General features: G+C 67.2%; 106 protein-coding genes, 1 tRNA gene and 1 pseudogene (1 of these 108 running past the window's edge). 44 read left to right on the top strand and 64 right to left on the bottom strand.

The window, feature by feature from the left end:
• The 10 genes and pseudogenes from OC159_RS07410 to dnaE all read right to left on the bottom strand — a co-directional run.
• A pseudogene (locus OC159_RS07410) lies at positions 1–941 on the bottom strand (protein TolA); the annotation flags it as partial.
• 2 nt (positions 942–943) lie between these two features.
• A complete protein-coding gene (gene tolR / locus OC159_RS07415) occupies positions 944–1,393 on the bottom strand; it encodes a protein TolR (RefSeq protein ID WP_265500518.1) in 450 nt (149 codons plus the stop codon).
• A gap of 3 nt (positions 1,394–1,396) precedes the next feature.
• On the bottom strand, positions 1,397–2,089 hold the full coding sequence (gene tolQ / locus OC159_RS07420; protein WP_265500519.1) for a protein TolQ: 693 nt from the start codon (positions 2,087–2,089) through the stop codon (positions 1,397–1,399).
• A 115-nt stretch (positions 2,090–2,204) separates the two neighbouring features.
• Entirely contained in the window at positions 2,205–2,933 is a 729-nt protein-coding gene (locus OC159_RS07425) for a sulfotransferase-like domain-containing protein (protein WP_265500520.1), read from the bottom strand.
• Entirely contained in the window at positions 2,926–3,318 is a 393-nt protein-coding gene (gene ybgC, locus OC159_RS07430) for a tol-pal system-associated acyl-CoA thioesterase (RefSeq protein WP_322626716.1), read from the bottom strand. Before ybgC ends, OC159_RS07425 begins: the two co-directional genes overlap by 8 nt.
• Before the next feature lie 35 nt (positions 3,319–3,353).
• A complete protein-coding gene (gene ruvB, locus OC159_RS07435; RefSeq protein ID WP_265500521.1) occupies positions 3,354–4,385 on the bottom strand; it encodes a Holliday junction branch migration DNA helicase RuvB in 1,032 nt (343 codons plus the stop codon).
• The gene (htpX, locus tag OC159_RS07440) at positions 4,382–5,305 is read right to left on the bottom strand and encodes a zinc metalloprotease HtpX (protein WP_265500522.1); all 924 of its coding nucleotides are present in this window, start codon (positions 5,303–5,305) and stop codon (positions 4,382–4,384) included. The genes ruvB and htpX overlap by 4 nt, the downstream gene beginning before the upstream one ends.
• Positions 5,306–5,319: 14 nt before the next feature.
• Positions 5,320–6,039, bottom strand: coding sequence for a Holliday junction branch migration protein RuvA (ruvA, locus tag OC159_RS07445; RefSeq protein WP_265500523.1), 720 nt, complete (start codon positions 6,037–6,039; stop codon positions 5,320–5,322).
• Positions 6,036–6,533, bottom strand: coding sequence for a crossover junction endodeoxyribonuclease RuvC (ruvC, locus tag OC159_RS07450; protein WP_265500524.1), 498 nt, complete (start codon positions 6,531–6,533; stop codon positions 6,036–6,038). Before ruvC ends, ruvA begins: the two co-directional genes overlap by 4 nt.
• Positions 6,534–6,624: 91 nt before the next feature.
• Positions 6,625–10,095, bottom strand: coding sequence for a DNA polymerase III subunit alpha (dnaE, locus tag OC159_RS07455; RefSeq protein WP_265500525.1), 3,471 nt, complete (start codon positions 10,093–10,095; stop codon positions 6,625–6,627).
• 109 nt (positions 10,096–10,204) lie between these two features.
• Between dnaE and OC159_RS07460 the strand changes: the two genes are divergently transcribed.
• The 5 genes from OC159_RS07460 (at position 10,205) to OC159_RS07480 (ending at position 16,024) form a co-directional block, all read left to right on the top strand.
• Positions 10,205–11,722, top strand: a complete 1,518-nt coding sequence (locus OC159_RS07460; RefSeq protein ID WP_265500526.1) for an ABC transporter ATP-binding protein — start codon at positions 10,205–10,207, stop codon at positions 11,720–11,722.
• Positions 11,719–12,795, top strand: coding sequence for an ABC transporter permease (locus OC159_RS07465; RefSeq protein ID WP_265500527.1), 1,077 nt, complete (start codon positions 11,719–11,721; stop codon positions 12,793–12,795). Before OC159_RS07460 ends, OC159_RS07465 begins: the two co-directional genes overlap by 4 nt.
• On the top strand, positions 12,792–13,679 hold the full coding sequence (locus tag OC159_RS07470) for an ABC transporter permease (RefSeq protein WP_265500528.1): 888 nt from the start codon (positions 12,792–12,794) through the stop codon (positions 13,677–13,679). Before OC159_RS07465 ends, OC159_RS07470 begins: the two co-directional genes overlap by 4 nt.
• A 35-nt stretch (positions 13,680–13,714) precedes the next feature.
• Positions 13,715–14,791 carry a BMP family ABC transporter substrate-binding protein gene (locus OC159_RS07475; RefSeq protein WP_265500529.1) on the top strand — a complete coding sequence of 359 codons (1,077 nt, stop codon included), beginning with the start codon at positions 13,715–13,717 and terminating at the stop codon, positions 14,789–14,791.
• 102 nt (positions 14,792–14,893) lie between these two features.
• Positions 14,894–16,024 carry a glycosyltransferase family 8 protein gene (locus OC159_RS07480; RefSeq protein WP_265500530.1) on the top strand — a complete coding sequence of 377 codons (1,131 nt, stop codon included), beginning with the start codon at positions 14,894–14,896 and terminating at the stop codon, positions 16,022–16,024.
• Between the two features lie 9 nt (positions 16,025–16,033).
• On the opposite strand, the gene purU is transcribed toward OC159_RS07480, so the two are convergent.
• The 4 genes from purU to OC159_RS07500 all read right to left on the bottom strand — a co-directional run bounded on the left by purU (position 16,034) and on the right by OC159_RS07500 (position 21,442).
• Positions 16,034–16,918, bottom strand: a complete 885-nt coding sequence (gene purU / locus OC159_RS07485; RefSeq protein WP_265500531.1) for a formyltetrahydrofolate deformylase — start codon at positions 16,916–16,918, stop codon at positions 16,034–16,036.
• A gap of 118 nt (positions 16,919–17,036) precedes the next feature.
• Positions 17,037–18,203: a M20 aminoacylase family protein gene (locus OC159_RS07490; RefSeq protein WP_265500532.1), complete on the bottom strand. Its 1,167-nt coding sequence runs from the start codon at positions 18,201–18,203 to the stop codon at positions 17,037–17,039.
• 66 nt (positions 18,204–18,269) lie between these two features.
• Positions 18,270–19,613, bottom strand: a complete 1,344-nt coding sequence (locus OC159_RS07495; RefSeq protein ID WP_265500533.1) for an NAD(P)/FAD-dependent oxidoreductase — start codon at positions 19,611–19,613, stop codon at positions 18,270–18,272.
• Positions 19,610–21,442: an ABC transporter ATP-binding protein gene (locus OC159_RS07500; protein ID WP_265500534.1), complete on the bottom strand. Its 1,833-nt coding sequence runs from the start codon at positions 21,440–21,442 to the stop codon at positions 19,610–19,612. The genes OC159_RS07495 and OC159_RS07500 overlap by 4 nt, the downstream gene beginning before the upstream one ends.
• Before the next feature lie 255 nt (positions 21,443–21,697).
• Between OC159_RS07500 and OC159_RS07505 the strand changes: the two genes are divergently transcribed.
• From OC159_RS07505 to OC159_RS07515, 3 genes are all read left to right on the top strand, one after another.
• Entirely contained in the window at positions 21,698–23,401 is a 1,704-nt protein-coding gene (locus tag OC159_RS07505) for a peptide ABC transporter substrate-binding protein (protein WP_265500535.1), read from the top strand.
• Between the two features lie 106 nt (positions 23,402–23,507).
• A complete protein-coding gene (locus tag OC159_RS07510; protein WP_265500536.1) occupies positions 23,508–24,515 on the top strand; it encodes an ABC transporter permease in 1,008 nt (335 codons plus the stop codon).
• Entirely contained in the window at positions 24,508–25,494 is a 987-nt protein-coding gene (locus OC159_RS07515; protein ID WP_265500537.1) for an ABC transporter permease, read from the top strand. The genes OC159_RS07510 and OC159_RS07515 overlap by 8 nt, the downstream gene beginning before the upstream one ends.
• A gap of 51 nt (positions 25,495–25,545) precedes the next feature.
• Here the strand turns inward: OC159_RS07515 and OC159_RS07520 are convergent, their stop codons facing one another.
• The 4 genes from OC159_RS07520 to OC159_RS07535 are packed head-to-tail and all read right to left on the bottom strand — an operon-like array spanning position 25,546 to position 29,671.
• On the bottom strand, positions 25,546–27,882 hold the full coding sequence (locus OC159_RS07520; protein ID WP_265500538.1) for an aldehyde dehydrogenase family protein: 2,337 nt from the start codon (positions 27,880–27,882) through the stop codon (positions 25,546–25,548).
• A gap of 7 nt (positions 27,883–27,889) precedes the next feature.
• Positions 27,890–28,828, bottom strand: a complete 939-nt coding sequence (gene deoC / locus OC159_RS07525) for a deoxyribose-phosphate aldolase (RefSeq protein WP_265500539.1) — start codon at positions 28,826–28,828, stop codon at positions 27,890–27,892.
• Positions 28,825–29,382, bottom strand: coding sequence for a DUF1523 family protein (locus tag OC159_RS07530; RefSeq protein ID WP_265500540.1), 558 nt, complete (start codon positions 29,380–29,382; stop codon positions 28,825–28,827). Before OC159_RS07530 ends, deoC begins: the two co-directional genes overlap by 4 nt.
• A 13-nt stretch (positions 29,383–29,395) precedes the next feature.
• A complete protein-coding gene (locus OC159_RS07535; protein ID WP_265500541.1) occupies positions 29,396–29,671 on the bottom strand; it encodes a hypothetical protein in 276 nt (91 codons plus the stop codon).
• Positions 29,672–29,813: 142 nt separating this feature from the next.
• On the opposite strand from OC159_RS07535, the gene OC159_RS07540 reads away from it, so the two are divergent.
• Positions 29,814–30,635 (top strand): EcsC family protein, encoded by an 822-nt coding sequence (locus OC159_RS07540; RefSeq protein WP_265500542.1) that lies wholly within the window; start codon positions 29,814–29,816, stop codon positions 30,633–30,635.
• Here the strand turns inward: OC159_RS07540 and OC159_RS07545 are convergent.
• The 10 genes from OC159_RS07545 to OC159_RS07590 form a co-directional block, all read right to left on the bottom strand.
• Positions 30,593–32,959, bottom strand: a complete 2,367-nt coding sequence (locus tag OC159_RS07545; protein WP_265500543.1) for an ATP-dependent helicase — start codon at positions 32,957–32,959, stop codon at positions 30,593–30,595. The two genes, OC159_RS07540 and OC159_RS07545, sit on opposite strands and share 43 nt — an antisense overlap.
• A 114-nt stretch (positions 32,960–33,073) precedes the next feature.
• Positions 33,074–34,036, bottom strand: a complete 963-nt coding sequence (gene folE2 / locus OC159_RS07550; protein ID WP_265500544.1) for a GTP cyclohydrolase FolE2 — start codon at positions 34,034–34,036, stop codon at positions 33,074–33,076.
• A gap of 85 nt (positions 34,037–34,121) precedes the next feature.
• Complete coding sequence (metZ, locus tag OC159_RS07555) at positions 34,122–35,309, bottom strand: O-succinylhomoserine sulfhydrylase (protein WP_265500545.1); 1,188 nt, start codon at positions 35,307–35,309, stop codon at positions 34,122–34,124.
• 510 nt (positions 35,310–35,819) lie between these two features.
• Entirely contained in the window at positions 35,820–37,145 is a 1,326-nt protein-coding gene (locus OC159_RS07560; RefSeq protein WP_265500546.1) for a sigma-54-dependent transcriptional regulator, read from the bottom strand.
• Positions 37,146–37,164: 19 nt separating this feature from the next.
• On the bottom strand, positions 37,165–38,955 hold the full coding sequence (locus OC159_RS07565; protein WP_265500547.1) for a sensor histidine kinase: 1,791 nt from the start codon (positions 38,953–38,955) through the stop codon (positions 37,165–37,167).
• Between the two features lie 62 nt (positions 38,956–39,017).
• Positions 39,018–39,686: a phosphoribosylformylglycinamidine synthase subunit PurQ gene (gene purQ, locus OC159_RS07570; RefSeq protein ID WP_265500548.1), complete on the bottom strand. Its 669-nt coding sequence runs from the start codon at positions 39,684–39,686 to the stop codon at positions 39,018–39,020.
• 166 nt (positions 39,687–39,852) lie between these two features.
• The gene (locus tag OC159_RS07575; protein ID WP_265500549.1) at positions 39,853–41,064 is read right to left on the bottom strand and encodes an NADP-dependent isocitrate dehydrogenase; all 1,212 of its coding nucleotides are present in this window, start codon (positions 41,062–41,064) and stop codon (positions 39,853–39,855) included.
• 160 nt (positions 41,065–41,224) lie between these two features.
• Complete coding sequence (locus OC159_RS07580) at positions 41,225–41,689, bottom strand: hypothetical protein (protein WP_265500550.1); 465 nt, start codon at positions 41,687–41,689, stop codon at positions 41,225–41,227.
• 103 nt (positions 41,690–41,792) lie between these two features.
• The gene (locus tag OC159_RS07585) at positions 41,793–42,926 is read right to left on the bottom strand and encodes an HD domain-containing protein (protein ID WP_265500551.1); all 1,134 of its coding nucleotides are present in this window, start codon (positions 42,924–42,926) and stop codon (positions 41,793–41,795) included.
• An 8-nt stretch (positions 42,927–42,934) separates the two neighbouring features.
• Positions 42,935–43,597, bottom strand: a complete 663-nt coding sequence (locus OC159_RS07590; RefSeq protein WP_265500552.1) for an alpha/beta hydrolase — start codon at positions 43,595–43,597, stop codon at positions 42,935–42,937.
• A gap of 176 nt (positions 43,598–43,773) precedes the next feature.
• Here OC159_RS07590 and iscR point away from each other — a divergent pair, with 176 nt between their 5' ends.
• Positions 43,774–44,232 carry a Fe-S cluster assembly transcriptional regulator IscR gene (gene iscR, locus OC159_RS07595; protein ID WP_265500553.1) on the top strand — a complete coding sequence of 153 codons (459 nt, stop codon included), beginning with the start codon at positions 43,774–43,776 and terminating at the stop codon, positions 44,230–44,232.
• Positions 44,233–44,314: 82 nt separating this feature from the next.
• Here iscR and arsC read toward each other — a convergent pair whose 3' ends face one another.
• Positions 44,315–44,668, bottom strand: coding sequence for an arsenate reductase (glutaredoxin) (gene arsC, locus OC159_RS07600; RefSeq protein WP_265500554.1), 354 nt, complete (start codon positions 44,666–44,668; stop codon positions 44,315–44,317).
• A 3-nt stretch (positions 44,669–44,671) separates the two neighbouring features.
• Complete coding sequence (locus tag OC159_RS07605; protein ID WP_265500555.1) at positions 44,672–45,187, bottom strand: Lrp/AsnC family transcriptional regulator; 516 nt, start codon at positions 45,185–45,187, stop codon at positions 44,672–44,674.
• Between the two features lie 100 nt (positions 45,188–45,287).
• Here OC159_RS07605 and OC159_RS07610 point away from each other — a divergent pair, with 100 nt between their 5' ends.
• The 6 genes from OC159_RS07610 to OC159_RS07635 all read left to right on the top strand — a co-directional run bounded on the left by OC159_RS07610 (position 45,288) and on the right by OC159_RS07635 (position 51,625).
• On the top strand, positions 45,288–45,629 hold the full coding sequence (locus OC159_RS07610) for a DUF2849 domain-containing protein (RefSeq protein WP_265500556.1): 342 nt from the start codon (positions 45,288–45,290) through the stop codon (positions 45,627–45,629).
• On the top strand, positions 45,622–47,280 hold the full coding sequence (locus tag OC159_RS07615) for a nitrite/sulfite reductase (protein WP_265500557.1): 1,659 nt from the start codon (positions 45,622–45,624) through the stop codon (positions 47,278–47,280). Before OC159_RS07610 ends, OC159_RS07615 begins: the two co-directional genes overlap by 8 nt.
• Positions 47,273–48,004, top strand: a complete 732-nt coding sequence (locus tag OC159_RS07620; RefSeq protein ID WP_265500558.1) for a phosphoadenylyl-sulfate reductase — start codon at positions 47,273–47,275, stop codon at positions 48,002–48,004. The genes OC159_RS07615 and OC159_RS07620 overlap by 8 nt, the downstream gene beginning before the upstream one ends.
• The gene (locus OC159_RS07625) at positions 48,001–48,387 is read left to right on the top strand and encodes a DUF934 domain-containing protein (protein WP_265500559.1); all 387 of its coding nucleotides are present in this window, start codon (positions 48,001–48,003) and stop codon (positions 48,385–48,387) included. The genes OC159_RS07620 and OC159_RS07625 overlap by 4 nt, the downstream gene beginning before the upstream one ends.
• A 52-nt stretch (positions 48,388–48,439) precedes the next feature.
• A complete protein-coding gene (locus OC159_RS07630; RefSeq protein WP_265500560.1) occupies positions 48,440–49,270 on the top strand; it encodes a ferredoxin--NADP reductase in 831 nt (276 codons plus the stop codon).
• Between the two features lie 165 nt (positions 49,271–49,435).
• Complete coding sequence (locus OC159_RS07635) at positions 49,436–51,625, top strand: OmpA family protein (protein ID WP_265500561.1); 2,190 nt, start codon at positions 49,436–49,438, stop codon at positions 51,623–51,625.
• A gap of 344 nt (positions 51,626–51,969) precedes the next feature.
• Here the strand turns inward: OC159_RS07635 and OC159_RS07640 are convergent, their stop codons facing one another.
• Positions 51,970–52,314 (bottom strand): hypothetical protein, encoded by a 345-nt coding sequence (locus OC159_RS07640; RefSeq protein ID WP_265500562.1) that lies wholly within the window; start codon positions 52,312–52,314, stop codon positions 51,970–51,972.
• 548 nt (positions 52,315–52,862) lie between these two features.
• Between OC159_RS07640 and OC159_RS07645 the strand changes: the two genes are divergently transcribed.
• The 5 genes from OC159_RS07645 to OC159_RS07665 all read left to right on the top strand — a co-directional run bounded on the left by OC159_RS07645 (position 52,863) and on the right by OC159_RS07665 (position 56,695).
• Positions 52,863–53,795: a hypothetical protein gene (locus OC159_RS07645; RefSeq protein WP_265500563.1), complete on the top strand. Its 933-nt coding sequence runs from the start codon at positions 52,863–52,865 to the stop codon at positions 53,793–53,795.
• On the top strand, positions 53,792–54,883 hold the full coding sequence (uvsE, locus tag OC159_RS07650) for a UV DNA damage repair endonuclease UvsE (RefSeq protein ID WP_265500564.1): 1,092 nt from the start codon (positions 53,792–53,794) through the stop codon (positions 54,881–54,883). Before OC159_RS07645 ends, uvsE begins: the two co-directional genes overlap by 4 nt.
• A gap of 748 nt (positions 54,884–55,631) precedes the next feature.
• On the top strand, positions 55,632–55,931 hold the full coding sequence (locus OC159_RS19995; RefSeq protein ID WP_322626717.1) for a hypothetical protein: 300 nt from the start codon (positions 55,632–55,634) through the stop codon (positions 55,929–55,931).
• Between the two features lie 88 nt (positions 55,932–56,019).
• Positions 56,020–56,160: a hypothetical protein gene (locus OC159_RS07660; protein WP_265500565.1), complete on the top strand. Its 141-nt coding sequence runs from the start codon at positions 56,020–56,022 to the stop codon at positions 56,158–56,160.
• Between the two features lie 97 nt (positions 56,161–56,257).
• Entirely contained in the window at positions 56,258–56,695 is a 438-nt protein-coding gene (locus tag OC159_RS07665; protein WP_265500566.1) for a hypothetical protein, read from the top strand.
• Here the strand turns inward: OC159_RS07665 and OC159_RS07670 are convergent.
• The 10 genes from OC159_RS07670 to purC all read right to left on the bottom strand — a co-directional run bounded on the left by OC159_RS07670 (position 56,676) and on the right by purC (position 63,828).
• Entirely contained in the window at positions 56,676–57,125 is a 450-nt protein-coding gene (locus OC159_RS07670) for a P-loop NTPase family protein (protein WP_265500567.1), read from the bottom strand. The two genes, OC159_RS07665 and OC159_RS07670, sit on opposite strands and share 20 nt — an antisense overlap.
• A gap of 18 nt (positions 57,126–57,143) precedes the next feature.
• A complete protein-coding gene (locus OC159_RS07675) occupies positions 57,144–57,359 on the bottom strand; it encodes a hypothetical protein (protein ID WP_265500568.1) in 216 nt (71 codons plus the stop codon).
• Positions 57,308–57,784: a hypothetical protein gene (locus OC159_RS07680; RefSeq protein ID WP_265500569.1), complete on the bottom strand. Its 477-nt coding sequence runs from the start codon at positions 57,782–57,784 to the stop codon at positions 57,308–57,310. The genes OC159_RS07675 and OC159_RS07680 overlap by 52 nt, the downstream gene beginning before the upstream one ends.
• A 290-nt stretch (positions 57,785–58,074) precedes the next feature.
• Positions 58,075–59,406 (bottom strand): glutamine synthetase family protein, encoded by a 1,332-nt coding sequence (locus OC159_RS07685; RefSeq protein WP_265500570.1) that lies wholly within the window; start codon positions 59,404–59,406, stop codon positions 58,075–58,077.
• Positions 59,407–59,410: 4 nt separating this feature from the next.
• Positions 59,411–60,235, bottom strand: coding sequence for an ABC transporter permease (locus tag OC159_RS07690; protein ID WP_265500571.1), 825 nt, complete (start codon positions 60,233–60,235; stop codon positions 59,411–59,413).
• Entirely contained in the window at positions 60,232–61,113 is an 882-nt protein-coding gene (locus tag OC159_RS07695; RefSeq protein WP_265500572.1) for an ABC transporter permease, read from the bottom strand. Before OC159_RS07695 ends, OC159_RS07690 begins: the two co-directional genes overlap by 4 nt.
• Positions 61,114–61,161: 48 nt before the next feature.
• Positions 61,162–61,896, bottom strand: coding sequence for a transporter substrate-binding domain-containing protein (locus OC159_RS07700; protein WP_265500573.1), 735 nt, complete (start codon positions 61,894–61,896; stop codon positions 61,162–61,164).
• A gap of 24 nt (positions 61,897–61,920) precedes the next feature.
• Positions 61,921–62,721 (bottom strand): ABC transporter ATP-binding protein, encoded by an 801-nt coding sequence (locus OC159_RS07705; RefSeq protein ID WP_322626718.1) that lies wholly within the window; start codon positions 62,719–62,721, stop codon positions 61,921–61,923.
• Positions 62,722–62,814: 93 nt separating this feature from the next.
• Positions 62,815–63,054, bottom strand: a complete 240-nt coding sequence (gene purS / locus OC159_RS07710; protein WP_265500574.1) for a phosphoribosylformylglycinamidine synthase subunit PurS — start codon at positions 63,052–63,054, stop codon at positions 62,815–62,817.
• A 12-nt stretch (positions 63,055–63,066) separates the two neighbouring features.
• On the bottom strand, positions 63,067–63,828 hold the full coding sequence (gene purC, locus OC159_RS07715; protein WP_265500575.1) for a phosphoribosylaminoimidazolesuccinocarboxamide synthase: 762 nt from the start codon (positions 63,826–63,828) through the stop codon (positions 63,067–63,069).
• 130 nt (positions 63,829–63,958) lie between these two features.
• Here purC and OC159_RS07720 point away from each other — a divergent pair, with 130 nt between their 5' ends.
• Positions 63,959–64,273, top strand: a complete 315-nt coding sequence (locus tag OC159_RS07720) for a DUF1476 domain-containing protein (RefSeq protein ID WP_265500576.1) — start codon at positions 63,959–63,961, stop codon at positions 64,271–64,273.
• 172 nt (positions 64,274–64,445) lie between these two features.
• Positions 64,446–64,826, top strand: a complete 381-nt coding sequence (locus OC159_RS07725; protein ID WP_265500577.1) for a hypothetical protein — start codon at positions 64,446–64,448, stop codon at positions 64,824–64,826.
• On the opposite strand, the gene OC159_RS07730 is transcribed toward OC159_RS07725, so the two are convergent.
• The 3 genes from OC159_RS07730 to OC159_RS07740 are packed head-to-tail and all read right to left on the bottom strand — an operon-like array spanning position 64,816 to position 67,053.
• Positions 64,816–66,132: an MATE family efflux transporter gene (locus tag OC159_RS07730; RefSeq protein ID WP_265500578.1), complete on the bottom strand. Its 1,317-nt coding sequence runs from the start codon at positions 66,130–66,132 to the stop codon at positions 64,816–64,818. The two genes, OC159_RS07725 and OC159_RS07730, sit on opposite strands and share 11 nt — an antisense overlap.
• Complete coding sequence (locus OC159_RS07735; RefSeq protein ID WP_265500579.1) at positions 66,129–66,626, bottom strand: PaaI family thioesterase; 498 nt, start codon at positions 66,624–66,626, stop codon at positions 66,129–66,131. Before OC159_RS07735 ends, OC159_RS07730 begins: the two co-directional genes overlap by 4 nt.
• A 1-nt stretch (position 66,627) precedes the next feature.
• A complete protein-coding gene (locus tag OC159_RS07740; protein ID WP_265500580.1) occupies positions 66,628–67,053 on the bottom strand; it encodes a PaaI family thioesterase in 426 nt (141 codons plus the stop codon).
• A gap of 139 nt (positions 67,054–67,192) precedes the next feature.
• On the opposite strand from OC159_RS07740, the gene OC159_RS07745 reads away from it, so the two are divergent.
• The 10 genes from OC159_RS07745 (at position 67,193) to OC159_RS07790 (ending at position 77,996) form a co-directional block, all read left to right on the top strand.
• Entirely contained in the window at positions 67,193–67,570 is a 378-nt protein-coding gene (locus tag OC159_RS07745) for a MerR family transcriptional regulator (protein ID WP_265500581.1), read from the top strand.
• Positions 67,571–67,679: 109 nt separating this feature from the next.
• Complete coding sequence (locus tag OC159_RS07750) at positions 67,680–68,078, top strand: MerR family transcriptional regulator (protein ID WP_265500582.1); 399 nt, start codon at positions 67,680–67,682, stop codon at positions 68,076–68,078.
• 4 nt (positions 68,079–68,082) lie between these two features.
• Positions 68,083–69,861, top strand: a complete 1,779-nt coding sequence (locus tag OC159_RS07755) for an acyl-CoA dehydrogenase C-terminal domain-containing protein (RefSeq protein ID WP_265500583.1) — start codon at positions 68,083–68,085, stop codon at positions 69,859–69,861.
• Positions 69,862–70,133: 272 nt separating this feature from the next.
• The gene (locus OC159_RS07760; RefSeq protein ID WP_265500584.1) at positions 70,134–70,775 is read left to right on the top strand and encodes a glutathione S-transferase family protein; all 642 of its coding nucleotides are present in this window, start codon (positions 70,134–70,136) and stop codon (positions 70,773–70,775) included.
• On the top strand, positions 70,772–71,983 hold the full coding sequence (locus OC159_RS07765) for an acetyl-CoA C-acetyltransferase (protein ID WP_265500585.1): 1,212 nt from the start codon (positions 70,772–70,774) through the stop codon (positions 71,981–71,983). Before OC159_RS07760 ends, OC159_RS07765 begins: the two co-directional genes overlap by 4 nt.
• Positions 71,983–72,453 (top strand): cupin domain-containing protein, encoded by a 471-nt coding sequence (locus tag OC159_RS07770; protein ID WP_265500586.1) that lies wholly within the window; start codon positions 71,983–71,985, stop codon positions 72,451–72,453. Before OC159_RS07765 ends, OC159_RS07770 begins: the two co-directional genes overlap by 1 nt.
• Positions 72,450–74,630 (top strand): 3-hydroxyacyl-CoA dehydrogenase NAD-binding domain-containing protein, encoded by a 2,181-nt coding sequence (locus OC159_RS07775; RefSeq protein WP_265500587.1) that lies wholly within the window; start codon positions 72,450–72,452, stop codon positions 74,628–74,630. The genes OC159_RS07770 and OC159_RS07775 overlap by 4 nt, the downstream gene beginning before the upstream one ends.
• A 171-nt stretch (positions 74,631–74,801) precedes the next feature.
• On the top strand, positions 74,802–75,959 hold the full coding sequence (locus OC159_RS07780; protein ID WP_265500588.1) for a toxic anion resistance protein: 1,158 nt from the start codon (positions 74,802–74,804) through the stop codon (positions 75,957–75,959).
• A 5-nt stretch (positions 75,960–75,964) separates the two neighbouring features.
• Positions 75,965–77,005: a DUF2927 domain-containing protein gene (locus OC159_RS07785; RefSeq protein WP_265500589.1), complete on the top strand. Its 1,041-nt coding sequence runs from the start codon at positions 75,965–75,967 to the stop codon at positions 77,003–77,005.
• A 79-nt stretch (positions 77,006–77,084) separates the two neighbouring features.
• Complete coding sequence (locus OC159_RS07790; protein ID WP_265500590.1) at positions 77,085–77,996, top strand: carbohydrate kinase family protein; 912 nt, start codon at positions 77,085–77,087, stop codon at positions 77,994–77,996.
• A gap of 99 nt (positions 77,997–78,095) precedes the next feature.
• On the opposite strand, the gene hflX is transcribed toward OC159_RS07790, so the two are convergent.
• The 9 genes from hflX to dusB form a co-directional block, all read right to left on the bottom strand.
• On the bottom strand, positions 78,096–79,487 hold the full coding sequence (gene hflX, locus OC159_RS07795; protein WP_265500591.1) for a GTPase HflX: 1,392 nt from the start codon (positions 79,485–79,487) through the stop codon (positions 78,096–78,098).
• On the bottom strand, positions 79,488–79,721 hold the full coding sequence (hfq, locus tag OC159_RS07800; protein ID WP_089343093.1) for an RNA chaperone Hfq: 234 nt from the start codon (positions 79,719–79,721) through the stop codon (positions 79,488–79,490).
• Between the two features lie 120 nt (positions 79,722–79,841).
• Positions 79,842–81,473, bottom strand: coding sequence for a TrkH family potassium uptake protein (locus tag OC159_RS07805; RefSeq protein WP_265500592.1), 1,632 nt, complete (start codon positions 81,471–81,473; stop codon positions 79,842–79,844).
• A 9-nt stretch (positions 81,474–81,482) separates the two neighbouring features.
• Entirely contained in the window at positions 81,483–82,859 is a 1,377-nt protein-coding gene (gene trkA, locus OC159_RS07810) for a Trk system potassium transporter TrkA (RefSeq protein WP_265500593.1), read from the bottom strand.
• Between the two features lie 77 nt (positions 82,860–82,936).
• On the bottom strand, positions 82,937–84,328 hold the full coding sequence (gene ntrX, locus OC159_RS07815) for a nitrogen assimilation response regulator NtrX (protein WP_265500594.1): 1,392 nt from the start codon (positions 84,326–84,328) through the stop codon (positions 82,937–82,939).
• Positions 84,325–86,586 carry a sensor histidine kinase NtrY-like gene (locus OC159_RS07820; RefSeq protein ID WP_407674073.1) on the bottom strand — a complete coding sequence of 754 codons (2,262 nt, stop codon included), beginning with the start codon at positions 86,584–86,586 and terminating at the stop codon, positions 84,325–84,327. The genes ntrX and OC159_RS07820 overlap by 4 nt, the downstream gene beginning before the upstream one ends.
• A gap of 73 nt (positions 86,587–86,659) precedes the next feature.
• Complete coding sequence (locus OC159_RS07825) at positions 86,660–88,105, bottom strand: response regulator (protein ID WP_265500596.1); 1,446 nt, start codon at positions 88,103–88,105, stop codon at positions 86,660–86,662.
• Positions 88,106–88,118: 13 nt separating this feature from the next.
• Positions 88,119–89,234 carry a two-component system sensor histidine kinase NtrB gene (locus tag OC159_RS07830; RefSeq protein ID WP_265500597.1) on the bottom strand — a complete coding sequence of 372 codons (1,116 nt, stop codon included), beginning with the start codon at positions 89,232–89,234 and terminating at the stop codon, positions 88,119–88,121.
• Complete coding sequence (dusB, locus tag OC159_RS07835) at positions 89,231–90,235, bottom strand: tRNA dihydrouridine synthase DusB (protein WP_265500598.1); 1,005 nt, start codon at positions 90,233–90,235, stop codon at positions 89,231–89,233. Before dusB ends, OC159_RS07830 begins: the two co-directional genes overlap by 4 nt.
• A 243-nt stretch (positions 90,236–90,478) precedes the next feature.
• On the opposite strand from dusB, the gene OC159_RS07840 reads away from it, so the two are divergent.
• Positions 90,479–91,861, top strand: a complete 1,383-nt coding sequence (locus OC159_RS07840) for an L-serine ammonia-lyase (protein WP_265500599.1) — start codon at positions 90,479–90,481, stop codon at positions 91,859–91,861.
• Here the strand turns inward: OC159_RS07840 and OC159_RS07845 are convergent.
• Entirely contained in the window at positions 91,858–92,946 is a 1,089-nt protein-coding gene (locus OC159_RS07845) for a sensor histidine kinase (RefSeq protein ID WP_265500600.1), read from the bottom strand. The genes OC159_RS07840 and OC159_RS07845 overlap by 4 nt on opposite strands.
• 218 nt (positions 92,947–93,164) lie before the next feature.
• On the opposite strand from OC159_RS07845, the gene OC159_RS07850 reads away from it, so the two are divergent.
• The 3 genes from OC159_RS07850 to OC159_RS07860 all read left to right on the top strand — a co-directional run bounded on the left by OC159_RS07850 (position 93,165) and on the right by OC159_RS07860 (position 96,697).
• Positions 93,165–93,725 (top strand): COG3650 family protein, encoded by a 561-nt coding sequence (locus tag OC159_RS07850; RefSeq protein WP_265500601.1) that lies wholly within the window; start codon positions 93,165–93,167, stop codon positions 93,723–93,725.
• 126 nt (positions 93,726–93,851) lie between these two features.
• On the top strand, positions 93,852–96,038 hold the full coding sequence (locus OC159_RS07855) for a YjbH domain-containing protein (RefSeq protein WP_265500602.1): 2,187 nt from the start codon (positions 93,852–93,854) through the stop codon (positions 96,036–96,038).
• On the top strand, positions 96,035–96,697 hold the full coding sequence (locus OC159_RS07860; protein ID WP_265500603.1) for a YjbF family lipoprotein: 663 nt from the start codon (positions 96,035–96,037) through the stop codon (positions 96,695–96,697). The genes OC159_RS07855 and OC159_RS07860 overlap by 4 nt, the downstream gene beginning before the upstream one ends.
• A 757-nt stretch (positions 96,698–97,454) precedes the next feature.
• Here OC159_RS07860 and OC159_RS07865 read toward each other — a convergent pair.
• The 4 genes from OC159_RS07865 to OC159_RS07880 all read right to left on the bottom strand — a co-directional run bounded on the left by OC159_RS07865 (position 97,455) and on the right by OC159_RS07880 (position 99,973).
• A complete protein-coding gene (locus OC159_RS07865) occupies positions 97,455–97,664 on the bottom strand; it encodes a hypothetical protein (protein WP_265500604.1) in 210 nt (69 codons plus the stop codon).
• Between the two features lie 192 nt (positions 97,665–97,856).
• The gene (locus OC159_RS07870) at positions 97,857–98,639 is read right to left on the bottom strand and encodes a metal ABC transporter permease (protein WP_265500644.1); all 783 of its coding nucleotides are present in this window, start codon (positions 98,637–98,639) and stop codon (positions 97,857–97,859) included.
• 30 nt (positions 98,640–98,669) lie between these two features.
• Entirely contained in the window at positions 98,670–99,473 is an 804-nt protein-coding gene (locus OC159_RS07875) for a metal ABC transporter ATP-binding protein (RefSeq protein ID WP_265500605.1), read from the bottom strand.
• On the bottom strand, positions 99,473–99,973 hold the full coding sequence (locus tag OC159_RS07880; protein ID WP_407674074.1) for a Fur family transcriptional regulator: 501 nt from the start codon (positions 99,971–99,973) through the stop codon (positions 99,473–99,475). The genes OC159_RS07875 and OC159_RS07880 overlap by 1 nt, the downstream gene beginning before the upstream one ends.
• A gap of 105 nt (positions 99,974–100,078) precedes the next feature.
• Here OC159_RS07880 and OC159_RS07885 point away from each other — a divergent pair, with 105 nt between their 5' ends.
• Together OC159_RS07885 and hemP are read left to right on the top strand one after the other, a co-directional pair.
• The gene (locus OC159_RS07885) at positions 100,079–101,038 is read left to right on the top strand and encodes a zinc ABC transporter substrate-binding protein (protein ID WP_265500606.1); all 960 of its coding nucleotides are present in this window, start codon (positions 100,079–100,081) and stop codon (positions 101,036–101,038) included.
• Between the two features lie 138 nt (positions 101,039–101,176).
• On the top strand, positions 101,177–101,353 hold the full coding sequence (hemP, locus tag OC159_RS07890) for a hemin uptake protein HemP (RefSeq protein ID WP_265500607.1): 177 nt from the start codon (positions 101,177–101,179) through the stop codon (positions 101,351–101,353).
• Between the two features lie 65 nt (positions 101,354–101,418).
• Here the strand turns inward: hemP and OC159_RS07895 are convergent, their stop codons facing one another.
• Entirely contained in the window at positions 101,419–102,954 is a 1,536-nt protein-coding gene (locus OC159_RS07895; RefSeq protein WP_265500608.1) for a pseudouridine synthase, read from the bottom strand.
• 117 nt (positions 102,955–103,071) lie between these two features.
• On the opposite strand from OC159_RS07895, the gene OC159_RS07900 reads away from it, so the two are divergent.
• Positions 103,072–103,524 (top strand): nucleoside deaminase, encoded by a 453-nt coding sequence (locus OC159_RS07900; protein ID WP_265500609.1) that lies wholly within the window; start codon positions 103,072–103,074, stop codon positions 103,522–103,524.
• Between the two features lie 49 nt (positions 103,525–103,573).
• Positions 103,574–103,647: transfer RNA gene (locus tag OC159_RS07905), tRNA-Gly, on the top strand.
• 80 nt (positions 103,648–103,727) lie between these two features.
• Here the strand turns inward: OC159_RS07905 and pheT are convergent.
• The gene (gene pheT, locus OC159_RS07910) at positions 103,728–106,115 is read right to left on the bottom strand and encodes a phenylalanine--tRNA ligase subunit beta (protein WP_265500610.1); all 2,388 of its coding nucleotides are present in this window, start codon (positions 106,113–106,115) and stop codon (positions 103,728–103,730) included.
• Positions 106,116–106,306: 191 nt separating this feature from the next.
• On the opposite strand from pheT, the gene OC159_RS07915 reads away from it, so the two are divergent.
• From OC159_RS07915 to OC159_RS07925, 3 genes are all read left to right on the top strand, one after another.
• Positions 106,307–107,533 carry a hypothetical protein gene (locus OC159_RS07915; protein WP_265500611.1) on the top strand — a complete coding sequence of 409 codons (1,227 nt, stop codon included), beginning with the start codon at positions 106,307–106,309 and terminating at the stop codon, positions 107,531–107,533.
• A gap of 87 nt (positions 107,534–107,620) precedes the next feature.
• On the top strand, positions 107,621–107,920 hold the full coding sequence (locus OC159_RS07920) for a TM2 domain-containing protein (protein ID WP_265500612.1): 300 nt from the start codon (positions 107,621–107,623) through the stop codon (positions 107,918–107,920).
• Between the two features lie 94 nt (positions 107,921–108,014).
• Positions 108,015–108,359 carry a TM2 domain-containing protein gene (locus OC159_RS07925; protein ID WP_265500613.1) on the top strand — a complete coding sequence of 115 codons (345 nt, stop codon included), beginning with the start codon at positions 108,015–108,017 and terminating at the stop codon, positions 108,357–108,359.
• A gap of 53 nt (positions 108,360–108,412) precedes the next feature.
• On the opposite strand, the gene OC159_RS07930 is transcribed toward OC159_RS07925, so the two are convergent.
• From OC159_RS07930 to OC159_RS07945, 4 genes are all read right to left on the bottom strand, one after another.
• Entirely contained in the window at positions 108,413–108,703 is a 291-nt protein-coding gene (locus OC159_RS07930; protein WP_265500614.1) for a YrhK family protein, read from the bottom strand.
• On the bottom strand, positions 108,700–109,782 hold the full coding sequence (gene pheS, locus OC159_RS07935) for a phenylalanine--tRNA ligase subunit alpha (protein WP_265500615.1): 1,083 nt from the start codon (positions 109,780–109,782) through the stop codon (positions 108,700–108,702). The genes OC159_RS07930 and pheS overlap by 4 nt, the downstream gene beginning before the upstream one ends.
• Positions 109,783–109,860: 78 nt before the next feature.
• A complete protein-coding gene (locus tag OC159_RS07940; RefSeq protein WP_265500616.1) occupies positions 109,861–111,267 on the bottom strand; it encodes an alanine/glycine:cation symporter family protein in 1,407 nt (468 codons plus the stop codon).
• 63 nt (positions 111,268–111,330) lie between these two features.
• On the bottom strand, positions 111,331–111,953 hold the end of the coding sequence (locus tag OC159_RS07945; RefSeq protein ID WP_265500617.1) for a cytochrome P450. It continues 733 nt past the right edge of the window; 623 of the gene's 1,356 nt are visible here — the last part of the coding sequence; its start codon lies beyond the right edge, outside the window; it ends in the stop codon at positions 111,331–111,333.

The raw sequence follows: 111,953 nt of genomic DNA on the forward strand, positions 1-111,953 counted from the left end.
GCGCGTTGCTCCTCGGCCACGCGCTCGGCGGCCTCAGCGGCGCGTTGCTCCTCGGCCGCGCGCTCGGCGGCCTCGGCGGCGCGTTGCTCCTCCGCCTCGCGCTCGGCGGCCTCGGCGGCCTCGGCGGCGCGCTGCTCCTCGGCCGCACGTTCGGCAGCCTCAGCGGCGCGTCGTTCCTCCGCGGCGCGTTCGGCGGCTTCGGCGGCTTCGGCGGCACGGCGCTCCTCGGCCGCGCGTTCGGCGGCCTCGGCGGCGGCCTGACGCTCTGCCTCGGCCCGAGTCGCGGCCTCGGCTGCGGCCTGGCGGGCCGCGGCAGCTTCGGCCTGCCGGCGGTTGTAGTTGGCGACCAGATCCTCGGGGCGATCCTGGGGCCGCGGCGACTGGTCCAGCGCCAGCGCCGAGCGCGGCGCCACCGGATCGGCCGCGGCGTCGGGTTGCGGGGCGGCGGGCTGCGACGGCTGCGCTTCGGCCGAGGGCGCCGCGGGCGGGGCCGCTGGCGTCGGCAGGGGCACCGCGGTGTCATCCTGGGGCGGCACCGGTTCGGGCAGGTCGGTGGCGACATCGACGGGCGCAGGGGCAAGCGCGGCAAGATCTTCCAAGTCCGGCGCGGCCTCGGCAGCGTCGGGGGCCGCCAGTTCGCCGGCATCGGCGGATTGCGGCGGTGTTGCGTCGGCGGGTCGCGCGGCGCCATCCTCGGCGCTGGCGGACGGATCGGGCAGGCTGGCCACGGCCGTCGCATCGGCGCCCACGGGACCTGCTCCGCGGGATGCGGCGGCCAGCGCCTCGAACTCGGCGCCGCTGATGGTCGACACCTCGGTCGTGCGCACCGGCGGGCTGGGCTGCGGCCGGAACAGCGCGCCGCCCAGCACCGCCCAGAGGATCAGCGACCCGTGCGTCACCCCCGAGATCCAGTAACCGATGCGGCCCTCGCGCTCGTCCATGATCAGCCGTCCATCCGGGGCCCGCCGGTCTCGGTGACCAGCACGATGTCGGTAATGCCCGCGGCGTTCAGCGCGCCCATTATCTGCACCACGCGGGAATAGGGGATCGCGCCGTCGGCCCGCAGGAAGACCCTGCCCGACTGGCGGTCGGCCAGCGCCGCGCGCAGCGTCGTCACGACCTGGTCGTCGGCCACCGGCTGGTCCATGATCTGCATGCTGCCGTCGGCGGGGATCGAGATCACCAGCGGCTCTTCCTGTTCCGTGGGCACGGCATTGGCGGCAGTTTCGGGCAGGTTCAGCGGCACGCCAGCCGTCATCAGCGGCGCGGCCACCATGAAGATGATCAGCAGCACCAGCATCACGTCCACGAAGGGCGTGACGTTGATCTCGGACATGGGCAGGTTGCGCCGCCTGCCCTTGGCCCTGACCCGCTTGACGACCGAGGATGCCATGGCTCAGCCCTCATCCATCTGGCGCGACAGCAGGGTCGAGAACTCGTCCGAGAACGCCTCCCACCCGCCGGTGATGCGTTCGGCGTCGCCCGACAGCTTGTTGTAGAAGACAACGGCCGGAATTGCCGCGACAAGGCCGAGCGCGGTGGCCAGAAGCGCCTCGGCGATGCCGGGGGCGACGACCGCAAGGCTGGTGTCCTGCGTGAGGGCGATGCCTTCGAAGGCAGTCTTGATGCCCCAGACCGTGCCGAAAAGGCCGATGAAGGGCGCGGTCGATCCGACGGTGGCCAGGAAGGACAGGCCGCGGAACAGGCGGCCCTCCTCGCGCTGGATAGCCACATTCATCGCGCGGTCGATGCGGGCGATGCCGCCGGGGATCAGCCGCCCGTCGTCGCGGTGGCTGCGCCGCCATTCCGTCATGCCGGCGGTGAAGATCCGCTCGGATGCGCCCTTGGGACGATCCCCCAGCCGGTCATAGAGATCGTCCAGCGGTTCGCCCGACCAGAAGGCGCGGTCGAAGCGGCTGGCTTCGGTCCGGGCGCGGGCGAAGACAAGGAACTTCTGGACGATGATCGCCCAGGACCAGAACGAGGCCACGATCAGCAGGACCATCACGATCTGCACCGTCAGGGACGATCGCCAGAACAATGCGACGGCCGAAAAGTCGATGGCCTCGGCGGCCTGAATGGGTTCCATTGTCACTGCCTCATCTTCATGGCCCGTGGCTGCTGGACACAGCCCGGCGTTCAGCGCCCTTTATCGTGTTCCTAGCAAGGGTTTCATCCCCAAAGGCAACACAATGGCGTCAGTTTTACACGATCCGCAGCCGATGTGCCGCAATTGCCCGATAGGACGGGCGCAGCGCCGCCGCCAGCGCCGCAAGATCACCCTGCAGGTCCGGCAACGGCCCCTCGGGGCCGCCGAAACCGGTCGAGCGGTTGACGGCGTCGTACCACACGCGGCCCCAGACCCCGTCCTCGGGGTGGGGGCCGGGCGTCCAGGACAGCATCGCAGGGGTCCAGTCGATCTCGATGGCGGTGCAAAGCGCCCTCAACGCCGCCTCGGGGTCGCGGCGGATGGCGGCGCTGTCGATCACGACGGGCGCGGGGCCGCGTTCGGCCATCTGCCGCCACATCTGCCATTGCCGGTCAAAGCCCAACTCTGCCGGGTCGGGCAGACCGCGCTTGGCCGCAAAAGATGCCGCAACCCGTTCGGGTTCACGAATCAGGAAGATGTTGGTGACGTCGGCGGTCCAGTCCAGGCCCATGCCCGGCAGCATGTGCTGGACCATGTGCTTCTGGTATTGCAGCCGGCGACCGACGGGACGGCTGGTCAGGTCCGGCAGCACGTCGCGCCACTCGGCAGGCTGGCTGGCGATCACCTCGTCGCGCATCGGATGCGGCAGGCCGGTCCGCAGCAGGTAGTGGGCATAGAACGGCTCGTCCACGCAGGCGCAGTCGCCGCGGGCGCAGAAGCTGCGCATCATCGCGGTGGACAGGTTTCGCGGCCCCGACCACATCGCGATGCGCCTTTCAGTCATCTATGGCCGTCCTCAACATCGCTGGCAGCCGCACCGGCCGCCCCTGCCCGTCCAGACATGCGACCGTCACGCGTGCGGTGAACAGCAGCTGGTCGCCACGCCGCACCTCTTGAACGACGACGATCCGCGCGGGGCTGGCCTGCGCCAGTGCGGTCTGGAGAGTCAGCAGGTCGTCGAACCGGGCAGGCCGAAGATAGTCGGCCTCGACCCGGCGGACGGCGAAGACATGGCCGGTTTCGCGCTGCATCCGCAGCTGGTCGATCCCAAGCGCACGCAGCCATTCCGACCGCCCGCGCTCGATGAATTTCAGATAGTTGGCGTAATAGACGATACCGGCAAGGTCGGTATCCTCGTAATAGACGCGAAGGGTCATCTCGTGGCTCATGCGCGCACGCTAGGGCGGTTTTGCGCGTTGTGCAATCAGCCGTCGAAAAGCGTCCCCTGGCCCCGCGGCACCGGCATGTCCAAACCCAGGTGCCGCCAGGCGCGCGCCGCCAGCTGGCGCCCGCGCGGGGTCCGCGCGATCAGGCCCTGCTGCAGCAGGTAGGGCTCGATCACCTCCTCGATGGCATCGCGGCTTTCGGAGAGCGCGGCCGAGAGCGTCTCGACGCCCACCGGGCCGCCGCCATAGTGCTGCGCCATCAGCGTCAGGTAACGCCGGTCGGCCCCGTCAAGGCCGATATCGTCGACGCCAAGCCGGGTCAGCGCGATGTCCGCGATCTCTCGTGTCAGGCGCCCGTTGCCTTCGACCAAGGCGAAATCGACCACCCGGCGCAGCAGCCGACCGGCAATTCGAGGCGTCCCCCGCGCCCGACGCGCAATTTCCAGCGTCCCCTCCGGGTCGGCGCCGATGCCCATCAGCCGGGCACCGCGCTGCACGATCAGATCCAGTTCCGCGATCTCGTAGAACTGCAGCCGGGTCGGAATGCCGAATCGGTCGCGCAACGGCGTGGTCAGCAGGCCAAGCCGCGTTGTCGCCCCGACCAGCGTGAACGGCTGCAGCTCGATTCTGACGGTCCGTGCGGCCGGACCTTCGCCGATGACCAGGTCCAGCTCGAAATCTTCCATCGCCGGATAAAGGACCTCCTCCACCGCCGGGTTCATCCGGTGGATCTCGTCGATGAAGAGAACGTCGCGAGCCTCTAGATTTGTCAGGATTGCCGCCAGATCGCCCGCCCGCGCAATGACGGGACCCGAGGTCATGCGGAAGTTCACGCCCAGCTCGCGCGCCATGATCTGCGCCAGCGTGGTCTTGCCGAGGCCGGGCGGCCCGAAAAACAGCGTGTGATCCATCGCCTTGCCGCGCATCTTGGCGCTTTCGATGAACACCTTGAGGTTCGCCCGCGCCTCGGCCTGACCCACGAACTCGGAAAGGTTCTGCGGACGCAGCGCGCGATCCTCGGCGTCGCTCTCCAGCGCCTCAGGGCGCAGGACTGGATCGGGCTGGCTCATCCCCGGCCCCAAGGCATGCGGGGGCCGGTTCGGGGGATGCGGCTCGGGCTCAGGCCCGCCGGGGCGGCGGTCGGGGCCGGATGTGCGCTGCCGTCCATGGCCATGAGGCGGGCGATCCTCTCCTCGGTCGGGGGGTGGGTCGAAAACAGCTTGTCGGCCCGCAGCGCGTGCAGCGGATTGATGATGAACATTGACGCCGCCGCCGGGTTGCGCTCGGCCGGAACGTTCACCGTCCGCCCCGCCGCCACGGCAATTCGCTGCAGCGCCGATGCCAGCGCCCGCGGCTGCCCGCAGATGACGGCTCCGGTCGCGTCGGCCTCGTACTCGCGGGCGCGAGAGATCGCCATCTGCACCATCATCGCAGCCAGCGGCGCGAAGATCATGGCAAGAATGCCGCCGAAGGCCCCCCCGCGCCCTTCTCGGCCGCCCATGAACAGCATCATGTTCCCCATCATGGCGATCGCGCCAGCCATGGTGGCGGTCACCGTCATCGTCAGCGTGTCGCGATGCTTGACATGCGCCAGCTCGTGGGCAATGACCCCCGCGATCTCGTCACGGCTCAGCGTGTCCACCAGACCCTGCGTGACCGCAACGGCGGCATTGTCGGGGTTCCGGCCGGTGGCAAAGGCGTTGGGCTGCCGCGTAGGCAGCAGGTAGAGCTTCGGCATCGGCAGATCGGCCCGCCGCGCCAGCTCGGCGGTCAGGTCGAAGAGGCCGTCCCCATGATCCGGCGAAAGCTCGACCGCGCCCTGCTGGCGAAGGACCATCTTGTCGCTGTTCCAGTAGCTGAAGAAGTTCATGCCCCCGGCGATCAGCAGCGCGATCAGCGCGCCGCCCTGCCCGCCCAGCATCCAGCCGAGCGCCATGACCAGCGCGGTCAGCGCGGCCATCAGCATGAAGACCTTGACGTTTCCAGCCATGATGCGACCTCTTGTCAGTCCTTGGGCGCCAGCAACCGCAGCGCCGCGCGGATCAACGCGGGCATGGCGGCACCGGGTTCCCGCGCCTGCGCCTCGGCCACGGCACTGGCCGCCTCTGAGGGAGCATAGCCGAGGTTGGTCAGCGCCGACAGGGCATCCGCCATTGCCTGACCCGCCAAGCCACCGCCAGCGGCAGGGCGCGCCTCGTCGCCGGGGATCGACCCCGGCGCCGAGGCGGCGGACGGGCCGAGCTCGATGCCCGGCTCGTCCGCACCACCGCCCGCGGCAACGTCCCCAGCATCGACCGTCAGCGCGCCGCCCAGGGCCATCACCGACGGCGCCTTGTCCTTCAACTCCAGCACGATCCGCTGCGCCAGCTTGGGTCCGACGCCGTTCGCCTTCCGGACCGAGGACCAGTCGCCCAACGCGATAGCCCGACCCAGACCCTCCGGCCCAAGCGTCCCAAGGATCGCCAGCGACACCTTGGCGCCGACCCCCTGGACCGAAGTCAGCAGCCGATGCCATTCCTTTTCCAGCATGGTCGGGAAACCGAACAGCTGCAGCAGGTCCTCGCGCACCAGTAACTCTGTATAAAGCGCGGCTGCCTGCCCGACCGGCGGCAGGCCCGCCGCCGTCCGTTCGCTGACATGCACGATATAGCCCACACCGCGCACGTCGATCAGCACCTGATCGCGCGCCCGATGGATGATCACGCCTGCGATCCGCCCGATCATGCCGACCTCGCCACGCGGAGGGTGCGGCCTTGCAGATGCCGGGCATGGCAGATCGCAATCGCCAGAGCGTCGGCCGCATCAGGGCTGTCGAACCGGACGCCGGGCAGTTGAACGCGAACCATGTGCTGCACCTGCTCCTTGCCGGCATGCCCCACACCGACGACCGTCTTCTTGACCGCGTTCGGGGCATATTCGCCGATGGCGATCCCAGCCTCGGCCGGGGCCAGAAGCGCGACGCCACGCGCCTGGCCCAGCTTCAGCGTCCCGGTGGCGTCCTTGTTCACGAAGGTCTGCTCGACGGCGGCTTCGTCGGGCGCATGCGCTGAGATGACGGCGCAGAGACCCCGGAAAAGCACGGACAGCCGTGCACCAAGATCCTGCGCGCCGTCCGAATGGATCGTGCCGTTGGCGACGTGGCGGAGCCGCGGTCCCTCGACTTCGATCACCCCCCAGCCCATGTTCCGCAAACCGGGATCTATGCCCAAGACCTTCATGCTGCCCTCTTTTTCCAAGGGTTAGCACGAAGCGCGAACATTTGCCTAGGGGGCAAAGCCCTGGCGTCTCGCGCCAGGCCATGCAGTGCCGCTATTCCTCGACCACATCTAGAACCCCCGGAATGGCGCGCAGGGCCTGTCGGGCGGGTGTGGTCAGGGGGGCGTCATTGGCGACCTCGATCTCGATCACCTCGTCACCCTCGCGGATCCGCAACCGGATGGGCCCGCGGGCGCGGGAGGGCGCGACGACCTCGGTTCGGATGCGGGTCAGCACCTCGACCAGGCGCGGGATCGTGTCGGCACCCTGCATCTCGACGGCAAGGCAGCCGGCGCCGGCATCGGCCACGAAATCCTCGAGCGCGGCCACCGAGTTCGCCAGCATCTTCACCTGGTCACCCGAGGGTTCGACCTTGACCTGCAGCACGACGTTCGCCCCCGGCTCCAGCTTGTCGCGCGACGCGTTCAGCAGATCGGAGAACACCGTGACCTCGTAGAGACCGGTGGGATCGGACAGGGCGACAAAGGCATATTGCGTGCCTTTGGCCGACTTCCGCTCCATCCGGGCGGCGACGGTTCCGGCGATCTGCGCCACAAGCGGCCCGTTCAGGGCGTCCTGGCTGATCTCGGCCAGGGTCTGGACCTTCTTGCGCTTCAGCGCCGGCTGATAATCGTCCAGCGGGTGGCCCGACAGGTAGAAGCCAATGGCCTTGTGTTCCTCGCCCAGTTTCTCGGTGGGCAGCCAGATGCCGGTCAGCGGCGGACGCGGCGGCGGGAGGTCCTCGCCCCCGCCAAACAGCGACGTCTGCGCCGATGCAGCCTGTTCCTGCACCGCCGCCGACCAGGCGCAGAGCGCATCCAGCGCCTTCATCACCCGCGCCCGGTTGTCGTCCAGCCCATCGAAGGCCCCGGCACGGGCCAGCATCTCCAGCGGGCGCTTGCCAACGCGCTTCATGTCGACGCGACGGGCGAAGTCGTGGATGTCGCGGAAGGGTGTGTCGCCCCGCGCCTGATGGATCAGGCCCATCGCGTCAAGGCCCACGCCCTTCAGCGCACCCAGCGCGTAATAGATGCGCCCCGGACCGACCGTGAAGGTCGGGGCCGAGCGGTTGACGCAGGGCGGCACGATCTCGATCCCCATGCGGTCGCACTCGCGCTTGTAGATCGCCAGCTTGTCGGTCAGGTGGATATCGCAGTTCATCACCGCAGCCATGAATTCGACCGGGTGGTTGGCCTTCAGCCAGGCGGTCTGATAGCTGACCACCGCATAGGCCGCCGCATGCGACTTGTTGAAGCCGTAGTTGGCGAACTTCTCCAGCAGGTCGAAGACTTCGCCCGCCTTCTTTTCAGACACGCCGTTGGCGACGCTGCCCTTGATAAACTTGGGGCGTTCCTTGGCCATCTCGGCGGCGATCTTCTTGCCCATGGCGCGGCGAAGCAGGTCGGCGCCGCCCAGCGAATAGCCTGCCATGACCTGGGCGATCTGCATCACCTGTTCCTGATAGACGATGATGCCCTGGGTTTCCGCCAGGATGTGGTCGATCGACGGATGGATCGATTCCAGTTCGCGCAGGCCGTTCTTGACCTCGCAATAGGTCGGGATGTTCTCCATCGGGCCGGGGCGATAAAGCGCCACCAGAGCCACGATATCCTCGATGCAGGTGGGCTTCATGCGCCGCAGCGCGTCCATCATCCCCGAGCTTTCAACTTGGAACACCGCCACCGTCCGGGCGCTGGCGAACAGGTCATAGCTGGCCTTGTCGTGCAGCGGGATCAGGTTGATCTGGTTTTCCGTTCCCGGCGCAGGGTCGTAAAGCGGCCGCCCCTCGGCGCAGACATGCAAAGGACGGCCCGCGCCGTTGATCAGGTCCACCGCATTCTGGATCACCGTCAGCGTCTTCAGGCCCAGGAAGTCGAACTTCACCAGCCCGGCCTGTTCGACCCATTTCATGTTGAACTGCGTCGCCGGCATGTCGGACGCAGGGTCGCGATAGAGCGGCACCAGACGGTCCAGCGGCCGGTCGCCGATGACCACCCCGGCGGCGTGGGTCGAGGCGTTGCGGTAAAGCCCCTCCAGCTGTTCGGCGTAGTCCAGAAGACGCTTCACCACCTCTTCGCGCGCCGCCTCGCGCAAGCGGGGTTCGTCGGCGCGGGCCTTGGTGATGCTGACGGGCTTGACCCCTTCCACCGGAATCATCTTGGACAGGCGGTCGACCTGTCCGAAGGGCAGCTGCAGCACCCGGCCCACGTCGCGGACGGCGGCCTTGGACAAAAGCGCACCGAAGGTGATGATCTGCCCGACCTTGTCGGCACCGTACTTGCCCTGCACGTAACGGATCACCTCCTCGCGGCGGTCCATGCAGAAGTCGATGTCGAAGTCCGGCATCGAAACCCGTTCCGGGTTCAGGAAGCGTTCGAAGAGCAGCGAATAGGCCAGCGGATCAAGGTCGGTGATGGTCAGCGCATAGGCCACCAGCGACCCCGCGCCCGATCCCCGGCCCGGCCCGACAGGGATGCCCTGCGCCTTGGCCCATCCGATGAAGTCCGCGACGATCAGGAAATAGCCGGGAAAGCCCATCTGCTCGATGATGTTCAGCTCGAAATCCAGGCGGGCGTGGTATTCCTCGACGCTGACGGCGTGCGGGATGACCTTCAGCCGCGCCTCAAGCCCCTCGCGGGCCTGGCGGCGCAGTTCGGCCACCTCGTCATCGGCGAAGCGCGGCAGGATCGGGGCGTGCTTCTTGACGGCAAATGCGCAGCGGCGGGCGATCTCGACGGTGTTCTCGATCGCCTCGGGCAGGTCCGCGAACAGGACCGCCATTTCTTCGGGCGACTTGAAATAGTGCTGCGGCGTCAGGCGGCGGCGGGGCTGCGACTGGTCGACATAGGCCTTTTCCGCAATGCAGATCAGCGCGTCATGCGCCTCGTACATCGTCGTCTTGGGGAAATAGACGTCGTTCGTGGCGACCAGCGGCAGGTCGCGGCCATAGGCCAGCTCGATCAGCCCGGCCTCGGATGCCGCCTCGGCGGCCATCAACTGGCCGTTTTCGCCTGGATGGCGCTGCAGCTCGACATAAAGCCGCGACGGAAAGGCGCCGGCCAGCCGGTCGGCCAGTGCCGCGGCCTTGTCGGCCTGCCCCTGCGCGATCAGCGCCCCCAATGGCCCTGTCGCGCCGCCGGTCAGGCAGATCAGCCCCTCGGCCCGTTCGCACAGCTCCTCGACCGTCACATGCGGCAGCGCGCCGCCTTCGCGCAGATAAAGGCAGGTGGACAGCGACATCAGGTTCAGCCACCCTGCCTGGTTCTGCGCCAAAAGGACCACCGGCCCCGTCGCGTCCGCAGCCAGCGTCACCTGGCAGCCGACGATGGGCTGGACCCCGTTGTCCCTGGCCTTCACGCTGAATTCCAAGGCGGCGAACATGTTGTTCGTATCCGTCAGCGCCACGGCGGGCATGCCGGCATCTGCCGCCAAGGCAGGCAGTTTGCCCACGGGAATGGCACCTTCCAGCAACGAATGCTCGGAATGTGTGCGAAGGTGGATGAATCGGGGGGATTTCACGGTCATGCTGGGATCACTATCGCAGGCTGGCCAAACAGTTCAATTGCCCCCGGTTGCGAAAGCGCGATAAGCATGTCTGGTTTGACCAGATGGACAAAAAACGAGGGGACAGGATTTGACGGCCAACGTGTTCCGCGCCGAGCGGATCGGGAAAAGCTATCCTGGTGTGCGCGCCAATGACGACGTGTCCTTTGCCGTCGCGGCCGGAGAGATTCACGCCCTTCTGGGCGAGAACGGCGCCGGGAAGTCCACGCTGGTCAAGATGATCTATGGCCTTGTCCGGCCCGACGACGGGCGGATGTGGCTGGGTGACGACCCCCATGCCCCGACCGACCCGCGGGCAGCGCGGGCGGCGGGCGTCGCGATGGTGTTCCAGCATTTCAGCCTGTTCGATGCGCTGACGGTCGCCGAAAACATCGCCCTGGGGATGGAGAACCCGCCGCCGCGCCGGAAACTGGCCGCACGCATCACCCAGGTCAGCCACGACTTCGGCCTGCCGCTGAACCCAGGCCGCCGCATCGTCACCTTGTCGGCGGGCGAACGCCAGCGGGTCGAGATCATCCGCTGCCTGCTGCAGAACCCGCGCCTGCTGATTATGGACGAACCGACCAGCGTGCTGACCCCGCAAGAGGCGGAGTTGCTGTTCGCCACCCTGCGCAAGCTGGCAGCAGCGGGCACGGCGATCCTCTATATCAGCCACAAGCTGGAGGAGATCCGCGCCCATTGCGACTGCGCAACGATCCTGCGCCACGGGAAGGTGGTCGACAGCTGCGATCCACGCGCCCAGTCGGCCCGCGAACTGGCCGCGATGATGGTCGGCGGAGAGATGCGGGTGATCGACCGCAGCGGTCGCCAGGCGGGCGATGTGCTGCTGAAGGTGGAGGGGCTGTCCCAGCCCGCGCCAAGCGCCGAGGGCATGCGCCTGAAACGGGTGTCGCTGACCCTGCGCGCGGGAGAGATCCTGGGCATCGGCGGCGTCGCCGGCAACGGTCAGGAGGAACTGCTGGCGGCGCTGTCCGGCGAAGTCCGCAGCACGCCCGGCACCATCGCGCTGGAGGGCCGGGACCTGTCCAGCAAGGGCCCCGAACCGCGCCGAGTCGCGGGCCTTCTGGCCGCCCCCGAAGACCGGCTGGGGCATGCCGCCGTACCCGATTTCAGCCTGACGGAAAACACGCTGCTGACGGCAGGAGCGCGCAAGGCGCTGGTCAGGGGCGGCCTGATCGACCATGCCGGCGCCCGCACCTATGCCGAGGCGGTGATCCGCGACTTCGACGTCCGCACCCCCGGCCCCGGCACCGCCGCCCGCGCCCTGTCCGGCGGCAACCTGCAGAAATTCGTGGTCGGCCGAGAGGTCATGCAGGACCCCCGCGTGCTGGTCGTGAACCAGCCCACGTGGGGCGTCGATGCAGGCGCGGCCGCCGCCGTGCGCCAGTCGCTTCTGGACCTTGCCCGCCGCGGCGCGGGCGTCATCGTGATCTCTCAGGACCTGGATGAGCTTTTGGAACTCTCCGACCGCTTCTGCGCGCTGAACGAGGGGCGGCTGTCCGACCCCGTCCCGACCGCCGGCCTGACGCTGGACCGCATCGGCCTGATGCTGGGCGGCGCCCACGGGATGGAGGAGGCGCGGGCATGATCCAGCTTGTCCCCCGTCAAGGCGTCTCGAACGGCTGGCAGATCGCGACGCCGCTGCTGGCCGTGCTGGCCACGATGGTCGCGGGCGGAATCCTGTTCGCGATCATTGGATATGACCCGGTGGCGGCGATCCGGACGATCTTCTGGGACCCGCTTTTCGGTCCGGCCGCTTCCTATTCGCGCCCTCAGCTTCTGGTGAAGGCCGCGCCGCTGATCCTGATCGCCTCGGGGCTGGCCGTGGGCTTCCGCGCCGGCATCTGGAACATCGGGGCCGAGGGGCAGTACATCATCGGCGGCATCACCGGGGCCGCCGTCGCGCTTGCGCTCTATCCGCTGGAGGCCTGGTGGCTGTTTCCGGTCATGGTGCTGGCTGGGCTGGCGGGGGGGTGGGCCTGGGGCATGATCCCCGCCCTTCTGCGCAACTGGTTTGGCGCGTCCGAGATCCTGGTGTCGCTGATGCTGGTCTATGTCGCGCAGCGTATCGCGGCCTGGATGGCCTTCGGCCCGATGCGCAACCCCGAGGGCATGGGCTTTCCCGGATCGCGGAACCTGCAGCAGTATCCGTCCGCAGCGAACCCTGAACTATTGACCGGGACCGGCGCACATTGGGGCGTCGTCGCGGCGGCCTTGGCCGTGCTGGCGACCTGGTTCCTGATGAGCCGCCACATCCGCGGATTCCACCTCCGCGCTGCCGGCATCGCGCCCCGCGCGGCGCGCTTTGCAGGCGTGAACCCGCAAACGCTGGTCGCCTTCTGCCTGGGGCTCTCGGGCGCATTGGCCGGGGCCGCGGGTCTGTTCGAGGTTTCTGGTCCCGCCGGGCAGGTCACCGCCCAGCTAGGCGTCGGCTACGGCTTTACCGCGATCATCGTGGCCTTTCTGGGACGGCTGCACCCGGTGGGCATCCTGCTGGCCGGGCTGCTGCTGGCGCTGACCTATATCGGCGGCGAACTGGCGCAACTGACCATGGCCCTGCCCGCTGCCACCGTCCAGGTCTTCCAGGGGATGCTGCTGTTCTTCCTGCTAGGCTTCGACCTGCTGACCCGTTTCCAGATCCGCCGGAGCATCGCCGCATGATCGACCCGATCTCCGTCTTCCTGCTGCTTCTGTCCGCCTCGACGCCGATCCTTTTTGCCGCACTGGGCGAACTTGTCGTCGAACGCGCCGGCGTACTGAACCTGGGCGTCGAGGGAATGATGATCGCGGGCGCATTGGCGGGCTTTGCCGCCGCCTATGCCAGCGGCAACCCGTTTCTCGGGTTTCTCGTGGCGGCACTGGCCGGAGCCACGATCTCGATGCTGTTTGCGCTGCTGACGCAGGTGTTCCTGGCCAATCAGGTCGCCTCGGGGCTGGCGCTGACGCTGTTCGGGCTGGGCCTGGCCGCCATGTTTGGCAAGCCGTTCGAAGGGGTGAGGGCGCCGCCCATGCCGATGGGACCGCTGCGCATCAACTGGATCGTCTGGCTGGGCCTTGCGATGGTGCCGGCGATCTGGTGGTTCCTCAACCGCTCTCGCGCGGGCCTGATCCTGCGGGGGGTGGGGGAAAATCACGACGCGGCGCACGCCCTCGGCTATGGCGTCCGGGCAACGCGGGCGGCAGCGGTGGCCTTTGGCGGCGCGATGGCGGGCATCGGCGGCGCCTTCATCTCGATCGCGACGGTGCTGCAATGGACCGAGGGCATGACCGCCGGCGCGGGGTGGATCGCGCTGGCCATCGTGGTCTTTTCGCGCTGGACCGCACCGGGCGTTCTGGCTGGCGCCTGGCTTTTCGGCGGCGTCACGGTGCTGCAACTGCGCCTGCAGGCGGCGGGCGTGGACGTGCCGGTGCAGCTGTTGTCGATGGCACCCTATCTGGCGACCATCCTGGTGCTGGTCCTGATTTCGGCCCGGCAGAAGTTCAGCCGCCACGCAGGCGGCGCGGCACCCGGCTCGCTCGGGATCAATTTCCACGCGCTGCGCTAGGGCGCAGCCTCCAGACCCCAAGAGGATAGACGAACATGCAACGCAGAACCCTTCTGGCCTCGGCCTCGGCGCTGATGATGGCGCTGGCCGTCCCCGCCATGGCCCAGGACGAGCCGCTGAAGGTCGGCTTCATCTATGTCGGGCCGGTCAGCGACGGCGGCTGGACCTATCAGCACGATCTGGGCCGCCAGGCGGTCGAGGAAGAGTTCGGCGACCGGGTCGAGACGACCTACCTGGAAAGCGTGCCGGAAGGCGTCGATGCCGAACGGGCGCTGACACAGCTGGCGCTGGCCGGAAACGACGTGATCTATGCGACCAGCTTCGGCTACATGGATGCGGTCATGAACGTCGCGGCCAAGTTCCCCGACATCAGGTTCGAACACAACACCGGCTACAAACGGGCCGAGAATGTCGGCACCTATGACGGCCGCTTCTACGAAGGCCGCGCCGTGACCGGCACGATCGCCGGGCGGATGACGGAAACGAACAAGATCGGCTATATCGCCACCTTTCCGATCCCCGAAGTGATCCAGGGCATCAATTCAGCCTATATCCATGCCAAGAAGGTCAACCCGGACGTCGAAATGCGCGTGGTCTGGGCCTACAGCTGGTTCGACCCCGCGAAAGAGGCCGACGCGGCCAACGCCCTGATGGCCGAAGGGGTCGACGTGATCCTGCAGCACACCAACTCGACGGCGCCGCTGGCGCAGCTGCAGCAGGCCGGCAAGTACGGCTTTGGCCAGGCCAGCGACATGTCGTCCTTTGCGCCCGCCCCCCGCATCTCCTCGGTCTACAACAACTGGGGCGCACATTACGTGAAAAGCGTCGGCCGCATCCTGGACGGCACCTGGGAACCGGAAGCGATCTGGGGCGGCATCGGCGACGGCATCGTGGCCATCGGCGAAATCACCGAAGCGGTTCCCGCCGACGTCAAGGCCGAGGCCGAGGCGCTGCGCGCTTCCATTGCGGCGGGCGAATACCACCCATTCACGGGGCCGCTGAACAAGGCCGACGGCACCGGATGGCTGGCCGAGGGTGAGACCGCCTCGGACGAAGAACTGCAGTCGATGAACTTCTTCGTCGAAGGCATCGACGCCCAGATCCCTCAGTAACACGACGACGCTGTCGCAGAGCCGCCCGATGCGGCCTGCGACAGCAGGTCCGGCTCGCCTTGGAGGGGCCGGACAAGCCATCTTCAGTTCCGTCAGGTGTCCATGTCGCGTGTTTCTCCGTTCGCTCCGTGGATCAAGCGGATCTATCGCAGCCTTCCATCCGGATGGTCGGCCGCCTTGGACCTGTATCACACGCAGCGATACGGCGGTCGCAGACCGCCGGCGCGCCTGGACGTGATGACCTCGGTCGGCGGTCCGAACGTGGACGTGCTTCAGGTCATGCTGCTGTCGCTGTCGCGCGCCCATCCCGGCGACCGGATCGTGTTCTGGCTGCTGGAACTGCGCATCCCACCCAAGCAGATGCATGACCTGACGAGGTTCTGCGAGGGGCTGCAGAACCTGGAACTGCGTCCCATCAAGCTGCCCGACCCGGCCAGCTTCGACCGCCTGCGCGCCCTGGGCGGTAAGCCGGACAGTGCCCGGTTTCTTTGGCTGGCCGCCCATCGCCACATCCCGGAAACGGTCAGCCGGGTGATCTATCTCGATGCGCTGGACCTTCTTGTCACGGGTGACCTGGTCCCGCTTCTTCGGCATCCCTTTCTCGGTCACCGCCTTGTCGCCTGCCGCGAAGGGCTCAATCGCCCGCCGTTGCTGATCGGGCCGGCGATCCGCGCCCATGCGCGGGGCGCGACCCTGCCAACCCTGCGGCGGATGGCGCGCGGGCTGATGAACAGCGGTTCGATGGTCATCGACCTCGACCGGATGCGCCGCGACGACATCGGGATGGAGGCCTATCTGCAGACGGCCGAATGGGCACGCGGCAACCTGGGGCTTTCGTTTGGCGATCAGGGCATCTATTCGCTGACCCACGGCAGCGACTACGCGCAGGCCCATGACCGCTATAACCACCGGTTCTTCGACGAGCCGGAGGGCCGCAGGATGGCGCGGCCCGCGGTGATCCACTATGCCGGGACCATGCCCAAGCCCTTCGAATGGCTTGTGACGCCGGCGCAGGAGGCGGCGATCAGCAGGCATGTGCAGCAGGATCGCGCGGGGGAACTGGTGCTGAATCCGGTGCAGTCGATCCGGCCAGCGCAGTTCCCCTATTTTCACCGGTGGTGGGATCTTTGCGCGCAAACGCCCGTCCATGGGCGCATCCGATCTCATGCGCAGGCCAAGGCCACCGCGGCCCTGGCGCAGATCGGCGTCGATCCGGACCGACCCGCGTCGTGACGGACGGGTTCAGCCCATGCGTTCGCTGGCATAGCTGCCGGGGGACGGGGGGAAGACCACCGTCTTGGCGCCGTTCAGGAAGACGCGGCCATGGATATGCGCGTGGACCGCGCGGGCCAGCACCTGCGCCTCGACGTCACGGCCCAGGCTCACATAGTCACCGGGCGACTGCGCATGGGTCACGCGTGCGGTGTCCTGCTCGATGATCGGCCCCTCGTCCAGGTCGGCGGTGACATAGTGGCTGGTCGCGCCGATCAGCTTCACGCCCCGCTCATACGCCTGCTTGTAGGGGTTCGCGCCCTTGAAACTGGGCAGAAAGGAATGGTGGATGTTGATGATCCGTCCCGACATCTCCTGGCACATCCGGTCGGACAGCACCTGCATGTAGCGGGCAAGGACCACCAGTTCCGCGCCGGTCTGCTCGATGATCTCCATCTGCTGCGCCTCGGCCTGGGCCTTGGTGTCGGCTGTCACGCGGATCATGTGGAAGGGGATGTCGTGGTTGACGACCACCTTCTGGTATTCATGGTGGTTCGAGATGACGCCGACGATGTCGATCGGCAGCGCCCCGATGCGCCAGCGGTACAGCAGGTCGTTCAGGCAGTGCCCGAAGCGGCTGACCATGATCAGCACCTTCTTCTTGACGCTGTCGTCGCTGATTTCGGCCTGCATGCCGAAGCGCGTCGCGATGTCGGCAAAGCCTGCGCGCAGGCTGTCCAGCGTCGCGGCACCTTCGGACCGGAAGCTGACGCGCATGAAGAAGCGCCCCGTTTCCACATCGTCAAACTGGGCGCTGTCGGTGATGTTGCAATCCGCGTCCGCCAGAAAACCCGAGATCGCCGCGACGATGCCGCGGGTCGATGCGCAGGTCACGCGCAGGGTATAGCTCTTCATGCGTCGGTCGTCCCCTTGTTGCCCAAGCGCGAGGACCATGCCCCGCGCCACGGACATTTCGACCGATTGTCCGGGAATGACAATCGCGTTTGCGACAGGGCGCGCGCGCCCCGCGACATCAGGCGGCGGGCAGGCGCGCCTCGACCATGCCGGCATACCAGCTGGAGCCTGCCGGAATCGCATCGTCGTTGAAGTTGTAGGCGGGGTGGTGAACCATCGCCGTGTCGCCGTTGCCGACCCAGATATAGGCGCCGGGGCGTTCGTTCAGCATATAGCTGAAATCCTCGCCGCCCATCATCGGCTGCATGTCCATGTTGATGTCGCCGGCGATCTGGCGCGCAACGTCCGCCGCCCAATCCGTCGCCTGTTCGTCGTTCATGGTGACCGGATAGCCGCGCTCATAGTTGATGTCGGCCTTGGCGCCCATGGCAGCGGCGATGTTGGTGGCGACGCGGGTGATGCCTTCCTGCAGCTGGTCGCGGACGGCGGGGTCCAGGCTGCGGGCGGTGCCCTTCAGCTTGACCACCTGCGGGATCACGTTGTGCGCCGTCGAATCCGTGCTGACCACGCAGACCGAGATCACGGCATTCTTCAGCGGGTCGATGTTGCGCGCCACGACCGATTGCACGGCCACGATGATCTGCGCGGCCGTCAGCGTCGTGTCGATGCATTCATGCGGCTTGGCGGCATGGCCGCCCTTGCCGGTCACGGTGATGTCGAACTGGTCGGCGGCGGCCATCATCGCCCCCGGACGGATCGAGAAGCTGCCCACCGGCATGCCCGGCATGTTGTGCATGCCGTAGAATTCGTCGATCTTCCAGCGGTCGACCAGGCCGTCCTTCACCATCGCCTCGCCCCCTGCCCCGCCTTCCTCGGCGGGCTGGAAGATCACGATGGCGGTGCCGTCGAAGTTGCGCGTCTCGGCCAGGTACTTGGCCGCGCCCAATAGCATGGCGGTGTGCCCGTCATGGCCGCAGGCATGCATCTTGCCCGGCGTCTTGGAGGCGTATTCCACGCCCGTCTGTTCGCTGATCGGCAGCGCGTCCATGTCGGCGCGCAGGCCGATCACGCGGCCCTTGCTGTCGGTCCTGCCCTTGATGACGCCCACGACGCCGGTGCGGCCCACGCCCTCGGTGACCTCGTCGCAGCCGAATTCGCGCAGCAGTTCGGCCACGCGGCCCGCCGTGCGGTGGACGTCATAGAGCAGTTCTGGATGTTCGTGGAAGTCCCGGCGCCAGGCGGTGATCTCGGGCAGAAGTTCGGCGAAACGGTTCTTGACGGGCATGGTGATCTCCTTCGGGAATGCAGGTTGGCGATTTCCTGCATGATCTGCAAGAGGGCCGCGCGGGCTTTACAGGTCCGGGCCAAGTTCGACGGGCGAGCCGTCCGAAAAACGGGCAAAGCGGAAGCGGCGAAGGTCATGGGCAGGGGCGCGGCCCTGAATCAGGTCCGCCATGACGCGACCGATCCCCGGCCCGATCCCGAAGCCGTGCCCCGACAGCCCGGTCGCGATAAAGAAGCCGCCGATCGGCGTTTCGTCCAGCACCGGCACCTGGTCGGGCGTCGTGTCGATCATGCCCGCCCAGGCCGCACGAATGCGCGGCCGCCCGATCTGCGGGAAGGCCGCCGCAAAGTCGTCCTGCAGGCGCGCCACCCGCCGTGGGTTCGGATCCGGGGACAGCACGCGCATCGCCTCGAACGGCGACGGCGCGTCGGGCTTCCACCGCCGCGGTGTCGTCCAGGCGTCGGGATAGCCGCGAGGGGCCGCGCCCTGCAACCGCGTCAGGCGCAGATCGCGGCGGATCATCGGCAGGTAGGTCCGCAGGTGGCGCACCGCCGCCCGCCCGATCCAGAAGTCATGGGCCATGCCGGGGGCCAGCGTATAGCCGCCATCCGCCCGGCGGCGGAAGGCAAAGTTCGCATCCGTCGCAGCGCCCGGCCAGAAATCGGGCATCGGCTCGGTCGCGGCGACGGTCGCGCGAACCGACAGCTGCGGCAGGCTCAGCCCGGCATTGCCGGCGAACAGTCCTGACCAGGCGCCGCCGGCCAGAAGGACACGGTCGGCCGCGATGCGCCCGTCTTCGGTCACGACGCCAGTGACGCGGCCGTTCTGCATGTTCAGCGTCCGAACGGCGCAGTGTTCGCGGATCATCACGCCTTCCGCCACGGCCAGGTCCGCGATGGCGGGCACCGCATGAGCGGGTTCGGCACGCATGTCCGACGGCGTCTGCAGCGCCCCTGCCCAGTCGGCCGCGTTGGGCAGGTCACGGGCCAACGCATCGCGACCGACGACCCGGCTGTCGAGGCCGTGGCGGCGCGCCACCTCCAGCCAGGCCTCGTAACGTGCCAGCGCGGCGTCGTCGGGGGCGAGGAAGCTGACGCCGCAGGTGACCAGCCCGATCCGTTCGCCCAATTCCTGCGCCAGGGAGGCCCACAGGCGCCGGGCCTCCAGCATGATCGGGATCTCGGCCTCGTCACGGCCCTGCGCGCGGACCCAGCCCCAGTTGCGGCTGGACTGTTCGCCGGCGATCACGCCCTTTTCGCACAGAACAACCCGCTGCCCGTCCCGCGCCAGGTAAAGCGCCGTGGTGACACCTGCGATTCCACCGCCGATGACAATGACATCCGCGGCGTCGGGCAGCGCGGCGCGATACCTCGGCGTGGCAGCTGGGCCGATCGGCGGCGCGGCCTTCACGAGTGGGTCGCCGGATCGACCAGCACCCGGTGCCCGGGCGAGACCTCGCGATAGGCCGAAGGGACTGCCTGGTAATCGACCGAATGAATGGGCGACGGGATCGGGCGGAAATTCAGATCCTCGCTGATTTTCTTCTGGCGGGGATCGGCGACAGGCACGGCCGACATCAGCTGGCGTGTATAACTGTGCTGAGGGTTCTCGAACACCTGCTGTCGGGTGCCCAGTTCCACGATGCGGCCCAGATACATTACGCCGACATGATGGCTGACGCGCTCGACCACCGCCATGTCATGGCTGATGAACAGCATCGAGATGCCCAGATCCTGCTGCAGTTCCATCAGCAGGTTCAGGACCTGGGCCTGAACCGAAACGTCCAGCGCCGACACGGCCTCGTCGGCGATGATCAGCTTGGGGTTCAGGGCCAGCGCCCGGGCGATGGCAATCCGCTGGCGCTGGCCGCCCGACATCTCGTGCGGGTAGCGGCGCATGAAGCTGCGCGGCAACTCCACCCGGTCGAACAGCGCGGCGATCCGGTCCTGGCGTTCGCTTCGGCTGCCGATGCCATAGTTCTGCATCGGCTCGGCCACCTGGTCATACAGCTTCATGTGCGGGTCGAGGCTGGCGAACGGGTCCTGAAAGATCATCTGCATGTCGCGGCGTGCGCGGCGCAGCGCCCGCTGCGACAGCGCCAGCACGTCGATGCCGCCGAGATCGACCGTGCCTGATTCAGGTTCGACCAGCCGCAGGATCGACCGCCCGCAGGTCGATTTCCCGCAGCCCGATTCCCCGACCAGCGACAGCGTTTCGCCAGCGTTTATGGTGAAGCTGACATCCTCGACCGCGTGAACGCGCGCCAAGGTGCGGCGCAGGACGCCACCCTTCACGGCAAAGCGCGTCGTCAGGTTCCTGACCGTCAGCAGCGGCCTGGGATCGGCCACGATGATCGGTTCCGGTGCGGCATGGCTGCCGTCGCCCATCAGGCGCAGGCGTTCGGGCGCGGGCTTTCCGGTCATCTCGCCCAGCCGCGGTACGGCGGCCAGCAGCATCTTGGTATAATCCTTTTGCGGATTCTCGAAGATCTGCTGGACCGGGCCTTCCTCGACCTTGTCGCCGCGGTACATGACCACGACGCGGTCTGCCATCTGCGCGACCACCGCCATGTCATGGGTGATGAACAGAACGGCAATCTGCTTTTCTCGCTTCAGCCGGTCGATCAGGGCCAGGATCTCGGCCTGAATGGTTACGTCCAGCGCGGTCGTGGGTTCGTCGCAGATCAGCAGACGCGGCTCGCAGGCCATGGCGATGGCGATGACGACGCGCTGGCGCATGCCGCCCGAGAGTTCATGCGGATACTGGTCCAGCCGACGTTCGGGCTCGGGGATGCGGACCTGGCGCAGGATCTCGAGGGCGCGGGCGCGTGCCTCGGCCTTCTTCAGGCCGCGATGGGCGATCAGCCCCTCGACCAACTGGTCGCCGACGGTGAAGACCGGGTTAAGCGCCGTCATGGGTTCCTGAAAGATCATGCCGATCTGGTTGCCGCGGATGTCGCGCATCGCGGCGCTGCCCTGCATGGCAAGGTCGACCACCTGGCCGTCCGCCTTTTCGAACATCAGCCGACCGCCCGCGATGGTGCCCCCGCCGAACTCCACCAGCCGCATCAGCGACAGCGAACTGACCGACTTGCCGGATCCGGATTCGCCCACCACGCAGACGCATTCGCCCGGCTTGATGTCGAAGCTGACATCCTTGACGCCCACCACGATGCCGTCGCCAGTTTCGAATTCGACGCGAAGCTTTTCAATTGAAACAAGCGGTTGTTGATCCAGCATGACAGGTTCCTTCCAGCGCCCCAGCTGAAAGGCTAGCCGCTGCCCTGCGAAAGTCAAAGCCGAAACCGTGCGTCACGGCCGACGCGAATGGTCTTGCTTTTCAAATGAGCTTCGTCCGATGATATCCTTATTCCGCAGGGACGACGACACACCACGACCACCCCCAAAGGGGCGGAAACAGGACAAGAAACAGCCCAAGAATGGCTGACGGTGGCGATGATCCCCGCGGGTCCGGACACCCAACAGGAGAGTGCAATGAAGCTGAAAACCGTGTTGATGGGCGCTGTCGCGACGCTGGCGATGGCCTCTGCCGCCTTTGCCGAACGCGGCAGCGACGGTCAGGTGAACCTCATCATGTGGCAGGCGCCCTCGACGATGAACCCCTATCTGTCGGGCGGCACCAAGGAGATCATCGCCGGCAGCCTGACGCTGGAACCGCTGGCAGGCTATGACACCGAAGGCAACATCTTCCCGCGCCTCGTGACGGAAATCCCGTCGCTTGAAAACGGCGGCATCGCCGAGGACCTGACGTCGGTCACCTGGAAGCTGCGCGACGACATCAGGTGGTCGGACGGCACCCCCTTCACCGCCGATGACGTCGTCTTCACCGGCGAATACTGCATGCATCCCGAAGGCGGCTGTTCGCAGCTGGCCAAGTTCGAGGGCGTCACATCGATCGAGGCGGTCGACCCGCACACGGTCCGCGTGAACTTCGATTCCCCCCGCCCCGACCCGTTCTCGGCCTTCGTGGGCGGGCAGTCGCCCATCCTGCAAAAGGCGCAGTTCGAAAACTGCATCGGCGCCAATGCCCCCACCTGCACCGAACAGAACTTCAACCCCATCGGCACCGGCGCCTTCCGCGTGACCGAATTCCTGACGAACGACACCATCACGCTGGAAGCCAGCCCGGAATATCGCGACCCCGAGAAGCCCGCCTTCGCGACCATGCTGGTCAAGGGCGGCGGCGACGCGGCCGGTGCCGCGCGGTCCGTGCTGGAGACGGGCGAGTTCGACTATGCCTGGAACACCCAGCTGGCCCCCGACGTCATCGCCGGGATGGAGGCCGCGGGCCGCGGCAAGATCTCCGCCGCCTTCGGCAGCCTTGTCGAACGCATCCACGTGAACCTGACCGACCCGTCGTCGTCGCTGCCTGATGGCGAGCGGTCGACGTTGGAGCATCCCCACCCGTTCCTGAGCGATCCGGCGGTGCGCGCGGCGCTGTCGATGGCCATCGACCGCGGCCTGCTGGTGGAAATAGGCTATGGTCTTGCCGGCCAGCCGACCTGCAACTATGTCCCCGCCCCCGAAGCCTGGGCGTCGGACAATACCGAATGCCTGACCCAGGACATCGAAGGTGCGAACGCCCTTCTGGACGAAGCCGGCTGGGTCCGCGGCCCCGATGGTGTTCGCGAAAAGGACGGCGTGCGTCTCAGCATGCTGTTCCAGACCTCGGTCAACGCAGTGCGGCAGGACTTCCAGGCGCTGATCAAACAGTGGTGGTCCGAGATCGGCATCGAGAGCGAACTGAAGACCGTCGATGCGTCGGTGTTCTTCGGGTCCGACGCCGGATCGCCCGACACGCTGCAGAAGTTCTATGCCGACGTGCAGATGTATGCCGACAACTTCGAGGGCACGAACCCCGCGCCCTACCTGGCCAAGTGGACCTGCAACAAGGCGCCCTCGCCTGCGAACCAGTGGCAGGGCGAGAACATCAGCCGCTTCTGCGACGAGGAATTCGACCGTCTCGTGGACGAGATCGAGGGTGTCGTCGATGCCGACGAACGCGCCACGATGGGCCGCAAGATGAACGACATGCTGACCAAGGACAGCAACGCGATCATCCCCATCGTCTATCGCGGCACGGCCTCGGCCCATTCCAACACGCTTGGCGGGGTTGCGCTGAACGCCTGGGACAGCGAGACCTGGAACGTCGCCGACTGGTATCGTCTCGAAGAGTAAGCTGACCTGCCGCCCCGGCCATCCGGCCGGGACGGCGCCCCTCTTCGCGATCCCGCGCCAGCAACATCCAGAGGGGCGCGTGGACACCCTATCGGATCGAGGCGACATGCTGAGTTTCACCATCCGTCGGCTGCTGCTGGCAATCCCGACATTGCTGTTCATCTCGCTGGTGATCTTCCTGCTTCTGGAAGCCTCGCCCGGCGACCCGCTGGCCGACGTGCCCCTGACCGTTCCCCCCGAGGTGCGCGAGCGCATGCGCGAGGCGCTTGGCCTGGGCGATCCCTGGCCCATCCGCTATATCCTGTGGCTGAAGCAGTTCTTCTGGGTCGAGCCGCTCCACTGGACCGACCAAGTCTTCGGGACATCCTTCAGCGAGGGGATGCAGCGCATCATCAGCTTCCAGTCGCGCAGCCCGGTCTTCGACGTGATCGCGCAGCGCGTGCCGCAGACCCTGACGGTGGTCGGCATGTCCTATGTCGTCGGCGTCCTGATCGCGATCCCCATCGGCATCCTGTCGGCCTATCGCCAGTACAGCTGGTTCGACCAGATCGGCACCTTCGTGTCTATGATCGGTTTTTCCATGCCGACCTTCTTCACCGGTGTCGTGCTGATCATCATCTTCGCCGTGAACCTCCAGTGGTTCCCGTCGGTCTATGACACCACGCTGGAGGTGAGGGACTGGGACAGCTTCCTGCAGCAGGCGCGCCAGATGGTGATGCCGGTGACAGTGCTGGCCCTTTACAACGCGGCGCAGATCAGCCGCTTCATGCGGTCCTCGATGCTGGACAACCTGGGCCAGGACTATGTTCGCACCGCCCGCGCCAAGGGTCTGTCGGAACGTGTCGTCGTGCTGAAGCACGTGCTGAGGAACAGCCTGATCCCGGTCGTCACCGTCATTGCGCTTGGCCTTCCGGCGGTCTTCGGCGGGGCCATCATCACCGAACAGGTGTTCAAGGTGAACGGGCTGGGCCAGCTGCTGATCTCGGCCATCCATGGCAACGACATCCCGATGGTGCTGACGCTGACCTTCATTTTCGCGATCCTGATCGTCGTCTTCACGCTTGTTGCAGACATCCTCTACGGGGTGCTGGACCCGAGGATCCGCTATGACTGACACGACCCGCACCGACACCGATCCGCTGCGCGCCGCCGCCGGCAATGCCGCCACGCCGGAAGGGATCAGCCCGCCCATCGTTCCGCCGCAGGCCGAGGTCGCCACCCGCAGCCAGTGGCTGGACGTCTGGCGCCAGTTCCGCAGCCATCGTGGTGCGATGGTGGGGCTGGTGATCTTCGTGTCCATCATCCTCTTCGTGTCGGTGGGGCCGCTGATCTGGACGATCGATCCGACCTATGTGGACATCCGCGCGCGCAACTCGGGCTTCTCGGTGGCCCATCCCCTGGGAACCGACCAGCTGGGCCGCGACCTGCTGGCGCGGCTGATGGCGGGGGGGCAGGTCTCCATCGCCGTGGGGCTGACCGCGATGATCATCGCGATCTTCATCGGCAGCCTGATCGGCGTGATGTCGGGCTATTTCCGCCGGCTCGACGCCCCCCTGATGCGCCTGACCGAGCTGTTCCTGGCCCTGCCCCTTCTGCCCCTTCTGCTGCTGATGGTGACGCTGTTCCGCGAACCGCTGTCCCAGACCTTCGGTCCGGCCTTGGGGATATTCTTCCTGATCGTCGGCGCGATCGGCGCAACCAGCTGGATGCAGGCCGCCCGCATCGTCCGCGGCGAGGTTCTTGGCCTGAAGGAGCGAGAGTTCATCCTCGCCGCCCGGTCCATCGGGACACCGTCGCACCGGATGATCCTGCGCCACATCCTGCCGAACGTCCTGTCGCCGATCATGGTCGCAGCGACGCTCGGTATCGCCACCGCGATCATCACCGAGTCCGCGCTCAGCTTCCTCGGGCTTGGCTTTCCGCCAGATTTCCCGACCTGGGGGCGGCTGCTCTATGACGCGGTGGATCAGATGGTGCTTTATCCGTGGCGGGTAATCTTTCCCGGCGTTCTGATCTCGCTGACCGTGCTCTGCGTGAACTATATCGGCGACGGGCTGCGCGACGCGATGGACCCGCGAATCCGCGGGCGGTGACCCGCCTGCCGGAGCGATCATCGAGGGGGCGCAAGCGCCCCCCTCATCACGTCAATAGGCTGCGCTGCCGCTGCCCGCCGGCAGGGCACCGTAGGGCAGCCAGATCGTCTTTGTGCGCGTGGCATGGCGCAGGAAGACCTCGCCCTGCGCCTGCGGGCCCGTCCAGTCGCGCGAAGGAACGGCCCAGACCGGCTTGAGGTTGCCCGTGCCGGCGCGGCCGATGGCCGCCAACTCCTGCGGGTCGCCCGCGTGCCAGAATCCCGCGACCTCGTCATGGGCAGCAAGGTGGACGGCCAGATCGGCACGCGGACCTGTGACGATGTTGACCACGCCGCCCGGCAGGTCCGACGTGTCGAAGACCTGGTAGAGGTCCGTCACCGCCAGCGGATCGTCCTGCGCCGGGATCGCCACGACCGCGTTGCCCATGGCAATCGCCGGCAGGACCAGCGACAGGAAACCCGCCAGCGGCTGCGAATTCGGGCAGGCGATGCCGACCACGCCCATCGGCTCGGGGATCACGGTCACCAGGTGGCCGGGCTTGGCCTGGACGGTCGCACCGTCGAACTTGTCCGCCCATGCGGCATAGTGGAACGCGCGGGCGATGGCGGCCTCGACCTCGGCCCCGCTGGTGCGGGCGGCGAATTCGGCCGCGCGCGCCGAGAGGTTCTCGGCGACGTAGAACAGAACCTGCGCCCGGGCATGGCCGCCCATCGCGGCCCATTTGCCGGCCTTGGTGGCCGCTTCGACGGCGTTCCGGATGTCCTTGCGGCTGCCCAAAGGCGCCAGCCCGCCCGGCACCGCATACATCGCCCCCGCATCAGGCCGCTTCTGCGCCCCCCCATAATAGAGCTTGGCCGTGCGGTCGATGCCCTGCCCTGCCGGGCCTGTCCCCTCGGTCACGGCAACGGGGGACTTGGGTGCGGCCTCTGGCGCTGCTTTGACCAACGGTTCGGCCAGATAGTCGAGCATGCCCGCGGCGCCCCCCTCGCGGCCATATCCGCTTTCGCGATAGCCGCCGAAGGGCGCGGCGGCGTCGAACATGTTGGCGCCGTTGATCCAGACCACCCCGGCCTTGATCCGCGCGGCGAGGTCGGTGGCGACCGTCGCGCTTTCCGACCAGACTGATCCGGCAAGGCCGTAGCGGGTGTTGTTCGCCAGCTCGACCGCCTCATCCGCCGTGCGGAAGGTCGACAGCGTCGCGATGGGGCCGAAGATTTCGTGGCTCATTCCCGGATTGGCAGGGGCGATGTTTCGCAGATAGCCGGGTGCGATGAAGCAGCCCTCTTGCGGCTGACCGCCGACCAGTTCGGCCCCCGCCTCGGTCGCGGCGCGGCAGATGGACAGGATGCGCGCCTTCTGCACCGGATCGACGATGGCGCCGATGTCGGTGGACTTGTCCAGCGGCGCGCCGACGCGCAGCCGGGCCATCCGGACGCGCAGCAGTGTCTCGAACCGCTCGGCCACGGATTCGGCCACCAGAATGCGCGATCCGGCGCAGCAGACTTGCCCCTGGTTGAACCAGATGCTGTCGACGACGCCTTCGACGGCGGCGTCCAGATCGGCGTCCTCCATCACGACGAATGGCGACTTGCCGCCCAGTTCCAGCGTCAGTTTCCGCCCCGTGCCCGCCAAAGCGGCCGCGATGCCGCGCCCGACCTCTGTCGAGCCGGTGAAGGCGATCTTGTCGACGTCCGAAGCGACCAGCGCCGCACCCGTCGCACCGTCGCCGGTCACGATGTTCACGACGCCCGCCGGCAGGCCGACCTCCTGACATATCTCGGCGAAGGCCAGGGCCGTCAGAGGCGTGTATTCCGCAGGCTTCAGCACCACCGTGTTGCCCGCCGCCAGCGCGGGCGCGATCTTCCAGGCCAGCATCAGCAGCGGGAAGTTCCACGGGATGATCTGGCCGCAGACGCCAAGCGGCGCGTGGCTGAGAAAGCGCGTGTCGCGCAATTCGGCCCAGCCCGCGTGGTGATAGAGGTGCCGCGCGACCAACGGCACGTCGATGTCGCGCGCCTCGCGGATCGGCTTGCCGTTGTCCAGCGTCTCCAGCACCGACAGGAAACGCTCGCGCTTCTGCACATGCCGCGCAAGCGCATAGAGGTACTTCGCCCGTTCGGTGCCGGACAGGGCCGCCCAGCCCACTTGCGCCTCGCGCGCTGCTTTGACTGCTGCGGCTATGTCGGCGTCCGACCCCTGCGAGACCTGCGCCAGCACCTCACCGGTCGACGGGTCGCGGGTCTCGAACGTTTCACCCGGTGCGGTGAATGCGCCGTTGATGAAGTGGCCGAAGCTGCCGCGGCACACCAGCCAGTTGTGGGCGGCGGTGCTGTCCTCGGTCGAGGGGCCGTAGTCCATCGTCTGCATGATCTCGCTCACTTGGGTCATCGGGTCCTCAGGCAATCGCTTGGCGATGGGCGGCGGCGTAGCGGCCCGTGACGTGGTGGCTGATCTGGCGTTCAATATCGCCCAGAAGGCTGGAGGCGCCGATGCGGAAGAGGTCGGGTGCCAGCCAATCGCGGCCCAGTTCCTCGGCCATCAGCACCTGCCAGCTGATCGCGTCCCTGGCGGTGCGCAGGCCGCCTGCCGGCTTGAAGCCGACCTTGATGCCGGTGCGGGCGTGGTGATCGCGGATGGTGCGGACCATCACCAGGCTGACCGGCAGAGTGGCGTTCACGCCCTCTTTCCCCGTCGAGGTCTTGATCCAGTCCGAGCCCGCCTGCATCGCGACATGGCTAGCCTTGGCGACGTTTTCCAGCGACTTCAGGTCGCCCGTGGCCAGGATCGCCTTCATCCGCGCCGCCCCGCAGGCCTCGCGCATCGCGCGCAGCTCATCATACAGCGCCGTCCAGTTGCCCTGCAGCACATGGGCGCGGGTGATGACGATGTCGATCTCGTCCGCGCCCTGGTCGACGGCATAGCGGATCTCGGCCAGGCGCAGCTCCAGGGGCATCAGGCCGGCGGGGAAACCCGTCGCCACGCTGGCCACCGGGATGCCGCTGTTGCCAAGGGCGCGCTTTGCCGGCGCGACCATCGTCGGATAGACGCAGACCGCGCCGGTGGTCAGCCCGGTCACGCCCACGGCCTCCAGCAGGTCGGCGGCGATGGGCTGGCGCGCCTTGGCACACAGGCGGGCCACGCGGTCGGGCGTGTCGTCGCCCGCCAGCGTGGTCAGGTCGATGCAGCGCACCGCGTTCAGAAGCCAGGCCGCCTGGTGGTCCTTCTTCAGGCTGCGCCGCGTTGGCAATGTCGCGGCCCGCCGCTCGACCGCGGGGGTGTTGATCCTGATTCCGCTGAACCAGTCCAGGTGAAGATCGGTGCCAGGATTGCTCATGCCTTGCCCCTTCCGATGCGCCCGCTCAGCTGCGCCAAAAGCCGCCAGACAAGGCCCAGGATCGCCAGAAGCACAATGCAGACCAGCATGGCGGGCCAGTTCACCGGGCGCACATCGGGTGCGGCGACGGTGTTGATCGAGATCGCGTTCGGATAGGTCGACAGCCACGGCATCCGCCAGCCATAAGCGGTGATGCTGACCCAGATCGGATCGCGCGACGTCGACTGCAGGTTCGTCGCCTCGGCATGCAGGTTGGCGCTGTCGTACTTGAAGTAGGGCGGCCAGACCCAGCCCGTATCCTCGTTGCGATAGACGAAGACGCGGCCGTTGGGGCGCACCGTGTCGATGAAGCGCACGTCGCGCTGGCCCCGCGTGTTTTCGACCGTGCCGGTGCTTTCGGCGGCCCAGAAGATCGTGGCCGAAGGCGGAATCGAGGTCAGTCGGTTATAGGTGTTGCTGATCCGCACCGTGTTCTTGGACGGCAGCGTATAGTCCAGCAACCCGAAGACCAGGATCCCGAACAGGACGCCGATGACGACGCGGGCGTAATACATGGTGCGGCAGCTCCTATTGCCAGTTGACCAGGACGACGATGCCAAGGATGGCAAGCGTCGGCAACACGAAGACCAGGGCCGCGAGGCGCACCTGCAGGCTGCGCCCGAACCCGGCCGTGCCCCGCGCCACGAAAGCCCGGCGCGCCGGCGTGTCGCCCTGCCCCGAATGGCGGCTGTCCCATCGCGCCTCCAGCCGCCGGACCTGGCGCAGGCGGATGCTGATCCGCAGGCCCAGGTAAAGCGCAAGCTGAAGTGCGAAGACGATCAGCCACAGCCGGATCAGTGCCACCTCGACGCGCCCCTGTTGTCATCCGGCCGCAGGCTAGCACGCGCCGCGCGGGAGGGGCCAGCCGTCCCGTAGCGTCGCCAGCCGTGCAACCCTGCGTCCCTGCGCTGCGTTCCCGGTCCGGAACCCGCCCGAAGGAGCCGCCATGACCCTGCCCGCCGATCCCCGCCTTGACCTTCACGCCGAACTGGACCGGCTGGCCGCCAGCCAGATCGGCAGCCGCGGAATGCTGATGCGCGGGGTCGAGGCCATCGGCCGCCTGACCGAGGGCGCGGCGACGACCGTCATGGGCATGTCTCCGGTGGGGCTGGAAAAGGTGCTGGAGACGGCGTTCCGGCAGCTCTATGACCTGTCGGGGCGCGGCGACAGCATCAGCGTGGTACGCGACGCGCCGCTGATCGCGAATCGCGCGGCGGCGGTGCTGTCCGGCGCGACCGGCGGCTGGTTTGGCCTGGTCGGCATCGTCCCCGACCTGGTGGCCTCGACCACGGTGATCTTCAACGCCATCCAGAAGGTTGCCCGCCAGCACGGCTTCGACACGATCGATCCGTCGGTCCGGCTGGAATGCCTGGCCGTCTTCCAGTTCGGCGAACCCGGAGAGGACGGCGACGCCGCCGCCAAGTCCTTCCTGGCCAACCGCCTGCTGACAAACGGCCAAACCGTGTCGGCCCTGATCTCGCGCTTTGCGGGGGCGTTTGCGGGACGGTTGACGGCCAAGCTGGGCGCGCAGGCGGTGCCTGTCCTTGGCGCGGCCACCGGCGCGGCGATCAACTATGCCTTCGTCGACTATTACGAGCGCGTCGCCCGGATCCATTTCCGCCTGCTGCGACTGGCAGAGGAGCATCCGACCCTTGACATGGACCTGGAATACGGCCAGGCCCTCGGCCGCATCCGCAAGCGCGGCAACCGCCCGTCGCGGCTGCGTCAGAACGGGACGTCGTCGTCCCCGCCCGCCGGCTGGACATAGGCCGCCTTGATGTTCTTGAAGCCGGTGTCGAACTGCACGGTCAACGTGTCTTCGGCGATGCCCATGATCTGACCCTCGCCGAACTTGGCGTGGCTCACGCGGTCGCCTACGCTGAAGCGGCTGGCCGGGGCCGCGTCGATGGTGATCGGGGTGCGATGCACCGGCCCGCGGCGATCCGCCGCCCGCGCCTGCATCCGCTTCCAGCCGGGCGAATTATAGACATCGGCCTTCGCCACCCGTTCGTCCATGCGCGTGTTCCCGGCCGACGCCATCGCCGCGCCGTATCCGCCGCCATAAAGGCCGGGCGGGGTCAGCACCTCGACATGCTCCTCGGGCAGTTCGTCGACGAAGCGCGAGGGCAGGCTGGATTGCCACTGGCCATACATGCGGCGGTTTCCGGCAAAGCTGATCGTCGCAAGGCGTTCCGCGCGGGTGATGCCGACATAGGCCAGCCGCCGCTCCTCCTCCAGGCCCTTGGTGCCCTGTTCGTCCATCGCGCGCTGGTTGGGGAACAGACCGTCCTCCCACCCCGGCAGGAAGACGACCGGGAATTCGAGCCCCTTGGCGCCGTGCAGGGTCATGATGCTGACCTGTTCGGCCTGCTCGCCGTCGTCGCGGTCCATGACCAGCGCCACGTGCTCCAGGAACCCCTGCAGGTTCTCGAACTCCTCCAGCGCCTTCACGAGTTCCTTGAGGTTGTCCAGCCGGCCCGGCGCGTCGGGCGACTTGTCGTTCTGCCACATGGCGGTATAGCCCGATTCGTCCAGCAGGCGTTCGGCCAGTTCGATATGGCTGCGCCCGTCCAGAACGTCGCCGTGGCTGCGCCCGATCAGCGCCACGAAGGCGCGCAGGTTGGCCAGCCCCTTGCCGCCCAGATGACCCTCCTCGACGGCGATCTTCGCGCCTTCCAGCAGGCTGACGCCGTTCTGCCGCGCTGCCGCCTGAAGCGTCTGCAGGGCCTTGTCGCCAAGTCCGCGCTTGGGCGTGTTCACGATCCGCTCGAACGCCAGGTCGTCGTCGGGCGACACGACCAGCCGGAAATAGGCCATTGCGTCGCGGATCTCTTGCCGTTCATAGAAACGCGGGCCGCCGATCACGCGATAGGGCAGGCCGATGGTCATGAAGCGGTCTTCGAAGGCCCGCATCTGGTGGGACGCCCGCACAAGAATCGCCATGTCGTTCAGGCTGACCCGGCCAAGGGCAGCCCGATGGCCGCCCTGGAATGCCTCGATCTCCTCGCCGATCCAGCGGGCCTCGGCCTCGCTGTCCCAGTGCCCGATCAGGCGGACCTTCTCGCCCTCCTCGGCATCGGTCCACAGCGTCTTGCCGAGCCGCCCCCGGTTGGCCGCAATCAGCCCCGAGGCCGCCCCCAGAATCTGCGGGGTCGAGCGGTAGTTCTGCTCCAGCCGGATGACCTCCGCCCCCGGGAAATCCTTTTCGAAGCGCAGGATGTTGCCCACCTCGGCACCGCGCCAGCCATAGATCGACTGGTCGTCGTCGCCCACGCAACAGATGTTCCGGTGCGCCTGCGCCAGAAGCCGCAGCCACATGTACTGCGCGACGTTGGTATCCTGGTATTCGTCCACCAGAATGTACCGGAAGCGGTCCTGCCACTGGCGCAGCACGTCGGGATGCGCCTGGAACAGCGTCACGCAATGCATCAAGAGGTCGCCGAAATCGACGGCATTCAGCGTCAGCAGCCGTTCCTGATAGGCGGCATACAGCTTGCCGCCATAGCCGTCGAAGGTCTCGCCCTCACCGCGCGGCAGGTTCGCGGGGGTCAGGCAGCGGTTCTTCCAGCCGTCGATCAGATGCGCCAGCTGTCGGGCGGGCCAGCGCTTCTCGTCGATGTTCTCGGCCGCGATCAACTGCTTCAGCAGGCGGATCTGGTCGTCCGTGTCCAGGATGGTGAAGCTGGGCTTCAGGTGCAGGCTGCCATTGCCGATCAGTTCGGCATGGCGCCGCAGGATCTTGACGCTGATGCTGTGGAACGTCCCCAGCCAGGGCATCCCCTCGACCATCTCGCCCAGCAGGCGGGCGACCCGCTCCTTCATTTCGCGGGCGGCCTTGTTGGTGAAGGTCACCGCAAGCATCTGTCCCGGCCGCGCCTTGCCCAGCATCAGCAGATGCGCGATCCGCGTCGTCAGCGCCCGAGTCTTGCCGGTTCCGGCACCCGCCAGCATCAGCACCGGCCCGTCCAGCATCTCGACCGCCGCGCGCTGTGCAACGTTCAGCCCATCCAGATAGGGCGCAGGCCGCGCGGCCATGGCGCGGTGCGACAGCGGCACCGCCGCAAGATCATCGGAATCGTCGAATTGGTCCATGTGGCAAACATAGGCCCGCGGCAGCCGCAAGGAAAGCCTGATGTTCCCTTTCCGTTCCCGTTGCGACTGTCAAATTACATCGGTCCTAAGAACACGTCCCGGCGCGGGATGAAGTCAGGCCCGCAGTCCTGCGAAGGTGCCGGGGTCCAGAGAGTTCTGCGCGAAGGTCGGCCCGCTGGTCAGCAGGCTGACCGCGTCATGGGAATGCAGCGATTCCTGGTGGCTGGCCAGCACGCGGAAATCGCCCACGCGCGGGTCGGCGATCAGCTCGGCCGCGAAGGCGCGCACGGCGTCCTCGACAAAGATCGGGTGCGCCGCGTTCAGTTCGGCAAAGGCCTGTTCGTCCTCGCGCTTGACCATGACCTGGGTTTCGGTGGGGACCGCTCGACGGCACATTTCGATCACATCCTCGAACCACAGGCGCTCGGCGCCCTGCATCACCATCGACAGCCGCGCGATCGACCGCTGCGAATGCGGCGTCGCCAGCCGCGACCGCGTTTCGCGCGCGTGTTCGGACAGTTCCAGGGAGCAGGGGCAGGTCGAGGAATAGACATAGTCCAGGTGCATCACCCGCAGGCGGCTGCCCTGCCGCTCGATCAGTTCTTCGGCGATGTCGTAATATTGCCAGCCCGAAAGACCAGATCGCATGGACGCCACCCTCATCGGATAGGAAAACCGCATCTGGATCCGCGCATCCAGCGCATCCAGGTCCGACTTGTAGTCCTCGATGGCGGCCTCAAGCACCGACAGGCTGAACTGGTGTTCCGAATGGGCATAGAAGGACCGCATGATGCGGCTCATGTTGATGCCCTTGCGGTCGGCCTCCAGGCTGACGGTGCCGGTGACGCTTGTTTCCAGCGTGATCTCTCCGCCGGCCCGCGTCAGGTAGCGGATCGGCAGGCGGAAGTTGGAAATCCCGACATGCTGGATCGCCGCACGGGCGCCGATGATCAGGCTGGCCGGGCCGTTCTGAAGGTCGGGCAGCGTGTCGCGATAGGCCGGATCGACCTTGAAATCCGCGTCATAGGTCCTGGCCAGGGCCGGATACGCGGGGATCAGGGGGCGTGCTTCGGTCATCGGGGCCTCCGTCTTCGTTGCGGCTGATATAGCGACGGCAGCGCCTTTTGTCAGCCCATCCGTTGGTTCTGCCCCTGCCAGGCCCTCAGTTCACCAAGGCCTGCCGCAGATCGTCGATCAGGTCGCCTGCATCCTCCAGCCCCACGGACAGCCGCAGAAGCCCCGGCGTGATCCCCAGATGCGCCTTGTCGGCATCCGACAGGCGCTGATGCGTGGTGGTGGCAGGATGTGTCACGATGGATTTGGCATCGCCCAGGTTGTTCGAGATCTTGATGATCCGCAGCCGGTCCAGCGCCGCGAAGGCAGCATCTTTGCCGCCGTCGACCTCGAGCGCGATCATCGTGCCCCCCGATCCCATTTGCCGCATCGCCAGGTCGTGCTGCGGATGATCGGCCAGCCCCGGATACACGACCCGCGTCAATGCGGGATGCCCCTGCAGCGCCGTCGCGACATGTGCTGCGGCGTCAGCCTGCGCCCGCACGCGCAGGTCCATCGTTTGCAGGCCGTTCAACATGATCCAGGCGTGGAACGGGCTGATCGCACCGCCGGTGTGCTTCAGGTAGGGCTCGGCCACCTCGCGCACGAAGTGCCGGGTGCCGCAGATGACGCCCGCCAGCGCGCGTCCGCCGCCGTCGATATGCTTTGTTGCCGAATAGACGACGACATCCGCCCCCTGCTCGACCGCCTTGGAAAACACCGGTGTCGCGAAGACGTTGTCGACCACGACGGTCGCGCCCGCCGCATGGGCGAGGTCGGCGACGGCCTTCAGGTCCACAACCTCCAGCGTCGGGTTCGACACGCTCTCGAAGAAGATCGCCCGAGTTCCGGGGCGGATGGCGGCCCGCCACTGCTCCAGATCGGTGCCGTCGACATAATCGACCTCGACCCCGAACCGGACCAGCAGATCCAGCACATAAAGGCACGACCCGAACAGCGCCCGCGCCGCCACGACGTGATCGCCGGGCTTGCACATGGCGAACATGGCGCCGTTCACGGCGGCCATGCCGCTGGCGGTGGCGAAGGCGTCCTCGGTCCCTTCCAGCGCGGCGATACGATCCTCGAACATGCGGCTTGTGGGGTTGCCGTAACGGGCATAGATGAACTCGTCCGGCCCCACCGACTGGAACCGACCCTCGGCCTGCGCGGCGCTGTCATAGACGAAGCCCTGCGTCAGGAAGATCGCCTCTGCCATCTCGCCGTACTGGCTGCGGCGGGTGCCGTGATGGACGGCCTGGGTGCGCGGATGAAGCGTCTTGTCGGTCGGTCCGGTCATGATCGGGTGCCTTTTCAATGCTGACCGTGGGTTAATCCTTGCCGCCTTCCCGTGCAAGAGAGATGCCGGCGCAGGCTGATCGATCCCGCAAACTGTCGCGTAGCCGACATTTTGCACGGACTGCAGATAAACTTATGTAAATCAGGGGGATAATCCTATAACCTGCCCAAATGGACAGTTGGATTCCGGCGCCCGAGAAGACTATTGTATGGACATGGATCAGCGGCGCCTCCAACCGCGCCGCGAATCCTGACGGGCCCGCCGGGCACAGCAGTGGAGGGAAGTCGCGCCATGCGCAACATCGCCGCCAAACCTTTGCTGGGTCGCCTGGCCGATGGCTCCGGCACAGATTGCAAGTGTCGCCGCTCGGGGTCGAGCGGCTTTTCCCGAGTGACCCGTTGCCGAGTCCTGCCGTCGTGTAAGCGTTTTCCCGTTTCCCCGGTATGACCGCAGGGACCGCCCAGGCAGGGGGCGGATGGTTCCGCCCCCGCCACCCGCACCGCGAGTTTCCTAGAGATAGTCACCGCGCTGCAGCCCGTATTTCGCCATCTTCTCGTTCAGGGTGCGGCGGGGCAGGCAGAGTTCTTCCATGACGCTGGCGATGCTGCCCTTGTGGCGGCGCATGGTGTTGTCGATCAGCATCTTTTCGAAGCTTTCCACATATTCCTTCAGCGGCTTGCCTTCGGTCGTGGTGGCCTGCTGGTTGTCTTCGCCATCCGCCATCAGAAGCGAGGCGATCGATCCCGATCCACGGCGGTTCTGCAGGACGGCGCGTTCCGCGACATTGATCAGCTGGCGGATGTTGCCCGGCCAGGGTGCCTGAAGCAGCTGCGCGGCCTCTTGCGCGCTGACCTGAGGAGGTTCGCAGCCGTATTCCTCGGAGAACTGCTCGGTCATGCGGGTGAACAGCGCCAGGATGTCCTCGCCCCGCGCGCGCAGCGGCGGCAGGGTGATCTTCAGCGCCGAGAGGCGGTAGAACAGGTCCGGGCGCAGCGAATCCTCGGCCTTGCGGCCCTCGCCCCGGGCATTCGAGATCGCGATGATCCGGGTTTCGGCTGGTGTGCCCTGTTCGCTGATGAAGGCCAGAAGGCGCGCCTGCAGCGGTTCGGACAGCGCTTCGACGTCTTCCAGGCAAAGCGTTCCGGCCCGCGCCTCCTCCAGCGCCGGCAGGCCGTCTTCCAGGGGCCCAAACAGCCGCGCCGTCAGCGCCTCGTCGTTATAGGCGGCGCAGGACACGGGCACGAATTTCTTCGAGGCGCGCGGCCCGACGGCGTGCAGGGCGTGGGCGACGAGGGTCTTGCCGGTCCCCGTCTCGCCGTCGATCAGGACGTGGCCGTCGGCCTGGCCCAGGTCCAGGATATCCTCGCGCAGGCGTTCCATCACCGGGCTGGCGCCGATCAGCTTGGACATGACCTGCTGGCCTTCCGACAGGTCGCGGCGCAGGGCGCGGTTGTCCAGCGTCATGCGCCGGGCCTGCGTGGCCTTCTTGGCAAGCGCCGTCATCCGGTCGGGATTGAACGGCTTTTCCATGAAGTCCATCGCGCCGACGCGCATCGCCTCGACCGCCATGGGCACGTCTCCATGCCCGGTGATCATGATGACCGGAAGGCTCGAATCCAGCGCCATCAGCCGCTTGAGGAATGCCATCCCGTCCATGCCCGGCATGCGGATGTCGCTGACGACCACGCCCGGCCAGTCAGAACCGATCACCTTCAGCGCATCCTCGGCGCTGGCGAAGGTCTCGGTCTCGAAGCCGGACAGGACCAGCCACTGGCTGATCGATTCGCGCATGTCCGGTTCGTCATCCACGATGGCGATCTTCAGCTTGCGGGACATTCGTTGATCCTCTGTTGCGTCATTCGGCGGCCAGCGCCTGGCGGGGCTGACCGGGACGATGAAGCGGCAGTTCCACACGGAACACGGCGCCGCCTTCGGTTTCATTATGGGCAGTCAGACGACCGCCGAAATCGGCGACGATCGTGGACGAGATCGCCAGCCCCAGGCCGGTCCCCTCTCCGGGCTTCTTCGTGGTCCAGAAGGGTTCAAACAGCTTTTCCAGGTCAGAGACACCCGGACCGTTATCGCGAACGGACACATAGGCGTGAGCCCCCGCCTCGGCCACGATCTCGATCGAGGCGTCGCGGCGGTCCTTCACGGCGTCGACCGCATTGCGCAGCAGGTTGATCAGCACCTGTTCAAGCCGGATGCGGTCGGCCATGACCATCACCCGTTCGCGCGGGACCTGGCGCGTCACGCGGATCGGCCGGGTGCGCAGCTGCGGTTCCATCATGCTCAGCGCGCTGCTGACGGCGGCGCGCAGGTCCACGGGTTCCACCGCCTCGCCGCCCTTGCGGGCATAGGATTTCAGCTGACGCGTGATCGCGCCCATGCGGTCGATCAGGTCATCGATGCGCTGGAAGCTGGACAGCGCCTCCTCGGGTCGTGCCCGCTGCAAGAGCAGCCGGGCACCCGCCAGGTAGGTTTTCATCGCGGCCAGCGGCTGGTTCAGTTCGTGGCTGACCCCGGCCGACATCTCGCCCAAAGCGGCCAGCTTCGAGGACTGCTGCATGGTCTGTTCGGCCACGCGCAGTTCCTTCTGCACCCGCTCGCGTTCGGCTATTTCCCGTGTCAGGCGGGCGTTCAGCGCCCGCAGGTCGGCAGATTCGCGCATATAGGCCTGCGACTGGATACGCGCCCGGCGCGACAGCAGCCAGAAGGTGCCCGCCAGCAGGATCGCAAAGCCCATGATCTGCAGCGCAAGGATCGCGTTCACCCGCTCCCGGACGCTGCTGTATGCGGTAAAGCTGATCATCTGCCAGCCGCGGAAAGGCACACGCGCCTCGGATTGCATGACCGCGCGACCCTGGACATAGGCATCTGCGACCGACGAGGTCCAGTCGGCCGTCACCTGGAAGGCCCGCTGGATGGCCGAAGGGGCCGACCGGACCGCCAGCGCCTCTGGCAGGGTCAGGCCACGCCAGCGCGGCTCGGTCGCCAGGATGATCGTGCCCTCGCTGTCGGTCACGGCGACCGCGTCCGAGATTCCGGCCCAAGACCGCTCCAGCCGCGTCAGGTCCGCGCCGACCACGATGACGCCAAGCGTCTTGCCGTCCGAGACGATGGCGCGCGAATAGGCAAACTCATGCGCCCCGGAGTCGAGTTCCGAGACGGTGAAGACGGTATCCCGAGACCGCAGCGCCTCGACAAAGAAGGGCGTGGCGACGCTGTTGGTGCCGATCTGATAGCGATCGGTCGACCCCACCACGCGCCCCGACGCGTCCAGAAGCCGGATCGAGGCGGCGCCGATCTCTTTCTGCGCGGTCATCAGTCGGGCGGAGGTGGTCGAGAAGTCGTTGTCGTTCAACGCGTCGATCAGCGAGGGATCGCGCGCCAGCAGCAGCGGCACGACCGAGTTGCGCTGCAGCTCGGACATCAGGTTGCCGGTATAGAGCGCCAGCCGCAGTTCCGACCGGACCCGGGTGTTTTCCGAAAAGCGCGCCGTGAGCCACGCATTGGTCGTCCAGATGGTCGCCAGGGCGGTCAGGAAGATCAGCGCGACGGCGGCACGCAGCCACCACGGATTGGTCAGCCGCCGCCGTCTGGCGCGCCTGTCCCCGCTGTCGTCGATGTCATCGTCCTTGACCATGTGAAGGTCCGCCCGTGTCGATTGACTGGCGCAATCTAGGGCGAACCTTGCGCGGGCTCAAGTCAGGCGTGCGCCAGGCTGTCCACAAGGGCAGTGAACAACCGCTGCCCGTCGATCGAGCCGGTCGCCGCATCTGCGGCCCTTTCGGGGTGGGGCATCATGCCCAGCACCCGGCGATTAGCCGACAGCACCCCGGCAATGGCGTCGACCGAGCCGTTGACGGCCGGATCATAGGTAAAGGCGATCCGGTCCTGGTCGCGCAGCTCTGCCAGCCCCTCGGAGGTGATCTGGTAGTTGCCGTCGTGATGGGCCACCGGTACGATGATCTGTTGACCGGCGGCATAGCCGCGGGTGAAGGCGCTGTCAGCCGTCGCGACACGCAGGGGCGCCTGCCGGCAGACGAAGGTCAGACCGGCGTTGCGCATCAGCGCGCCGGGCAGCAGGCCCAGTTCCGTCAGGACCTGGAAGCCGTTGCAGATCCCCAGAACATAGCCGCCGCGTCCGGCATGCGCCTTCAGCGCGCCCGAGATCGGCGACTGCGCGGCAATCGCACCGCACCGCAGGTAGTCGCCATAGGAGAACCCGCCCGGTACACCGACGAGATCGATCCCTTCCGGCAGTTCCCGGTCCTTGTGCCAGACGCGCACGACATCGGCGCCTGCCTGCGCCAGGGCGACGGCAAGGTCGCGGTCGCAGTTGGATCCGGGAAAGGTGACGACGGCGGCTTTCATCGCGAGGCTCCTGCATGGGGATGTGGTGCCAATAGCGCAGGTCGGGCGGCAAAGAAAGGGGGCCGGCCCCGTCGCGCTCAGCGCCCTTGCCGGCGCAGGAAGACGATGCCGGCCGATCTTGCGGCAGAAAGGTCGAGGGGCCGGGCTAGTACCCGGCCCCTTCTTGTCAGTTCAGCGCCTTGTTCAGGTACTCGTCGACCTTTTCCAGGTAACCCATGGTGGTCAGCCACTTCTGGTCCGGGCCGACCAGCAGCGCCAGGTCCTTGGTCATGTGGCCGTCCTCGACCGCCTGCACGGTGACCTTCTCCAGCGTTTCGGCGAAGTTCAGCAGCGCCGCGTTGTCGTCCAGCTTGGCGCGGTGCTTCAGGCCGCCGGTCCAGGCAAAGATCGACGCGATCGAGTTGGTCGAGGTGGCGTTGCCCTTCTGATGCTCACGATAGTGGCGGGTGACGGTGCCGTGGGCGGCCTCGGATTCCACGATCTTCCCGTCCGGCGTCATCAGCACCGAGGTCATCAGGCCAAGGCTGCCAAAGCCCTGCGCGACGGTGTCCGACTGGACGTCGCCGTCGTAGTTCTTGCAGGCCCAGACATAGCCGCCCGACCACTTCATCGCCGACGCGACCATGTCGTCGATCAGGCGGTGTTCGTAGGTGATGCCGGCCTTCTTGAACTTGTCCTCGAACTCGGCCTCGTAGACCTCCTGGAACAGGTCCTTGAAGCGGCCGTCATAGGCCTTGAGGATCGTGTTCTTGGTCGACAGATACACCGGATAGCCACGCGACAGGCCGTAGTTCATCGAGGCGCGGGCAAAATCGCGGATCGAATCGTCCAGGTTGTACATCGCCATGGCCACGCCCGCCGACGGCGCGTCGTAGACCTCGTGCTCGATCGTCTCGCCGTCCTCGCCCACGAACTTGATCGTCAGCTTGCCCTTGCCGGGGAAGCGGAAGTCGGTCGCCTTGTACTGGTCGCCGAAGGCATGGCGGCCCACGATGATCGGCTGCGTCCAGCCCGGCACCAGCCGCGGCACGTTCTGGCAGATGATCGGCTCGCGGAAGATCACGCCGCCCAGGATGTTGCGGATCGTGCCGTTCGGGCTGCGCCACATCTTCTTCAGGCCGAATTCTTCCACGCGGGCTTCATCGGGGGTGATGGTTGCGCATTTGACGCCGACGCCATGCTGCTTGATCGCCTCGGCGGCGTCGATGGTGATCTGGTCGTCGGTGCGGTCACGCTCCTCGATGCCCAGGTCATAGTATTTCAGGTCGATGTCCAGGTAGGGCAGGATCAGCTTCTGCTTGATGAAGTCCCAGATGATGCGCGTCATCTCGTCGCCGTCGAGTTCGACGACGGGATTGGCGACCTTGATCTTCGACATGTGTTACCCCTCTGGCGTTGGATTCGCTTCGCCTGCCGCTATAGCGGCAATCGGGCCAAATGGAAAGTTTGTATGCAACGGCATGCCGTCCGGCACGCCGCCGACATGAAGAAGGCCCCGGAACCATGTCCCGAGGCCTCTTTTCAGTTCCTGCCCGAAGTCAGGCGCCGAAGCCGGCTTCCTGGCAGTCCTGCAGAGTCAGCGCCTGCAGGTTCAGGCTGACCATGTTGTCCTCGGCATCGATGTTGCCCGAGTTGCCCTCGGCATCGACCGGAGCTGGCGTCGCCATTGCCTCGGCCTGGTCGCCTTCGGGCAGATTGTCTTCGGCGTCGATGTTGCCGGAATTGCCGTCGGCGGCCATCGGCGCGGGGGTCGCCTCCGCTTCAGCCATGTCGCCGGCCGGCAGGTTGTCCTCGGCGTCGATGTTGCCGGAGTTGCCGTCTGCGGCATTCTCGGTGGTCGGGGTTTCACCGGCCAGCATCTCGCAATGCGCGGTGACCGCAGCCAGGTCGCCCTGCTCGATCTCTTGCCCGGCGATCATGTTCTGACCGAAGGCGGCCGAGCTGAGCGACAGGACGGCGGCGGCGGTCAGGCCGATGGGCGACGTGAAAGCCTTGTAGGTCATGGGAACCTCCTCAAGTTGCTTGTGGGTCGTGTATGTCGTCACAACCCGTCAGTCCTAAGGTCGTTCCATCGCGATGGCACCAGAGGCCGGTCCAGCGCGCCCTTCAACCGAAATGTGATCGCAGCCCGCCCTCGAGCCAGCGCCAGAGGCGCGGCGCCCCCAGATGCACCTTTACGCCGACCCGTGTCGCGATATCGTCAAAGGTCACCTGGTATTCGCGCCACCCCAACCCCCCCGAGCGCAGGTTCTGGATCGCCGGCTGACAGCGATCCAGCGCCTTGGCGAAGACCGCGTCCGGACTGGCCGCGGCCTCGAATTCGGACCACAGCGCCAGAAACTCGTGCGCCTGCGCCTGGGGCAAAAGGCCGAAGATGCGCCGTGCGGCGATTGCCTCGGCCTCCTGGATCGCCACCGAGCCGTGCGCCTGCCCCGCGGCGGAATGCAGCGGCACGTCACCCACGTCGATCTCGACCAGATCGTGGATCAGCAGCATCCGGATCACCCGGGCCGGATCGACATCGGCATCGGCCACGCACCCCAGGATCAGCGCATAGAGCGCAAGGTGCCAGCTGTGCTCGGCGCTGTTCTCGCGGCGCGAGCCGTTGACAAGCGTGTTGGCGCGATAGACGGACTTCAGCTGGTCCGCCTCGGCCAGGAAGGCCAGGCGGCGGGAAAGATCGTCGGTGGCGGCAGGCTGGCCCGCCAGCATCGCCCGTGCGGCGGCAATGGCCTCGGGCCATTCCTGCGCCAGGCGCGCCGCACGTCCCCGGTCGATGTTCGCCCTGACGATCTCGACATGGTCCGGCAGGGGTCGGGCGGCCTGCAGCACCTGGAACAGCGGCTGGACATGGTCCATGCGCTTGGCCACCCGGGCGTCGGGGGTCAGGCCGGCCTCGAACTCGGTCCACAGCTGCAGAAGCAGGTCGGCGTCGGGCGACAGTCCGAAGATCCTGCTGGCGGCTGCCGCCTCTGCCGCGGCCAGGGCCGTGGCGTGGTGATCGAGGTGAATGGGCTGGTCGCCCACGTCGATCTCGACCAGGTCGTGCAGCAGGATCATCCCGATGGCGCGGTCGCTGGCGCCGAAGACGAGAGCATAGAGCGCGACGTGCCAGCTGTGCTCGGCGCTGTTCTCGGGCCGCGACAGGTCCATCAGGACATTGGCGCGGTCGACCGACTTCAGCCGATCGGCCTCGCATAGGAAGGCGACGCGCCTGTCCAGGTCCCGCTGGTCGTCCACCCGTCGCCTCAGCGCGAGGATTCGGTCAGGCGGCGGCGCACATAGCCCTGCACCATGTCGATCATCGGCTTCATGTGCGCCTCGTCGTCGCGGAAGAAGTGGTCCGCGCCCTCGATCTCCTCGTGGGTGATCGTGATGCCCTTCTGCTCGCGCAGCTTGCCCACCAGAGTATGCGTATCCTTGGGCGGCGCGACGCGGTCGGCGGTGCCGTTGACGATCAGCCCGGATGACGGGCACGGCGCCAGAAAGCTGAAGTCGTACATGTTCGCGGGCGGCGCCACGCTGATGAAGCCGGTGATCTCGGGACGGCGCATCAGCAGCTGCATGCCGATCCAGGCGCCGAAGCTGAAGCCCGCCACCCAGCAGTGCTTGCTGTTGGGGTTCATCGCCTGCAGGTAGTCCAGCGCGGATGCGGCATCCGACAATTCGCCGATGCCCTGGTCGAACTCTCCCTGGCTGCGGCCCACGCCCCGGAAGTTGAAGCGCATCACCGTGAAGCCCATCTTGTGGAACGCGTAATGCAAATTGTAGACAACGCGGTTGTTCATCGTCCCGCCATATTGCGGATGCGGATGCAGGACGATGGCGATGGGGGCGTCGGGCTTGCCGGGCTGGGGGTGGTAACGGCCTTCGAGACGGCCTTCGGGGCCGGGGAAAATCAGCTCGGGCATGGTTGTCCTTCACGGGGCTTCGGGTTTCTTGACGCGTGCGCGCACGGCTTCTAGACGGGTTATCTGGGCAGCCGGAGCCAGCTTGGCAAGAAACGTGCTGGCAGGGCATAGCGCGGCACGGCGGCGCACGTCAATGGAAGGCGCGCCTGCAGGGCGGCCGAAGGGAGGTCGAGGCCATGAAACTGTCCACCAAGGGACGCTATGCCATCATCGCGCTTGTCGATCTGGCGATCGCGAAGGGCGACGAGCTGACCTCGCTGGCCGAGATCTCGAAACGTCAGGACATTTCGCTGCCCTACCTCGAACAGCTTTTCGTGCGGCTGCGGCGCGCGGGGCTGGTCGCCTCGGTGCGCGGTCCGGGCGGCGGCTATCGCCTCGCTCGCCTGCCCGAGACGATCCGCGTGGCCGACATCCTGGAAGCCGTGGACGAAACCGTCAGCGCCATGCACGTCGGCGCGGGCGCGTCGGGCGGCGTTTCGGGCTCGCGGGCGCAGACGCTGTCGAACCGGCTCTGGGAAAGCCTTTCCGCACATGTCTACGTCTTCCTGCACAACCACACGCTTGCCGACGTGGCCAGGAACCAGTTGCTGCCCTGCCCGGCCCTGCCCAAGATCCTGAACATCGTCGACGACTAGGTTCGCGCCGTCCCCGCGGCCTGTCCGGAGGGGGTCCGGGGGGCTTCCCCCCGGCCGTCGCGGGACGCAATCGGATGCCTGCTCAGGACGCCAGCATCTCGAACACCCGCTCCTTCGGCCGGCAGAGCATCGCCCCCTTCGGCCCCAGAACCACCGGCCGCTCGATCAGCAGCGGATGCGCCGTCATTGCCGCGACCAGCGCCTGGTCCGACAGCGCCGGGTCACCCAGCCCCAGTTCGTCGTAAGGCGTCCCCTTCCGCCGCAGCAACCCGCGAGGCCCGGTCCCCAGCAGCTCCAGCATGCGGCGGATCTCGTCGGCGTCCGGCGGGTCCCGCACATAGTCGCGCACCTCGACCTCCACCCCCGCCTCGCGCAGCGCCCCCAGAACGAAGCGCGACGTCGAACAGGTCGGCTTGTGCCAGATTACGTATCCCATCGCTCAGCGCCCCGCGTCGGGGATCGGCAGCGCGCTCGACGCCTTGATCTCCTCCATCGACAGCAGCGCCGTCACGTTGTGGATCTTCACCTCGCCGATCAGCGACTGATAGAACCGGTCATACGCCCGGGCATTCTTCACCTGCACCTTCAGGATATAGTCGATGTCGCCGGCCAGCCGGTGCGCCTCGACCACCTCGGGCCGCTCGCGCAGCGCGCGCAGGAACCGCGCCGCCCAGTCCTTGTCATGCTCGCTGGTGCGGATCAGAACGAAGAAGCAGGCCTCCAGCCCCAGCGCGTCCGGGTCCAGGATCGCCACCTGGCGCCGGATCACGCCGGCCTCGCGCAGCTTGCGGATCCGGTTCCAGACAGGGGTCTTCGACGCGCCGACCCGCTCGGCGATCTGGTCCAGCGACAGGCTGGCGTCGATCTGCAGCAGGGACAGGATTTTGCGGTCCACCTCATCCAGCCGGACAGGCGTTTGCCCTGCCCCGGCATCGGGGGAAACAGGTTCCGACATCAAGCACCTCGCGCCTTGGATCATCCTTATTTCGCGCGACCACTCGCAAGAATCCAGAACGAAATTCTATATAGAGAGCAGCAATCGAGAGGTCCGCACCATGTCCAAAGCCTTCACCCTGTCGGCGGCCCGGCCAGGCGTCATCACCGCGAACGACCTGCGCCAGGGGCACAACGTCTGGATGTGCGACGACGGCTGGACCGCAGACCCGCGCCGCGCCACGATCTTCGAAGACGAGGCCATCGCCGAGCTGGCGCTCTTGAAGGCCATCGGCCAGGCCGATCTGGTCGTCGGCCCCTACCTTGTCGAGGCCAGGCGCGGCCCCAACGGCCCGGAACCCACGCATTTCCGCGAGGCGTTCCGCCAGCGCGGCCCCTCGAACTACTTCCACGGCATCCAGGCCGACCAGGCTCAAGACATCCCGGAGACCGCCCATGTTTGACGTTCGCCCCGTCGAGACCGACTATGTCCGCCACCGCGCAACCCAGTTCCGCGCCCAGGTCGAACGACGCCTGGACGGAAGCCTGACGGAAGACGAATTCAAGCCCCTGCGCCTGATGAACGGCGTCTACCTGCAGCTGCACGCCTACATGCTGCGCGTGGCGATCCCCTACGGCACGATCAGTCCCGACCAAATGCGCACCCTGGCCCTGCTGGCCGAGAAGTGGGACAAGGGCTATGGCCACTGGACCACGCGCCAGAACATCCAGTTCAACTGGCCCAAGCTCGTGGACATCCCGGACATGCTGGACGCGCTTGCCGATGTCGGCATGCACGCCATCCAGACCAGCGGCAACACGATCCGCAACGTGACCACCGACGCCTTCGCCGGCGCCGCTTTCGACGAGGTGGCGGACCCCCGCCCCTATGCCGAACTGCTGCGCAGCTGGTCGACCGATCATGCCGAGTTCCAGTTCCTGCCGCGCAAGTTCAAGATCGCGATTTCCAGCGGCCAGAAGGACCGCGCGGTCATCGCCTCGCACGACATCGGCCTGCGCCTGACCGAGCGGGACGGCAAACCGGGCTTCGAGGTCTGGATCGGCGGCGGCCTCGGCCGCACGCCCCTGCTGGGCCAGGTGGTCCGCGACTTTTTGCCCGAAGAAGACCTGCTGCCTTATGTCGAGGCGATCATCGCGACCTACAACCTGTCCGGCCGCCGCGACAACAAGTACAAGGCCCGCGTCAAGATCACGGTGTTGGAGCGCGGTCTCGAAACCATGCGCGCCGAGATCGAGGAAGAATTCAAGGCCCGCCGCCGCGACTTCCACGGCGCCGACCGCGAGGCGCTGTCGATCTTCAAGGACCGCTTCCGCGCCCCCAGCTTCCGAAATGCGCCGACCGATGCGTATGACGCCGAACGCGCCGCGAACGCGCCCTTCCGCAGCTGGACCGACACCAACCTGCATCCGCACCGCGTGGACGGCTATGCCAGCGTCATCGTGACCTTCAAGGCGCCCGGCCAGACGCCCGGCGACGCCAGCGCCCAGCAGATGCGCCTGCTGGCCGATCTGGCCGAGCGCTATGGCCACCACGACCTGCGCGTGATGCACGACCAGAACGTCGCCCTGCCGCATGTTCACAAGTCCGACCTGCCCGCGCTCTATGCCGAACTGAAGGCTGCGGGGCTTGCCACGGCGAACGCGGGCCTGACCAGCGACATCATCGCCTGCCCCGGCATGGATTACTGCGCCCTGGCAACCGCCCGTTCGATCCCCATCGCCGAGGAGATCGCCGACCACTTCCGCGCCGTCGGGCTGGAGGAAGAGATCGGCAACCTGAACATCCGTATCTCGGGCTGCATCAACGCCTGCGGTCACCACCACCTTGGCCATATCGGCATCCTGGGTCTGGACCGTGCAGGCGTCGAGAACTACCAGATCACGCTTGGCGGCGATGCCTATGACATCCCGGCCATCGGCGAGCGTGCCGGGGCGGGCTTCCCGGCCGAAGAGGTCGTGCCCGCGATTGACCGCCTGCTGCGCGCTTACCTGGAGGTCCGCCAGGACGCGACCGAACGCTTCATCGACGCCTATCGCCGGTTGGGGCCCGCACCTTTCAAGGCCGCGCTCTATCCCGTGGCCGCCGATGCTTGACGGCAACCTCGACACGCGCGCGGGGCGGTTGAACGACCGCTACCGCCACCACGCGGCGACCGAGGTGCTGCGCCGTGCCGTTACCGACCCCGACCTGGGGCGGGTGGCGCTGGTGTCGTCCTTCGGTGCCGAATCCGTGGTCCTGCTGCACATGATCAGCCGCGCGGCTCCGGGCCTTCCGGTGCTGTTCATCGACACGCAGATGCTGTTCCCCGAGACGCTGGCCTATCAGCAAGAGGTCGCGGGCAGGCTGGGCCTGACCAATGTGCAGGTCATCACCGCCAGCGAAGCAGCGATTGCGGCGCATGATCCCGACGGCACTTTGCACAAGTCGAACCCCGACGCCTGCTGCGATCTCCGCAAGACGGTGCCGCTGGAACGCGTGCTGTCGGGCTATGACGCCTGGATCACCGGGCGCAAGCGGTTCCAGAACGGCCAGCGAGCCGCACTGGAATTCTTCGAGCCCGAGCCGCCCGCGCGCCTGCGGGTCAACCCCTTGGCGCATTGGCGCCCCCAGGACGTGCAGGACTACATGATCGAGAACGCCCTGCCCCGGCATCCGCTGGTGGCGCAGGGCTATCCCTCGATCGGCTGCGCGCCCTGCACCTCACCTGTCGAACCGGGCGAGGACCCCCGCTCGGGTCGCTGGCGCGGGCAGGAGAAGTCCGAATGCGGCATCCACTTCATTGGCGGGCGCATGGTCCGCGGAAAGGTCTCGGCATGAGCGAGCAGTTGAACAGCGAACCCGTCCTGGCCCGCGACGACGGCTTTCACCCGGTGACCGAGGAAGCCGCGGTGACGCTCTCTCCGGACACCGATCCCAAGACCCTGGCCGACCGGATGCATCACGACCTGATCGCCATCGACTTTCCGTCCTTCAGCGACGGCCGCGGCTTTTCGCTGGCCCGCCGCCTGCGGGAACTGGGTTATCAGGGCCGCCTGCGCGCCACCGGGCGGCTGATCGCGGATCAATACGCGATGGCCCGTCGCGTGGGCTTTGACGAGGTGCAGGTCGCCGCAGACATCGCGTCCCGCCAGCCCGAGGCGCAGTGGCTTGCCCGCGCCGACTGGAAGGACTGGGACCATCGGGCACAGCTGGCGGAATGATCCGCCCTTCCGCCCCCCAGCCTTATCCGATAAGAACCGACAGGATTTTGCCATGACACTGGACTTGCCCGTGACCGAGGCCCCCGCCAAGACGCTTCCCGACGCCCAGACCGTGACTGCGGTCAAGCACTGGAGCGACAGCCTGTTTTCCTTTCGCGTGACGCGGCCGGCCTCGCTGCGTTTCCGGTCCGGCGAATTCGTGATGATCGGCCTGCCCGGCGACAACGGCAAGCCGATCCTGCGCGCCTATTCCATCGCCTCGCCCAACTGGGACGACGAACTGGAGTTCTATTCCATCAAGGTGCCGGACGGGCCGCTGACCTCGCGACTGCAGCACATCAAGCCGGGCGACCAGATCATCCTGCGCCCCAAGCCCGTCGGAACGCTGGTTCTGGACGCGCTGCTGCCCGGCAAGCGGCTGTGGTTCCTGGCCACCGGCACCGGCATCGCGCCCTTCGCATCGCTGATGCGCGACCCCGAGACCTATGAACGCTATGAGCAGGTCGTGATGATGCACACCTGCCGCACCGCCGAGGAACTGGTCTATGGCGCCGAACTGGTCGACAACCTGCGCCACGACCCGCTGCTGGGCGAGCTGTATGGTGAGGATTTCGCCAAGCGGCTGCTGTACTACCCCACCACCACGCGCGAACCGTCGCCCTTCATGGGCCGGATCACCGACAACCTGACCTCGGGCAAGGTGCTGGCGGACCTGAACCTGCCGCCGATCTCGCCGGACACCGACCGCGCGATGATCTGCGGCAGCCTCGCCTTCAACGTCGACGTGAAGGCGGTCCTGGAAGGGTTCGGCCTGCACGAGGGCGCGAACTCCGAGCCGCGCGAGTTCGTCGTCGAGAAGGCTTTCGTCGGCGAAGGCGTCTGATCTTTCGACCAGTTCTGTCCTGCACGGCGGCCGTACCCGGAGAGGGTGCGGCCGCTTCCGCATGACGCCGGCTCACGCAAAGGTCACGGCCTTTTGGGGAACTGTTGGCCGAAGTGCCTGTTATGCAGACAACCAGAGCCAAGATCATCCGCAAAGGAGCGACCAATGCGTCGGATCATCCACAACTCCACCGCCATAGCCGCCTGCCTGTCCCTGCTGGCCCCGCAGCTTGCGGCCGCGCAGCAGATCCAGACGGATGCCGCCCCGCTGAAGCGCGGGCTTGTCCTGGCACAGGCCGACGCGGCGGCTGCGCCCGAAGATCTTCCCCCGGCGGCCGAAAACTCCGAGGCCGAGGCCGCCACCCCGCCCGCGGGCGATGACGCCGCGGCCGTCGAGGACCTTGAGGCCGCGCTTGCCACGGATAGCGCCGAGGCTGCCGAGGAGCAGCCTGCCGACGCCGCCGAAAGCGCATCCCAGCCCGAAGCGGCCCCCGTGGAAGCCGAAGCTGCCCCGGCAGAAGCCGAAGCACCTGCCGAACCCGAGGCTGCTCCGGCAGAAGCCGAGTCTGCCCCCGCCGCACCCGAGCCTGCGTCCGAAGCCGACGCCCCTGAGGCTTCGGAAGACACGGCAGCACCTGCCGAGGCTCAGGTCGAGGAGGAAACCCAGGACCTGACGGATGCCCTGCAAGAGGCCGAGCAGGAAGAAGCTGCCGAGGCCGAGCCTCAGGCAGGTGACGCCCCCGCTGAAGTCGAGGCTCAAACCGACGCGGTCCCCGCCGCGAACCAGGTCGAGGAGGAGACCGAAGAGCTGACAGACGCGCTTCGCGACGCCGAGACCCAAGCGCAGTCCGGCGACGATAGCATGGCCGACGCGCTTCAAGAGGCCGAGGACGAAGCCCAGGCCGGCGCAGCAGAACCCGCCGACGCGCCCGCTGCTGCAGAGGCCGAGCAGGTTCCGGCCGAAGACGCCGCCGCACCGGGCGGCCTGCGCCTTGCCACCGGCAGCGTGCAGACCGAGCGGTCGGGAAGCCTGCCGGGCCTCGCGAACGTGCTGGACCAGGAACTCTCGGGTGGACTGGCCGCGGAATCGCTGACCTGTCTTGACGGCGGCAGCTTCCCCTGCGCCAACAACGGCCGCGCCATGACCCCCCGTGGCGTCGTGGTCGAGGCCAACGCGGCGGGCGAACTGCGCCTGGCCCCGGTCGAGGCGCAGATGTACCGCGTCACCGAGGGCGGTGAACTGGTGCAGCGCGCCGCCGAGGAAGACACGCCCGAAACCGAAGCTTCCCGCGAAGCGGCCGAGGCAGGCGCGCCGATCGATGCCGCCGCGCTGAACGCCGAGGAAGGGCAGGGCGAGGTCACCGAGCAGACGGTCACCGAGGAAACCGCCCGGTCTTCGTCCGAGGAGTTTGCTACGAACCTGCGCGACGCGCTGAACACGGCGACCGCTCAGCAGCCCGAGGCCCGCGAAGAGGACGACGACGACAACGACCTGACCCGCGCCCTGCTGCTGGGCCTGGGCGCCGTCGCCGTCGGCACCTATCTGAACAACAACCGCCAGGTCGCGCTCAGCACCCCCGACCGCGTCGTGGTGACCCGCCCCGACGGCAGCCAAGAGATCATCAAGGACGAGGTGGCGCTGCTGCGTCAGCCCGGCTCTACCGTCACGACCGAGAATTTCGACGACGGTTCCTCGCGCACGATCGTGACGCGAGAGGATGGCAGCCGCGTCGTGACCATCCGTGATGCGAATCTGCGCGTCCTGCGCCGCACGCTCGTGTCGGCGGACGGCCAGACGACGCAGCTGATCGACGAGACTGCCGACGTGCAGCCAGTCGACGTCAGCCAACTTCCGGCACCCGCGCCTGTCCAGAATGACGGCACGACGTTGGACGAGGCCGCCTTGCGTGAAGCCCTGCAGCGTGAATCGGACTTCGACCGTCGCTTCACCCTCTCTCAGATCCGCAACATTCCAGAGGTCCGCGCGCTGGTCGCGCCGGTGAACATCGACGCGATTACCTTCGATACCGGCTCGGCCGCCATCCGTCCCGACCAGGCGCAGCAGCTGCAGTCCCTCGGCGCGGCGATTCGCGGCGCCATCGGGGACAACCCGCAAGAGATCTTCATGATCGAAGGACACACCGATACCGTCGGATCGGACGCAACCAACCTTGCTCTTTCCGACAGGCGCGCTGAATCGGTCGCCCTCGCGTTGAGCGAGTACTTCGATGTTCCGCCGGAGAACATGGTCACCCAGGGCTATGGCGAACAGTTCCCGCGCATCCGCGCAGAAGGCGACATCCGCGACAACCGCCGCGCCTCGGTCCGCCGGATCACCGACCTGCTGGCGCGCTGAACGCGTCACGCGGAGGCGCAGCGCCGGAGCTTCCGGTGCTGCGCCTTTCCATGGTCTTCCAACCGCTCGTGCATATCGGTCAGGCTCTGTCCGCGATTGCGCCAAGAGGGCGGTGACCTCAGATCGATCGTGCCGTGTTCTGGACGACGAAACAGTCGAAGTCGGCTGAACTGTCTTCGACGAGGAAAGCGGTCGCTCGATCCGGCCCGGCGCATCCAGAGCATGTGCCGCCGTCGCAGCCGACATGGCGGTGCCGGTGACCAGCTACGGATCGCCGTAGCCTTCAGTGCTTACCAGAGCAACTCCTCACCTCCGGGGGTGTGGGCCATCCGGCGGAGGCAACGCTACTTGCCCTCGACCATGAAGAACGCGCCAGAATACACGTCGCCGTGCCCTTGCCGGATTGCCCGGTTCTCGGCGCAGGCGGCGAGGGCAGGCAGCCTAACCCGGGCAAGGAACTGCATCTTCCAAACTCCGCGCAAGATATGTCCGACCCGAATCGACAGGGCGGGATGTTCTGTCGCCGCATCACCGTTCAGGCGGTCCACCACGTCATCGTCCTTGTACCAAACTGACGATGAGGGCGATATATGACCCATCATCGCCATCCACACGGCTTTGGACGTGCCGTCATGTTGAACAGTTTCACGGGATGCGACTTGAACCGTCAAGTCCGTGGCGCTGAACATCACCGCATTGCACTGCGGCAGGACAGCCGCAGCGCACCAGGTCGCATTGCGCGTCAGAATCGATTTACGACACGGACAGTCGACGGATGCGCGTTTGACAGGGGCAGCGGCTGCTGAGGTAGGCGTTGTGGCCCTGATCGACCTGCGACGCTCGGGCCGCTGATATCTCGGCAGAAGCCTGGCAAGCGCACGAGCCAATGAGGGCGCTTTTTTCCCGCATGCGCGTCGATGCGCAGGCAGAGGATTGGCAGCCTGCGCGCGGGATCTTCAAATCTCCGAACAGTCCCCCGCGATATTCAAAGCCATAAGAATTGAAGCCAATCTGGCAGCAGGTGCGCTGCATGGCACGACAGAAACCTCAGATTCGGGACCGCACGGGGTCGCCTGCCGAAACCAATCGAAGTTCTGCGCAGTTGATACGCATGTCCAGCCAACGCGCCCAAAGCCCTTCCGATGTCGGCGCCGCCTTCCAAGCTGTGCTCGGCCGTGTCGATCCAGGTCGTCCAATTCTGATCCTTGGTCACTTCGACGCGGACGGGTTGTCGGCTGTGGCGACGCTTCACAAGGTGCTGGGCCGGGACGGCCGCAACAGCGTCGTGCGGATCCTGGGCAAGGGAGAGAACCCGTGGTCGCCCGACTTGCGGGGCGAGTTGGAGGAGCAGCGGGCTGGCTGCCTCATCGTCACGGATCTGGGCGTCCGCGAGGGCGAGATCCTGCCCGGCGTTCCGACGGTGCTGATCGACCATCATGTTCCGACAGGCACACCGGGCGAAGCGGTCGTGATCTCCGGCAACGGTTGGAGCCCGGAGCCGACCTCGTCGCTCCTCGCTTATTGGTGTGCCAAAGCCGTAGGGCCCGCCGACGACCTGCTGTGGCTGGCGGCCCTTGGGCTGATCGGCGACCTGGCCGACGGCGACTTCCCCGAGCTTGCCGAGGCGCAGGCGCGTTATGGCAAGACGGCATTGCGGGACGCCGTGTCGCTGGTGAACGCGCCCCGCCGCACGGCCTCGGCCGATGCCGGACCTGCGCTGGCGCTGCTGCTGACATGCACCTCGCCCAAGGAACTGGTCAAGGGCGACCACCGTGAAACCGCCCTTCTGCGGGCGGCCAAGGCCGAAGTCGCGGCGGCGCTGGACAGCGTCAAGCGTGTCGGACCCAAGGTACGGGACCGGGTTGCGCTGATCCGGTTTTCCTCTCCCTGCCAGATCCATCCGCTGGTGGCACAAAGCTGGCGGGGCCGGCTGAAGGACAAGATCGTGCTGGCGGTCAACACCGGCTACAGGCCCGGCTGGGTTCATTTCGCCGCACGCACGGCCACTGCCACCAACCTGCTGTCCTTTCTGGCCGATAACCGCCCGCCGGGCGCAGGCGCGGAATATGGAAGCGGCCACATCCAGGCCACGGGCGGCGCACTTCGGCCGGCGGACTGGAACGACTTTGCCGCCAGCATAGGATTTCCCGAAGAACAGGTGCCCGAATGAGCGATCGACCCCTCCGGCTCGGCTTTCCCGTGAAGGTCATGGGGCGTCCCGGCTTCAAGAGCAACGACACCAGGCGCTGGCAACAGAACCCGCATCTGAAGACGTCGCTGGAACATGTGGACGCGATTCTCGATTACCTCGTTCAGGTGAAGATCGACATGTATCGCATGTCCTCGGACCTCGCACCTTACGCGACCCACCCGGACATGCCGCAGTTTCACGACATGGTTGCAGAAAGCGACGCCGAACTTGCCGCACTGGGGCGCAAGGCACGGTCGCTGGACATCCGGCTGTCGTTCCACCCGTCCCAATACGTGCTGCTGAACAGCCCCGACCCCGAGCTGACGAAGAAGAGCATCTGGGACCTCAGCTCGCAGGCCGAGATGCTGGACCGGATGGAGCTGGGCCCCGAGGCGGTCATGGTGACCCATGTCGGCGGCGTCTACGGCGACCGCGAGGAGAGCCGCGCCCGCTGGATCGAGGGGTATCAACAGTGCCCCGAACATGTCCGCCGCCGCCTCGTTCTCGAGAACGACGACATCCGGTTTTCCGCGGCCGACGTGCTCTGGATCCACGAACGCTGCGCGGTGCCCCTGATCTTCGACTACCAGCATTTCTGGTGCCTGAATCCCGAGGGGCTGGAGCTTCGCCCCACTGTCGAGCGCATCCTGCAGTCCTGGCCCCAGGGCGTGCGCCCCAAGATCCACTTCTCCTCGCCCCGGACCGAAATGCGGGAGATCAAGCGCAAGGTGACCGACAAGGAGCGCGAGGCCGCCAAGCTGGCCGCGCCGGCCAAGGGCGCGCTGACCAAGGAAGTCGTGAAGCCCACGTCGCGCGTCAAGACCGTGCTGCTGCCCCCGATCTGGACGGGACATGCCGACTTCACCAACCCCTTCGAGTTCGCAACCTTCATGCGCGACGTCACCGGTCTGGACTTCGACGTCATGCTGGAGGCGAAGACCAAGGATCTCTCTCTTCTCCGGCTGAGATCGGACCTCTGCCGCTATGCCCCCGATGTGGCCGCGCGCTTCGGTCTGGGTCCTGATGACGTCGCGGATATGGACGAGGTCGAAGATCAGCTTGAGTAGCATGGCGTTTTGACAGGCCCTGAGACCGGCAGAACCTGCCGATCCGTCGGTTGCGCCATCAGTCGGCACGCAAAGCTGACCACTTTCGGCGTGCGATATCGATCCCCTCTTTACAATTTTGGGAAACTGGGTCGACGGAACGAAACAGCGAGAGGCGGATCATGCCCCTGTTGGGCGCGGTTCTCGATTGGCAAGGATTCCGTGCCGATCTTGATGATTTCGCAGTGATGGGTCGGTCGAGCACTGTCGCCGGCATCTTCGCATCACCGACGACGGTGCGTCATGCTCCAAAGGCGAGGCTCGTGGCACGGGATCAAGGTTATTGAAAAAGCGGCCGCGGGTGCCGTTGCGGATCAGGACGCTTGCCATGGCAGGCGCGGGGTCCCGTTCCCCGGTCCGCACGGCTTCGTTGGTCGGCCACGAAGCTTCCGGCGCTGCGTTCCGCACCGGGCCCTCATTGATCGGAATGCGGGAGAATCGAGCCGAGAGACCGCCGAAAGCGGCATCGACATGACGTCGACCGGCAGCATGACGATGTCCAGCCTTGATCCGGCAAAGCATATAGCGGCCGCCGGCCAATGATTGAGTGCGACCCGGCAAGGCGCCCAGAGTGACCTCGCGCAACCGCCGCTGGTGCAAGCTTGCCGGCATCGTCCTGGTCCGCCAGCGTCCGGGCTCGGCCAAGGGCGTCATGTCCATCACGCTTTAAGACGAGACCGGCGTCGCCAACCTGGTCATCTGGCCGAAGGTGTTCGAGGCCAACCGCCGGATCATCCTCGGTGCGGGCATGATCGGCGTTGCGGGCCGCGTTCAGCGCGAGGGCGAGGTGGTCCACCACGTCGTCCACCGCATCGCCGACTTCTCGGCGAAACTGGCCAGCGTCGGCAGCCGGGGCGGTGCCTTCCCCTTGCCGAACGGCGACGAGTTCCGCTCATCACCGTCATCGGTGGTTCCGCCAGCCGCACCCGACGGGCCGCGGCCGCGCGAGATCTACATCCCTGACCTCTACATCGATAGCGTCAAGGTGAAGGCAAAGAACTTCCGGTAAGGGGCTTCGGCTGATCGGCTGGTGTAAGGGAACGCGATTTGCGTCTTCCGGATCATTGGGCAAAACGGCCCGCTGAAGCTGTCCAATAGTGGCCGACGCCGAAAGAAGAGATATGAATCTGATCGATTTCGCGAAGACGATGTCTGAAAAAATCAGCGAGAAGGAGTTTGTCCACCACGTCAACAAGGTCCTGATCCTAGCAGTTGCCGTGCCGCCATGCGCACGTTAGCTCCCGGCTTCATTGCTGTATTCTGTTGATTTACTGTAACCATATTGCCATCAATCCAGGAGTGGCAGTAGCGCCGTTCGGATCGAGTTCGTCAGCCATGAAACTGTGTAGCAACTTCGGCAAGAAAGGCTGTCAGGACAGCGTCTCCTTGACTGCTCAGCGTCGCCGCTGGAACTTCCTTGAATTCGAGGTGCGGGCGCATCAGCCAACTCAGGAGCCGCAGATCGCTCCACCGTGCGGCTCGGGCGGCGGCTTTAATTGCGGCGAAGCTGCTACGGATACGACGATTGCGCCGGTCGAACTGAAAGGTCGGATACTTCCATGCGCCGGCCACTTTGAAGCGCAGGATGCCGCCCTGGCGCGTCAGGGCGGCCCAGGATCGGTCCGCTTTCTCAGGGCCCAGCAACTTGAGAACCTCGGCTTCCTCCAGCATCTCAACGCCACCAAGGATCTGCCTGCGCAGGGCTCGAATGCGCGCCGTGTCACGGCCTGCATGCTGTTGCTTGCGGGACATCTCACATCGCCAAAGGCTTGATATTGAGGTCGGCGGCACGATCCAACATCCTCAGGACCGTCCGCAGGCTGGGCTGCATCCGCGCTTGTGGCGCGACAGCGGCAAGCGCGTCGGTGATAGAGGAGATCGATGCCTCCGAGAGATTTCGAGCCCGACCTACGCGCTCTGCGAACTCCATCAGGTCAGGAGGTTCGACCTCCTGCAGTTGCAGGACCGTGCAGCGACTCAGCAGTGGCTCCGGCAGCGGCGCCAAGCTGTTGGTCAAGAGGACCCAGCTCACCAGTGACATGTCGCACCGCACCCGTAAGTAGGGGCAACTCCAATCTGCCGCCGTGACGGGCTCGAGAAGCGGCAGGAGGGCCTCGGACAAGGCGAAGGGATGCCCGTTGCTCGATTTGACACTGCCCGCCTTCTCGACCTCGTCCACGACGACGAGAGGATTGCCGGTCAACTTCTCCAGAACGAATTCCTACACGCGGCCGGGGCGCGCGCCGGACCAGCCGCGCTGGCAACCCACGATCCCGAAGCTCCCTGCCTCGCTGGTCGCGTCAACCACGGTGGTGCCTGCGCCGATCAGGTCTCCCAACCGCCGGGCCCAGTGCGTCTTGCCGATGGCGGGCGGGCCGTCGAGGATCACCGGCGGCAGGCGAAAGCCGGGCTGACCCTCGCGCACGGAACGCCGCATGGCGTGCCAAGCATGTTCGGTCGCCGCCGACGCCATCCAGGGCATCTCGGTGTGCAGCGTCGCCGCCAGGCATCGGCCTGATGATCGTCGGAAATGCGTGCAAGCCTCACACCATCGGCCAGCGGCTGCAACTTCACGCGATCCTCCTTGGTGAAGTGCCCTACCCCGGACTCGCGCAGCATCCTGTCATAGAGGCGGCTGGCCCGACCGTTCGCGCGCCGGTGGTCCTTCTGCGTGATGCTGATGCCCTCGACCTTGTCGATGCGGCTCATCTCGTATAGGCTCGCGTCCTCGAAACCGGACAGATCGACACCGGCACGGGCCGCACTCAACCGCAGCAGGTGCACCACCAGCCGCATTGCGATGCTGCGCGCCGTCACGTCTGGGCCGGGCAGACTTGCCTTGATGAAGGGGTAGTTGAGCATGATGAGTCCTCGCGTGAAGCGGCCGCTTTGCTGCGGCCGGAGGCGCAGACGCTGGTTTCCAGAAAGGACCCGGGTCAGGAGGAAGTCATGAGTTCCGGCGGCAAATGCGTCAAGCCGATGGCCATGAAGGGCCAAGCAGGCGAAGCCCTGCGGCTGCGCCCGTTATCATATGCTTCAAGATACTAAGACGCTTAGTTATCCCGATTTCGAAAAGTTCCGTGGCAACTTCATGGCTGCCAATGTGGCAACAACCCATTGAAATGGAGGTTTTATGACCTCCTCAACAACAACTAGACCGTGTCAAGGTACAGCTCCACAGTCTCCTCATCCGACAGCTCAGCCATGTAGTGCAGCTCTTGGCGCTTGGTCATCAGGAAGTTGTCGACCAGGTGCGGGGGCAGGATGCGGCGGATCTCGGAGCAGGTGTCGAAGGCCTCGATCGCGGCGCCCCAGTCGCCGGGCAGCTGCGTCAGGTGCTGGTCATAGGCGTTGCCCTTGAACGGCACGGGCGCCTGCAGCTTGTCCTGGATGCCGTTCAGGGCCGCGCCCAGGATCGCCGCGATGGTCAAATAGGGATTCACGTCGCCGCCCGCCACGCGATGCTCGATCCGCCGGGCCTTTGGACCGGATGAAGGGATGCGGATCGCCGCCGTCCGGTTCTCATAGGCCCAACCGATGCCGGTGGGCGCATGGGCGTTCGGCACCAGCCGGTCATAGCTGTTCTCATGCGGGGCGAAGAGCAGCGTCGACCCGGGCATGGCGCGCAGGCAGCCGGCGACCGCCTGGCGCAAGGTCTCGGTGCCTTCTTCGCCGCCGTTGTCGAAGATGTTGCGCCCCGCCCTGTCCAGGATCGAAAAATGCATGTGCATCCCGTTCCCGGTGAAGGCCTCGTAGGGCTTGGCCATGAAGCTGGCGGCGAAACCGTAGCTGCGGGCGATGCCCTTCACCAGCATCTTGAAGAACCAAGTATCGTCGGCCGCCTTCAGCGGGTCGGCCTGGTGCATCAGGTTGATCTCGAACTGGCCTGGCCCAGCTTCCGAGATTGCGGTGTCCGCCGGAATGTCCATCGTTTCGCAGGCGTCATAAAGCGTCGTGAAGAACTGGTCGAACGCATCCAGCGCGCGCAGCGACAGAACCTCTCCGCCGGTGCGGCGCTTGCCGGAGCGCGGGCTGGGCGGGACGCGCAACTGCCGCCCGCTGTCGTCGATCAGGAAGAACTCCAGTTCGGTCGCGACGACGGGGGTGAGGCCCGCCGCCTCGTATCGCGCGGCAACCTTGGCCAGCGCCTGCCGCGGGTCGCCGTCATAGGGCCGCCCATCGGGATGAAACATCCACAACGGCAACAGCGCCGTCGGCGCATCCAGCCAGGGCATCGGCAGGAAGCCCCGTTCGGTCGGCAAAAGCAGGCCGTCGGGGTCGCCGGACTCGAAGACCAGGGGGCTGTCCTCGACATCCTCGCCCCAGATGTCCAGGTTCAGGACCGAGTAGGGAAACTTGGTCCCTTCCTCCAGCAGCTTGCCGGCATAGCGGGCGGGCAAGCGCTTGCCGCGGGCGACGCCGTTCAGGTCGGCGGCAGCGACTCGGATCGTCTTGACCTCGGGGTGTTCGCGCAGCCAATCCATGTCGTCATCTCGCAAGCTGGGGTTTGTATCTGACGCGTCCACCCGCGCCGGGAAGATGGCGGTTCAGCCGCCGGTTCACCCTGCCGAACAGCCAGATCAGCAGCAGCGTCGCGGCAATGAAATAGGCCGCCGCAATGGGATAGGCCACGAACGGGTTGAAGGTCTTGTCCGCGAAATAGCTGGCGTAATAGAGTGCGTCTCCCTTTTGCTGGAACGCCGGGAAGCTGGAGAAATAGACCAGCGTCGTCGCGTGAAAGAGGAAGATCGCCTCGTTCGTGTAGGACGGCCAGGCAAGCCGCATCATGGTCGGCCAGATCACCCGGCGGAACCGCGTCCAGCCGGTCATGCCATAGGCGTCGGCGGCCTCGATGTCGCCCTTGGGCACGGCCATCAGCGCACCGTGAAAGATCTGGGCGGAATAGGCGGTGGTGTTCAGCGTCAGGACGATCAGCGCCCCCGCCCAGGCCCGCGTCAGCCAACTGGTCTGGACGGTCAGTCCGAAGATGTCGATGCCGGCGCGCGGCAGCATGACCAGCGCCTGGTAGGCGATGAAGAACTGGATGAACAGCGGACTGCCGCGGAAGACGAAGATGAACGCATCCGCCGGACGGCGCAGCCAGGGGTTCCGGCTGGCGCGCGCCACGGCCAGCGCGTTGGCCAGAACGAACCCTATGCTCAGCGCCAGGACGGCAAAATAGATGTTCCAGATCAGCCCAGAGCCGATCAGCGTGAACTGCTGGCAGAGCGTATAGTCCGCCCGCGGCAGCAGGCGTTCGCCATAGCCCAGGGACCGCAGGCCATAGTCGATGATGGTCTGGGTGCAGCTCATGCGATGGCCCCCTTGCGCTGCGCCTCTCCGGCCAGAGTCGCCTGCCCCCGCGACAGCCGGCGCGCCACGCGGTCAAGCACCCGCCCCGAGATCCATGTCATCAGCAGATAGAAGACAAGCAGCGCCAGGAAGTAATAGAGGCGCCAGTCGGGGTGGGGATAGGTGAAGGCGCTGGTCTTGGCTCCACCCAGTTCGCGCGCCCAGTAGACCACGTCCTCGACCCCCAGCAGGAACAGAAGCGGCGTCGCCTTGATCAGGATCATCCACAGGTTCGACAGGCCCGGCAGCGCATAGGTCCACATCTGCGGGACCAGCACCCGGCGGGTGACCTGGCGCGGCGTCATGCCATAGGCCTCGGCCGTTTCCAGCTGCGCGCGCGGCACCGCCTGCATCGCGCCGTAAAGCACATTGGCTGCAAAGGCGCCGAAGACGATGGAAAAGGCGATCACCGCCAGGAAGATGCCGTAGGCGTCGTGGACCCAGGGACTCGCGTCGCTCAACGGCAGCTTGGCGGCATCGCAGACGACAAAGTCGCTGCCCTGCCGGACCGGCTGACTGCTGTCGCAGAGCGCCTGGTGGCGCATCCATTCGAACGCCTGGTCCAGCGCGATCGGCACGAACAGGAAGAAGATGATGTCGGGGATGCCGCGGACCATGGCGGTATAGATCTTGCCGAACCACCGCAGCGGCGCGATGCGCGACCGCGCGGCCATGGCCCCGCCATAGCCGAAGATCAATGCCACCGGCGCGGTGATCGCCAGCAGCAGAAGCACCGTTCCGAAGCTGGAATAGAACAGCAGATGCGTTCCCGACGTCAGGTAGCATGACAGCCAAGGAAGCCCCTGAAGCGAGGATGGATCGGTGCAATAGGAAAACATCTGCGGTCCCGGAAAGCCGCCGCGGACAGTCCGCGGCGGCAGGTCACATCATTCGAAGATCATCGCGTCTTCGCCGAACCACTTCTTGATCAGCTCGTTCAGGCTACCGTCTTCCTTCATCTCGGTGATGACGGCGTCGAAGGTTTCGCGCAGCTCGTTGTCGGACTGGCGCAGGCCCATGCCGATGCCCTCGCCCAGGGGGACGGTGTCGTAACCCTCGACCCAGACCAGCTCTCCGCCCGATTCCTCGACGATGGGCGCCAGGAAGTCCTTGTCGGAGAAGACCGCGTCGGCCTCTCCGTTGCGGACGGCGGCGACGGTCTCGTCCGGATTGGCGAATTCCAGCAGCGTCGCGCCGGTCTCGGCCACGTGTCCCGCCTGGATGGTGCTGGTCTGCGCGGCGATCACGCCGCCTTCCACGTCAACGTCGGGCGACAGCGCGGCATAGGCCGACGGCATGCCGGGGGTATAGGGCTGGGTGAACTGGATGACCTGCTTGCGGTCCTCGTTGATGTTCATGCCGGCCATGATCGTGTCATAGTTGCCCGACACCAGGTTCGGGATGATCGAATCCCAGTCGTTGCGCACCCAGGTGCAGTCCAGTTCGGCGCGCTTGCACAGTTCGTTGCCCAGCTCGATCTCGAAGCCGGTGACCTCTCCGGTGGCGTCGTCGATGAAGTTGTAGGGGGCGTAGGCGCCTTCGGTGCCCATGCGCACGGTCTGGGCATGCGCGATGCCCGCGGTCAGCGCCAGCGTCGTGGCGGCGATCGTCAGCAGTTTCATCCGGTAACTTCTCCTGTTGGTTTCTTATGTGGCCATCGTGGCGGACAGGAACTGGCGCAGACGGTCGGTCTGCGGGTCCTGGAACAACCGCGACGGCGGGCCTTCTTCGCAGACCACGCCCTGGTGCAGGAAGACGACATGGTCGCTGACATCGGCGGCCAGCCGCATGTCGTGGGTGACAAGGATCATCGTGCGATGTTCCGCCGCCAAGTCCTTGATGACCTTGACCACCTCCTGCTGCAGTTCGGGGTCCAGTGCACTGGTCGGTTCGTCGAACAAAAGCGCCTTGGGCTGCATGCAAAGGGCGCGCGCGATGGCGGCCCGCTGCTGCTGGCCGCCCGACAGCTGCGCGGGCCAGGCATCCGCCTTGTCGCCGATGCCGACCTTGGCCAGCAGGGCACGGGCGCGTTCCTCGACCACGGCGCGGTCTTCGCCCAGAACGGTGACCGGCGCTTCCATCACGTTCTGCAGGATCGTCATGTGGGCCCACAGGTTGAACTGCTGGAATACCATCGACAGGTTGGTGCGGAACCGCGTGACCTGCTTGCGGTCGGCCGGGTGGCGGCTCTGCCCCCTGCCCTTCCAGTGCACGGCCTCGCCCTCGAAGCTGATCTCGCCTTCCTGGCTGTTCTCCAGCAGGTTGCAGCAGCGCAGAAGCGTGGACTTGCCCGATCCGGACGATCCGATCAAGCTGATCACATGGCCGCGCGGCGCCGTCATCGAGACGCCCTTCAGCACCTCGAGCGGGCCATAAGCCTTGTGCAGCCCGGTCATCCGGATCACGGGCGCAGCAGTGTCAGTGGCAGGAGTGGTGTGGTTCATCATCCGCGCATTGGGCGTCAAACGCGACGATTTTGCAACGGGGTGCGGGCGGCAACCTGCCGATAAACGCAGGATGCCGCAACGTCAGGCGAAAGCTCAGGCAATCTCGATCGAGTATTTCTCGATCACCGTGTTGGCCAGAAGCCCTTCGCACATCTTCGCGACCTCGGCCCGCGCGGCCTCGGCGTCGGTCGCCGCCAGGTCAAGTTCGATCAGCTTGCCCTGGCGCACGCCGGTGACGCCGCGATGGCCCAGGCCGCCCAGGGCGTGGCGGATCGCCTCGCCCTGAGGGTCGAGGACGCCGTCCTTCAGCATGACGGTCACACGTGCTTTCATGGCGGCAGTCCTTCAGTTGATCGCGGTCGGTTTCAGGCTGGTCGTGTTCGCGGGCATCAGTCCCAGACGGCGCGCAACCTCGGTATAGGCGTCGGTCAGGCTGCCCAGGTCGCGGCGGAACACATCCTTGTCCAGCTTCTGCCCGGTCTTGACGTCCCACAGCCGGCAGCTGTCAGGGCTGATCTCGTCGGCGACGATCAGGCGCATGAAGTCGTTGTCCCAGACGCGGCCGATCTCGATCTTGAAGTCGATCAGCTTGATCCCCGCGCCATAGAAGACGCCGGACAGGAAGTCGTTCACGCGCAGCGCCAGCGACACGATATCGTCCAGGTCCTGCTGCGTCGCCCAACCGAAGGCGATGATGTATTCCTCGGACACCATCGGATCGCCCAGCTCGTCGTTCTTGAAGCTATATTCGACGATGGGACGGGGCAGCGCCGCACCCTCTTCCAGCCCCAGGCGCTTGGACAGCGACCCCGCGGCGAAGTTCCTGACGATCACTTCCAGCGGGATGATCTCGACCTGGCGGATCAGCTGCTCGCGCATGTTGATGCGGCGAATGAAGTGGTTCGGGACGCCGATGTTCGTCAGCCCGTTCATGAAGAACTCGGACAGGCGATTGTTCAGGACGCCCTTGCCCTCGATCGTCGCCTTCTTCTGCGCGTTGAAGGCGGTCGCGTCGTCCTTGAAATACTGGATCAACGTGCCGGGTTCCGTCCCCTCATAGAGGATCTTCGCCTTGCCTTCGTAAACCTTCTTGCGCCGCGGTGCCATGGGCCCACCGTCCTTTCGCATGTCCCTGAAGAGGCCGCATAGCGCAGAAAGCCCCTCGGGGGCAATACGAGCCTTGCGAGACGCCCATGCAGGAGGCATATCGAATGAAAGGGATAGCAGGAGTTCAGAGATGTCCACCTTCGACGACCGGGAACGCGCCTACGAGGCGAAGTTCGCCCATGACGCCGATCTGCGCTTCAAGGCCGAGGCGCGCCGCAACCGGCTGTTGGGCGAATGGGCGGCCGGGCTGCTTGGCAAGACCGGCGACGAGGCTCGGTCCTACGCGGTCAGCGTCGTGACCTCGGACTACGAGGAGCCGGGCGAGGAGGACGTGTTCCGCAAGGTCGAAGCCGACCTGTCGGGCAGGGCCGATGCCGCGACCATTCGCGCCAAGATGGCGCAACTGATGGACGAGGCCCGGCGCCAGGTCATCGGCGAGGCCTGAGAAAGCCTTCGTGGCGACAGGAAGCGGCACCGCCCCTTGCCGCCCTGCGCCTGCCGGCGGATCCCCGCCCAGAAAGGCGTCGGAACAATCGCTTGTGATCGCGGCGGCGGGTGCAATGCGCTAGTGACGGGCGTTGAACCCCATGCCTTGGGACCCAGCAGGAGCCGTCGTCATGCAGATTCGTCACATCCTGACCACCGCCACCATCCTCGTCGCAACGGCCTTGGCCCCCGCCCTGGCCGATCCGGGCCGCGGCAAGGGCAACCACGAAGGTCGTGGTCACGCAGGACATTGCCCGCCGGGCCTTGCCAAGAAATCGCCGGCCTGCGTACCCCCCGGCCATGCTCGCCAGGACGAACGCCGCTATGGCAACCGCACCGGAGAGGTCCTGCGCATCGGCGACTATGTCGTGATCCGCGACCCGGCACGCTATGACCTGGAGCGCCGCGACGGCTGGAATTATTACCGCGACGACAACAACATCTATCGCGTGGACCGCGACACGCAGCGTGTCCTGGCGGTGCTGAACCTGGTGCGCGCCTTCACGAACTGAGCGCGGCCGCCTCGGCGCGCGGGTACAGGCGGAACATCGTGACCGCCCGTGCCGTGTTCAGCGCCATCAGCGCGCCCCACAGCCCGTGATTGCCCCAGATGGGCGGCAGGACCAGCACCGCGACGACGAAGATCGCGACGGACTGGATCATCGCCACCCGCATCTCACGGGTCAGGGTGGCGCCGATGAAGATGCCGTCCAGCATCCAGGCCGCCACCCCGATCAGCGGCGCAAGTCCCAGCCACGGCAGATAGAGCCGCGCCTCGGCCCGCACCTCGGGCGCGGTGGTCAGAAGGTCGATGATCGCGCCGCCCCCGCCGATGAAGATCAGCCCCAGCACCACCGACCCGCCCAGCCCCCAGGCCGAGGTCATCTTGCTGGCGCGCCTGACCCGGTCGGGATGGTGCCCGCCGACCGCCTGCCCGACCAGGCTTTCCGCCGCAAAGGCAAATCCGTCCAGCGCATAGGCGGTGACGGCCAGGAACTGCAGCAGCACCTGGTTCGCGGCCAGCGGAACGTCGCCCTGCCCCGCCCCCAGAAACAGGAAGCTGGTCATGCAGCCCTGCAGCAGCACCGACCGGATCATGATGTCGCCGTTGACCCGCGCCAGGCGGTCCAGCTTGGCCCGCGCAAACAGGCTGGCCGTGTCGCGCGCCCCCCGGATGGCACGCGCCAGCACGTGGCGCGCCAGCCACAGCCCCAGCGCCAGCCCCGACATCTCGGCAATCAGCGTGGCCCAGGCCACGCCCGCGACACCAAGCCCCAGCCCCAGCACGAACCACAGGTCCAGCGCGACGTTCAGCCCGTTCTGCAGCAGCTGCAGCGCCAACACCGCCCGCGTGCGTTCAACCGCGATCAGCCAGCCGGTGATGGCGTAAAGGCCGATTGTGGCGGGAGCGCCCCAGATGCGGATCGCCAGATAGTCGCGAGCCAGCGCCTCGACCGCGCCCGAGGCCGGGGCCAGCCGGAAGGCCGCCCAGAAGATCGGCACCTGCAGCGCCACGAAGACCAGCCCCGCCGCCGCCGCGATGGCCAGCGCGCGCAGCAGGTGGGCACCGACCTCGGCCGCGTCGCCCGCGCCATGCGCCTGCGCCACCAGCCCCGACGTGCCCATCCGCAGGAACCCGAACACCCAGTAGATCGACGTCAGGATGACCGCGCCGATCCCCACAGCGCCGATGGGTTCAGGCGCGCCCAACTGGCCCACCACGCCCGTATCGACCAATCCCAGAAGCGGCACCGTCAGGTTCGACAGCACGATGGGAACCGCGATGTTCAGGACCCGTCCGTGGGTCAGCGGGCTCATGGTTGCGGCATCAGGAAATGGCCCGTGGCCTGCGCCATCAGGCGCGAGCGGTTGTCCTGCCACGCCTCGACATGCACCGAGGCATAGCGCCGCCCCGACCGCACCACCCGCGCCCGCGCATAGGCGTCACGGGGCAGGCCGGAGCGCAGGTAGTCGACGGTGAAGTCGATGGTCTTGGGCAGGCGCGGCAGGCTGTCGGGGACGGCGGCATCGGGCGTGATGCGGCCCGACTCCAGATCCTCCCACATCGCCGTCCAGCCAAGCTCGATGATCGCGGTCGTTTCAAGGAAGGCCGCCGTCACGCCGCCATGGATGGCGGGCAGCCGGGGGTTGCCGATCAGCTTTTCGTCGAAGGGCAGGATCGCCGTCAGTTCGTCGCCGCGCCGGTCGAAGCGGATGCCCAGCCAGGTCATGTAGGGCACGCCAGATACCAGCGCGTTCAGCGCCGAATCGCGGCGGGTCTTGATCTGGTGCAGGGGTTCGTTGCGATCCATCCTAACGCTCCGCCGTGAAGGCGCCGGTGGCGGACGCGACGGGGTTGTCGCCATCCTCGTCCAGCGCCACCGCGCGCAGGAAGGCCACGCTGCGGGTCATGTGATAGCATTCCGCCCGCGCGGTGATCCGCTGCCCCGGCGTCGCCGCGCGCATGTAGTCGATGCGCAGGTCGATCGTCGCGGTCGACCGCGGATGCGTCGGATGGGCCATGACGGCCGCCCCGCAGCAGGTGTCCATCAGCGCCGACACGACGCCGCCGTGGATCACGCCCGTGCGCGGGTCGCCGACCAGGTGCTCGGCCCAGGGCATGCTGATCACCGCCCGCCCTTCTCCGATCTCGTCCACGCGCATGGCAAGGGCGCGGGCGTGGGGGATCGCCTCGATGAACTGCTGGGCGATGCGGGCGTGGTCGTCGGGCTCGGTCATCGGGCGCTCCTCTTTGGGGATGATTAGCGCCGGGGGGCACGGGCGCTCAAGCCCTGTTCGGCCGGGATGCTCGTTTCGGTTGAGAATGGCGCGAACTGACCCTAGGTTGACGCCAAGGGAAATCTTCGAGGAGGCGCTGATGCCAGGTGAACAGATCAGCTTCAAGGAGATGTGCGCGCGCTTCGAAGTCACGCCCCGCACCCTGCGCTATTACGAGTACATCGAATTGCTGCAGCCCCGCCGCGAAGGCCGGGCGCGCTTCTATGGTGCCCGGGAGGTGGCGCGAATGACGCTGATCCTGCGCGGCCGCCGCTTCGGCTTCAGCCTTGAAGACATCCGCCAATGGCTGCAGATCTATGACCGCCAGGGGTCGCGGGAACAGTACCAGGTCTGGCTGGACATGGCCGAACGGCAGCTGGCGGTGCTGGATGGCCAGATCAGCGACCTGCAGGCCGCCCGCGCCGACCTGGACCAGCTGCGCCAGACCACCGCGGACGAGTTGGCCCGCATGTCCTGACGCGGCGGCAGGTCCGGTGTGACGCCGCGTCTCGCTTACGTTCGCGTCAACTTGGATTTATATCGATGTCAAGGACGGACCACCGGTGAACGAGGAGAAGCCGATACCCATGTCCGAGGATCTGATGACCATCCGCCAGATGTGCGATGCCTTCGAGGTCACGCCGCGCACCCTGCGCTTCTACGAGGCGCGCGAGCTGATCTTTCCGCATCGCCGGGGGCAGCACCGCCTCTATGACCGTCGCGACAGGGCCCGGCTGACGCTGATCCTGCGCGGCAAGCGGTTCGGTTTCAGCCTTGAGCAGATCCGCCAGTTGCTGGAGCTTTACGAGCCCGGCGGCACGAACCGCACCCAGGTCGCCGCGACGATCGAGGTGGGCCGTGCCCGGCTGGCCGACATGGAACGGCAGCACGCCGAGCTGGGCGAAGCCATCGCCGAACTGCGCGCCCAGATCTCGGACGCAGAAGACCGGTTGTCCGCCGCGTCCGTCGAACAGATCACAGGATAGTGCCATGCCGATCTACACCCCGCCGATCCGCGACCTGCAATTCGTCCTGCACGACGTGCTGGACCTCTCGGCCACCGGCCTGCCCGGCCACGAGGACCTGGACCGCGAGTTCACCGAGGCTATCCTCGACGCTGCCGGCAAGCTGTCCTCCGAGGTGCTGGCGCCGCTGAACCGCGTCGGCGACCAGCAGGGCTGCCGGCTGGAAAACGGCATCGTGCGCACCCCCGAAGGGTTCAAGGATGCCTTCGATGCCGTCAAGGAGGGCGGCTGGACGTCGCTGGACTGCGATCCGGAATATGGCGGCCAGGGCATGCCCTATGTGATGGGCGTCGCCACCGGGGAACTGTTCGTCGGCGCAAACCTGGCCTTCAACATGTACCAGGGCCTGACCCACGGCGCCTATTCGGCCATCCACGCCCACGGGACCGAAGACCAGAAGCGCACCTACCTGCCCAAGATGGTCAGCTGCGACTGGACCGGCACGATGAACCTGACGGAACCGCATGCCGGCACGGACCTGGGTATCCTGCGCACCAAGGCCGAACCGCAGGACGACGGCAGCTACCTGATCACCGGCCAGAAGATCTTCATTTCCTCGGGCGACCACGACCTGGCCGAGAACGTCATCCACCTGGTGCTGGCCAAGGCCCCCGGCGGTGGCGAAGGCACCAAGGGCATCAGCCTCTTCATCGTGCCGAAGTTCATCGTGACCGCAGATGGCTCGCTGGGTGACCGCAACGGCGTCTCGGTCGGTGCGCTGGAACACAAGATGGGCATCCACGGCAACGCCACCTGCGTGATGAACTATGACGGCGCCAGGGGCTGGCTGCTGGGCGACCTGCACAAGGGCATGCGCGCCATGTTCACCATGATGAACGAGGCCCGCATCGGCGTCGGCCTGCAGGGATATGCGGGCGCCGTGCCCGCCTATCAGAACGCGCTGGCCTATGCCAAGGACCGGCTTCAGGGCCGGGCCGTGTCCGGCGCGGGCAACGCTGCCGGGGCCGCCGACCCGCTGATCGTGCACCCCGACATCCGCCGCAGCCTGATGGACCAGAAGTCCTTCCTGGAAGGCGCCCGCGCCCTGGCACTCTGGGGGGCGCACCTGATCGACCGCAGCCATCTGGCCGGTGACGCCGATGCCGAGGGGCTGGTGTCGCTGATGACGCCGGTCATCAAGGGCTTCCTGACCGACAAGGGGTTCGAGACGACGGTGCTGGCCCAGCAGATCTTCGGCGGCCACGGCTATGTCGAGGAATGGGGCATGAGCCAGTTCGTCCGCGACGCCCGGATCACCATGATCTACGAAGGCGCGAACGGCGTTCAGGCGCTGGACCTTGTGGGCCGCAAGCTGGCGCAGGACGGCGGCAAGCACGTCATGGCCTTCTTCGAGATGATCAAGTCCTTCTGCAAGCAGCATGCCGACAACGAGGCGCTGGCGGCCGACTTCATCGCGCCGCTGAAGTCAGCATCCAAGGACCTGCAGACGGCCGCGATGTTCTTCATGGAGCGGGGGATGAAGAACCCCGACGACGCGCTGTCGGGCTCTTACGATTGCATGCACCTCTTCGGTCACGTCACGCTGGCCTTCATGTGGGCGCGGATGGCCGTCGCGGCGCAGGCGGCACTGGGCGCGGGCGCCGAAGACGCAGACTTCTACAGGACGAAGCTGGTCACCGGGCGCTATTACATGAAGCGGCAGCTGCCCATGACTGCGACGCACCTGGCCCGCATCCGGTCCGGGGCCGCCACAGTGATGGAACTGGAGGCGGAAGCCTTCTGATCCGGCAGCAAGGGCGGAGAGGTCGCTGTGGGTATTTGCGCAAAGAAGAAGCAGGATGCGCCCCGGCCTCTCCCGATTTTTGTCGGGTCAGGCGTTATCGGCCCACAGACCGGGGCGTCTTCTCCTTTGGCGGTCATCGGCTCCCCAGCCTGTACCGCACGACCAGCCTAACGCCGCTCTGCTGAAGAAGGGGTTAACGCCTCTTCTTCTTTGTCCAAATACCCCGCGGGGGGTCCGGGGGGCGCGAAGCCCCCCGGCGTCGAGGAGGAAAGATGACCGCGCAACTCTGGTGCTTTGGTGAATCCGGGAACGCCTACAAACCGGCCCTGACGATGCAGCTGGCGGGTTACGACTGGCAGCCCGTCTATGTCGATTTCTTCAACGGAGAGGGGCGCAGTCCGGAATTTCGGGCGCTGAACCCGATGGGCGAGGTCCCGGTCTTTCGCGATGGCGACCTGACCCTGACGCAATCCGCCGTCATCCAGCTGCACATCTCCGAGAAGACGGGCCGCTTCCTTGGCAGCGATCGCAACGAGACACTGCGCTGGCTGATGTTCGACAACCACAAGATCTCGGGTCAGGCGGGGCCGGCGCGCTTCCTGCTGAACTTCCTGCCCGAGGCGAAGCGTCCCGCGGGCGCGGCGGAATACCTGCAGGGGCGGCTGCGCGGCGGCTACCACGTCCTGAACGACCAGCTGGCGACCCGCGAGTGGATCGCGCCAGGCGGCCCGACGGTCGCCGATTTCGCGCTGTGCGGCTACCTCTTTTATCCAGAGCCCTTCGGCTTCGACCGCGCCGAATGGCCCCATGTCGACCGCTGGCTGGACGGCATCGCCGCCCTGCCCGGTTGGAAACATCCCTATGACCTGATGCCGGGCAACCCATCCGATCGGGCGCCCAAGGAGGACACATGACCGACGCCTTCATCTATGACGCCGCCCGCACCCCGCGCGGCAAGGGCCGCCCCGATGGCAGCCTGCACGAGGTCACCTCGCTGGCGCTGTCGGCGCGCCTGCTGAACGCCGTCAAGGAACGGAACAACCTGGAAGGCCACGCCGTCGAGGATGTGATCTGGGGCAATGTCACGCAGGTGAAGGAACAGGGCGGCTGCCTTGCTCGCAGCGCAGTGCTGGCCTCGGACCTGGACCAACGCATCCCCGGCCTGTCGATCAACCGCTTCTGCGCCAGCGGCATGGAGGCGGTGAACCTGGCCGCCAATCAGGTCAAGGCCGGGGCCGGCAGCGCCTATATCGCTGGCGGGGTCGAGATGATGGGCCGCGTTGCGATGGGCAGCGACGGGGCGGCCATCGCGGTCGATCCGGGCCTGGCCATGCGGTCCTATTTCGTGCCGCAGGGGATCAGCGCCGACATCATCGCGACCGAATACGGCTTCAGCCGCGATGAGGCCGACGCGCTGGCCATCGAAAGCCAGCGGCGCGCCGCAAAAGCCTGGGAAGAAGGCCGGTTCAGCAGATCCATCGTGCCGGTCCTGGACCAGAACGGGCTGACGATCCTGGATCGCGACGAATACATGCGCCCCGGCACCACGGCCGAGGACCTGGCCAGGCTGAAGCCCGCCTTCAAGGAGATGGGCGAGGTGATGCCCGGCTTCGACAAGGTGGCGATGCTGAAATACCCGCATCTGGACCGCATCGACCACATCCACCACGCGGGCAACAGCAGCGGCATCGTCGACGGCGCCGCCGCCGTGCTGATCGGCAACGAGGAGTTCGGCCGTGCGCACGGGCTGAAGCCCCGCGCCCGCATCCGCGCCACCGCCAAGATCGGCACCGACCCGACGATCATGCTGACCGGCCCCGTTCCGGTGACCGAGAAGATCCTGGCCGACAGCGGCATGTCGATCGGCGACATCGACCTGTTTGAGGTCAACGAGGCCTTTGCCGCCGTCGTCCTGCGCTTCATGCAGGCTTTCCAGACCGATCCCGCCCGCGTCAACGTGAACGGCGGCGCCATCGCCATGGGCCACCCCTTGGGTGCGACCGGCGCGATCATCATCGGCGCCCTGTTGGACGAGCTGGAACGGCAGGACAAGACGGTGGGGCTTGCGACGCTCTGCATCGCGTCGGGCATGGGCGCCGCCACCATCATCGAGCGCGTGTGATGGCGATCCTGCGCAAGGACACCGTACGGGTGACCGAGGGGGTGTCCGACTATCCGGACCCCTACGATCTGGGCCACGGTTTCCTGTCCTACCGCCACCTGACCGAGGCGGGCGGGCTGACGCAGTTCGGCATTGCGGTGGAAACGCTGCAGCCTGGCAAGCAAAGCAGCCAGCAGCACTGGGAGGAGCACGAGGACGAGTTCCTCTACATGCTCGACGGTGCGCTGACGGTGGTCGAGGACGACACCGAGACCGTCATCCATCCGGGCGACGCCTGCTGCTGGAAGGCGGGCGTTCCGGTGGCCCATGTCCTGCGCAACGACAGCGGCCGCCCCGTGACCTACCTGATCGCCGGCAGCCGCCTGCCGCATAACGTGACGCATTACCGGGGGATCGACCTGGTCGGCACGCCCCGGGGCTATACGCATCTGGATGGCACCCCCTACCCGATGAAGGGAGAGACAGAATGACCGATTTCACCATGCAGACCGGGGATGACGGCGTCGCGGTCATCACCTGGGACGTCCCCGGCAAGTCGATGAACGTGCTGTCCATGGACGGGGCGCAGGCGCTGGACGGCCTGATCGACCGGGCCTTGGCGGACGAGGCCGTGAAGGGCATCGTCATCACCAGCGGCAAGAAGGACTTCGCCGCTGGGATGGACCTGAAGGTCATCGCGGGCATGAAGGACCAGGGCGGCGCGCAGGGCGTCTTCGACGGCGTGATGACGCTGCATCACCTGCTGCGCAAGATCGAGCTGGCGGGCATGGACCCCAAGACCCGGAAGGGCGGCAAGCCCATCGCCTCGGCCCTGCCCGGCACCGCGCTCGGCATCGGGCTGGAACTGCCGCTGGCCACGCACCGCATCTTTGCGGCCGACAACCCGAAGGCCAGGATCGGCCTGCCCGAGATCATGGTCGGCATCTTCCCCGGCGCGGGCGGCACCACGCGGCTGTCGCGCAAATTGGGCGCCATGATGGCGGCGCCCTTCCTGCTGGAAGGCAAGCTGAACGACCCGAAGAAGGCCAAGGCCGCGGGCATCATCGACGAGGTCGCAGAAGATCCGCTGGCCGCCGCCAAGGCCTGGGTCCTGGAAGCGAAGGACGCCGACCTAGTCAAGCCGTGGGACGCCAAGGGCTACAAGATGCCGGGCGGAGAGCCGTTCCACCCGGCGGGCTTCATGACCTTCGTGGGCGCCTCGGCGATGGTGCATGGCAAGACGATGGGCGTCTATCCGGCAGCCAAGGCGCTGCTGTCGGCGGTCTACGAAGGCTCGATGGTGCCGTTCGACACCGCGCTGAAGATCGAGGCGCGCTGGTTCACGCATGTGCTGATGAACCCGTCCTCCACCGCAATGATCCGCAGCCTGTTCATCAACAAGGAGGCACTTGAAAAGGGCGCGAACCGCCCCGATGCACCGGACCAGAGCGTCCGCAAGGTCGGTATCCTGGGCGCGGGCATGATGGGCGCGGGCATCGCCTATGTCAGCGCGATGGCGGGCATCGAGGTCGTGCTGATCGATGCGGCCCAAGACAGCGCCGACCGCGGCAAAGCCTATTCCGAAGGCCTCCTGGACAAGGCCATCAGCCGCAAGAAGGCGACCGAGGAGAAGAAGGCCGAGGTCCTCGGCCGCATCACCGCGACCACGGACTATGCCGCGCTGGACGGCTGTGACCTGATCGTCGAGGCCGTGTTCGAAGACCCGAAGGTCAAGGCCGAGGTCACCAAGCGCGCCGAGGCTGTGATCCCGCAGGATTCGATCTTCGCGACCAACACCTCGACCCTGCCGATCAGCGACCTGGCCCGCGCCAGCGCCCGACCGGATCAGTTCATCGGCATCCACTTCTTCAGCCCCGTCGACAAGATGCTGCTGGTCGAGATCATCAAGGGCAAACAGACCGGACCCCGCGCTGTCGCCAAGGCCCTCGACTTCGTGCGCCAGATCCGCAAGACCCCGATCGTCGTCAACGACGAGCGGTTCTTCTACGCCAACCGCTGCATCATCCCCTATATCAACGAGGGCATCCGCATGGTGGCCGAGGGCGTGAACCCGACGCTGGTGGAAAATGCCGCCAAGATGATGGGCATGCCGCTGGGGCCGCTGCAGCTGGTCGACGAGACCTCGATCGACCTGGGCGTCAAGATCGCCAGGGCCACCAAGGCGGCGATGGGCGATGCCTATCCCGACGGCGCGGTGGACGACGTGCTGTTCTGGATGGCCGACAAGGGCCGTTCGGGCCGCAAGGGCGGCGCTGGCTTTTATGCCTACGAGGACGGGCAGCGCCAAGGCCTCTGGGAGGGCCTTGCGTCGCAATATCCGCGTGCCGACGACCAGCCGCAGCTGCGCGACGTCCAGTACCGCCTGATGTTTGCGCAGTCGCTGGAAGCCGTCCGCGCGCTGGAAGACGGCGTGCTGGAGGAGATCCGCGAAGGCGATGTCGGCGCGATCCTTGGCTGGGGCTTCGCGCCATGGTCGGGCGGTCCCTTCGGCTGGCTGGACATCCTGGGCGCCGGCGAGGCCGTCGAGATCTGCGACCGTCTGGCGGCGGAACATGGCGACCGCTTCAAGGCCCCGCAGCTGCTGCGCGACATGGCCGCCAAGGGTGACAGCTTCTATGGCCGCTTCGGCCAGCAGCAGGCCGCCTGACGACTTCCGGGGGGCCGCAGGCGACTGTGGCCCCTCTGCCGCGATGCTGTTGTCACACAGCCGCAGGATGAAACTTTCGGGTGTTCATCTCGTTGATCTGCCGCCGTTTCAACATATGCTGCGCCGCAGAGGCCTGGGCTGTGTCCGGCCGGGGCTGACAAAGGGATTCGCATGACCGACGACACACGCCGCCGCGCCGAGGCCGCCCAGGCCCAGATCGACGCGTTGACCAGCGCGCCGCTTGCCGAACCCGTCCCTCCGACACCCGATCCGGCGACCGAGGCCGAGATCCGTCGCCGCATGGAGGAGATCGACCTGCGCGATTCGGGCTCGATCCTGCGCTTCGGCACCCGCGCGCAGGCCGATCTTCAGCAGATCAGCCAGCAGATGCTGGCCGACGTGAAGGCGAAAGAGGTGGGGCCGGCCGGCGACAGCCTCCGCGAGGTCGTGACGACCATCCGCGGGTTTTCGACCAGCGAACTGGACATGCGCCGCAGCCGCAGCTGGTGGGAAAAGCTGCTGGGACGCTCGGCGCCCTTCGCCAAGTTCGTCGCGAATTACGAACAGGTCCAGACGCAGATCGATCGCATCACCGCCGAACTGGAGTCGCACGAGCAGAAGCTGCTCAAGGACATCAAGTCGCTGGACATCCTGTATGACCGCACGCTGACCTTCTATGACGAGCTGGCGCTGTATATCGCCGCCGGAGCGGAGAAGCTGCGCGAGCTGGACCGCGAGACGATTCCCGCCAAGGAGGCCGAGGTCGCCGCCCGCCCCGAACCCGACCAGGTGATCGAGGCGCAGGAGCTGCGCGACCTGCGCACGCTGCGCGACGACCTGGAACGCCGGGTCCACGACCTCAAGCTGACGCGGCAGGTGACGATGCAGTCGCTGCCCTCGATCCGGCTGGTCCAGGAAAACGACAAGTCGCTGGTGACCAAGATCAACTCGACCTTGGTGAACACCGTGCCGCTGTGGGAAACCCAGCTGGCGCAGGCCGTCACAATCCAGCGCGGGGCCGAGGCTGCCCGCGCGGTGCGCGAGGCCAGTGACCTGACGAACGAGCTGCTGACCCGCAACGCCGACAACCTGCGCCGGGCCAACACCGCGATCCGGACCGAGACCGAGCGTGGCGTCTTTGACATCGAGGCCGTCAAGACGGCGAATGCCCAGCTTATCGCCACCATCGAGGACAGCCTGCGCATCGCCGACGAAGGCCGGACCCGCCGCGCCGCCGCCGAGGGCGAGCTGACGCGGATGGAGGCCGAACTGCGCGATACCCTTGCAGCGGCCTCGGCCCTGCCCAAGACCGTTGTGGCCAAGCGATGACAGTGATGTCGATGCCCCCCGCCCGGCCCTTGCCGATCTTGGGCGCCTTTCTGGCAGCGGCTCTGCTTCTGGCTGGCTGCGACGGCCGGCAGGCAGGCAGTGCGGTCGAGGTTGCCCGCCCGTCGCCCCGCCCCGCCTTGGGCGAGGCCGAGCCTGTGGATCAGGCCGCGCTTCGCCGTGCCCGCGCCGAACGCAACCGTGACGCGAACGCGGCGGCCATTCAGGCCTCGGCCCAGGCCAGCGACGCCAGCCGGACGCAGCGCGACTTCTATGCCGCCGTCGAGCGTCGCCTTCTGGACAACGGCCGCCTGCGCCGCGACCGCGTGCCGCTGGACGCCCCCATCGATGCCAAGACGCTGGCCCGGAACTTCATGGCCATCGCGCTGCAGGACGAATACAGCGACACCGCCGACGGGCTGGTCGCGCAGCCGCGCCCCTCGCCCTTGCGGCGCTGGCAAGAGCCGGTGCGCCTCCAGTTGGAATTCGGGGCCTCGACCGCGGTGGCCGAACGTCCGGACTGGCGCGCCGAAGTGGCTGGATATGCCGACCGCCTGGCCTCGGTCACCGGTCACTCCGTCGGCCTGACGGCCCGCGACGGCAACTTCGTCGTCCTCGTCCTGAACGAGGACGAACGTCGTGCCATCGGTCCGCGGCTGAGCGAACTGGTCCCCGGCATCCCTGCCCGGGATGTCGCCAGGCTGGTCGACCTGCCGCCCTCGATCAGCTGCTCGGTCTTCGCCTATTCGCGCGGCAACGACAGCAGCTATGCCCATGCCGTCGCCGTCATCCGCGCCGAGCTGCCCCGCCTGCTGCGCAGTTCTTGCATCCATGAGGAACTGGCCCAGGGTATGGGCCTTGCCAACGACAGCCCCGACGCCCGCCCTTCGATGTTCAACGACGACGAAGAATTCGCCCTGCTGACCCGCCATGACGAGCTGTTGCTGCAGATGCTCTACGATCCACGGCTGCGCCCTGGAATGTCGGCCGCCGAAGCCGCACCGATCGTTCACCGCATCGCGGCCGAGCTTCTGGGCGAGCGCACCTGACGCGCCCGCCGCTCTCACTGGTAGCGCTAGCGCCAATGTTATAGATTGTCCGGCAACGGAGATGAAACGGGGAACGGGCATGATCCTGTGTGCAGGCGAATCGCTGATCGACATGGTTCCTGAAGGCGGCGCTTTCCGGCCGCTCGTCGGCGGGTCGGTCTACAACACCGCCGTGGCGCTTGGTCGCCTTGGACAGCAGACGGCCTATCTCTGGCCGGTCAGCCGCGACCCGTTCGGCGACCAGATCCTGCGCCCGCTGGCCGAGGCGGGTGTCGATACCTCGCTCTGCCCCCGCACCGACCGGCTGACGACCCTTGCCCTCGTCGCACTGACAAACGGCGAGGCGCGCTATTCCTTCTATGACGAAGGTTCGGCCGGGCGCATGCTGCAATGGCAGGACATCGCGCCGCTGCCCGATACCGTCACCGCTCTCTTTGCCGGCGGGATCAGCTTGGTGCCGGACCCCTGCGGCACCACGATCGAGACGCTGATCGGCCGGCACCACGACCGCCTGCCGGTGATGATCGACCCAAACATCAGGCCGCTGTTCATTACCGATCCCGGTGCCTATCGTGCACGCCTCGCGCGCCTTCTTCCGATGGCGGACATCGTCAAGCTGTCGTCGGATGACCTCGAATGGCTGCACCCGGACCTGTCATCCGAGGATGCCGCCCGTCGCGTGCTGGACGCCGGTCCCCGCATCGTCCTGCAGACCGGAGGAGCGGCCGGCGCCACCGCGATCTGGCCGGGGGGGACCGTCACCGCCCCGGCCGTCCGCACGACGGTCGCCGACACGATCGGTGCAGGCGACACGTTCAACGCCGGGGTGCTTGCCAGCCTCGACCGTCACGGCTTGTTGACCAAGCAGGGGATTGCCCGGATCACGCCGGACCAGATCGTTGCGGCACTGACGCTCGGCGCCCAGGCCGCCTCGATCACCGTGTCACGCCCCGGCGCCAATCCGCCTTGGTCGCACGAGATGCCCGCCTGATCATCGGGGTGGGTCCGGGAGGGGCATTGTCCCGCCCGGCGGGGGGCGCGGGGGGCTGGCCCCCCGCCACTGTCGCGGGACGCCAACAACCGTCGCGGCTCAATCCGCCGGATGCCACCCGCCCGGACGCGGCTGGTCGGGCTCGTCGTCCTCATCCGGCTCGGCCGCCGTGCCGGTGAAGGCCTCGAAGGCGCCCTTCTGCCGCGCGGTCCAGCGCAGATACAGGTGCAGGCCGTTCTCGCCGGCCTCTTCCCGCTCGACCACGCCCACCTCGTGCAGCCACGCGCGGCTGCGACCGTCGGCAAAATCCAGAACCACGCTCTCCTCGACCCGCGGTTCGTCCAGGGCGTTGCCCAGCAGATGGTCGATGGCGGCGATCAGATCGTCCAGCCCTTCGCCCGACAGGGCGCTGACGGCTTGCACGCCCTCGGTGCGGGCATCCGTGCGGCGCAGCGCGGCCCGGGTGTCCGCACCCAGCGCGTCGATCTTGTTCCAGACCTCGATGGCGGCGACGTCTTCGTCCACGCCCAGGCTGTCCAGGATTTCGGCCACGTCGGCGGCCTGCTCCTCGGTCTCGGGGTGGCTGATGTCGCGGATATGCAGGATCAGGTCAGCCTCCAGCACCTCCTCCAGCGTGGCGCGGAAGGCCGCGACCAGCTCGGTCGGCAGGTCCGAGATGAATCCCACCGTGTCCGAGAGGATGATCTTCCGCCCCGAGGACCCGCCACCCGCATCCGGCAGGCGGATCGCACGCATCGTGGGGTCCAGCGTCGCGAACAGCATATCCTTGGCAAAGACCTCGGCCCCGGTCAGCCGGTTGAACAGCGTCGACTTGCCGGCGTTGGTGTAGCCGACCAGCGCCACGATCGGGTAAGGCACCTTGGCCCGCGCGGCACGGTGCAGCGTGCGGGTCTTGACCACGCGGTCCAACTGGCGGCGCAGGCGCGTCATTTGTTCGTCGATGGCGCGGCGGTCGGCCTCGATCTGCGTTTCGCCCGGTCCGCCCACGAAGCCAAGCCCGCCCCGCTGGCGTTCAAGGTGTGTCCAGGCCCGCACCAGCCGGGTGCGCTGGTAGGACAGGGCGGCAAGCTCGACCTGCAGCACCCCCTCGCGGGTGCGCGCGCGGTCGGCGAAGATTTCCAGGATCAGCCCGGTTCGGTCCAGAAGCTTGACGCCCCATTCCTTTTCCAGGTTTCGCTGCTGGACGGGCGTCACCGGCCCGTCGACCAGGACCAACTCGACCTCGGCCGCCTCGAGCCGCTCGTTGATCTCGGCCAGCTTGCCCTTGCCGAACAGCTTGCCGGGATTGGGCTCGCGGAGATTGGCGACCTCGGAACCGACCATCTCGATCCCAGGCAGCGCCAGAGCCAGCGCCACGGCCTCGGCCAGCGCATGTTCAGGCTCGCGCCGCTGCGTCCGCGCGCGACCCAGGTCGGGGTGAATCACATAGGCGCGGGTCGGCTTCGCCTCGGTTTCCGTCAACTCCGCCAATCAGTCGTCGCCTTCATAGAGGCTGATCGGCTGCCCCGGCATGATCGTGCTGATGGCGTGCTTGTAGACAAGCTGAGATTGCCCATCGCGGCGCAAAAGTACGCAGAAGTTGTCGAACCAGGTGATGACCCCCTGCAGCTTGACGCCATTGATCAGGAAGATGGTGACGGGCACCTTGGCCTTGCGGACGTGGTTCAGGAACGCGTCCTGCAGGTTCTGCTTGTCGCCAGCCATTTGTTTGCGTCCGTTTTTTCACTGTCCGATGAGATGAAACATCTAAGCCGTCGCCGCAGGCCATGCAACATCCGCGCAACATCTGCGCGAATGGGGCGACCTATCGGCCACACCCCCGGATCAGCGGCGCCAATATTCGGGGGAAAACAAGGCCAGCACGGCCAGGGTTTCAGTTCGTCCCAGGATCATCGCAGATGCCAGGACCGCCTTGGTGAAGACCGGCAGGCCCGACCACCCCTCCCAAGGGGCCGAGGCGATGCCCGCGCTGCCCTCGAAGGCGGGCGTCAGCGGGATCGCGCCTGCAAGCGGGCCGGTGTTGGTCAGGGCCGCGATGGACAGGATGGTCGCGGTCTCGAACTCGATGGCGTGGATGGACACCAGGCACACCACCACCGCAATCGACATGGCGAACAGCATGAAGAAGATGAAGGCCAAGTAAGCCCCTTCGCGCCGCAGCCTGCGGGCGATCCGGCCACCGCCGGACACGCTGCTGGGATGGATGATCCTTTCCATCTCCCGCTCGCCGTGACGGGCCAGGGCATAGACGCGCAGCAGCTTGACGCCGCCCGCGGTCGTGGCGATGCCACCGCCCATCATCGCCAGCCCCGCCAGCACCAGACCCGGCGCCGTCAGCCCCGACCATGCCCGCGCGCCCTGCCATTCGGACGAATTCCACCCGGTCGTCGTCAGATAGCTGAGCGCGTTGAACATGCCGCCCCACAGCGCCGACAGGCCGCTGCCCAGGTCGCGCATCATCGACGGCGCGACCGGTGCTTCGGCTCCGGCCTCGATGGCCCCCAGGAAGTGGCGCAGGAACAGGACCGAGGTGACCAGCATGACCAGCGCCGCCGCCATCTGCAGTTCGGGATCCTCGCGCAGCTTCTCGGTGGCGCGCAACTCTCCTCCGCCGGGCCAGAAGCGGCGCGACAGGGCGGGGATGAGGAAAGCGAAGACCAGCATTTCCCCGGCGACACCAGAGGCGTCCCCGGCAGGCCCGATCACCGGCGAGATGCCTGATGTGGACAGCGTCCCCATGGCCCGCGTCAGCGCCAGGAAGGACGGGTCGCCCAGCATCAGCAGCCCCACCCACAGCGCCAGCGTCAGCACCAGGTAGGGCGGCCCCACCGCCAGCGCCGCGCGCGCGATGCGGATGCCCGATTCAGTCAGATGCACCTCGTATCTGGGGTCCGACATGTGCGACACGGACCGGCGCGCCCCGGCGGACCTGGGCAGCTGGGTCATGTATTCCTCGCGCCCATAGGGGCTGGACATGATCTCGAACCCGCCGACGCGCAGGGGCGCCAGGATCGCGACGGCCGAGACGAGGACGAAGAACCCGCCCATCCACCCCGCCATGGACCGCCACAGGTGCAGCGGCGCCGGCAGCAGGTCGGCCGAATAGAGCGACGCGCCCGTGGTGGTCAGCGACGACACCATTTCCCACCAGGCGTTGAAGATGCCGGTGTCCGGCAGGCTTTCCGAAAACGGCAGCGCCAGCAGCAGCGGGACGAAGCCGAAGACGCCAAGCATGGTCAGCAGCATCTCCCGCGCGCGGTGGCGGCGCGGGTTGGCGTGGGTCGCAAGCCCGATCAGGCCGCAGAAGACCAGGATCAGCAGCGCGGCGTAGAAGAAGTTCCGCGCAATGGCGGGATGGTCGGTGACCGACGCGAAGCTGGCCGGGATCAGCATCATCAGCGCCACCCCTGCGCTGAGCAGGATCAGAAGCGGCAGCCGCTGGAGGATCGCGATCATCGTCCCGCCTCAAAAGAAGTCGATCGAGACCTGCAGCAGGCGCTCGACCTCGGGGACGTCCTTGGTCAGGGCGAAGATCAGAACGATGTCACCCTCCTCGATGCGGGTGTCGGCGGTCGGCCTGATGACGCGGTCACCCTTGCGGACCGCGCCCAGCAGCGCGCCTTCGGGAAAGTCGATGTCGCGGATCGCCCGGCCGGACATGGGGCTGGTCGACAGGACCTGCGCCTCCATCACCTCGGCCTCGGCGTCGCCGATGGAGTAGATGTCGCGCACCCGCCCGTGGCGGATGTGGCGCAGGATCGTCGACACCGTGGTGGCGCGCGGATTGATATAGGCGTCGATGTCCAGCGCGCCCATCAGCGGCACCAGCGTCGGGTCGTTGATCAGCGCGATGGCCATCTTGGCGCCCGCCTGCTTGGCGCGCACCGATGCCAGGATGTTCGTCTTGTCGTCGTCGGTCACGGCAAGCACCGCATCGGCCTGGGGCACGCCAGCCTCGTCCAGCAGTTCCGCCGACAGCCCGTCGCCGTTCAGAACGATGGTCCGCTCCAGCCGGTCGGCGGCGTATTCCGCGCGGTGCCGGTCACGCTCGATCAGCTTGGCGCGGATGCGGTCGGCGCGGCCCTCCAGCGTCTGCGCGACCGACAGACCCACATTGCCCGCCCCGATGATCGTCACGCGTTCCTGCTTTTGGGGGGGCTTGCCGAAGATATCCAGCGTCCGGGCCACGTCCTCGGCATGGCTGAAGACATAGATCTGGTCGCCGGCGAACAGCTGATCGCCCGCCTCGGGGGCGAACAGCCGGCCGTCGCGCCGCACGCCCGCGACTATGGCGCGCAGGCTGGAAAACAGTTCCGTCAGCTGCCGGAGGGGCGTGTTCAGCGCCGGGCAATCCGGTTCAAGTTCGATCCCCAGAAGCTGGATCTTGCCGTCGAGGAACGTCTCGACATCGAAGGTCGACGGCGCCGACAGCCGCTGCAGCGCGGCCAGGGCAACCTCTCGTTCGGGGCTGATGACCACGTCGATGGGCAGATGCTCAGTTCGGTAGAGGTCGGAATAGATCGCATCCAGATAGGCCCCTGACCGCAGGCGGGCGATCTTGCGCGGCACCTGGAAGACCGAGTGCGCGATCTGGCAGGTGACCATGTTCACCTCGTCCGAATGGGTGGCGGCGATGATCAGGTCGGCGTCGCGGGCGCCCGCGCGGTCCAGCACGTCGGGATGGCTGGCAAAGCCGGTGACGCCCTGCACGTCCAGCGAATCGGTCGCCCGCCGGATCAGTTCGGGGTTGTTGTCGATGACCGTGACATCGTTGCGTTCCCCCGACAGGTGCCGAGAGATCTGCCAGCCGACCTGCCCGGCCCCGCAAATGATGATCTTCATCCACAGCCCCTTTGCCGCCTGCCCCGTTCCGGCCCCCTTTGCCTATGACGGCAGGCCCGCGCGCGCAAGCGGCGCGGTCACTTGCCGACCAGCATGTCCTCGTCGCTGCGGATGCCGCCGACGACGCCCAGGGACTTGAGCTTGCGGTGCAGCGCGCTCCGCTCCATCCCCACGAACTGGGCGGTGCGGCTGATGTTGCCGCCGAAGCGGTTGATCTGGGCGACAAGGTATTCGCGCTCGAACATCTCGCGCGCCTCGCGCAGCGCCATGGCGGTGACCGCCGGCCCCAGGCTCAGCGTGTCGCTGTTGTCGGGGCTCGCGCCCTGCGGCTCCAGTTCCGAGGGCTGGATCGCGCCGGTTTCCTCGGCCAGGATCAGCACGCGTTCGATCACGTTGCGCAGCTGGCGGATGTTTCCGGGCCAGCGCATGGACTGCAGTGCCGCCACGGTTTCTTCGGGCAGGTCGCGCGGGGCCAGCCCCTGCGTACGGTGGAAATGCTCGATGAAGTGCCGCGCCAGCAAGGCGATGTCGTCGCGCCGGTCGGCCAGCGAAGGCACCGCGATGGGAACCACGTTCAACCGGTCATACAGCTCTTGCCGAAAGCGGCCCGCTGCGATCTCGGCCATCAGGTCGCGGTTCGTGGATGACAGCACCCGCAGGTCGACCCGCACCTTGTCGGCCCCGCCTGCGCGCACGAATTGCTGTTCGGTCAGCACGCGCAGGATCTTGGGCTGAGTGCCCATGGGCATGTCGCCGACCTCATCGAAATAGATGATGCCGCCATGCGCCTGCTCCAGCAGACCCGGCTCGATCCCCCGCTCCGCCGTTTCACGGCCGAACAGGACCTCTTCCATCCGCTCCGGCTCGATCGTGGCGCAGGGGACGGTGACGAAGGGTGCGCCGGCGCGGGGGCTGTGGGCGTGGATATAGCGCGCGGCCATCTCCTTGCCGGTGCCGGGTTCGCCCGCCAGCATCACGCGGCCGTTCGACCGGGCCACCTTGTCCAGCCCGTCGCGCAGCCGCTTGAAGGCCACCGACTGGCCCAGCATCTCGGCCGTCCGGTCGCCGCCACGGCGGAGCGTGCTGTTTTCGCGGCGCAGGCGGCTGGTTTCCATCGCCCGGTTGATCACCACCATCAGCTGGTCGATGTTGAACGGCTTTTCGATGAAGTCGTAGGCGCCCTGCTTGATCGCCGCCACCGCGATCTCGATGTTGCCATGACCCGAGATGATGATCACCGGCACGTCGGGGTTGTTGCGCTTGACCTGCTTCAGGATGTCGATCCCGTCCATGCGGCTGTCCTTCAGCCAGATGTCCAGGATCATCAGCGACGGTTCGCGGTCGTTCAGCGCGCCGACGGCCTCGTCTGAATTGGCCGCCAGCCGGGTCTCGAAGCCCTCGTCCTTCAGGATGTCGGCGATCAGTTCGCGGATGTCGCGCTCGTCGTCGACGATCAGGATATCGGTCATGGTGTCGCCTCGTCTTTTTCTTGTCTGCTCTTGGTCTTGGGGGCCCGCACGGGGTGGCGTTCGCGGGGCAGCCGGATCTCGGCCATGGCGCCCGGTCGGTCGGGCGCATCGGTCAGGGACAGGCTGCCGCCATGTTCCTCGACGATTTTCTTGACGATGGGCAGGCCAAGGCCGGTGCCCTGGCTTTTCAGCGTCACATAAGGTTCGAACAGCCGGCTTCGGTCGGCAGGCAAGCCGGGGCCGTTGTCGGTGATGCGGATGCAGACTGCCTCGGGGTGGGTTTCCATCTCGACGCGGATCATCGGAGCCCAGCCCTCGGGGGCATCGGCGCGGCGCTCCTCGGTGGCCTCGCCCGCGTTCTTCAAAAGGTTCGTCAGCGCCTGGCGCATCATGCCGGCGTCGCAGTCCACGATCACCGGCTGGTCGGGAAGGTCCGTCTGAAGCGCGCCGTGCAGCGCATCCTGCTGCAGCAGGACGGATTCGCGCAACAGCGCCGCCAGGTCGGTTTCGGCTCGGTCGGGTTCGGGCATCCGCGCAAAGCGGCTGAACTCGTCCACGATCCGGCGCAGGTCGTTCGTCTGGCGGATGATGACCTCGGTATACTGGTCCAGCGCCGCACGCTCGCTCTCGGGGGCCAGCGGGCCGAACTTGCGACGCAGGCGTTCGGCCGACAGCTGGATGGGCGTCAGGGGGTTCTTGATCTCGTGCGCGACGCGGCGGGCGACGTCGCCCCAGGCGGCCATGCGCTGTGCCGAAACCAGCTCGGTCACGTCATCGAACGCGACCACGTAACCCTCCAGCACGCCATCGGCATTGCGCCGCACGGCCATGCGGACCAGCAGGCTTTCCACCCGCCCCTCGCGCATCAGGCGCACCTCGTCCTGGATCGTCTCGGCGACCGAGGCCGACAGCCGTTCGAACAGGGTCGCAAACTCGGGAACCGCCTCGGACAGCAGCGCATCGATGTCACGCTTTGCATCCAGCCCCAGAAGCCTGCTGGCCGAGCGGTTGACGAAGTCGATCTCTCCGGCCGCGTCCAGCCCGATCACGCCGGAGGTCACCGAACTCAGCACGTTGTCGAACAGCCGCCGCTGTTCATCGCCCACCCGATAGCTTGCAATCAGCTCCTCTCGCTGGGTCTTCAGCTGGCGGGTCATGCGGTTGAAGGCGCGACCCAGGGTCTGGATCTCGTCGCCGGTGTTCGGCTCGGGGATCTGCAGGTCCAGATTGCCGCGGCCGACCTGCTCGCTGGCCTGGGCGAGCACGCCGATGGGCCGCGACAGTCGCGACGCGAACCACAGCGCCAGCCAGATCGCCGCCGACACCAGCAGCAGCGCGAAGCCCAGATAGACCAGCGAAAACTCCAGCAGGACCTGGCTGCGCATCGATTCCAGTTCCCGATAACTGCCCGCGGTCGCGCGGGTTTCGTCGACAAGCCCCAACAGGCTGCCGTCCACGTCGCGCGTCACGTAAAGGTAGCGGTCGGCCAGCGGCGGCAGCGCCACCAATGCACGAAATTCGTCATTGTCCCAGTCCTCGATCAGGACAAGCCCCTCGGTCTGCGCGCGGTCCAGCTGGTCGCTGGACGGTGCCTCGTACCAGAACAGATAGCTGCGTTCGCCGCGGGCGCGGATCTCTCCGGCGCCGTTGATGATATAGGCCTCGCGCAGGCCGCGCTGGATCAGGCTCTGGCCCTGCGCCAGAAGCTGGCGCATCTCGCCGTCCTCGATCAGCGGGTTGGCGCGGCCAGCCTGGGTCAAGACGCTGGCCAGCGCGCGCGCATCTTCGCGCAGGTCGCTGCGATGTTCGGCCTGGTAAGCCTCGGCCGCTGCCTGAGAGGTCGTGACCACCTGCTGCACACGGTCCGAGAACCAGCCCTCCAGTCCGATATTGACCAGGAAACCCGCAAACAGCGCGACCAGCACGGTGGGGATCAGCGCCAGCCCGCCGAAGATCGCCACCAGCCGTCCATGCAGCCGAGAGGCCGGGCCCGCACGCCGGCGGTCGGTGATCAGCCGCGCCATGCGCGCGACGATGAACGCGATGATCAGGACCAGGTAGGCCAGGTCCGCCAGCAGCACCAGCCGCAGCGCCTGCCCTTGCAGCCCGCGACCGAAGGGACCCATGATCGCCAACGTGGCCGCGGCCAGCGCCAGCCCAGCCAGCGCCATTCCCCAGGTCAGTGCCCCGCGCCATTGGCGGGGCAGTCGGATGCGTGCCAGCATGTCCCAGCTGAGCCCTGCCACCAGGCCTGCCATATCCCCCACTCGCCGTCTGTCGCGGCTTTGCTGCGGCGGCAGCCGTGTTCCGGCCGCCGCGCCTGTGGCGGTTTTACATCAGTTTGCGGCGGCGTGTCACCTCGATATTCAGCTCGGTCAGCTTCTTGCGCAGCGTATTGCGGTTGATCCCCAGAAGATCGGCGCAGCGCAGCTGGTTTCCGCCGGTCGCGTCCAGCGCCACCTGCAAAAGCGGACGCTCGATCTCTCGCAGGATGCGGTCGTAGAGGCCGGGGGGCGGCAGCGCGTCACCGTGCAGGTCGAAGTAGCGCTGCAGATGCGCCTCGACCGAATCCGACAGGCGCGACCCGGTGTGCAGCGGCGTGACACCCGCGGGTTCGCTGGGGGCCGGGGCGCTGCTGATCGAGACCGGCGCAGACGCGCGGTTCCCGCCCGACGGCTGGCTGAGGGCGTCGCGCATCTCGGACGCGCTGATCGACGTGCCGCTGGCGGTCAGGGCCAGGCGGCGCATCATGTTCTCAAGCTCCCGGACGTTGCCGGGGAAGGGGTGCGCGCGCAGGATTGCGGCGGCCTCGTCAGAAAGCATCCGCTCGGGCAGGCCTTGCGCGGCGGCGCGGGCCAGCAGGTGCGCGGCCAGCGGCAGGATGTCGTCGACCCGCGCCCGCAGCGGCGGCACGCTGACGGTCACCCCCGCCAGCCGGTAATAAAGATCCGAGCGCAGCCGCCCGCTGGCCACGTCGGCCTGCGGGTCGGGACCGGTTGTCGCCACGATCCGCGGCGCCTGCGCGCGGTCTGGACCGGCCTCCAGCGCCTCGATCAGCCCGATCAGCCGGGCCTGGGCGGCGGTATCGAAACCGGCCGGATTCTCGATGACGATGGTGCCGCCATCGGCCTTTTCCGCGGCGCGGGCAATAGCGTCCTCGCCCGCGTCCGAAGATGTCAGGATCGCCAGCCCGTGGTCGCGCCGGTCCGACAGTTCGTGGAAGCTGCGCGCGATGGTGGTCTTGCCGACGCCGGCCTCGCCCGCGATGATCACCGGCAGGTCGGCGTTCAGGACCCGCGCGACCATGCGGAACAGCGCCTGCATCGACGGTGCGTGACCGATCAGCGGCATGGCGGGATCGGCGGCCTCTCGCATTGCGGGCAGCGGCTCGGGTGCGGGATCGGATTTACGCGGACGGCGCGACAGGGCCTGGTTGGCCTTGGTCATCAGGTCGGGCAGATCAAAGGGCTTGGGCAGATATTCAAAGGCCTCTGCCTCGGTCGCGCGGATCGCCGTCACGATGGTGTTCTGGGCCGAGATCACGATCACCGGCAGGTCGGGCCGCGCATCGCGGATGGCGGGGATGCGGTCGATGCCGTTGCCGTCGGGCATCATCACGTCGGTGATGACCAGGTCGCCCCGCCCCTCCTCGACCCATTTCGACAGCTGCGCCAGGCTGCCGGTGGCGTGGACGCGACACCCCGCACGGGTCAGCGCCTGCGTCAGCACCGTGCGGATGGTGCGGTCGTCGTCGGCGATCAGAACTGTTCCGTCCATGGGCTTCTGGTCCTTATGCCTTGGGCAATGAAATGCGAAACATGGTGCGGCCCGGGCGGCTGTCCACCCGGATCAGCGCGCCATGGTCGGTGATGATCTTGCTGACCAGCGCCAGCCCCAGCCCGGTCCCGTTCTCGCGCCCGGACACGAAGGGTTCGAACACCTGATCGGCGATGGCGGGCGGAAAGCCTGGACCATTGTCCTCGATCTCGATCTGAAGGGGCAGCGGGCGGCCGGTCGGATCGTTCTGGTCGGGCGGCAGGCGCAGGGTGTGGTCGTAGTGCGTGTGCAGGCGGATCATGCCGACGGCCTTGCCGGCCAGTGCCTCGGCGGCGTTCTTGATCAGGTTCAGGCAGACCTGCACCATCTGGTCGCTGTCGGCCAACGCCGGCGGCAGCGACGGGTCGTAATCGGTCACGATCTGCACGTCGCGTGCGAACCCCGCCCTGGCCGAGCGGCGCACCCGCTCCAGCACATCGTGGACGTTCACCGGGGCAAGCTTGGGGGCCGAGGTGTCGCCGAAACGCTCCACCTGCTCCAGCAGGGCGACGATGCGGCGCGATTCGCTGACGATCATCTCGGCCATCTCGCGGTCCTCGGGGGTGGCATTCATTGCCATCAGCTGGGCCGCGCCGCGGATGCCCGCCAGCGGGTTCTTGATCTCGTGGGCCAGCATCTCGGACATGCCGATGGCGCTGCGGGCGGCGCTGCGGACGCTGCGGCTCTGGTGCAGGCCGTCGTCGTCCTGCGGCACGATCAGCAGGTTGACCGCGCCACCCGATTCCGCGCCCGCGGCGGCATGGACCGCCGCGCGCCGCGCCTGGTGGCCGCCGGCCCTGTCGCCGATCTCGAACTGCACGCCGCTTTGGTAAAGGGCCTCGCCGCTGGCGCCGACCCGCGCGATCAGCGGCCCGAGGCTTGGACAGATCCGCAGCCGGGCCGCCATCTCGTCGCCCTCCAGCAACCTGCCCATGGTCGAGGTGCGAGAGATGTTCAGCCAGATCTCGGCCGCGTCGTTCATCGCGGCCACGCGCCCCTCGTGGTCCAGGACCAGCGCCGGCAGGGGCAGCGTGTCCCATCCCGGACCGGGCGCGGCCTCTTGGAAGTTCCCGGGGCGGGCAGGGGTCATGCGGCGATGTCTCCGGCGGCATCGGCGAAGGCGCGGCGGATCAGGTCCACGGTTGCGGCGGGGGTTTCGGCGCGCAGCATCTCGGCCCGCAGGGGGGCGTGGTTCGCCTCGGCATACCAGCCGAGGTGCTTGCGCGCGACGCGCAGGCCCAGGTCCAGACCATAGAAGTCCAGCATGTCCTCGTATTGCTCCTCGACCAGGTCGGCCAGCGCGGCGCCCTGCGGCACGGCGGGTGCCGGACGGTTCCACAGCCGGTGCGCGATCTGCGCCAGCACCCAGGGACGCCCCTGCGCCCCGCGCCCGACCATCACCGCCTCGGCCCCCGAGGCCGCAAGCGCCCGCGCGGCGCTGTCCGCGTCGGTCACGTCGCCATTGGCGACCAGCGGAGGGCGGCCCGGCAGGTTCGCGACGGCGCGGATCGCCGTCCAGTCGGCGCGGCCCTTGTAGAACTGCGCGCGCGTCCGGCCATGCACCGTCAGCATCGCCACCCCCGCATCGCGGGCCCGCGCCGAAAGTTCGGCCGCATTGAGGCAATCGTCGTCCCAGCCAAGCCGCATCTTCAGCGTGACCGGCACGGCCACGGCACCCACCACCGCGTCGATCAGCGACAGCGCGTGATCCAGGTCGCGCATCAGCGCCGCCCCCGACAGCCCGCCGGTCACCTTCTTGGCCGGGCAGCCCATGTTGATGTCGATCACGCGCGCGCCCATGGCCTCGACGATGCGCGCAGTTTCGGCCATCGGCTCCGCCTCGCGGCCGGCGATCTGCACGCTGACCGGCAGCGCCCCTTCGGTCAGGGCCTTCGCGCGCACCGCCGCCCGCGTGGACGGCCGCGGCGTCACCATCTCGGTCGAGGCGACCATCTCGCTGACCATCAGCCCCGCGCCGAAGCGCGCAACGGTGCGGCGAAAGGGCACATCGGTGATTCCCGCCATGGGCGCAAGAAACACCGGCGGTCCCAAGGGCGTGTCACCCAGCATGATCGGTTCGGGCAGTTGCATATCCTGTTCCTTCACCCTCGGCCCCATCGCCCGCAAGAAGGGCAGCCGGCGCCCGGCCTGCCCAATTCGCGGGCGGGGGCCGGTTGCCCATTCATAGGGCAGGTTGCAAATAATTTCATCACCTGCCGTGTCGTCGCCCCTCTGACATGGATGTCGCATTCGGCCAAAGGAAGTGTCGCGTCCGGGCATGGCGGTTCGGTGGCGGACGTGCTTGGATGGACCGCCAGGTGCAAGGGGGAAACGATGTTCCTGTCGGTATTCGATCTGTTCAAGCTGGGGGTGGGGCCGTCGTCGTCGCACACGATGGGGCCGATGGTGGCGGCCGCGCGGTTCCTGGACGCGCTGCGCCAGCAGCCGTTCCAGGCGCATGGCCTGCGCGCCAGCCTGCACGGCAGCCTGGCGTTCACCGGCAAGGGCCACGCGACCGACCGGGCCACGATCCTGGGCCTTGCGGGCTTCACGCCCGACAGCATGGACATGGACGCGGCCGAGGCCGCCCTGGCCGCCAACCGCGACACGCACCTGCTGACCCCGCCGCGCCTGGCGCCGCTCGTTTTCGACCCCGACCGGGACCTGCGCTTCGACTATGACACCGCCCTGCCCGGTCATGCCAACGGCATGACGCTGTCGGCCATCGACGCGCAGGGCGACGTGATCTTCCACCAGATCTACTATTCGATCGGCGGCGGCTTCGTGATGACCGATGCTGAACTGGCCGCCCGCGGGGACGAGGATCGCAGCGATGCCTCCTCCTCGGTGCCGTTCCCGTTCAGGACGGCGGCCGAGATGCTGGAGATGGCCGACCGCTCGGGCAAGTCCATCGCCCGCATGAAAGAGGCGAACGAGCTGTGCTTCAGGTCGCAGCCCGATCTGCATGCCGGGCTGACCCGCATCTGGACGGCCATGCGCGACTGCATGGACCGGGGCCTGACGTCCGAGGGGACGCTGCCCGGCGGCCTGAACGTCCGCCGCCGCGCCAAGGCCATCCACGAAAAGCTGCTGGCCGAGCGCGGGATGAACATGACCGCGCCCCATGTGATCAACGACTGGATGTCGATCTATGCCATGGCCGTGAACGAGGAGAACGCCGCCGGCGGCCAGGTCGTCACCGCCCCCACCAACGGCGCGGCCGGCACCGTGCCTGCGGTGATCCGGTACTGGCTGGACCATGTGCCAGGCGCGTCGGGGCGGCAGTTGCCCGACTTCCTGCTGACGGCGGCGGCGGTCGGCGGGCTGATCAAGCACAATGCCAGCATCTCGGGGGCGGAATGCGGCTGCCAGGCCGAAGTCGGATCGGCCAGCGCCATGGCCGCCGCGGGCCTTGCCGCCGTTCTGGGCGGCACGCCCCGCCAGATCGAGAACGCCGCCGAGATCGCGCTGGAACATCACCTGGGCATGACCTGCGATCCGGTGCGCGGCCTCGTGCAGGTGCCTTGCATCGAGCGGAACGGGCTTGGCGCGATCAAGGCCGTCAGCGCCGCCAGCCTGGCGCTGCGCGGCGACGGCAGCCACATCGTGCCGCTGGACGCCGCCATCGAGACGATGCGCCAGACCGGCCGCGACATGTCCGAGAAATACAAGGAGACGTCGCTCGGCGGCCTGGCCGTCAACGTCCCGAACTGCTAGGGCGTCAGGCTGCCGCGCAAGGTGTAGTGCAGGCCGCTGGGACGATAGTCGGCATGCCCTTCGCCGTCGAAATACGCGGGGACGATCAGGCTCACCAGCCGCGATCCAAAGCCTTCGCGCCGCGGCCGGGCGACCAGCGGCCCGCCCCGCTCAACCCAGTCCAGCGCCAGACTGTCGCCAGCGACCGACCATGTCAGGTCCACGGACCCTTTCGGCGTCGCCAGCGCGCCGTACTTGGCCGCATTCGTCGCAAGTTCGTACAGCGCCAGCGACAGGCCCACCGCCTGCTGCGAACTGAGCGGCACCGACGGCCCCGACAGCCGAATACGGTCTCCGCCGTCCAGATGCGCCCCGATGGAACGGGCCATCACCTCCTGAATGTCCGCGCTGTCGCCCAGGCCGGTGAACAGGCCCTGCGCCTTTGCCAGCGCCATGATCCGCGCGCCGACGCTGTCGCGCGCTTCCTGAATCGAGGACGCGTTGCGCAGGCTGGCCGACACCACGGTCGAGGTGACCGACAGGATGTTCTTGATCCGGTGCAGCAGTTCGTCCTGCATGACCTGCTGGTTGCGCCGCGACACCACGGCCTCGGTCACGTCGACAGTGATGTTCATCAGCCCGGCAACGCTGCCGTCATCGTCGAAGAGGGGGCTGTAGCTGAAGGTCCAGAACGTCTCCTCGTCGAAGCCGTTCCGCGTCATGATCAGTTTCATTTCCTCGAGATAGACGCTGCGGCCGGACAGCGCCTGGTCCACGAAGGGGCGCACGTCGTCCCAGACATCCGCCCAGATCCGGCGGAACGGCTGGCCGAGGGCGCGCGCCTCTTTCCGGCCAAGCGCCGGCGCATAGGCGTCGTTGTAAAGCATGGTCAGGCCCGGCCCCCAGAACATGCAGGCCGCGTGCCCCTGCCCCAGTATGATCCGCACCGCCGTCAGCAGCGACATCGGCCACGCCTCGATCGGGCCGAGCGGGGTCGCGCCCCAGTCGAACGTGCGGATCGCCTTCGCCATCCGTCCGCTGTTCCAGTCGAAGGCCGCCACGGCACGTGTCGGATCGACCTGAATGCCACGCTCTGCTGGGATCATGTCTGAATGCCGTTCCTCATTGGCATTCCATATTCCAGCGTTTTCCGTTTGGTTCAACGACGGAAATGCGGACCGGCGCGATCGGCATGCAAAAACAACAAATATCAAGCAGGCGGCGGGGCCCCGCCCGCACCCGGGCGCGGTGCTTGCCCCTGTGGACCGCGCTTGCTAACGCTTGGGGCGACAGTGATCACGACTGAACCGGAAGGCCATTCCCCATGCTCCCGCGTCTCGCGCTTCTTGCCCTGATGACCATTCCGCTGGCCGCCTGCGACGGCCAGGCCATGACCGACTTCCGCCGCACCGTCGGCCTCGAGGAGGCCGAGCCCGAACAGCCGGCCGGGCCGCGCCCGCCCGCCGTCTCGCCGCTGGAGCAGCCGATCGAGACCGGCGCCGCCGAACCGCGCCCGATCCCCACGGTCGAGCCGCTGACCTATCGCAGCACCGCCTTCGTCGCCGGCGGCAACGAGCCGTTCTGGAACGTCCAGATCAACGGCGACACCGCCACCTACCGCACCCCCGAGGACAGCGACGGCCGCCGCATTCAGGTCAACCGGGTGCCTTTCGACGACGGCGTCGAATATATCGGCGTGCTGAACGGCCGGCCCTTCGCGCTGAACCTTCGGGCCGAGCGCTGCCGGGACAGCATGTCGGGCAAGCGCATGCCGCTGACCGCGCGCCTGACCGTGACCGGCGACCAGTTCACCGGCTGCGGCGCGCCCGCCCAGCCCGCTGCGGCAACCACCGCGGCGCCGGCCGGACCGGCACCTGCCGGATGATGGCAGCGCCCGTTCACGCATTCGTGTATCGAAGCAGGGCGGCAAGCCTGTCACTCGAAGCATGACCGCACCGATCCCGGGCTGACGCGACACGCGCCCGCCCCGCCGCCGAAAGGAAGCCTGCCGATGCGCCGCCCGCGTCTGATCCGCCAGCTGATGGCGACCACCCTGCCCGTGGCCATGCTGGTCGGTTCCGGCACCGGCGTCGCCGTCGCCGACCCGATGCTGGCCCGCAACATGTCGGCCTATGGCATGCCCGGCGGCATCGACACGCCCACGGCCGAGATGCTGCCGGACGGCAGCCTTGGTGCAACGCTGTCCTGGTCGGACTATGCCCGGCGCGGCAACGTGTTCTTCCAGGCGCTGCCGCGGCTGACGACGGTCCTGCGCTATGCCCGCGTAGACGGGATCAACGATTACCGGGACGAGGGGTTCATCTCGGACCGGTCGCTGGACCTGCGTTTCCAGGTGGTCGATGAACAGGGCTGGCGGCCGGCGGTGGCCGTGGGCCTGCAGGACTTTTTGGGCACCGGCGTCTATTCGGGCGAATACATCGTCGCCACCCGCAACGTCACTCCCACCGTCCGGGCCTCGGTCGGTCTTGGCTGGGGCGTTCTGGCTGGCAAGCCGCGCGTCATCGATGTCCAGGACCAGGGCGGCACCCCGAACGTGGACCAGTGGTTCAGCGGCGGCGCCAAGCCCTTCGCCTCGGTCAGCTGGCAAGTGAACGACAAGCTGAACCTGACGGCCGAATACTCCCACGACCGCTATTACGCCCGCTACAGCGACGGCAACGAATACCAGCAGGGCGACGAGCCCGGGTCGAAGTTCAACTTCGGCGCCAGCTATCGCTTCGGCCGCAATTACGAGGCCGGAATTTATACGATCGGGGGAGAGACGATCGGCGCGCAGTTCACCATCGCGCTGAACCCCCGCGATGCGGCCTTCCCGTCGGGCCTCGAACCCGCGCCCGCCCCGGTCCGCCCGCGCCCAGCCCCCGCCCAGGATCCCGAGGGCTGGTCGGGCAGTTGGGCGCAGGACCCCACCGCCCAGCCCGCCATCCAGACCGCCCTGGCCGACGCCATGGCCGAGGAGGGCGTGCGCCTGGAGGCGATGGCGCTGTCGCCCACGCAGGCCGAGGTGCGCCTGCGCAACCAGCGCTACATCTCTCAGGCCGAGGCCGTGGGCCGGACCGCGCGCCTGATGACCCGCGCGCTGCCCCCGTCGGTCGAAACCTTCGTGATCACCTCGACCACGGACGGGGTGCCGACTTCCTCGGTCACCGTGCGTCGCAGCGACGTTGAGCGGCTGGAGAACACCGAGGCCGGGCAGATCGCCGCCGCCTCGACCCTGACGGACGCGCCTGCGCACGTGCCGGGCCTGGTCCGGACCGACGACCTCTATCCACGCTTCCGCTGGTCCATCAAGCCGTACCTAGAGCTGGGGATCTTCAGCGCCGAGGACGGGCTGACCCACGAGGTCGGCGCCGAGGCGCGTGCCAGCTACGAGATCATGCCCGGCCTGATCGCCACCGGCGCCCTGCGCCAGCGCGCCTTCGGTGATATCGGCCAGCGCGGCCCCGGCATCCCCGGAGAGCGTGGCGAGTACTACACGCCCGAAGAATATGAATCGAGCCCGGATCTGGAAACCACGCCCGAAGGCGTGCCGCGGGTGCGGTCCGACACGCGGATGTATACCGGTAATTCCAGCCCGGTCATTCCGGAACTGACGCTGGCCTGGTACGCAAAGCCCGCGCCCGCCGTCTATACCCGCGTCACCGTCGGCCTGCTGGAGCGCGCCTATGGCGGCGTCTCGACCGAGGCTTTGTGGAAGCCCGCCAATTCGCAACTGGCCTTTGGCGCCGAGATCAACCGCGTCAGGAAGCGGGACTTCGACCAGCTGTTCGATTTCCGCGACTATGAGGTCACGACCGGCCACGTCTCGGCCTATTACGAGTTCACGCAGGGCTTCACGGCGCAGCTGGATGTCGGCCGTTACCTGGCGGGCGACAAGGGCGCGACCGTCACCCTGACGCGCGAATTCGCGAATGGCTGGCAGGTCGGCGCCTATGCGACGAAGACCGACCTCTCGTCCGAAGAATTCGGCGAAGGCAGCTTCGACAAGGGCGTGACCCTGTCGATCCCGCTGGGATGGGCCGCCGGCCAAGCGTCGCGCGACCGCGTGTCGACCAACCTTCGCTCGCTCTCGCGGGATGGCGGATCGCGGCTCGAGGTGAATGGGCGGCTCTATGATCGCGTGCGCGAAAGCCACACCGTCGATCTTTACGAAGGCTGGGGGAGGTTCTGGAGATGAGCGGGACGAAACGGATGCGTGCTGTCGCGCTGTCGCTGGTCATCGCGGGCCTTGCCGCCTGCGGCAACACCGGGCCGGACGAAGGCGGTTCAGGCCCGATCTCGGTCCTGGCACGCACCGCCACGGACACGATCATGTCCTCGCGGGCCGCGCAGCCGGCGGCCCCCGCCCGCACGCCGCAAGAGGCCGCGGCCGAGGCGCTGCGCGTCAACCCCGGCCCGCTGATTCAGGTCGGCTTTGAAGGTTTGGGCCGGACACAGGTGCTTGCGCTGGCCGGCCAGAACGGCGCCATGCGGACCTACATGACCCCGTCCGAAGAGGCGGTGATCCTGCGCAACGGCATGCTGGTCGGCACGCGCGGTCTGGGACGCGATCTGTCGGTCGCCGAACCGGGCACCGAGGGTCTGATCCGCGCCGGCCAGTCCGGCCGTGGCACCCGCGTGATGCGCTATCTCTCGGGCGACGGCCTGGAACGCCCGTTGCAGTTCGACTGCACGACCGCACCGGGCCCCACTCCTGGCGTCCTTGTCGAAAGCTGCGAGGGGCATGGCGTGGCATTCCAGAACAATTACCTGGTCCAGAGCGGCCAGATCCCCGTGTCACGCCAATGGGTCGGCCCCGGCCTCGGATACATCACGATCCAGACCCTGCGGCCCTGACCGCTGTAAGCCGCCCCCGCGCGCGGCTGCCTCGCCGCGCGTGAGGGCGCCGACCATCCGCCGGTAGTCTCTCAGTCGGACGACTGCTTCCGCAGGAAATGCTCGCCAGCCCCTGCAGGACACGCCTGCCCTTGCTGCGGCCGGGGGGAGCGGGAAGCGCAATTTCGCCCTTCCAACGTCAGAAATCGCGATTTCAGCGCATCAAGAGCCAAGAGCGGCGGCTGGCCGAACGCCTTGGGACGCTCACGCCACCAGATTGGCTGTCCGCCGGCGACCGGGTTTATCGAAGGGGCCCGACTGCCTTGCCAACGGCTTCCCCCGGTCGGGCCATGCAGGTGGAATAACGGCCGTTGGAGGTGGTCCAGCCGAGAACCGACGGTCCTGACTGGCAGGAAACCGGTGCGAGAGACTGCAAAGCCCTGCCGCATGCGTCCACAAGATCCATGACCCGCATGGACTTTGGTGCCGAAGCACAGCAGCGTTCGCGTGACGCGGAACCGCTTGGCGCGCTACAACCCGAAGACTTTGACAAAGATCCGACTAGCTGACGCCTCCACCACAGCCGAATCGAGATGTGGCGGATGGCTCGGGTGCTGACGACGAAGCGAAAGGGCCAATGCACGGTCCGGGTCCTCGGATCGACGAATGGGAAATCGCGTCGACCTGGAATCGCGTGTCCGCAGCACGCAAAATAAGGGGGCTGGCACAAGGCCAGCCCCCTTTGTGAAACCGGACCGGAGTACGATCCGAATTCAGATCAGCTGTCGTCGTCGTCCGAAGCAACTGCGGCGATGACGCCCAGCAGCAGCAGGGCCGGGACGACCAGACCGGCGTTGGTCGACGCGGGCTGTTCTTCAACAACAACCGGCTCGACTTCGACGACGGGGGCAACGTAGCCACCGGCCAGAGCCGAGGTAGCGGTCAGGCCGAGGGCGGCCGCGAAAGTAGCGAATTTGGTCATGATCATGCTCCGTTTCGTTTGACGGCTGCCGTATCCGGCAACATCGCTGCGACAGTTACACAAAGCCGAAGGGTTGAAAAGCTGCATTGAATTTTCCCCCCCTTGGGCCCGTAGCCACTGTTGCATATTGGCCAACACCCATTTCGGCGGTTCGTTCCGCATCCGTCGAACGGCACGGAAAACTGTGGCAATTTCGCACTAGGCGCGCCGAACTCCCTGAGAGAGGAGGAAAAAAACCGCCGCCGCTGTCACGATGGAAGGCCCCGCCGGCGTGTCCAGCCGCAGGCTGGACCACAAGCCCGCAAGAACCGATGCAGCGGCGACCAGCGCCGCACCGGCGGCCATCCGCTCGGGCGTGCGGGTCCACCCGCGGGCCGCCGCCGCCGGCACGATCAGCATGGCGGAAATCAGCAGCGAACCGACCACTCGAATCGCCAGCGCCACCACCACGGCCAGGCACAGCGACAGCACCAGACGCTCCAGCCGCGGGTCGATGCCGGCGGCCATGGCCAACTCCTCGTTCAAGCTGCTGGTCACCAGCCGCTGCCAGCGCAGGATCAGCAGCCCCAGGACCAGCGCCGCACCGGTCCAGATCAGCGCCAGGTCCAGGCGGCCCACCGCCAGGATATCGCCGAAGAGATACGCGGACAGGTCCGACCGCGCCGACGGCACGAAGCTGATCGCCACCAGGCCGAAGGCCAGCGCCGAGTGCGACAGCACCCCCAGCATCGTGTCCATGGCCTGCCCCCGCGCCACCAGGGCCGACACCAGGCTGGCCATCGCCACGGCGACCGCCAGCGTTCCCGCATAGATCGAGACGTCGAAAGCCAGCGCCAGCGCCACGCCGAGGATTGCGGCATGGGCGGTGGAGTCGCCGAAATAGGCCATGCGCCGCCAGACGACGAAGCTGCCCAGCGGGCCCGCCACCAGGGCCAGCCCCAGTCCCGCCAGAACGGCGCGCATGAAGAAGTCGTCAAGCATCAGGGTCATCCGCGGTGCTGCACGCCGCGCCTAGTGGCTGGCGGCGGTGGGTTCGGAGGTGTGGCCATGGCTGCAGCCGGGGCCGTGAATGTGTCCACCCTCGGGCACGAGGTCGTGGTCGTGGTCGTGGCAGTGCCGGTAGAGCGCAAGCGTTCCCTCGGCCTCGGCACCGAAGAGCGCCAGGTATTCCGGCGCGGTGCTGACGTGCTGAGGCGTGCCTTCGCAGCAGACATGGCCGTTCAGGCAGACCACCCGGTCCGAGGATCGCATCACCACCAGAAGGTCGTGGCTGACCATCAGGATGCCCGCACCAGTCTGACGGCGCACCTCCTCGATCAGCTGGTAGAAGGCGACGATGCCCGGCTGGTCCAGGCCCTGCGTCGGCTCGTCCAGGACCAGCAGATGCGGATCGCTCAGCAGCGCGCGGGCCAGCAGAACGCGCTGGAACTGGCCGCCCGACAGCTGCGTCAGCTGCCGCGCCCCAAGTCCGGGAACGCCCGTGCGGTCCAGCGCTTCTTGCGCCTGCGCATCGGTGACGCGCCGGGGCAGCGACAGGAAGCGGCGGACGGTCATCGGAATGGCGGTGTCCAGCTGCACCCGCTGCGGCACATAGCCGATTCGCAGCCCGGTTCGGCGGGTCACCGACCCTTCCGCCAGCGGCATGTGCCCCAGAAGCGCCCGGATGAGAGAGGACTTGCCCGACCCGTTCGGCCCGACCACGGTCACGATCTCTCCGGGGCAGATGCGGAAATCGACCCGCGCCAGCACCGGCTCGGACGTGCCCGGTCGGTTGATGGTCAGGGTGCGCGATTCGATCAGGGCGTCGCCGGGCATCACGCGGGCCCCCCGGCGGCACAGGTCGCGCAGAGGCCGACGGCCTCGATGGTTGCACGCTCGACCCGGAAACCGCCCTTGCCGGCGATCTCGGACAGAGCGTCGCGGATGGGGACGCCGGCGGCCTCGGCGACCTTGTCGCAGCTGCGGCAGATCAGGAAGGCCGGGTGGTGGTCGTCGCCGGGATGCAGGCAGGCGGTGAAGGCGTTGAGGCGCTGCAACCGGTGGACCAGCCCGTGCCCGACCAGGAACTCCAGCGCCCGATAGGCGACCGGCGGCTGGCGCCCGAACCCCTCGGCGGCCAGCCGGTCCAGCACCTCGTAGGCGCCAAGGGCCCGGTGGCTTTCCAGCAGGATCTCCAGCGTGCGGCGACGGACAGGCGTCAGCCGCGCGCCCTGCTCGGCCAGCCGGGCGGCAGCCTCGTCCAATGCGCGGCGGGCACATTCCTGATGGTCATGGGGCGCGAATGTCGCGGCGATGTGGTCACTGCTTTCGGGCAAGACGGTCCTTCACGCATGAAGCGTTATCTTATTACATCCGGGTTGACTTGTTACCATGTAACACAGACAACCTCGCCATCGCAACAAAGCCTCATGGAGAACCAGATGCGCAGACAAGCATCCATCGCCGCCCTCCTCTCGCTGACCGCCGCCCCGGCGCTGGCGGCCCCGACCGTGGTCACCGACATCGTGCCGACAGGCGCCCTGGTCCAGGCCGTGATGGGCGATCTGGGCGGGGTGCGCGTTCTGCTGCCCCAAGGCGCCAGCGCCCACCACTACCAGATGCGGCCGTCCGATGCGCAGGCGCTGCAGGATGCGGATCTTGTCGTCTGGATGGGCCCAGAGCTGGCCCCTTGGCTGGACCGCGCCGCCGGCAACCTGTCGGACGATGCGCAGCTGCGCCTGCTGGGCGTCGAGGGCGTCACGCTGCGGTCCTTCTCGGCCGGGGGCGAGCGTCATGACCATGATCACGGGCACGAACACGGAGACGACCATGAGCACGCAGACGCCCACGCGCATGACCACGGCGACCACGATCACAGCGGGAACGATCCCCACGCCTGGTTGAACCCGGACAACGCGGCGCCTTGGGTCGACGCGATCGTCGCCAGCCTGTCCGAGCAGGACCCCGAGAACGCCGCAACCTACCGCAGCAACGCGGATGCCATCGGGCAGCGGATCGAAGCGCTCGACACGACCCTGACCAAGCGCCTTGCGCCCCATGCGGACCAGCGTTTCATCGTTTTCCATGACGCTTACGGCTATTTCACTGAACATTTCGGGCTTCAGCCGGCGATTCCGGTGTCGCTCGGCGATGCCTCGACACCGTCGGCCGCCCGGATCGAAGGCATCCAGAACGAGATCGCGCGGTCCGGTGCCACCTGCGCCTTCCCGGAATACGCGCATGATGCCGGCCTGGTCGAGACCGTCATCGAGGGCAGCGACGTGCGGCTTGGCGGTGAACTCAGCCCTGCGGGCGGCGACCTCGCGCCCGGCGCCGGGCAATACGAGGCGCTGCTGACCGCCATGGCCGATACAATGATCGCCTGCTTCGAAGTCAACTGATCCGGTCCCGCGGCGGTCGAAACGGCCGCCGCGGAGCCTGCAAGTCCCCCCGAAGAATTTCCGACTATTTTACTTTGACAAACCTGAATGAATTTGTCAGCTATAGGTCATCATCAGTTCCACCCAGAGAGGCTGACCATGACCGCGACGCGCCCCGCAGATTTCACCCGCCCCGGCACCTCGATCCTTTCGCGCATCCCGCATCACGATGCCACGCAGCTGACGCGCGGTGGCAACCAGGCGATGATCGTGCTGGATGAACAGGTCTATCAACTGCGCATCACGCGCGCCGGGAAGCTGATCCTGACGAAGTGACATCCTGCGCCATGCCTTGAAGCGCCCAAAGGGGCGCTTCTGGTACCGCGGCCACCGCCGCCGGGTTATCCCCGCGGTGCGCGCGGGTTACCACCGGGCCGGGAACCGCCTGCCGGCCTGTCGCCCCGAGGCCCACCAAAGCCCTTGCCGCCGGCCGGACGTGGCTTCCCGCCGAACCCGCCCTTGCCGCCAGCAGCGCCACCGGGCGCATCGCCCCGCGGCTTGCCGAAAGGCTTGCGCGCCCCTTCAGTTGTGTCCCCGCGCGATTTGCCGAACGGCTTGCGACCTCCCTCCGCGTCTGCACGCGGCTTGCCGAACGGCTTCCGCCCAGCCTCATCTGCGTCTCCACGCGGCTTTGCGAAGGGCTTGCGTGCACCCTCGGGCGCGTCGCCCCGATGCTTGCTGACAGGTTTGCGGCCGTCCTCACCACCGGCACCACGCGGGCCGCCGAAGGGTTTGCGCCCTTCGCCCGGCTTGCCCGCGAACCGAGCGGGTCGCGCATCGTCATCCTGCCGGGGGCGCCCTGCGCCGAACTTGCGCTCTGCGCCCTCGCCGGCGGGCTTGTTCTTCCAACGCGGTTTGTCGCCCGCCTCCCTGGGACGGTCGCCGAAAGCCGGACGCGCATCGCCCGGCTTTCCCTTGAAGCGCGGGCGCCCGGCGTCGTCGGGCTTGCCGCCCCAGTTGCGGGCCGGGCGGTCACCGCCGCGATCCTCGTCCCGGGGACGAGAGGGGCGATCACCCAGCGGCTTGGCCCCGAACCGCCGGGGCCCGCCGTCTTCGCGCGGCGCCCCCTTGGCGCCTTCGGCACCCCGAGGCCGCATGGCACGCGGCTTGTCCTCGACCTCTCCGGTCAGCAGGCCGCCCAACTGGTCGCGCAGGACCTTGCGCTTGACCTCGACCACCTCGTTCTTGTCCATCCCCGTCAGCTTGAAGGGCCCATAGCCGATGCGGATCAGCCGGTTCACCTGCAGGCCGACATGGGCCATGGCGCGGCGGATCTCTCGGTTCTTGCCTTCGCGGATGCCCACCGTCAGCCAGGCGTTGGCGCCCTGCTGGCTGTCCAGCTTGATCTCCATCGGCGCGAAATCCTCGCCCTCGATGGTCACGCCCCGGCGCAGCGGATCGAAGGTCATGTCGCTCGGCGTGCCGTTCACGCGCACACGATAGCGGCGCAGCCAGCCGGTCGAAGGCAACTCCAGCCGGCGCTTCAGATCTCCGTCGTTGGTCAGCAGCAGCAGGCCTTCGGAATTGAGGTCCAGCCGGCCCACGGTCATCACCCGCGGCAGATCGCGCGGCAACGCGTCAAAGACCGTCTGGCGACCCTTCTCGTCCGATTCGGACGTGATCAGCCCCAGCGGCTTGTAGTAAAGCCACAGCCGCGTCTCCTGCGGCTCGTCCAGCTTCTTGCCGTCGACGGTGATCCGGTCGGTGGGCAGGACGTCCAGGGCGGGGCTGTCGATCTTCTTGCCATTCACGCTGACGCGCCCCTCGACGATCATCCGCTCGGCCTCGCGGCGGCTGGCGACGCCGGCACGGGCCATGACCTTGGCGATCCGGTCGGCGGTGGCGGGGGTCGGGCTGTCGGGGGTCTTGTCGGTCATGCGCGTCTCCTTCGCATCTCTGCGGGGCAAAGAGGGGTTCTTACGCCCAACGCCCAGGTGAGGGAAGCGTTTCTTTCCCCCGCTTGCGCGCATCCGGGCGGCTTGCGACAAGCAGGCATGACCCGGTTCACGTCCCACATGCAGCAGGCCTTGGCCGAGGCCCAGGCGGCCGCCCTTCGCGGCGAAGTTCCCGTGGGTGCCGTCGTCACAAGTCCGGGTGGCCGCGTGGTCGCAGCCGCCGGAAACCGCACGCGTGAACTGTCGGACCCGACCGCCCATGCCGAGATCCTGGCCATCCGCGCCGCCTGCGCGGCACTCGGCTCCGAGCGCCTGCCGGGCCACGACCTGTGGGTGACGCTGGAGCCCTGCCCCATGTGCGCCGCGGCGATTTCGGCCGCCCGCATCGCGCGCCTTTATTACGGGGCCGCCGACCTGCGGATGGGCGGCGTCGCCCATGGCGCGCAGGTCTTCCGTCATGCGCAGTGCCACCACAGGCCGCAGGTCTATGACGGGCTTTCCGCACCCGAATCGCAACGCCTGCTGCAGGAGTTCTTTGCCGCCCGCCGATGACGCGTCAGCGCTTGAACCTCCCGGCGGACCTGCTTATACACGGGCTCGCGCGGGTGTTGTGTAATGGTAAGACCCTAGCCTTCCAAGCTAGAGATACGGGTTCGATTCCCGTCACCCGCTCCAACCCTTCAAGATCAGGCAACGCCGTTTGGACCAATGGACGTCCAGGGGCTGCCCGCCCCCGGCGCTGAACCCGCGCGCCCTCAGGCGCGCAGGTGTCCTCCCGTTGCCTTCTCGACCTTCTCGACGATCTTGCGGCCCACGGCCTCGATCTCGGCATCGGTCAGCGTCCTGTCGCGCGGCTGCAGCCTGACCGAGATCGCGATCGACTTGCGCCCCTCATCGAGCCCCGTGAACTGGTCGAAGACCGACACCTGCTGGATCAGCGCCTTGTCAGCCCCCGCGGCGGCATTCACCAGCGTCAGCGCCTCGACCTGCGGGTCTACGACAAAGGCGAAGTCACGCTCGACCGCCTGCAGCTCCGACAGCTCGAGCGCGGGGCGCGTCGGGGTCTTGACTTTCGGGAATGGCACGGCCGCCAGGTGGATCGTGAAGCCCACGGCCGGGCCCTTCACGTCCATCTGGCGCAGCACCTTGGGATGGATCTCGCCAAAGGTGGCCAGCACGTTCGGACCAAGCGCGATGTTGCCAGCGCGGCCCGGATGCCACCAGCCGTCCAGCTTGCGGTTCACCTGCGCGCGGGCGGGCGCGCCCATGGCCTGCAGGATCGCCTCGGCATCGGCCTTGGCGTCATAAAGGTCCACCTTGCGGCGGCTGCCGAAGGGGTCACGCGGCGCGATCTGCCCGACCAGCAGGCCGCTGATCCGCATCGCCTGGTCGCCCGGTTCGCCACCGCTGAAGACCGGTCCCAGTTCGAACAGCGCCAGGTCGCCGAAGCCGCGCGCCTGGTTCCGCGCGGCGGCCGCCAGAAGACCCGGCAGAAGGTCGGGCCGCAGATGCGACATCTCGCTGCTGATCGGGTTCTCGACCCGAACCGCATCCGCGCCGCCGCCGAACAGCAACGCCGCGGCCTGGTCGATGAAGCTGTAGGTCACGCACTCGTTGTACCCCAGCGCCGCAGCCATCCGCCGCGCCGTCTTTTCGCGCGTCTGCAGCGGCGTCAGCACCGGCTGCGGAACGCCCGCCTGCGGGCGCGGCAGCGGCTTGCCCTGCAACTTCGTCAGGCTGGCGACGCGGGCGATCTCCTCGACCAGGTCGGCCTCGCCCAAAACGTCGGGGCGCCAGGGAGGCACATGGGCCATGTTGCCGTCCAGCCGGAAACCAAGCGCCTCCAGCGTGGCGCGCTGCTCGGCCTCTGGGATGTCCATGCCGACAAGGCTGGTCGTGCGCAACGCATCCAGCCGATAGGCGCGATCCGTGTCGGGCAGCGCCCCGGCGGTCACCACCTCCGATGCCTCGCCACCGCACAGGTTCATGACCATGCGCGTCGCCAGCTCCAGCCCCGGTAGGGTGAAGGCGGGGTCGATCCCGCGCTCGAAGCGATAGCGGGCATCGCTGTTGATCTTCATCGCCCGCCCTGTGGCGGCGGTGCTGATCGGATCGAAATAGGCAGCCTCGATGAAGACCTCGGTCGTGTCGGCCGACGCGCCGGAGGCCGCGCCGCCCATCACGCCCGCGATGCTTTCCGGGCCGGTGTCGTCGCAGATCACCACCGCGCCTTCGGGCAGCGCATAGGTCTTGTCGTCCAGCGCCACCAGTTCCTCGTCCGGCTGCGCGGCACGCAGCACCAGGTCGCCCTGCACCTTGGCGGCATCGAAGACATGGAGCGGGCGGTTCAGGTCGAAGGTGAAGAAGTTCGTGATGTCCACCAGCGCATTGATCGGACGCAGGCCGATGGCGCGCAGCCGCTTCTGCAGCCACTCGGGCGAGGCGCCGTTCCTGACGCCGCGCACCACGCGGCCTGCGAAGAAAGGCGCCTTGGCGGCCACCGCATCGTCGATGGTCACGGCGATCGGGCACGGGAAAGACGCGTCGACCCGCGCGACCTCGACCGGCTTCAGGACGCCCAGCCCCCGCGCCGCCAGATCGCGGGCGATGCCGTGCACCCCCAGCGCATCGGGACGGTTCGGAGTGATCTTGATATGGATCATCGGGTCGATCTTTTGGGGCGCGTTCTGCGCCAGCCAGTCGACGAATTTCTGGCCGACCTCACCCGAGGGCAACTCAATGATGCCGTCATGCTCCTCGGACAGCTCCAGCTCTCGTTCGGAGGCCATCATGCCGTGGCTTTCGACGCCGCGGATCTTGCCCACGCCAAGCGTCGTGTCGATGCCGGGAACATAGTCACCGGGCTTGGCCAGCACGACCGTGATGCCGGTCCGGGCGTTCGGCGCGCCGCAGACGATCTGCTTTTCGCCCTCGTCCGTCATCACGCGGCAGACGCGCAGGCGGTCGGCGTCGGGATGCTGCTCGGCATGCTCGATCCGCGCCAGCGTGAAGGTGCCAAGCCTGGCGGCGGGATCGACGATCTCCTCGACCTCCAGCCCCAGGTCGGTCAGCGCCTCGGCGATCCGATCGAGGGTTGCGGTGGTGTCGAGATGCTCCTTGAGCCAGGAGAGGGTGAACTTCATGGCGACGTCTTTCCAGGTCCGGCCCACAGGTGACGATTTGCGGGACTTTGCAGCCTTGAACCGCGCCACGGCCCAAGGGTCAAGCCGCAACGACGGTTTTCGCGCGGTCCGGCGGGCGTTTGTCGCGCTTGCGGCGGCCGTCGGCCGGTGCCACGGTGCGCGCGAACCCGCACCGCCGAAGAGGTAACGTCATGAGACGCGTTCTGAGACTGCTTCCCCCGGCCCTTCTGGCGGCATGGCCGATGGCCGCCCCGGCACAAGAGGTTGTGCCGTTCTGTTCGGGGCAGCCGGCCGTCTGGCTGGGCGGCGCAGGCGACACCAGCGACATCAGCACGGCGGCAGCCGCGCTGGCGCAACGCATGGACGCATCCGACGCGGACAACACCTACGCGGTCATTCGGGTCAGCGGCGCCATGCAGGCCCTGCGGATCGAGGCCGAGGGGGTCGGCACCGGCGACCCGCTGATCCGGCTGGAGACGCCCGACGGCGACCTGCTGGCCGAGAACGACGACGCGGTCGGCCTCTCGTCGCGGATCGAGCAGTCGGTCGGTCCGGGCGATTATTGCGTGCGGTTGCTGCCGGTCGGCAACGCGGGCGTGACGGCGATGCTGCAGGTGACGACGCCCGAGATGCCGCCCCTGCTGAGCGAGGCCGCGGGCAGCGACATCGCCGCGTGCACCGCAGAGACCGAGGCCGAGCCGCTGGCCGAAGGCCCGCTCGAGGCCGCCCTGCCCGCCGAGGCGCGGACGGACGGCACGCCGCGCTATCTGCGCTTCAGCGTGGGCGACGGCGTGCCCCTGACGCTGCGCGCGGTCAGCGAGGGGCTGGATCCGAATATGGTTCTTTTTGACAGGGCGGGCAGTCAGGTCGCGGCCAACGACGATGCCGACGGGCTGAACGCGCGGCTGGATTTCCCCTCGGGCCTTGCGGCGGGCGACTATTGCCTTGGCGTGGCGCCGATTGCGGCGGGTGAGGGTACGATCACGGTCTCGGCCGCGGCGCTGGACCGCGACGTCTATCTGCGCGACGCTTGGCGGCGCGGAGAGTTGCCGCCGCCCTTCGACGGCGACGTGCCGATGCAGCCCATCGACCTTGCCGCCGATGCCCAGACGATCGTGCTCCAGGACGGCAGCGCGCAATGGCTGACCTTCACGCTGGAACGCGAGACGGCCCTGATCGTCAGCGCGCACGGGGGCCTCGTCGGCGTGGACAGCAAGCTGGCGCTTTTCGCCGACAACGGAACCGTGGTCGCGCAGGACGACGATTCGGCGGGCGAGCTGGATGCCCGCCTGGGGCCGGTCGTCCTTCAGCCAGGGCGGTATCGGATGGCGCTGACCGACGTGAACCGCCCCGACCAGCCCGGCGCGCCGATTCGGCCGGTCGCCCTGGTTTTCGAACGGTTCGAGCGCGTCGAATAACTCCGGACCTTGTCCGTACGCCGGGGCTTCCTATCTGAGGATCATGGGCCCCCGTGGCCCCGAACAAGCGGCAGGAGCCCAGAACGGATGGATACGCAACGCGAATTGCTGATCGAGCAGCGGGTGGCCAACGAGGCCAAGTCGCCGGTCGTGGCCTATCTGCTGCTGATCTTCCTCTGGGGCTTCGGCGTGCACCGCATGTATCTGGGCCGCTGGATCAGCGGGATGATCATGCTGGCGATCTGGGGCATCGGCTGGCTGACGACTCCGATCCTGATCGGCTGGCCCGCCGTGGGCTTTGTCGTCCTGTGGTGCGTGATCGACCTGTTCCTGATCCCCGGCATGATCGCCTCCGATCGCGAAGACATCCGGCGGCGGCTGCGCTGACGGCATGGCGCAGTTAACGCCGTCGTGATCTTCCCCTTGATCCCGGCATCCCGACAGGTGCAATCCTCGGTGGCATTTTCACCAGGAGCATCCGATGCAGCTTGATACCCAGCAGCAGATTCTGATCGAACAGCGCGTCACGAACGACGCGAAATCGCCGGTCATCGCCTACCTTCTTCTTCTGTTCCTCGGCGGCTTCGGGGCGCACCGCTTCTATCTTGGCAAGACGGGAACCGGCGTCGCGATGCTGCTTCTCTGGATCTTCGGATGGCTGACGTTCGTCCTGGGGATCGGCCTGATCGCCCTTGCCGCCGTCGGCATCTGGGCCTTCGTCGACCTGTTCCTGATCCCCGGCCTGATCCGGCAGGACCAGGACCGCCTGCGCACGCGACTGGCGTCCGAAATGGAGATGCGCGCCGCGCCTGCCCTGGCCGGTTGATCGCACGGGTGGATGGGGCGCTTGGCCTGCGCCGGTACGGACGACCGGCGCGCCTATTCCGTCCGTTCCGCCAGCATCCCGGTTTTGCCCATGCGATAGAGTTGCACCTCGCGCCACAGCTTCAGCGACGGCTTCATCAGGAACATGACCGAGCCGATGGTGAACATCCACGTTCCGGGCGTCTGCAGGCTTTCGTAGAAGAACAGGATCGAACCGATCAGGAAGGACACGGCGGCGCCGAAGTCGACGGCGGTATGCACCAGTTCGACCCGGGCATACAGCCGGCGCGTGGCCGCGCTGGCCTCGCGCCGGTGCTGGTGGAAGGCGCCAGGCCAGAAGCTCACCGGCTGAGGCCACCGGCGATGCTGGGCACGTCACCCGCCGCGAAACCATAGTGGCGCAGCCAGCGCAGGTCGGATTCGAAGAACGCCCGCAGGTCGGGAATACCGTATTTCAGCATCGCGATGCGGTCGATGCCCATGCCGAATGCGAAGCCCTGCCACTGGTCGGGATCGACGCCGCCGTCGCGCAGCACGTTCGGGTGGACCATGCCGGACCCCAGGATCTCCAGCCAGGAATTGCCCTCGCCGATCTTCAGCTGGCCGCCCTCCCAGGAACAGCGGATGTCCACCTCGGCCGAGGGTTCGGTGAACGGGAAGTGCGAGGCACGGAAGCGCAATTCGACCGAGGGCACCTCGAAGAACGTGCGGCAGAATTCCTCGAGTGTCCACTTCAGCTGCGCCATGCTGATGTCGCGATCGATGGCCAAGCCCTCGATCTGGTGGAACATCGGCGTGTGCGTCTGGTCCATGTCCATGCGATAGACACGGCCGGGCGCGATGACCCGGATCGGGGCGCCCTGCGCCTGCATGGTGCGGATCTGCACGGGCGAGGTATGGGTGCGCAGAACGTGCGGCGGGCGGTCGTCGCCCGGTGCACGGTGCATGAAGAAGGTGTCATGCTCCTGCCGCGCGGGATGTTCGGGCGCGATGTTCAGCGCGTCGAAGTTGTACCAGTCGCTTTCGACCTGCGGCCCTTCGGCCACGGCAAAGCCCATGTCGGCGAAGATGGCCGTCACCTCGTCGGTGACCTGGCTGATCGGATGGATCGTGCCCTGGCGGCGCGGGCGGCCCGGCAGCGTCACGTCCAGCCATTCGTCCTTCAGCCGCGCGTCCAGCGCCGCATCCTCAAGCGACAGCTTGCGGGCGCGAAGGGCGGCGTCGATCTCGTCCCGGATCTCGTTCAGGGCGCGGCCGGTGGTCCGACGCTCCTCGGGGGTCATCTTGCCCAGTTCGCGCACCTTCAGACTGATCTCGCCCTTCTTGCCAAGGGCGGCCAGGCGCACGTCCTCGATCTGGGCGGGGTCGGCGGCAGAGTTGATGCGGTCAAGCCATTGCTGGCGCAGCGGGGTCAGATCGTCCATCGGGGGCCTCATTCCAGTTGGCCCCGCGTTAGCATGGGTGGGCGCGCGGGGAAAGCCTGTCCCCCGCGCGCCAAGGCGTCACTTCCAGATGCCGAGGGCCACGCCCTTGGACAGTTCGGGGTGGTCGGCGATGTGGAACCGCGGCTCCTCCCCCGCCTTGCGCTGCCGCAGATAGTCGCGGGTCAGCTTCGCCACCGTGCCCGACAGCAACACGATGGCGATCAGGTTGATCGTGGCCATCAGCCCCATGCTGGCATCGGCGAAGTTGAACACTGTCGTCACCGCCTGCAGCGATCCCCAGATCACCATCGCCAGCGCCGCGACCCGCAGAACCAGGATGCCGGTCGGACCGGCGCCCAGATAGACCAGAGAGTTCTCGGCATAGCTGTAGTTGCCGATGATCGAGGTGAAGGCGAAGAAGAAGATCGCCACCGCCACGAAGATATGCCCGAAGCCGCCGAAGTGGTCCGTCAGCGCCGCCTGCGTCAGGTTCACCCCGGTAAGCTGATCGGACGGCATGACGTCGGCCAGCAGGATCATCACCGCCGTCGCCGTGCAGACCAGGATCGTGTCGATGAAGACGCCAAGCGCCTGCACGAAGCCCTGGCTGGACGGGTGGTGCGGGTTCGGCACCGCAACCGCGGCGATGTTCGGGGCCGAACCCATGCCGGCCTCGTTCGAGAAGAGGCCGCGCTTGATGCCGTTCAGCGCCGCCGCCATGACGCCGCCGGTGACGCCGCCCACCGCTTCTTGCAGGCCGAAGGCGGAACGGATGATGCCCAGAAGGATGCCCGGCACCTCGGTCACGTTCATCACCACGATGATGACTGCCGCCAGAAGATAAAGGCCCGCCATGATCGGCACGACCAGCTGCGAGATGCGCGCGATCTGCGGGATGCCGCCGAAGATGATCACGCCGGACAGCAGCGCAACGCCCACGCCCACAAGCCCCGCGCTGACGCCGAACGACCCCTCGACCGCCTGTGCGATGGAATTGGCCTGTACCGCGTTGAAGACCAGGCCGAAGGCGATGATCAGCGCCACCGCGAAGAGCGCGCCCAGCCAAGGCAGCCCCAACCCATGAGAGATGTAATAAGCCGGCCCACCCCGATACATGCCGTCACGGCCATGGACCTTGTAAAGCTGCGCCAGCGTCGATTCGGCATAGGCAGTGGCCATGCCGACCAGCGCGACCATCCACATCCAGAATATCGCGCCCGGCCCGCCAAGCGTCAGCGCGACGGCGACGCCCGCGATGTTGCCCGTGCCCACGCGGCTGGCCAGCGACACCGCCAGCGCCTGGAAGGGCGAGATGCCGTTCCGGTCGGTCACCCCCGAGCCGCGCACGCAGCGCAGCATCTCGCCGAAATAGCGAAACTGGATCAGGCCCAGCCTGAGGGTGAAGTAGATGCCGACGGCCAGAAGGCCATAGATCAGCACGTAACCCCAGAAGATCGTGTTGAGGAAATCGATGATGGCGGTCATGGCGCCCTCCGCTGCCTGTTCATGGCGCAGTCTGTAACAGCCGCGTGAGCAGCCGCAACCGTCTTAGTCGCGCGGGCGGACGGACAGCCAGACGCCCCCGTCCGGGCGCAGGGTCAGGATCATGCGCGGCTGCGGCTCGCGTCCCGGAATGCGGTCGAACCGGAAATTGGCCAGCAGCGTGGCCAGGATGATAACCGCCTCTTGCAGGGCAAAGCTTGCCCCGATGCAGATCCGCGGGCCTGCGCCGAAGGGCAAGAACGCATAGCGGTCGGGCGCAGTCAGGAAACGGTCGGGATCGAAGGCGTCGGGCCTGTCCCACAACAGGTGGTGGCGGTGCAGTGCATAGATCGGCATCATCACCGTGTCGCCCGGCCGGACCTCGCGCCCGCAGAGCGTGTCCGGCGCCTGCGCCGTGCGCGACAGGAATGCGGCCGGCGGATAGAGCCGCAGCGTCTCGTTCACGATCCGCATTGTCAGGGGCAGCGCACCGACATCGGCGGCCGTGGCGGCGCGGGTGCCAAGGGCTGCACGCGCCTCGGCCGCGGCGGCCTCCTGCACGTCGGGTGCGAACGCACAGACGTAGAGCGCCCAGGCCAGCGTGAGGGCCGTGGTTTCGTGTCCCGCGACGATGAAGGTCAGAAGGTTGTCGCGCAGCTCGTCGCGGTTCATGGCGCGACCGGTCTCGG

This window comes from Paracoccus beibuensis (genome assembly GCF_026162625.1).
Taxonomy (GTDB): domain Bacteria; phylum Pseudomonadota; class Alphaproteobacteria; order Rhodobacterales; family Rhodobacteraceae; genus Paracoccus; species Paracoccus beibuensis.

Excerpts from the sequence above, each read along its gene's own strand:
- OC159_RS07680 (WP_265500569.1), bottom strand. The coding sequence starts at position 57,784 with ATGCTCAACTACCCCTTCATCAAGGCAAGTCTGCCCGGCCCAGACGTG.
- OC159_RS07760 (WP_265500584.1), top strand. The coding sequence starts at position 70,134 with ATGACCGCGCAACTCTGGTGCTTTGGTGAATCCGGGAACGCCTACAAA.
- OC159_RS07565 (WP_265500547.1), bottom strand. The coding sequence starts at position 38,955 with ATGGTCAAGGACGATGACATCGACGACAGCGGGGACAGGCGCGCCAGA.
- purQ (WP_265500548.1), bottom strand. The coding sequence starts at position 39,686 with ATGAAAGCCGCCGTCGTCACCTTTCCCGGATCCAACTGCGACCGCGAC.
- OC159_RS07860 (WP_265500603.1), top strand. The coding sequence starts at position 96,035 with ATGAGCGGGACGAAACGGATGCGTGCTGTCGCGCTGTCGCTGGTCATC.
- OC159_RS07470 (WP_265500528.1), top strand. The coding sequence starts at position 12,792 with ATGATCGACCCGATCTCCGTCTTCCTGCTGCTTCTGTCCGCCTCGACG.
- pheT (WP_265500610.1), bottom strand. The coding sequence starts at position 106,115 with ATGAAGTTCACCCTCTCCTGGCTCAAGGAGCATCTCGACACCACCGCA.
- OC159_RS07515 (WP_265500537.1), top strand. The coding sequence starts at position 24,508 with ATGACTGACACGACCCGCACCGACACCGATCCGCTGCGCGCCGCCGCC.
- ybgC (WP_322626716.1), bottom strand. The coding sequence starts at position 3,318 with ATGAGCCACGAGATGACCCTTCGCGTCTATTACGAGGATACCGACCTT.
- OC159_RS07580 (WP_265500550.1), bottom strand. The coding sequence starts at position 41,689 with ATGACCTACAAGGCTTTCACGTCGCCCATCGGCCTGACCGCCGCCGCC.
- OC159_RS07540 (WP_265500542.1), top strand. The coding sequence starts at position 29,814 with ATGACCCTGCCCGCCGATCCCCGCCTTGACCTTCACGCCGAACTGGAC.
- OC159_RS07765 (WP_265500585.1), top strand. The coding sequence starts at position 70,772 with ATGACCGACGCCTTCATCTATGACGCCGCCCGCACCCCGCGCGGCAAG.
- OC159_RS07700 (WP_265500573.1), bottom strand. The coding sequence starts at position 61,896 with ATGAAACTGCTGACGATCGCCGCCACGACGCTGGCGCTGACCGCGGGC.
- OC159_RS07625 (WP_265500559.1), top strand. The coding sequence starts at position 48,001 with ATGAGCGAGCAGTTGAACAGCGAACCCGTCCTGGCCCGCGACGACGGC.
- OC159_RS07545 (WP_265500543.1), bottom strand. The coding sequence starts at position 32,959 with ATGGACCAATTCGACGATTCCGATGATCTTGCGGCGGTGCCGCTGTCG.
- OC159_RS07855 (WP_265500602.1), top strand. The coding sequence starts at position 93,852 with ATGCGCCGCCCGCGTCTGATCCGCCAGCTGATGGCGACCACCCTGCCC.
- ruvA (WP_265500523.1), bottom strand. The coding sequence starts at position 6,039 with ATGATCGGGCGGATCGCAGGCGTGATCATCCATCGGGCGCGCGATCAG.
- OC159_RS07610 (WP_265500556.1), top strand. The coding sequence starts at position 45,288 with ATGTCCAAAGCCTTCACCCTGTCGGCGGCCCGGCCAGGCGTCATCACC.
- OC159_RS07915 (WP_265500611.1), top strand. The coding sequence starts at position 106,307 with ATGAGACGCGTTCTGAGACTGCTTCCCCCGGCCCTTCTGGCGGCATGG.
- OC159_RS07885 (WP_265500606.1), top strand. The coding sequence starts at position 100,079 with ATGCGCAGACAAGCATCCATCGCCGCCCTCCTCTCGCTGACCGCCGCC.
- OC159_RS07665 (WP_265500566.1), top strand. The coding sequence starts at position 56,258 with ATGAAACTGTGTAGCAACTTCGGCAAGAAAGGCTGTCAGGACAGCGTC.
- OC159_RS07615 (WP_265500557.1), top strand. The coding sequence starts at position 45,622 with ATGTTTGACGTTCGCCCCGTCGAGACCGACTATGTCCGCCACCGCGCA.
- OC159_RS07635 (WP_265500561.1), top strand. The coding sequence starts at position 49,436 with ATGCGTCGGATCATCCACAACTCCACCGCCATAGCCGCCTGCCTGTCC.
- OC159_RS07630 (WP_265500560.1), top strand. The coding sequence starts at position 48,440 with ATGACACTGGACTTGCCCGTGACCGAGGCCCCCGCCAAGACGCTTCCC.
- OC159_RS07620 (WP_265500558.1), top strand. The coding sequence starts at position 47,273 with ATGCTTGACGGCAACCTCGACACGCGCGCGGGGCGGTTGAACGACCGC.
- OC159_RS07870 (WP_265500644.1), bottom strand. The coding sequence starts at position 98,639 with ATGCTTGACGACTTCTTCATGCGCGCCGTTCTGGCGGGACTGGGGCTG.
- OC159_RS07775 (WP_265500587.1), top strand. The coding sequence starts at position 72,450 with ATGACCGATTTCACCATGCAGACCGGGGATGACGGCGTCGCGGTCATC.
- OC159_RS07510 (WP_265500536.1), top strand. The coding sequence starts at position 23,508 with ATGCTGAGTTTCACCATCCGTCGGCTGCTGCTGGCAATCCCGACATTG.
- OC159_RS07740 (WP_265500580.1), bottom strand. The coding sequence starts at position 67,053 with ATGACCGAGCCCGACGACCACGCCCGCATCGCCCAGCAGTTCATCGAG.
- OC159_RS07490 (WP_265500532.1), bottom strand. The coding sequence starts at position 18,203 with ATGCCCGTCAAGAACCGTTTCGCCGAACTTCTGCCCGAGATCACCGCC.
- OC159_RS07785 (WP_265500589.1), top strand. The coding sequence starts at position 75,965 with ATGTCGATGCCCCCCGCCCGGCCCTTGCCGATCTTGGGCGCCTTTCTG.
- OC159_RS07465 (WP_265500527.1), top strand. The coding sequence starts at position 11,719 with ATGATCCAGCTTGTCCCCCGTCAAGGCGTCTCGAACGGCTGGCAGATC.
- OC159_RS07900 (WP_265500609.1), top strand. The coding sequence starts at position 103,072 with ATGACCCGGTTCACGTCCCACATGCAGCAGGCCTTGGCCGAGGCCCAG.
- OC159_RS07865 (WP_265500604.1), bottom strand. The coding sequence starts at position 97,664 with ATGATCATGACCAAATTCGCTACTTTCGCGGCCGCCCTCGGCCTGACC.
- OC159_RS07825 (WP_265500596.1), bottom strand. The coding sequence starts at position 88,105 with ATGGACGGAACAGTTCTGATCGCCGACGACGACCGCACCATCCGCACG.
- ruvB (WP_265500521.1), bottom strand. The coding sequence starts at position 4,385 with ATGAGCCAGCCCGATCCAGTCCTGCGCCCTGAGGCGCTGGAGAGCGAC.
- OC159_RS07840 (WP_265500599.1), top strand. The coding sequence starts at position 90,479 with ATGTTCCTGTCGGTATTCGATCTGTTCAAGCTGGGGGTGGGGCCGTCG.
- OC159_RS07745 (WP_265500581.1), top strand. The coding sequence starts at position 67,193 with ATGCCAGGTGAACAGATCAGCTTCAAGGAGATGTGCGCGCGCTTCGAA.
- OC159_RS07685 (WP_265500570.1), bottom strand. The coding sequence starts at position 59,406 with ATGGATTGGCTGCGCGAACACCCCGAGGTCAAGACGATCCGAGTCGCT.
- OC159_RS07530 (WP_265500540.1), bottom strand. The coding sequence starts at position 29,382 with ATGTATTACGCCCGCGTCGTCATCGGCGTCCTGTTCGGGATCCTGGTC.
- iscR (WP_265500553.1), top strand. The coding sequence starts at position 43,774 with ATGAAACTGTCCACCAAGGGACGCTATGCCATCATCGCGCTTGTCGAT.
- OC159_RS07480 (WP_265500530.1), top strand. The coding sequence starts at position 14,894 with ATGTCGCGTGTTTCTCCGTTCGCTCCGTGGATCAAGCGGATCTATCGC.
- OC159_RS07895 (WP_265500608.1), bottom strand. The coding sequence starts at position 102,954 with ATGACCGACAAGACCCCCGACAGCCCGACCCCCGCCACCGCCGACCGG.
- OC159_RS07605 (WP_265500555.1), bottom strand. The coding sequence starts at position 45,187 with ATGTCGGAACCTGTTTCCCCCGATGCCGGGGCAGGGCAAACGCCTGTC.
- purS (WP_265500574.1), bottom strand. The coding sequence starts at position 63,054 with ATGAAAGCACGTGTGACCGTCATGCTGAAGGACGGCGTCCTCGACCCT.
- arsC (WP_265500554.1), bottom strand. The coding sequence starts at position 44,668 with ATGGGATACGTAATCTGGCACAAGCCGACCTGTTCGACGTCGCGCTTC.
- OC159_RS07805 (WP_265500592.1), bottom strand. The coding sequence starts at position 81,473 with ATGATCGCGATCCTCCAGCGGCTGCCGCTTCTGATCCTGCTCAGCGCA.
- htpX (WP_265500522.1), bottom strand. The coding sequence starts at position 5,305 with ATGGCTGGAAACGTCAAGGTCTTCATGCTGATGGCCGCGCTGACCGCG.
- OC159_RS07725 (WP_265500577.1), top strand. The coding sequence starts at position 64,446 with ATGCAGATTCGTCACATCCTGACCACCGCCACCATCCTCGTCGCAACG.
- OC159_RS07920 (WP_265500612.1), top strand. The coding sequence starts at position 107,621 with ATGGATACGCAACGCGAATTGCTGATCGAGCAGCGGGTGGCCAACGAG.
- dusB (WP_265500598.1), bottom strand. The coding sequence starts at position 90,235 with ATGCAACTGCCCGAACCGATCATGCTGGGTGACACGCCCTTGGGACCG.
- OC159_RS07590 (WP_265500552.1), bottom strand. The coding sequence starts at position 43,597 with ATGCCCGAGCTGATTTTCCCCGGCCCCGAAGGCCGTCTCGAAGGCCGT.
- OC159_RS07675 (WP_265500568.1), bottom strand. The coding sequence starts at position 57,359 with ATGCGGCGTTCCGTGCGCGAGGGTCAGCCCGGCTTTCGCCTGCCGCCG.
- OC159_RS07695 (WP_265500572.1), bottom strand. The coding sequence starts at position 61,113 with ATGTTTTCCTATTGCACCGATCCATCCTCGCTTCAGGGGCTTCCTTGG.
- OC159_RS07575 (WP_265500549.1), bottom strand. The coding sequence starts at position 41,064 with ATGTCGAAGATCAAGGTCGCCAATCCCGTCGTCGAACTCGACGGCGAC.
- trkA (WP_265500593.1), bottom strand. The coding sequence starts at position 82,859 with ATGAAGATCATCATTTGCGGGGCCGGGCAGGTCGGCTGGCAGATCTCT.
- OC159_RS07475 (WP_265500529.1), top strand. The coding sequence starts at position 13,715 with ATGCAACGCAGAACCCTTCTGGCCTCGGCCTCGGCGCTGATGATGGCG.
- OC159_RS07705 (WP_322626718.1), bottom strand. The coding sequence starts at position 62,721 with ATGATGAACCACACCACTCCTGCCACTGACACTGCTGCGCCCGTGATC.
- pheS (WP_265500615.1), bottom strand. The coding sequence starts at position 109,782 with ATGGACGATCTGACCCCGCTGCGCCAGCAATGGCTTGACCGCATCAAC.
- OC159_RS07850 (WP_265500601.1), top strand. The coding sequence starts at position 93,165 with ATGCTCCCGCGTCTCGCGCTTCTTGCCCTGATGACCATTCCGCTGGCC.
- purU (WP_265500531.1), bottom strand. The coding sequence starts at position 16,918 with ATGAAGAGCTATACCCTGCGCGTGACCTGCGCATCGACCCGCGGCATC.
- OC159_RS07845 (WP_265500600.1), bottom strand. The coding sequence starts at position 92,946 with ATGATCCCAGCAGAGCGTGGCATTCAGGTCGATCCGACACGTGCCGTG.
- OC159_RS07690 (WP_265500571.1), bottom strand. The coding sequence starts at position 60,235 with ATGAGCTGCACCCAGACCATCATCGACTATGGCCTGCGGTCCCTGGGC.
- OC159_RS07500 (WP_265500534.1), bottom strand. The coding sequence starts at position 21,442 with ATGCTGGATCAACAACCGCTTGTTTCAATTGAAAAGCTTCGCGTCGAA.
- ntrX (WP_265500594.1), bottom strand. The coding sequence starts at position 84,328 with ATGACCGATATCCTGATCGTCGACGACGAGCGCGACATCCGCGAACTG.
- hemP (WP_265500607.1), top strand. The coding sequence starts at position 101,177 with ATGACCGCGACGCGCCCCGCAGATTTCACCCGCCCCGGCACCTCGATC.
- OC159_RS07940 (WP_265500616.1), bottom strand. The coding sequence starts at position 111,267 with ATGACCGCCATCATCGATTTCCTCAACACGATCTTCTGGGGTTACGTG.
- OC159_RS07830 (WP_265500597.1), bottom strand. The coding sequence starts at position 89,234 with ATGACCCCTGCCCGCCCCGGGAACTTCCAAGAGGCCGCGCCCGGTCCG.
- OC159_RS07560 (WP_265500546.1), bottom strand. The coding sequence starts at position 37,145 with ATGTCCCGCAAGCTGAAGATCGCCATCGTGGATGACGAACCGGACATG.
- OC159_RS07875 (WP_265500605.1), bottom strand. The coding sequence starts at position 99,473 with ATGCCCGGCGACGCCCTGATCGAATCGCGCACCCTGACCATCAACCGA.
- OC159_RS07720 (WP_265500576.1), top strand. The coding sequence starts at position 63,959 with ATGTCCACCTTCGACGACCGGGAACGCGCCTACGAGGCGAAGTTCGCC.
- metZ (WP_265500545.1), bottom strand. The coding sequence starts at position 35,309 with ATGACCGGACCGACCGACAAGACGCTTCATCCGCGCACCCAGGCCGTC.
- OC159_RS07750 (WP_265500582.1), top strand. The coding sequence starts at position 67,680 with ATGTCCGAGGATCTGATGACCATCCGCCAGATGTGCGATGCCTTCGAG.
- OC159_RS07790 (WP_265500590.1), top strand. The coding sequence starts at position 77,085 with ATGATCCTGTGTGCAGGCGAATCGCTGATCGACATGGTTCCTGAAGGC.
- deoC (WP_265500539.1), bottom strand. The coding sequence starts at position 28,828 with ATGAGCAATCCTGGCACCGATCTTCACCTGGACTGGTTCAGCGGAATC.
- tolR (WP_265500518.1), bottom strand. The coding sequence starts at position 1,393 with ATGGCATCCTCGGTCGTCAAGCGGGTCAGGGCCAAGGGCAGGCGGCGC.
- dnaE (WP_265500525.1), bottom strand. The coding sequence starts at position 10,095 with ATGACCGTGAAATCCCCCCGATTCATCCACCTTCGCACACATTCCGAG.
- OC159_RS07820 (WP_407674073.1), bottom strand. The coding sequence starts at position 86,586 with ATGGCAGGCCTGGTGGCAGGGCTCAGCTGGGACATGCTGGCACGCATC.
- purC (WP_265500575.1), bottom strand. The coding sequence starts at position 63,828 with ATGGCACCGCGGCGCAAGAAGGTTTACGAAGGCAAGGCGAAGATCCTC.
- OC159_RS07640 (WP_265500562.1), bottom strand. The coding sequence starts at position 52,314 with ATGTTCAGCGCCACGGACTTGACGGTTCAAGTCGCATCCCGTGAAACT.
- uvsE (WP_265500564.1), top strand. The coding sequence starts at position 53,792 with ATGAGCGATCGACCCCTCCGGCTCGGCTTTCCCGTGAAGGTCATGGGG.
- OC159_RS07925 (WP_265500613.1), top strand. The coding sequence starts at position 108,015 with ATGCAGCTTGATACCCAGCAGCAGATTCTGATCGAACAGCGCGTCACG.
- OC159_RS07425 (WP_265500520.1), bottom strand. The coding sequence starts at position 2,933 with ATGACTGAAAGGCGCATCGCGATGTGGTCGGGGCCGCGAAACCTGTCC.
- OC159_RS07520 (WP_265500538.1), bottom strand. The coding sequence starts at position 27,882 with ATGACCCAAGTGAGCGAGATCATGCAGACGATGGACTACGGCCCCTCG.
- hfq (WP_089343093.1), bottom strand. The coding sequence starts at position 79,721 with ATGGCTGGCGACAAGCAGAACCTGCAGGACGCGTTCCTGAACCACGTC.
- OC159_RS07735 (WP_265500579.1), bottom strand. The coding sequence starts at position 66,626 with ATGGATCGCAACGAACCCCTGCACCAGATCAAGACCCGCCGCGATTCG.
- OC159_RS07755 (WP_265500583.1), top strand. The coding sequence starts at position 68,083 with ATGCCGATCTACACCCCGCCGATCCGCGACCTGCAATTCGTCCTGCAC.
- tolQ (WP_265500519.1), bottom strand. The coding sequence starts at position 2,089 with ATGGAACCCATTCAGGCCGCCGAGGCCATCGACTTTTCGGCCGTCGCA.
- folE2 (WP_265500544.1), bottom strand. The coding sequence starts at position 34,036 with ATGACCGAAGCACGCCCCCTGATCCCCGCGTATCCGGCCCTGGCCAGG.
- ruvC (WP_265500524.1), bottom strand. The coding sequence starts at position 6,533 with ATGAAGGTCTTGGGCATAGATCCCGGTTTGCGGAACATGGGCTGGGGG.
- OC159_RS07505 (WP_265500535.1), top strand. The coding sequence starts at position 21,698 with ATGAAGCTGAAAACCGTGTTGATGGGCGCTGTCGCGACGCTGGCGATG.
- OC159_RS07770 (WP_265500586.1), top strand. The coding sequence starts at position 71,983 with ATGGCGATCCTGCGCAAGGACACCGTACGGGTGACCGAGGGGGTGTCC.
- OC159_RS07780 (WP_265500588.1), top strand. The coding sequence starts at position 74,802 with ATGACCGACGACACACGCCGCCGCGCCGAGGCCGCCCAGGCCCAGATC.
- OC159_RS07730 (WP_265500578.1), bottom strand. The coding sequence starts at position 66,132 with ATGAGCCCGCTGACCCACGGACGGGTCCTGAACATCGCGGTTCCCATC.